At 65.4% G+C, this 112,688-nt stretch carries 101 protein-coding genes, 1 pseudogene and 1 riboswitch; of the genes and pseudogenes, 47 read left to right on the forward strand and 55 right to left on the reverse strand.

Annotated features, from left to right (window positions below; genetic code table 11):
* Window positions 1–629: 629 nt before the first annotated feature.
* The 12 genes and pseudogenes from LU671_RS29745 to ubiE all read right to left on the reverse strand — a co-directional run bounded on the left by LU671_RS29745 (window position 630) and on the right by ubiE (window position 10,859).
* Complete coding sequence (locus LU671_RS29745) at window positions 630–1,523, reverse strand: methyl-accepting chemotaxis protein (protein ID WP_420713656.1); 894 nt, start codon at window positions 1,521–1,523, stop codon at window positions 630–632.
* 9 nt (window positions 1,524–1,532) lie between these two features.
* A pseudogene (locus LU671_RS29750) lies at window positions 1,533–2,624 on the reverse strand (methyl-accepting chemotaxis protein); the annotation flags it as partial.
* A gap of 104 nt (window positions 2,625–2,728) precedes the next feature.
* Complete coding sequence (locus tag LU671_RS16380; protein ID WP_232856264.1) at window positions 2,729–4,645, reverse strand: HAMP domain-containing methyl-accepting chemotaxis protein; 1,917 nt, start codon at window positions 4,643–4,645, stop codon at window positions 2,729–2,731.
* A gap of 99 nt (window positions 4,646–4,744) precedes the next feature.
* On the reverse strand, window positions 4,745–5,452 hold the full coding sequence (locus LU671_RS16385; RefSeq protein WP_232856265.1) for a 16S rRNA (uracil(1498)-N(3))-methyltransferase: 708 nt from the start codon (window positions 5,450–5,452) through the stop codon (window positions 4,745–4,747).
* Window positions 5,449–6,240 carry a twin-arginine translocase subunit TatC gene (gene tatC / locus LU671_RS16390; RefSeq protein WP_203648341.1) on the reverse strand — a complete coding sequence of 264 codons (792 nt, stop codon included), beginning with the start codon at window positions 6,238–6,240 and terminating at the stop codon, window positions 5,449–5,451. Before tatC ends, LU671_RS16385 begins: the two co-directional genes overlap by 4 nt.
* Window positions 6,237–6,605, reverse strand: a complete 369-nt coding sequence (tatB, locus tag LU671_RS16395; RefSeq protein ID WP_203648339.1) for a Sec-independent protein translocase protein TatB — start codon at window positions 6,603–6,605, stop codon at window positions 6,237–6,239. Before tatB ends, tatC begins: the two co-directional genes overlap by 4 nt.
* A gap of 3 nt (window positions 6,606–6,608) precedes the next feature.
* Window positions 6,609–6,881, reverse strand: a complete 273-nt coding sequence (locus LU671_RS16400) for a twin-arginine translocase TatA/TatE family subunit (RefSeq protein ID WP_028688374.1) — start codon at window positions 6,879–6,881, stop codon at window positions 6,609–6,611.
* Between the two features lie 171 nt (window positions 6,882–7,052).
* Complete coding sequence (locus tag LU671_RS16405) at window positions 7,053–7,388, reverse strand: phosphoribosyl-ATP diphosphatase (RefSeq protein ID WP_050707262.1); 336 nt, start codon at window positions 7,386–7,388, stop codon at window positions 7,053–7,055.
* A gap of 1 nt (window position 7,389) precedes the next feature.
* Window positions 7,390–7,782: a phosphoribosyl-AMP cyclohydrolase gene (gene hisI / locus LU671_RS16410; protein ID WP_050707261.1), complete on the reverse strand. Its 393-nt coding sequence runs from the start codon at window positions 7,780–7,782 to the stop codon at window positions 7,390–7,392.
* A 73-nt stretch (window positions 7,783–7,855) separates the two neighbouring features.
* Window positions 7,856–9,469: a ubiquinone biosynthesis regulatory protein kinase UbiB gene (gene ubiB, locus LU671_RS16415; protein ID WP_232856266.1), complete on the reverse strand. Its 1,614-nt coding sequence runs from the start codon at window positions 9,467–9,469 to the stop codon at window positions 7,856–7,858.
* On the reverse strand, window positions 9,466–10,089 hold the full coding sequence (locus LU671_RS16420; protein ID WP_232856267.1) for a ubiquinone biosynthesis accessory factor UbiJ: 624 nt from the start codon (window positions 10,087–10,089) through the stop codon (window positions 9,466–9,468). The genes ubiB and LU671_RS16420 overlap by 4 nt, the downstream gene beginning before the upstream one ends.
* Window positions 10,089–10,859, reverse strand: coding sequence for a bifunctional demethylmenaquinone methyltransferase/2-methoxy-6-polyprenyl-1,4-benzoquinol methylase UbiE (ubiE, locus tag LU671_RS16425; protein ID WP_203648331.1), 771 nt, complete (start codon window positions 10,857–10,859; stop codon window positions 10,089–10,091). The genes LU671_RS16420 and ubiE overlap by 1 nt, the downstream gene beginning before the upstream one ends.
* Window positions 10,860–10,984: 125 nt before the next feature.
* On the opposite strand from ubiE, the gene LU671_RS16430 reads away from it, so the two are divergent.
* The 3 genes from LU671_RS16430 to LU671_RS16440 all read left to right on the forward strand — a co-directional run bounded on the left by LU671_RS16430 (window position 10,985) and on the right by LU671_RS16440 (window position 12,669).
* Window positions 10,985–11,260 (forward strand): polyhydroxyalkanoic acid system family protein, encoded by a 276-nt coding sequence (locus LU671_RS16430; protein ID WP_110734705.1) that lies wholly within the window; start codon window positions 10,985–10,987, stop codon window positions 11,258–11,260.
* Window positions 11,261–11,507: 247 nt separating this feature from the next.
* Complete coding sequence (locus LU671_RS16435; RefSeq protein WP_110734707.1) at window positions 11,508–11,930, forward strand: phasin family protein; 423 nt, start codon at window positions 11,508–11,510, stop codon at window positions 11,928–11,930.
* Between the two features lie 10 nt (window positions 11,931–11,940).
* Complete coding sequence (locus LU671_RS16440; protein WP_232856268.1) at window positions 11,941–12,669, forward strand: phasin family protein; 729 nt, start codon at window positions 11,941–11,943, stop codon at window positions 12,667–12,669.
* A 102-nt stretch (window positions 12,670–12,771) separates the two neighbouring features.
* Here LU671_RS16440 and LU671_RS16445 read toward each other — a convergent pair whose 3' ends face one another.
* From LU671_RS16445 to gshB, 14 genes are all read right to left on the reverse strand, one after another.
* Window positions 12,772–13,386 (reverse strand): TetR/AcrR family transcriptional regulator, encoded by a 615-nt coding sequence (locus tag LU671_RS16445; protein WP_203648328.1) that lies wholly within the window; start codon window positions 13,384–13,386, stop codon window positions 12,772–12,774.
* A gap of 4 nt (window positions 13,387–13,390) precedes the next feature.
* Window positions 13,391–15,055 (reverse strand): class II poly(R)-hydroxyalkanoic acid synthase, encoded by a 1,665-nt coding sequence (gene phaC / locus LU671_RS16450; RefSeq protein ID WP_232856269.1) that lies wholly within the window; start codon window positions 15,053–15,055, stop codon window positions 13,391–13,393.
* Between the two features lie 85 nt (window positions 15,056–15,140).
* On the reverse strand, window positions 15,141–15,992 hold the full coding sequence (gene phaZ, locus LU671_RS16455) for a poly(3-hydroxyalkanoate) depolymerase (protein WP_203648324.1): 852 nt from the start codon (window positions 15,990–15,992) through the stop codon (window positions 15,141–15,143).
* A 64-nt stretch (window positions 15,993–16,056) separates the two neighbouring features.
* A complete protein-coding gene (gene phaC, locus LU671_RS16460) occupies window positions 16,057–17,736 on the reverse strand; it encodes a class II poly(R)-hydroxyalkanoic acid synthase (RefSeq protein WP_232856270.1) in 1,680 nt (559 codons plus the stop codon).
* A gap of 336 nt (window positions 17,737–18,072) precedes the next feature.
* Complete coding sequence (locus tag LU671_RS16465) at window positions 18,073–18,450, reverse strand: gamma-butyrobetaine hydroxylase-like domain-containing protein (RefSeq protein WP_232856271.1); 378 nt, start codon at window positions 18,448–18,450, stop codon at window positions 18,073–18,075.
* Between the two features lie 176 nt (window positions 18,451–18,626).
* Window positions 18,627–19,970 carry an ATP-dependent protease ATPase subunit HslU gene (hslU, locus tag LU671_RS16470; RefSeq protein ID WP_232856272.1) on the reverse strand — a complete coding sequence of 448 codons (1,344 nt, stop codon included), beginning with the start codon at window positions 19,968–19,970 and terminating at the stop codon, window positions 18,627–18,629.
* Window positions 19,971–20,044: 74 nt separating this feature from the next.
* On the reverse strand, window positions 20,045–20,575 hold the full coding sequence (gene hslV, locus LU671_RS16475) for an ATP-dependent protease subunit HslV (protein ID WP_011536056.1): 531 nt from the start codon (window positions 20,573–20,575) through the stop codon (window positions 20,045–20,047).
* 256 nt (window positions 20,576–20,831) lie between these two features.
* Entirely contained in the window at window positions 20,832–22,103 is a 1,272-nt protein-coding gene (locus tag LU671_RS16480) for a dihydroorotase (protein WP_232856273.1), read from the reverse strand.
* Entirely contained in the window at window positions 22,100–23,104 is a 1,005-nt protein-coding gene (locus LU671_RS16485) for an aspartate carbamoyltransferase catalytic subunit (RefSeq protein ID WP_050707248.1), read from the reverse strand. Before LU671_RS16485 ends, LU671_RS16480 begins: the two co-directional genes overlap by 4 nt.
* 12 nt (window positions 23,105–23,116) lie before the next feature.
* Window positions 23,117–23,635: a bifunctional pyr operon transcriptional regulator/uracil phosphoribosyltransferase PyrR gene (gene pyrR, locus LU671_RS16490; RefSeq protein ID WP_050707247.1), complete on the reverse strand. Its 519-nt coding sequence runs from the start codon at window positions 23,633–23,635 to the stop codon at window positions 23,117–23,119.
* A gap of 51 nt (window positions 23,636–23,686) precedes the next feature.
* Complete coding sequence (gene ruvX, locus LU671_RS16495) at window positions 23,687–24,112, reverse strand: Holliday junction resolvase RuvX (RefSeq protein ID WP_110734721.1); 426 nt, start codon at window positions 24,110–24,112, stop codon at window positions 23,687–23,689.
* Window positions 24,112–24,681: a YqgE/AlgH family protein gene (locus LU671_RS16500; protein WP_203648314.1), complete on the reverse strand. Its 570-nt coding sequence runs from the start codon at window positions 24,679–24,681 to the stop codon at window positions 24,112–24,114. The genes ruvX and LU671_RS16500 overlap by 1 nt, the downstream gene beginning before the upstream one ends.
* 200 nt (window positions 24,682–24,881) lie before the next feature.
* Complete coding sequence (locus LU671_RS16505; RefSeq protein WP_203648312.1) at window positions 24,882–25,781, reverse strand: energy transducer TonB; 900 nt, start codon at window positions 25,779–25,781, stop codon at window positions 24,882–24,884.
* Between the two features lie 89 nt (window positions 25,782–25,870).
* On the reverse strand, window positions 25,871–26,824 hold the full coding sequence (gshB, locus tag LU671_RS16510) for a glutathione synthase (protein ID WP_050707244.1): 954 nt from the start codon (window positions 26,822–26,824) through the stop codon (window positions 25,871–25,873).
* Between the two features lie 340 nt (window positions 26,825–27,164).
* Here gshB and pilG point away from each other — a divergent pair, with 340 nt between their 5' ends.
* From pilG to trhA, 7 genes are all read left to right on the forward strand, one after another.
* On the forward strand, window positions 27,165–27,566 hold the full coding sequence (gene pilG / locus LU671_RS16515) for a twitching motility response regulator PilG (protein WP_110734729.1): 402 nt from the start codon (window positions 27,165–27,167) through the stop codon (window positions 27,564–27,566).
* 47 nt (window positions 27,567–27,613) lie between these two features.
* The gene (pilH, locus tag LU671_RS16520) at window positions 27,614–27,979 is read left to right on the forward strand and encodes a twitching motility response regulator PilH (protein WP_232856274.1); all 366 of its coding nucleotides are present in this window, start codon (window positions 27,614–27,616) and stop codon (window positions 27,977–27,979) included.
* Window positions 27,976–28,530: a chemotaxis protein CheW gene (locus LU671_RS16525; RefSeq protein ID WP_232856275.1), complete on the forward strand. Its 555-nt coding sequence runs from the start codon at window positions 27,976–27,978 to the stop codon at window positions 28,528–28,530. The genes pilH and LU671_RS16525 overlap by 4 nt, the downstream gene beginning before the upstream one ends.
* A gap of 51 nt (window positions 28,531–28,581) precedes the next feature.
* On the forward strand, window positions 28,582–30,618 hold the full coding sequence (locus tag LU671_RS16530; protein ID WP_203652715.1) for a methyl-accepting chemotaxis protein: 2,037 nt from the start codon (window positions 28,582–28,584) through the stop codon (window positions 30,616–30,618).
* Window positions 30,615–35,912 (forward strand): Hpt domain-containing protein, encoded by a 5,298-nt coding sequence (locus LU671_RS16535; protein WP_232856276.1) that lies wholly within the window; start codon window positions 30,615–30,617, stop codon window positions 35,910–35,912. The genes LU671_RS16530 and LU671_RS16535 overlap by 4 nt, the downstream gene beginning before the upstream one ends.
* Window positions 35,905–36,378 carry a chemotaxis protein CheW gene (locus LU671_RS16540; protein WP_203648300.1) on the forward strand — a complete coding sequence of 158 codons (474 nt, stop codon included), beginning with the start codon at window positions 35,905–35,907 and terminating at the stop codon, window positions 36,376–36,378. Before LU671_RS16535 ends, LU671_RS16540 begins: the two co-directional genes overlap by 8 nt.
* A 199-nt stretch (window positions 36,379–36,577) precedes the next feature.
* Complete coding sequence (trhA, locus tag LU671_RS16545) at window positions 36,578–37,195, forward strand: PAQR family membrane homeostasis protein TrhA (protein ID WP_203648298.1); 618 nt, start codon at window positions 36,578–36,580, stop codon at window positions 37,193–37,195.
* Here the strand turns inward: trhA and LU671_RS16550 are convergent.
* The 3 genes from LU671_RS16550 to LU671_RS16560 form a co-directional block, all read right to left on the reverse strand.
* Window positions 37,192–37,911, reverse strand: coding sequence for a 16S rRNA (uracil(1498)-N(3))-methyltransferase (locus LU671_RS16550; protein WP_203648296.1), 720 nt, complete (start codon window positions 37,909–37,911; stop codon window positions 37,192–37,194). The two genes, trhA and LU671_RS16550, sit on opposite strands and share 4 nt — an antisense overlap.
* A 176-nt stretch (window positions 37,912–38,087) precedes the next feature.
* A complete protein-coding gene (locus LU671_RS16555; RefSeq protein WP_232856277.1) occupies window positions 38,088–39,494 on the reverse strand; it encodes an adenosylmethionine--8-amino-7-oxononanoate transaminase in 1,407 nt (468 codons plus the stop codon).
* A gap of 73 nt (window positions 39,495–39,567) precedes the next feature.
* The gene (locus LU671_RS16560; protein ID WP_203648292.1) at window positions 39,568–39,963 is read right to left on the reverse strand and encodes a hypothetical protein; all 396 of its coding nucleotides are present in this window, start codon (window positions 39,961–39,963) and stop codon (window positions 39,568–39,570) included.
* 241 nt (window positions 39,964–40,204) lie between these two features.
* On the opposite strand from LU671_RS16560, the gene LU671_RS16565 reads away from it, so the two are divergent.
* The 3 genes from LU671_RS16565 (at window position 40,205) to LU671_RS16575 (ending at window position 43,431) form a co-directional block, all read left to right on the forward strand.
* On the forward strand, window positions 40,205–42,037 hold the full coding sequence (locus tag LU671_RS16565) for a flavin monoamine oxidase family protein (RefSeq protein ID WP_232856278.1): 1,833 nt from the start codon (window positions 40,205–40,207) through the stop codon (window positions 42,035–42,037).
* 229 nt (window positions 42,038–42,266) lie between these two features.
* Window positions 42,267–42,818, forward strand: a complete 552-nt coding sequence (locus LU671_RS16570) for a cytochrome b (RefSeq protein WP_069016035.1) — start codon at window positions 42,267–42,269, stop codon at window positions 42,816–42,818.
* A 34-nt stretch (window positions 42,819–42,852) separates the two neighbouring features.
* Complete coding sequence (locus LU671_RS16575) at window positions 42,853–43,431, forward strand: YceI family protein (protein ID WP_203648287.1); 579 nt, start codon at window positions 42,853–42,855, stop codon at window positions 43,429–43,431.
* A gap of 156 nt (window positions 43,432–43,587) precedes the next feature.
* On the opposite strand, the gene LU671_RS16580 is transcribed toward LU671_RS16575, so the two are convergent.
* From LU671_RS16580 to LU671_RS16605, 6 genes are all read right to left on the reverse strand, one after another.
* Window positions 43,588–45,489: a DEAD/DEAH box helicase gene (locus LU671_RS16580; RefSeq protein WP_203648285.1), complete on the reverse strand. Its 1,902-nt coding sequence runs from the start codon at window positions 45,487–45,489 to the stop codon at window positions 43,588–43,590.
* Window positions 45,490–45,710: 221 nt separating this feature from the next.
* On the reverse strand, window positions 45,711–46,493 hold the full coding sequence (locus LU671_RS16585) for a substrate-binding periplasmic protein (protein ID WP_232856279.1): 783 nt from the start codon (window positions 46,491–46,493) through the stop codon (window positions 45,711–45,713).
* A 116-nt stretch (window positions 46,494–46,609) separates the two neighbouring features.
* Window positions 46,610–47,455, reverse strand: a complete 846-nt coding sequence (gene metF / locus LU671_RS16590; protein WP_203648281.1) for a methylenetetrahydrofolate reductase [NAD(P)H] — start codon at window positions 47,453–47,455, stop codon at window positions 46,610–46,612.
* A 139-nt stretch (window positions 47,456–47,594) separates the two neighbouring features.
* Window positions 47,595–49,004 (reverse strand): adenosylhomocysteinase, encoded by a 1,410-nt coding sequence (gene ahcY, locus LU671_RS16595; RefSeq protein WP_028688336.1) that lies wholly within the window; start codon window positions 49,002–49,004, stop codon window positions 47,595–47,597.
* Between the two features lie 21 nt (window positions 49,005–49,025).
* Window positions 49,026–49,122, reverse strand: a riboswitch (S-adenosyl-L-homocysteine riboswitch).
* A gap of 98 nt (window positions 49,123–49,220) precedes the next feature.
* Window positions 49,221–49,733 (reverse strand): hypothetical protein, encoded by a 513-nt coding sequence (locus LU671_RS16600; protein ID WP_232856280.1) that lies wholly within the window; start codon window positions 49,731–49,733, stop codon window positions 49,221–49,223.
* A gap of 85 nt (window positions 49,734–49,818) precedes the next feature.
* A complete protein-coding gene (locus LU671_RS16605; RefSeq protein WP_232856281.1) occupies window positions 49,819–50,325 on the reverse strand; it encodes an inclusion body family protein in 507 nt (168 codons plus the stop codon).
* A 337-nt stretch (window positions 50,326–50,662) separates the two neighbouring features.
* On the opposite strand from LU671_RS16605, the gene LU671_RS16610 reads away from it, so the two are divergent.
* Window positions 50,663–51,064, forward strand: coding sequence for an acyl-CoA thioesterase (locus LU671_RS16610; protein ID WP_186715898.1), 402 nt, complete (start codon window positions 50,663–50,665; stop codon window positions 51,062–51,064).
* Between the two features lie 115 nt (window positions 51,065–51,179).
* Here the strand turns inward: LU671_RS16610 and LU671_RS16615 are convergent, their stop codons facing one another.
* Window positions 51,180–52,415 (reverse strand): cation:proton antiporter, encoded by a 1,236-nt coding sequence (locus tag LU671_RS16615; protein WP_232856282.1) that lies wholly within the window; start codon window positions 52,413–52,415, stop codon window positions 51,180–51,182.
* 211 nt (window positions 52,416–52,626) lie between these two features.
* Here LU671_RS16615 and LU671_RS16620 point away from each other — a divergent pair, with 211 nt between their 5' ends.
* Window positions 52,627–53,460, forward strand: coding sequence for a DMT family transporter (locus tag LU671_RS16620; RefSeq protein ID WP_232856283.1), 834 nt, complete (start codon window positions 52,627–52,629; stop codon window positions 53,458–53,460).
* A 30-nt stretch (window positions 53,461–53,490) separates the two neighbouring features.
* The gene (locus LU671_RS16625; protein WP_110734763.1) at window positions 53,491–53,877 is read left to right on the forward strand and encodes an MAPEG family protein; all 387 of its coding nucleotides are present in this window, start codon (window positions 53,491–53,493) and stop codon (window positions 53,875–53,877) included.
* Window positions 53,878–54,016: 139 nt separating this feature from the next.
* On the opposite strand, the gene mltA is transcribed toward LU671_RS16625, so the two are convergent.
* Complete coding sequence (gene mltA / locus LU671_RS16630; protein WP_232856284.1) at window positions 54,017–55,168, reverse strand: murein transglycosylase A; 1,152 nt, start codon at window positions 55,166–55,168, stop codon at window positions 54,017–54,019.
* Window positions 55,169–55,287: 119 nt separating this feature from the next.
* Here mltA and LU671_RS16635 point away from each other — a divergent pair, with 119 nt between their 5' ends.
* The gene (locus tag LU671_RS16635; RefSeq protein WP_232856285.1) at window positions 55,288–55,734 is read left to right on the forward strand and encodes a c-type cytochrome; all 447 of its coding nucleotides are present in this window, start codon (window positions 55,288–55,290) and stop codon (window positions 55,732–55,734) included.
* Window positions 55,735–55,874: 140 nt separating this feature from the next.
* Here the strand turns inward: LU671_RS16635 and LU671_RS16640 are convergent, their stop codons facing one another.
* The 4 genes from LU671_RS16640 to LU671_RS16655 all read right to left on the reverse strand — a co-directional run bounded on the left by LU671_RS16640 (window position 55,875) and on the right by LU671_RS16655 (window position 60,348).
* A complete protein-coding gene (locus LU671_RS16640) occupies window positions 55,875–56,270 on the reverse strand; it encodes a DUF1090 domain-containing protein (protein ID WP_203648267.1) in 396 nt (131 codons plus the stop codon).
* A 59-nt stretch (window positions 56,271–56,329) separates the two neighbouring features.
* Window positions 56,330–58,000, reverse strand: a complete 1,671-nt coding sequence (gene ligB, locus LU671_RS16645) for an NAD-dependent DNA ligase LigB (protein WP_232856286.1) — start codon at window positions 57,998–58,000, stop codon at window positions 56,330–56,332.
* Between the two features lie 145 nt (window positions 58,001–58,145).
* A complete protein-coding gene (gene metK, locus LU671_RS16650) occupies window positions 58,146–59,336 on the reverse strand; it encodes a methionine adenosyltransferase (RefSeq protein ID WP_186715851.1) in 1,191 nt (396 codons plus the stop codon).
* A gap of 19 nt (window positions 59,337–59,355) precedes the next feature.
* Entirely contained in the window at window positions 59,356–60,348 is a 993-nt protein-coding gene (locus tag LU671_RS16655; RefSeq protein WP_203648263.1) for an ArsR/SmtB family transcription factor, read from the reverse strand.
* Window positions 60,349–60,674: 326 nt separating this feature from the next.
* Here LU671_RS16655 and tkt point away from each other — a divergent pair, with 326 nt between their 5' ends.
* The 13 genes from tkt to LU671_RS16720 all read left to right on the forward strand — a co-directional run bounded on the left by tkt (window position 60,675) and on the right by LU671_RS16720 (window position 73,837).
* Window positions 60,675–62,672: a transketolase gene (gene tkt, locus LU671_RS16660; protein WP_232856287.1), complete on the forward strand. Its 1,998-nt coding sequence runs from the start codon at window positions 60,675–60,677 to the stop codon at window positions 62,670–62,672.
* A 150-nt stretch (window positions 62,673–62,822) separates the two neighbouring features.
* A complete protein-coding gene (gene epd, locus LU671_RS16665; protein ID WP_110734779.1) occupies window positions 62,823–63,884 on the forward strand; it encodes an erythrose-4-phosphate dehydrogenase in 1,062 nt (353 codons plus the stop codon).
* Window positions 63,885–63,896: 12 nt separating this feature from the next.
* Window positions 63,897–65,060 (forward strand): phosphoglycerate kinase, encoded by a 1,164-nt coding sequence (locus LU671_RS16670; RefSeq protein WP_203648251.1) that lies wholly within the window; start codon window positions 63,897–63,899, stop codon window positions 65,058–65,060.
* A gap of 32 nt (window positions 65,061–65,092) precedes the next feature.
* Complete coding sequence (locus LU671_RS16675; protein ID WP_203648248.1) at window positions 65,093–65,311, forward strand: hypothetical protein; 219 nt, start codon at window positions 65,093–65,095, stop codon at window positions 65,309–65,311.
* Between the two features lie 160 nt (window positions 65,312–65,471).
* Window positions 65,472–65,801 carry an MliC family protein gene (locus LU671_RS16680; RefSeq protein WP_110734782.1) on the forward strand — a complete coding sequence of 110 codons (330 nt, stop codon included), beginning with the start codon at window positions 65,472–65,474 and terminating at the stop codon, window positions 65,799–65,801.
* Window positions 65,802–65,901: 100 nt separating this feature from the next.
* Window positions 65,902–66,966 (forward strand): class II fructose-bisphosphate aldolase, encoded by a 1,065-nt coding sequence (gene fba / locus LU671_RS16685; protein ID WP_232856288.1) that lies wholly within the window; start codon window positions 65,902–65,904, stop codon window positions 66,964–66,966.
* A gap of 206 nt (window positions 66,967–67,172) precedes the next feature.
* Window positions 67,173–69,290, forward strand: a complete 2,118-nt coding sequence (locus LU671_RS16690) for a putative bifunctional diguanylate cyclase/phosphodiesterase (RefSeq protein WP_232856289.1) — start codon at window positions 67,173–67,175, stop codon at window positions 69,288–69,290.
* Between the two features lie 38 nt (window positions 69,291–69,328).
* The gene (locus LU671_RS16695) at window positions 69,329–69,829 is read left to right on the forward strand and encodes a M48 metallopeptidase family protein (protein ID WP_232856290.1); all 501 of its coding nucleotides are present in this window, start codon (window positions 69,329–69,331) and stop codon (window positions 69,827–69,829) included.
* A 14-nt stretch (window positions 69,830–69,843) separates the two neighbouring features.
* The gene (locus tag LU671_RS16700) at window positions 69,844–70,146 is read left to right on the forward strand and encodes a winged helix-turn-helix domain-containing protein (protein ID WP_028688318.1); all 303 of its coding nucleotides are present in this window, start codon (window positions 69,844–69,846) and stop codon (window positions 70,144–70,146) included.
* A gap of 153 nt (window positions 70,147–70,299) precedes the next feature.
* Entirely contained in the window at window positions 70,300–70,929 is a 630-nt protein-coding gene (locus LU671_RS16705) for a helix-turn-helix transcriptional regulator (protein WP_203648242.1), read from the forward strand.
* Window positions 70,930–71,027: 98 nt separating this feature from the next.
* On the forward strand, window positions 71,028–72,005 hold the full coding sequence (locus LU671_RS16710; RefSeq protein ID WP_203648240.1) for a threonine/serine dehydratase: 978 nt from the start codon (window positions 71,028–71,030) through the stop codon (window positions 72,003–72,005).
* Complete coding sequence (locus LU671_RS16715) at window positions 72,002–72,949, forward strand: ornithine cyclodeaminase family protein (protein WP_232856291.1); 948 nt, start codon at window positions 72,002–72,004, stop codon at window positions 72,947–72,949. The genes LU671_RS16710 and LU671_RS16715 overlap by 4 nt, the downstream gene beginning before the upstream one ends.
* A gap of 150 nt (window positions 72,950–73,099) precedes the next feature.
* Window positions 73,100–73,837 (forward strand): substrate-binding periplasmic protein, encoded by a 738-nt coding sequence (locus LU671_RS16720; RefSeq protein WP_232856292.1) that lies wholly within the window; start codon window positions 73,100–73,102, stop codon window positions 73,835–73,837.
* 127 nt (window positions 73,838–73,964) lie between these two features.
* Here the strand turns inward: LU671_RS16720 and yccS are convergent, their stop codons facing one another.
* The 7 genes from yccS to LU671_RS16755 all read right to left on the reverse strand — a co-directional run bounded on the left by yccS (window position 73,965) and on the right by LU671_RS16755 (window position 85,273).
* Entirely contained in the window at window positions 73,965–76,148 is a 2,184-nt protein-coding gene (gene yccS, locus LU671_RS16725; protein WP_232856293.1) for a YccS family putative transporter, read from the reverse strand.
* 210 nt (window positions 76,149–76,358) lie between these two features.
* Complete coding sequence (locus LU671_RS16730) at window positions 76,359–77,540, reverse strand: NAD(P)/FAD-dependent oxidoreductase (RefSeq protein WP_232856294.1); 1,182 nt, start codon at window positions 77,538–77,540, stop codon at window positions 76,359–76,361.
* A gap of 138 nt (window positions 77,541–77,678) precedes the next feature.
* Window positions 77,679–79,016, reverse strand: coding sequence for an ATP-dependent RNA helicase DbpA (dbpA, locus tag LU671_RS16735; RefSeq protein WP_231845326.1), 1,338 nt, complete (start codon window positions 79,014–79,016; stop codon window positions 77,679–77,681).
* Window positions 79,017–79,128: 112 nt separating this feature from the next.
* The gene (gene mdtD, locus LU671_RS16740; RefSeq protein WP_203648234.1) at window positions 79,129–80,556 is read right to left on the reverse strand and encodes a multidrug transporter subunit MdtD; all 1,428 of its coding nucleotides are present in this window, start codon (window positions 80,554–80,556) and stop codon (window positions 79,129–79,131) included.
* A 119-nt stretch (window positions 80,557–80,675) separates the two neighbouring features.
* On the reverse strand, window positions 80,676–82,004 hold the full coding sequence (locus LU671_RS16745) for a TldD/PmbA family protein (RefSeq protein ID WP_232856295.1): 1,329 nt from the start codon (window positions 82,002–82,004) through the stop codon (window positions 80,676–80,678).
* Entirely contained in the window at window positions 82,004–83,446 is a 1,443-nt protein-coding gene (locus LU671_RS16750; RefSeq protein ID WP_232856296.1) for a TldD/PmbA family protein, read from the reverse strand. Before LU671_RS16750 ends, LU671_RS16745 begins: the two co-directional genes overlap by 1 nt.
* A 30-nt stretch (window positions 83,447–83,476) precedes the next feature.
* Window positions 83,477–85,273: an acyl-CoA dehydrogenase gene (locus tag LU671_RS16755; protein ID WP_232856297.1), complete on the reverse strand. Its 1,797-nt coding sequence runs from the start codon at window positions 85,271–85,273 to the stop codon at window positions 83,477–83,479.
* Between the two features lie 277 nt (window positions 85,274–85,550).
* Here LU671_RS16755 and LU671_RS16760 point away from each other — a divergent pair, with 277 nt between their 5' ends.
* The 4 genes from LU671_RS16760 (at window position 85,551) to LU671_RS16775 (ending at window position 87,270) form a co-directional block, all read left to right on the forward strand.
* Window positions 85,551–85,883: a type II toxin-antitoxin system RelE/ParE family toxin gene (locus tag LU671_RS16760; protein ID WP_203648230.1), complete on the forward strand. Its 333-nt coding sequence runs from the start codon at window positions 85,551–85,553 to the stop codon at window positions 85,881–85,883.
* 49 nt (window positions 85,884–85,932) lie between these two features.
* A complete protein-coding gene (locus tag LU671_RS16765) occupies window positions 85,933–86,217 on the forward strand; it encodes a helix-turn-helix domain-containing protein (protein ID WP_232856298.1) in 285 nt (94 codons plus the stop codon).
* A gap of 393 nt (window positions 86,218–86,610) precedes the next feature.
* Complete coding sequence (locus tag LU671_RS16770) at window positions 86,611–86,853, forward strand: hypothetical protein (protein ID WP_046854291.1); 243 nt, start codon at window positions 86,611–86,613, stop codon at window positions 86,851–86,853.
* Between the two features lie 153 nt (window positions 86,854–87,006).
* On the forward strand, window positions 87,007–87,270 hold the full coding sequence (locus tag LU671_RS16775; protein ID WP_203648228.1) for a DUF3077 domain-containing protein: 264 nt from the start codon (window positions 87,007–87,009) through the stop codon (window positions 87,268–87,270).
* Between the two features lie 261 nt (window positions 87,271–87,531).
* On the opposite strand, the gene putA is transcribed toward LU671_RS16775, so the two are convergent.
* Together putA and LU671_RS16785 are read right to left on the reverse strand one after the other, a co-directional pair.
* The gene (gene putA, locus LU671_RS16780; RefSeq protein ID WP_232856299.1) at window positions 87,532–91,482 is read right to left on the reverse strand and encodes a trifunctional transcriptional regulator/proline dehydrogenase/L-glutamate gamma-semialdehyde dehydrogenase; all 3,951 of its coding nucleotides are present in this window, start codon (window positions 91,480–91,482) and stop codon (window positions 87,532–87,534) included.
* Between the two features lie 96 nt (window positions 91,483–91,578).
* Window positions 91,579–91,842, reverse strand: coding sequence for a hypothetical protein (locus tag LU671_RS16785; protein ID WP_232856300.1), 264 nt, complete (start codon window positions 91,840–91,842; stop codon window positions 91,579–91,581).
* Between LU671_RS16785 and putP the strand changes: the two genes are divergently transcribed.
* The 9 genes from putP (at window position 91,841) to LU671_RS16830 (ending at window position 102,630) form a co-directional block, all read left to right on the forward strand.
* A complete protein-coding gene (putP, locus tag LU671_RS16790; protein ID WP_232856301.1) occupies window positions 91,841–93,319 on the forward strand; it encodes a sodium/proline symporter PutP in 1,479 nt (492 codons plus the stop codon). The two genes, LU671_RS16785 and putP, sit on opposite strands and share 2 nt — an antisense overlap.
* Window positions 93,320–93,461: 142 nt before the next feature.
* Window positions 93,462–94,298, forward strand: a complete 837-nt coding sequence (locus LU671_RS16795) for a 23S rRNA (adenine(2030)-N(6))-methyltransferase RlmJ (RefSeq protein ID WP_203648224.1) — start codon at window positions 93,462–93,464, stop codon at window positions 94,296–94,298.
* Window positions 94,299–94,532: 234 nt separating this feature from the next.
* The gene (locus LU671_RS16800; protein ID WP_028688304.1) at window positions 94,533–96,290 is read left to right on the forward strand and encodes a carbamoyltransferase family protein; all 1,758 of its coding nucleotides are present in this window, start codon (window positions 94,533–94,535) and stop codon (window positions 96,288–96,290) included.
* Entirely contained in the window at window positions 96,274–97,404 is a 1,131-nt protein-coding gene (locus LU671_RS16805) for a glycosyltransferase (RefSeq protein WP_232856302.1), read from the forward strand. The genes LU671_RS16800 and LU671_RS16805 overlap by 17 nt, the downstream gene beginning before the upstream one ends.
* Window positions 97,404–98,300 (forward strand): antimicrobial resistance protein Mig-14, encoded by an 897-nt coding sequence (locus LU671_RS16810; RefSeq protein ID WP_232856303.1) that lies wholly within the window; start codon window positions 97,404–97,406, stop codon window positions 98,298–98,300. Before LU671_RS16805 ends, LU671_RS16810 begins: the two co-directional genes overlap by 1 nt.
* Before the next feature lie 2 nt (window positions 98,301–98,302).
* A complete protein-coding gene (locus LU671_RS16815; RefSeq protein ID WP_203648220.1) occupies window positions 98,303–99,730 on the forward strand; it encodes a PIG-L deacetylase family protein in 1,428 nt (475 codons plus the stop codon).
* The gene (locus LU671_RS16820) at window positions 99,727–100,689 is read left to right on the forward strand and encodes a glycosyltransferase family protein (RefSeq protein WP_203648219.1); all 963 of its coding nucleotides are present in this window, start codon (window positions 99,727–99,729) and stop codon (window positions 100,687–100,689) included. The genes LU671_RS16815 and LU671_RS16820 overlap by 4 nt, the downstream gene beginning before the upstream one ends.
* 23 nt (window positions 100,690–100,712) lie before the next feature.
* On the forward strand, window positions 100,713–101,480 hold the full coding sequence (locus LU671_RS16825) for a glycosyltransferase family 2 protein (protein ID WP_203648218.1): 768 nt from the start codon (window positions 100,713–100,715) through the stop codon (window positions 101,478–101,480).
* Entirely contained in the window at window positions 101,473–102,630 is a 1,158-nt protein-coding gene (locus LU671_RS16830) for an O-antigen ligase domain-containing protein (RefSeq protein ID WP_232856304.1), read from the forward strand. The genes LU671_RS16825 and LU671_RS16830 overlap by 8 nt, the downstream gene beginning before the upstream one ends.
* A gap of 36 nt (window positions 102,631–102,666) precedes the next feature.
* Here LU671_RS16830 and LU671_RS16835 read toward each other — a convergent pair whose 3' ends face one another.
* Entirely contained in the window at window positions 102,667–103,305 is a 639-nt protein-coding gene (locus tag LU671_RS16835; protein WP_232856305.1) for a phosphotransferase, read from the reverse strand.
* Window positions 103,306–103,415: 110 nt separating this feature from the next.
* Between LU671_RS16835 and msbA the strand changes: the two genes are divergently transcribed.
* Together msbA and hldE are read left to right on the forward strand one after the other, a co-directional pair.
* Window positions 103,416–105,218 (forward strand): lipid A export permease/ATP-binding protein MsbA, encoded by a 1,803-nt coding sequence (gene msbA, locus LU671_RS16840; RefSeq protein ID WP_203648215.1) that lies wholly within the window; start codon window positions 103,416–103,418, stop codon window positions 105,216–105,218.
* 132 nt (window positions 105,219–105,350) lie between these two features.
* Window positions 105,351–106,772 (forward strand): bifunctional D-glycero-beta-D-manno-heptose-7-phosphate kinase/D-glycero-beta-D-manno-heptose 1-phosphate adenylyltransferase HldE, encoded by a 1,422-nt coding sequence (hldE, locus tag LU671_RS16845; RefSeq protein WP_232856306.1) that lies wholly within the window; start codon window positions 105,351–105,353, stop codon window positions 106,770–106,772.
* A 63-nt stretch (window positions 106,773–106,835) separates the two neighbouring features.
* Here hldE and LU671_RS16850 read toward each other — a convergent pair whose 3' ends face one another.
* The 4 genes from LU671_RS16850 to LU671_RS16865 form a co-directional block, all read right to left on the reverse strand.
* A complete protein-coding gene (locus LU671_RS16850; protein ID WP_203648214.1) occupies window positions 106,836–107,804 on the reverse strand; it encodes a metal ABC transporter ATPase in 969 nt (322 codons plus the stop codon).
* 37 nt (window positions 107,805–107,841) lie between these two features.
* Window positions 107,842–108,654, reverse strand: a complete 813-nt coding sequence (locus tag LU671_RS16855) for an aldo/keto reductase (protein ID WP_203648213.1) — start codon at window positions 108,652–108,654, stop codon at window positions 107,842–107,844.
* On the reverse strand, window positions 108,651–109,826 hold the full coding sequence (locus tag LU671_RS16860) for an NAD(P)/FAD-dependent oxidoreductase (protein WP_232856307.1): 1,176 nt from the start codon (window positions 109,824–109,826) through the stop codon (window positions 108,651–108,653). The genes LU671_RS16855 and LU671_RS16860 overlap by 4 nt, the downstream gene beginning before the upstream one ends.
* Window positions 109,827–110,035: 209 nt before the next feature.
* Complete coding sequence (locus LU671_RS16865) at window positions 110,036–110,368, reverse strand: DMT family transporter (protein WP_203648211.1); 333 nt, start codon at window positions 110,366–110,368, stop codon at window positions 110,036–110,038.
* 90 nt (window positions 110,369–110,458) lie between these two features.
* Between LU671_RS16865 and LU671_RS16870 the strand changes: the two genes are divergently transcribed.
* Together LU671_RS16870 and waaA are read left to right on the forward strand one after the other, a co-directional pair.
* Window positions 110,459–111,349, forward strand: coding sequence for a LysR family transcriptional regulator (locus LU671_RS16870; protein WP_203648210.1), 891 nt, complete (start codon window positions 110,459–110,461; stop codon window positions 111,347–111,349).
* A gap of 38 nt (window positions 111,350–111,387) precedes the next feature.
* Window positions 111,388–112,659: a lipid IV(A) 3-deoxy-D-manno-octulosonic acid transferase gene (waaA, locus tag LU671_RS16875; RefSeq protein WP_232856308.1), complete on the forward strand. Its 1,272-nt coding sequence runs from the start codon at window positions 111,388–111,390 to the stop codon at window positions 112,657–112,659.
* Window positions 112,660–112,688 lie beyond the last annotated feature (29 nt).

A 112,688-nucleotide genomic window follows, 5' to 3' on the forward strand; every position in this document is an offset into this window, starting at 1 on the left:
AATCCTGGCAAAGGGGGCTGCCAGGAAGTGTCAACCATGTCTCCGTACACGTGTCCACCATGTGTCCGGTCTCTACAGATCCTTCAAAAAGTTACCCGCCGTAAGGGCGGAAAGGTGACTTCGCGTCACCATCGCGAATGAATGCGCATATAGCTTTCAAAACACATGCTTTAAAAGTCAAAGTCAAAGTCAAAGTCAAAGTCAAAGTCGGTCGGCGCTGGTTTTAATGGTTGTAAGTGCATTCATTTTCGATGTCGACGCATAGTCACCTTTTCGCCCTTACGGCGAGTTCCTTTTTGAAGGATCAAAAAGGAACCAAAAAATCCTCGCTCCATTCATCCGGCCCTCCGCTTCGCTCCGGGTTCCCTCACTCCGGCCTTGCTCCCGGGAGGACCGCGCTGAACGCCCCATCCTGGGGCGCAGCGCTTGACGGGCATCCATGCCCGTCACCTCCCTCCGCAAGACCTGCGTTCGGCCTCCTGAAGTCGCGAAGTTACGGGCGGCGCCTGGGATGGCGCAGCTGTCGCTAGTGAGCTGCGGTGTTAATCTTCTGATCGCCAAAGCCAAAGCCAAAGCCAAAGCCGTCGGTCTGGTTTCAGGTCCTGGCGATCTGGGCACGCCTGCAAGGCTTAGAGATTGAACCGTCCCACCATGCCCCGTAACTGCTGCCCCAACTGCTCCAACTCCCCACTCGAAACCGCCGTCTGTTCACTGGCCGCCCGCGTCTGCTCCGAAACATCCCGCACATTGATCACGCTACGGTTGATCTGCTCGGCCACCACGCTTTGCTGCTCGCTGGCCGTGGCAATCTGCTGGTTCATGCCCTGGATCGTCGACACCGTCTCGGTAATCTGCCCCAACGCGGCGCCGGCCTTGCGGCTGAGTTCGACGCTTTGCCCGGTCAGGCGCTTGCTGTCGTCCAACAGGCCGGTCACCTCGTCGGTGCCACGGTGCAGGTTGTCGATCAGCAGTTCGATTTCCTCGGTCGACTGCTGCGTGCGCTGGGCCAGGCCGCGCACCTCGTCGGCCACCACGGCGAAACCGCGCCCGGCCTCGCCGGCCCGGGCGGCCTCGATGGCGGCGTTAAGCGCCAGCAGGTTGGTCTGCTCGGATACCGACTTGATCACATCGAGAATCGAACCGATGCGCTGGCTTTCACCGGCCAGGTGACCCATGGCCGTCAGGCAGTGGTCCATCTGCCCGGCCAACTGCTCGATGCGGGCAATCGCCTCGGCCACCACCTCGTCACCCAGCTGTGCCTGACGGTCGGCGGCGGTGGCCGCCTGCGAGGCCTGCTCGGCGTTCTGCGCGACCTCCTGCACCGTGGCGCTCATCTGGTTCATGGCGGTGGCCACTTGGTCGGTCTCCTCTTGTTGCTGGCCAATGCGCTCGCGGGTGTCCACGCTGGCGCCGGCCAGCACCGTCGCGGCGCGGGACAGGTGACCGACGCCCTGGTCGATGCCGCCGAGCAGCTCGCGCAGGCTCAAGGTCATCTCGCGCATGCTCGTCTGCAACTGGCCCATCTCGTCGCGGCGCTGCACCGTCTGTACTTGGCTGAGGTCGCCACGGGCAATGCGCTCCGCCTGGGCCAGCACCTGGCGCAGGGGTTGGGTGACCTGTCGGGTGATCAGCCAGGCAGCGAGGACGCCGAACACCAGCGCCAGCACGGCTACGCTGGTCAGCAGCGAGCGGTCGGCCAGGGCCTCGTTGTCGCGCTGCTCGACCTTGCGGTCGCTTAGTTCGCGGCTCACGGTTTGCAGCTCGTCGCCCATCTTCTCCATGCTGTCCTGCAACTGCTCGACCTTGAGCGCGGCCTCGCGGTATTGGCGCAAGACGTCGCGGTAGCGGTCCAGCTCGACCTGCGGGCGTTGGGTCAATGTGCCGGGCAGTTCCAGTGGGGCGATGGCCCGCAGCAATTGGCCGAGGCTGCTGTTCGCTGCCTGCAGCGCGGTATCGCCCATGCTGGCGAAGTTGTCCCGGGGCGAGAAGGCATAGGCCGGTACCAGGCTTTGCTGGCTGGCGGACTCGATATGGCGGCCCAGGGTATCCATGAGGCCGACCACGCTACCCTGCCGGCCGTCGCCCGGCAGCTTCAGCAAGGCCTGGGTCTGCAGCTCGTCGATCACGGCTTCGAGCACGCCTGCCTGCGCCTGCATCGCCACACGCAAGCTTTCGCGGCTGTCCACGGTGTTCTGCAGGGTGGCGAAGTCGGCCTTCAGGCGCTGCAGCAACTGCAGTTTCTGGTTCAGCATCTGTCGCGACGAATCGACGCCGCTGCGTTGCTGCAGCAGGGTCAGGCGGTCGTGCAACTGTTCCAGGATGGTCGCGATGCGGATCCTGCTGACGTCGTCGGCGAGCACCCGGTAGGTGATGCGCTCGGCGCGAAGGTCGCGGGTCAGGTCGTTGAGTTGGCCGATGTCGCCGAGCTGCTCCGAGCGCTCGATGGCGCCGTCCAGGGCGCTCCAGCCGCTGAGGGTGGTGGCCAGGGTGAGCATCAGCACCACGGCGAAACCCAGGGCGAGCTTGAGCCCGACGCCGAGGTTGCCGAGGTGGCGGTCAAGGTATCCGAACATGGCAGGTCTCCGTCCAATTGAGAGAAGGCCATGGCGGCAGAATGCCGCCATGGCCCTTGCTCATCGGCCGGGAGTCCGTCGGACTGGACCTGCAAATCGAGTAGGAAAATTCGCTACAGGCTGAAGGGCAAGGCCTACAGCCCGCAAGCCGCGAATTAGAGCCTGAAACGTCCGACCAGAGCTTGCAGATGCGTCCCCAGACGGGCCAGCTCGACGCTGGAGCTGGCGGTCTCCTCGCTCGCCGCCGAGGTCTGGTCGGAGATGTCGCGCACGTTCATCACGCTGCGGTTGATCTCTTCGGCCACAGCGCTCTGCTGCTCGGCGGCGGTGGCGATCTGCTGGTTCATCGACTGGATCGACGACACGGTGCGGGTGATGGTGCCCAGCGAGTCGCCGGCGCGACGGGTCAGCTCGACGCTGCTGTCGGTCAGGGCGCGGCTGCTGTCCATGACGCTGGCCACGCGTTCGGTGCCGTTCTGCAGGCTGGCGATCAGCTCCTCGATCTCCTCGGTGGACTGCTGGGTGCGCTGGGCCAGGCTGCGTACCTCGTCGGCGACCACGGCGAAACCACGGCCTGCCTCGCCGGCGCGGGCGGCCTCGATGGCGGCGTTGAGCGCCAGCAGGTTGGTCTGCTGGGCCACCGACTTGATCACATCGAGCACGCTGCCGATCTTGTCACTCTCGGCCTTGAGCTGGCTCATCGCCTCGCTGGAGTTGACCACCTCGCCGGCCAGGCGCTCGATCTGGCTGATCGCCTCGCCCACCACCTTGTCGCCCTCACGGGCCTGCTGGTCGGCCATCAGCGCCGCCTCCGAGGCCTGCTCGGCGTTGCGCGCCACTTCCTGGACGGTGGCGGCCATCTCGTTCATCGCTGTAGCGACCTGGTCGGTCTCGACCTTCTGGTTGTTGACCCCGGCGCTGGTCTGCTCGGTGACCGCCGACAGTTCCTCGGCGGCGCTGGCGATCTGCGTCACGCCGTCGCCGATGCCGCCGATCAGCTCGCGCAGGGCCTGGGTCATGCGCTGCATGCTGGCCTGCAACTGGCCCAGCTCGTCGCGTCGATCGGCCTTGAGGTCCTGGCGCAGGTCGCCGCCGGCCACGCGTTCGGCGGCGGCGAGGGTCTGGCGCAGTGGCACGATGATCTGCCGGGTGATGGCGAAGGCGGCCAGCACCCCCAGCAGCAGGGCCAGGGCGGTGGCGCCGGCCAGCAGGGTCTTGGCCTGCTGGGTGCCCTGGTCGCGCACGGTGGTTTGTGAAACGCTCATTTCCTGGCTGGTGACCAGCAGCAGCTGGCCTTGCGCCGACATGCGCGTCAACGCCTGCTCGCTGGCGGCCTGGGCGTTGCCGAACTGGTTCACCGCGTCGCGGTAGGCGGCCAGTGCGCTGGCGGCGTCGTCGAGGCTGGCGGCGAACTCGGCCGCAAGCTTGCCCGGCAGCGCCTTGAGCACGGTCATGGCCTGGTCGATGGCGCCGAGCGCGGTCTGCTGGAACTCGGCCTTGCCGCTGTAGGTGTAGCCGCGCACCTGGAAGCGCGCTTGCTGCAACAGGGCGGCGACCTGCACCACTTCCTGGTACTGCTGGATATCACCACCCTGCAGCAGGCGCTGCTGGACCTTGCCGATCAGCTCGGCGGCCTTGTCGGCGCTGTCGCCCAGGGTGGCGCGGCTGGCCTCGCGGCGCTGGCCGGCCTGCTTGAGTTCGGTGAAGGCCTGTTGGTACTGGCGCACGGCATCCTGCTGCTTGTTCAGGCGCTCACGGTCGCCGGCAAGCTCGATCTGGCCGAGCATGAACTGCACCTGGCGCTCAAGATTGGCCAGGGCCTTTTCCAGTTCCGCCACGGCGGCGTCGTCACGGTTGCGCTCATAGCCCAGGCGGGCCAGGCGCAAGTCCTGGGTGTACTGGTGGATCACCGAGATGTTGCCGAGCTTGTCGCCCCGGCTGGTGACGCTGTCGATGCCCAGCCAACCGGTGAAGGTGATGCCGAGGGTGAGCAGCAGCACCAGGCCGAAGCCGATCCCCAATTTGCGATTGACGCTTACATTTCCCAGTGACTGGGCAAACCAACGGTACATAGACGACTCCCCGGCGCGTGGCAGTGCGGATTATTGTTCTGTTGCACAGGCCATCGGCGGGGGGCGGGGAAACTTGATGGTGAAAACCTGACCCCGCTGTCAGAAAATTCGCGAAAGCAGGGCAGTGACCGCCGTTTCCACCCGCAGGATGCGGTCGCCCAGTTGCACCGGGGCCAGTCCGGCCTTGCCGAGCAACTCGACCTCGTAGGGGATCCAGCCGCCTTCGGGGCCGATCGCCAGGGTTACCGGGCCATCCACGGCGCGTGGGCAGGCAGGGTAGGGGCCGGGATGGCCGACCAGGCCCAGGGAGCCTTCGGCGATGGCGGGCAGGCGGTCTTCGACGAAGGGCTTGAAGCGCTTCTCGATGATCACTTCCGGCAGCACCGTGTCGCGGGCCTGCTCCAGGCCGAGAATTAGGTTTTCGCGGATGGTTTCAGGCTGGAGGAACGGGGTCTGCCAGAAACTCTTTTCAACCTTGTAGCTGTTGACCAGGATCAGCCGCGGCACGCCCAGGGTGGCGACCGTCTGGAACAGCCGGCGCAGCATCTTCGGCCGCGGCACGGCCAGCACCAGGGTCAGTGGCAGCTTGGCCGGCGGTGGCTGGTCGAAGGCCACCCGCAGTTCGGCTTCATGGCCTTCGAGGCGGATGACCTCGGCCTTGCCCATCAGGCCGCCGATGCGCCCGACGCGCAGGCTGTCGCCCACCGCCACGCGGTGGATCTCCTGCATGTGGGTGAAGCGGCGATCAGCCAGGACGACGCGGTCGGCCGACACGAAGTCGGCTTCTTCAAGAAGCAACAGGTTCACGGTTGGGTCGCAGGCGGCTGGTCGTTGTGGTCGTTGTTCGCTGCGTCCGGCTCGTGGCTGCGCTTGCGGATCAGGCTGCCGCACAGCACACCGACCTCGAACAACAGCCACATGGGCACGGCCAGCAGGGTCTGGGAGAAGATGTCCGGCGGGGTGAGGATCATGCCGACCACGAAGCAGCCGATGATCACGTACGGGCGGATCTTCTTCAGGTACTGCACGTCGACCACGCCGATCCACACCAGCAGCACCACCGCCACCGGGATCTCGAAGGCGACGCCGAAGGCGAAGAACAGGGTCATGACGAAGTCGAGGTAGCTGGAAATGTCGGTCATCATCGACACGCCCTCGGGGGTGGCGCTGGCGAAGAAGCCGAAGATCAGCGGGAACACCAGGAAGTAGGCGAAGGCCATGCCGGCATAGAACAGGAAGATGCTCGATACCAGTAGCGGGATGGCGATGCGCTTTTCATGGCGGTACAGGCCCGGGGCGATGAACCCCCAGATCTGCTGCAGGATGAACGGGATCGCCAGGAACAGCGAGACGATCATGGTCAGCTTGAACGGCGTGAGGAACGGCGAGGCCACGTCGGTGGCGATCATCGTCGCGTTGGCCGGCAGGTGCGCGCGCAGCGGCGCCGAGACCAGGGTGTAGATCTGCTGGGCGAAGGAGAACAGCCCGGCGAAGATCAGGAAGATGGCGGCGACGCAGCGCAGCAGGCGGGTGCGCAGTTCGGTCAGGTGCGAAACCAGCGGCATCGGCTGGTCATGTTCCGGATTCTCGCTCATGGGGCTCGTGGCGGTTGGGGCGGCTCGGAGGGTGGCGTCGCGGTCGGCTGCGCGGGGGCGGCTTCGACGGCGGGTGTGGCGGGCGTTTCAGCGCTGGCCGGCGGCTGCGCCGGTGGTGTCAGCGGATTGAGGATGCGCTTGGCCTCCTGCTCCATCTGCAGGATATGCTCGTTGTGCAACTGGCGGCGGATGTCGTCGGCGCCGATCTCGCGCTCGACCTCCATCTTGATCGCGTTGAAGCTGCGCTTGAGGCGGCCGATCCACAGGCCCGCGGTGCGCGCGGCCCCCGGCAGGCGCTCGGGGCCGAGCACCAGCAGGGCGACCAAGCCGACGAGCAGCAGCTCGCTGAAACTGATGCCGAACATGGGTCAGTCTTTCCGCTGCGGCTCTTGGACCGGCTGGGCCTGGCCCTCGATGGTGTGGCCCTGGGCCTGCTGCGCGGTGTTCTGTACCGGCGGAACCGGTTGCGCCGGCGGCGGGGTCTGCTCGGCGGGCTTGGTTTCTTCTTCGTTCATGGCTTTGCGGAAGCCCTTGATCGATTCGCCCAGGTCGCTGCCGAAGTTCTTCAGTTTCTTGGTGCCGAACACCAGCACCACGACGACCAGCAGGACGATCCAGTGTTTCCAGTCAAAAATGCCCATTTCAAGCTCCTGAAAATGTGTGTCTGTCTTTCGGACTCTGGGGCTGCGTTGCAGCCCTTTCGCGGCACAAGGCCGCTCCTACACAGGGTATTGCGAATCTGTCAGGCGACGCGGGCCCCTGTAGGAGCGGCCTTGCGCCGCGAAAGGGGCGCAACGCGCCCCCGCAATTATTCAGGCAGAAGGCTGACGCGCAGCCTTCTCGTCATGCCCGGACAACCCGAACCGACGCTCCAGCTCATCAAGCACCGCCTGCGGATGCTGGCCCAGCGCGCTGAGCATGACCAGGCTATGAAACCACAGGTCTGCGGTTTCATAGATGACATCGCTGTAATCCTTGCTGGCGGCGGCATCCTTGGCGGCGATGATGGTCTCGATGGACTCTTCGCCGAGCTTCTCGAGGATCTTGTTCAGGCCCTTGTGATACAGGCTGGCCACGTAGCTGCTGTCCGGCGCCGCGTGCTTGCGTTCCTCCAGCACCTCGGCGAGGCGGTTCAGGGTGTCGCTCATGTCAGTGTCCTGCGCTGTAGATGGCGTCCGGATCCTTCAGGACCGGGTCGACGGTTTTCCACTGGCCGTCCTCGAAGACGCGGTAGAAGCAGCTTTCGCGGCCGGTATGGCAGGCGATATGGCCCAGTTGCTCGACCATCAGGATGATCACGTCGGCGTCGCAGTCCAGGCGCATTTCGTGAAGCTTCTGCACATGGCCCGACTCTTCACCCTTGCGCCACAGCTTGCCCCGTGAGCGCGACCAGTAGATGGCGCGATGCTCGGCGGCGGTCAGGGCGAGGGATTCACGGTTCATCCAGGCCATCATCAGCACGCGCCCGGTCTTGTGGTCCTGGGCGATCGCCGGCACCAGGCCATCGCTGTTCCACTTGATCTCGTCCAGCCAGTCTTTCATCGTCGACTCCAAACCGGGCCCGCTCCCGTACCGGGCCCCTTTGCGCTAGTGTGCCAGCCGGCGGCGCGGCTGGCTATCGGCGCACGATCAGGTACAGGCCGGCGGCCAGCATCAGCCACGCCGGCCAGGCGGCCGGGGCGCTGAGGCTGACGGCACCGGCCGCCAGGGTGGCGCCGCCACCGAGCAGGCCGGCGCCGAGCAGGCGCAGCGCCCAGTTGTCGCCGGCGCGGCGCCGCTCGGGCAGTTGCGCGTCGTGCAGATGCGGTTGCGACAGGCGCTCGAGCAGGTCGCGGGTCATGTCGGCCAGGTGCGGCAGTTGCTCGGCCTGGCTGTACAGGTTGCCGATCACAGCCTTCGGGCTCATGCGCTCGCGCATCCAGCGCTCGAGAAACGGCTTGGCGGTGCTCCACAGGTCGAGGTCGGGGTACAGCTGGCGGCCCAGGCCTTCGATGTTGAGCAGGGTCTTCTGCAGCAGCACCAGCTGCGGCTGGACCTCCATGTTGAAGCGCCGGGCGGTCTGGAACAGGCGCATCAGCACCTGGCCGAAGGAGATGTCCTTCAAGGGTTTTTCGAAGATCGGCTCGCACACGGTGCGGATCGCCGCCTCGAACTCGTTGACCTTGGTCTGCGCCGGCACCCAGCCCGAATCGATGTGCAGCTGGGCCACGCGGCGGTAGTCGCGCTTGAAGAAGGCGATCAGGTTGCGGGCCAGGTAGTCCTGGTCCTCGGAGGTGAGGCTGCCGACGATGCCGCAGTCGATGGCGATGTACTGCGGGCTCCAAGGCTTGACCGTGCTGACGAAAATGTTGCCCGGGTGCATGTCGGCGTGGAAGAAGCTGTCGCGGAACACCTGGGTGAAGAACACCTCGACGCCGCGCTCGGCGAGCATCTTCATGTCGGTGCGCTGGTCGGCCAGGGTGGCCATGTCGGTGACCGGCACGCCATAGATTCGCTCCATCACCAGCACCTTGGGCCGGCAGAAGTCCCAGTACACTTGCGGCACGTACATCAGCTCGGAGCCTTCGAAGTTGCGTCGCAGCTGGCTGGCGTTGGCCGCCTCGCGCAGCAGGTCGAGCTCGTCGTAGATGGTCTTCTCGTAGTCACCGACGATCTCCACCGGGTGCAGGCGGCGGGCATCGGCCGAGGCACGCTCGGCGGCCTTGGCGATCAGGAACAGCCAGGCCAGGTCCTGGGCGATGATCGGCTTGAGGCCCGGGCGCACCACCTTGACCACCACTTCCTCGCCGCTCTTCAGGCGCGCGGCGTGAACCTGGGCCACCGAGGCCGAGGCCAGCGGCTCGACGTCGAAGCGGCTGAATACCTCGCCCACCTTCGCCCCGAGCTGTTCCTCGATCAGCGCCACGGCGTGCTGCGGGTCGAACGGCGGCACCCGGTCCTGCAGCAGCATCAGCTCGTCGGCGATGTCGGTGGGCAGCAGGTCGCGGCGGGTGGAGAGCAACTGGCCGAACTTGATGAAGATCGGTCCCAGGTCCTGCAGCGCCAGGCGCAGGCGCGCGCCGCGGCTCAGCTCCAGGGGCTTGCGCGGCAGCCAGCGCCAGGGCATCAGCAGGCGCAGGCTGGCCAGCCACCAGGGCAGCAGGGGCTGTTCGAACAGCAGGTCATCGAGGCGGTAGCGGATCACGACGCGCTGGATGCGCAACAGACGGCGGACGGCGAGCAGCTTCATGCGTTATCGCTGGTATCAAGAGTGTGGGCGAGGCGACGCAGGCGCGCCTCGAGACGTTCGATGTCGACCTTCAGCGCATCGAGTTCGCTGAACGCCGCTTCGGCTTCGCGTTTGCCGACCAGGGTACGGGATTCCTCGGCCAGGTACTCGGAGAGGTTCTCGCTGAAGCGCGCCAGGCCCTGGCGGGTCCAGCGCGCGCGCAGGCGCAGGTGGCCGGCGATCAGCGCGGTGGGCACCGGGCCCAGCCAGCGCTGCAGCTCGTATTCCCAGTCCAGTTGCAGGTCCTGCAGGATGCCGAACAGGTCGAGCAGCACGGCGCTGTCGCCATGCAGTTCGACCTGGGGGCTGTGCAACACGGCGGTCTTGTCCTTAGCCAGGGCCAGCTGCGCCAGGCGCCCGGCGGGGGCGCGCAGCGTGCAGTCGACCTCGCTCTCCCAGTGGGCGGCGAGCATCAGGCCTTCCTCGTCGGGCAGCACGAACAGCTTCAGGGCCGGCTGCACGCAGTCGATCTCGATCACCCGCCCTTCCAACGCCGCCAGGCGCGGGAGGGCGGTGCTGTCCAGGCGCAGGACACGGTTGAGCCCGTGCTCGGCGCTGGCGAGCAGGCCGGCCAGGAGCATCAGGGCTTGATCCCCCGGTGCACGGCGACGATGCCGCTGGTCATGTTGTGGTAGGTGACGCGGTCGAAGCCGGCCTCGACCATCATGCTCTTGAGGGTTTCCTGGTCGGGGTGCATGCGGATCGATTCGGCCAGGTAGCGGTAGCTTTCCGAGTCGTTGGTGATCAGCTTGCCGGCCAGCGGCATGAAGGCGAACGAGTAGGCGTCGTAGGCCTTGGACATCAGCTTGTTGGTCGGCTTGGAGAACTCCAGGATCAACAGGCGGCCACCGGGCTTGAGCACCCGCAGCATGGAGCGGATGGCTTGGTCCTTGTGGGTCACGTTGCGCAGGCCGAAGGCGATGGTCACGCAGTCGAAGTGGTTGTCCGGGAACGGCAGCTTCTCGGCGTCGGCCTGGACGAACTCGATGTTGCCGGCCACGCCGCGATCAAGCAGGCGGTCACGGCCGACCTTGAGCATCGAGTCGTTGATGTCGGCAAGCACCACCTGGCCGGTCGGGCCGACCAGGCGCGAGAACTTGGCGGCCAGGTCGCCGGTGCCACCGGCGATGTCCAGCACCCGATTGCCGCTGCGCACGCCGGACAGCTCGATGGTGAAGCGCTTCCACAGGCGGTGCATGCCGCCGGACAGCACGTCGTTCATCAGGTCGTACTTGGCGGCCACCGAATGGAACACCTCGGCGACTTTCTTCGCCTTCTGGCTCTCGGGCACGTCCTGGTAGCCGAAGTGAGTAGTGGGTTCGGCGTGGTCGCCTTTGCGCTGGTCGGTCATATCGCTTCACCAGAAAAAAATTACGGCCATTCTAGGGGCTGCGGGCGGATTTGTCTTGGCGGGGTGTGTCATGCAGAGGGGGCGGGCATAATGGTGATTATGTCTTCATATCCAGGAACACCCGCATGACCCAGATCAGCGTCGAACGCAAACACTCCCTCGGCCGTGATGCCGCCCGTGCCAAGGCCGAGGCGCTGGTCGACAAGCTGACCCGCGAATACGACCTCAAGGCCACCTGGAACGGCGACCGCGTCGATGTGACGCGCAGCGGCGCCAACGGCAGCGTGCACATTGGCGAGGACACCATCCGCGTCGAGCTGAAGTTGGGCATGATGCTGTCGATGATGAGTGGCAGCATCAAGGGCGAGATCGAGCGGGCGCTGGACAAGGCGCTGGCCTGACACTGCGCGCTCCTTGCTGTTTGCGGGAGCGGACCTTGTGGGAGCAGTTATTGTGGGAGCGGGCTTGCCCCGCGATGGCGCCAGCCCAGGCAATCGCTATCGCGGGGCAAGCCCGCTCCCACGCAAACTAAACGCTGCATGACCTCACCTTAGGGTGAGGATTCTAATTTTTCCGCCTACCTTCACGCTCAAGCCCTGCCTCCCAGGGCAGTTCCTCCCTCCCTTGAACGAGCATGAGGTGCAGAGCATGGCCAAAGTGAATCTCAAGCAGAAAGACGACGCCCAAGGCAGTACCCTGGGCGAGGTGCGCGGCTACGCCCGCAAGATCTGGCTGGCGGGCATCGGTGCCTACGCCCGCGTCGGCCAGGAAGGTTCCGACTACTTCAAGGAGCTGGTGAAGGCCGGCGAAGGCGTCGAGAAACGCGGCAAGAAGCGCCTGGGCAAGGAGCTCGAGGCGGCCAACGGCCATCTTGACGAAGCCACCCAGGAAGTCAGCCGGGTACGCGGCAAGGTCGAGGTCCAACTGGACAAAATCGAGAAAGCCTTCGACGCCCGTGTCGGTCGCGCCTTGAATCGCCTCGGCATTCCGTCTAAACATGACGTTGAGGCGTTGTCCATCAAGCTTGAACAGCTGCACGAGCTGCTCGAGCGCGTCGCGCACAAACCATAAGGAGAGCAGGATGGCTGGCAAGAAGAACACCGAGAAAGAAGGCAGCTCCTGGATCGGCGGAATCGAGAAGTACTCCCGCAAGATCTGGTTGGCTGGCCTGGGTATCTACTCCAAGGTCGACCAGGATGGTCCGAAGCTGTTCGATTCGCTGGTGAAGGATGGCGAAAAGGCCGAGAAACAGGCGAAGAAAACCGCCGAAGACGTGGCCGAAAGCGCCAAGTCGTCGACCAACTCCCGGGTGTCGGGCGTGAAGGACCGTGCGCTGGGCAAGTGGAGCGAGCTGGAAGAGGCCTTCGACAAGCGCCTGAACAGCGCCATCTCGCGCCTGGGCGTGCCCAGCCGCAATGAGATCAAGGCCCTGCACCAGCAGGTCGACTCGCTGACCAAGCAGATCGAGAAGCTGACCGGCGCGTCGGTGACCCCGATCTCCAAGGCCGGTGCCAGCAAGACCGCGGCCAAGCCCCTGGCCAAGGCGGCAGCCAAGCCTGCGGCCAAGACCGCCGCGGCAAAACCGGCGGCCAAGCCTGCGGCGAAAACCGCGGCGGCCAAACCGGCAGCCAAGCCTGCGGCCAAACCCGCTGCTGCCAAGAAACCGGCTGTGAAAAAAACCGCCCCGGCCAAGTCGGCGGCAGCCAAGCCGGCTGCTCCGGCACCTGCCGCCACCGCGGCTCCGGCCCCGAGCGCGGCCCCGGCCAGCAGCACGCCGTCGGCACCGGTGAACGCGGCCACCCAGGCCTGACACCGCGTCGCCCATTTCGCGGGTGAACCCGCTCCCACAGGTTTTTCACAATCCTGTGGGAGCGGGTTCACCCGCGAAAGCTTCAACGCTGATCTGACGCGCCTACCCCTCCAGATACCGCATCGCCAACTGCTCCGCCGCCCTGCGTGCCGGTGCCTGCAGATGCGGCGCCACCAGCATCATCACCTGGTACACCACCACCCCCACGTCGCCCTCGCGCCCCAGTACCCGCTGGTAGTCCAGCGAGCACATCAGGGTCAGGGTGATCTGCTCCACCAGTTGCCCCAGCGCCTGGGTTTCACTGGTCACCTGGCCCTGGCCCTTGAGGCTGGCCAGCAATGCCGCCAAGGTGCGCTTGAGGGCGTTGATCAGGCTGCGCATGCCCCGCGCCAGCTTGGGCAGGCGCCCGGTGAGGTTGGACAGGTCCTGGAACAGGAAGCGGTACTGGGCCATGCGCTCGACGATCAGGTGCAGGAACAGCCAGTAGTCCTCGGCGTCCAGGCGCACGTCCAGGGGCGGATCGAGCAGTGGCATCAACGCCTCTTCGAAGCGTTCGAACAGGCCGATCACCAGCGGCTCCTTGCCGTGGAAGTGGTAGTACAGGTTGCCGGGGCTGATCCCCAGTTCGTTGGCGATCTCCAGGGTCGAGACGTTCGGCTCGCCCTGGCGGTTGAACAGCTGCAAGGCACATTCGAGGATACGGTCGCGGGTCTTCATCCGGTCAGCGCGCCAATACGTAGCTGCCCGGCGCGGGGCCCAGCGCTGGGTAGGTGGCGTTGCCCAGTTCCTCGCGGGGCGCCTTCAGCGTGCCGGAGCGCTCGCTGATCCATTCCAGCCACAGCGGCCACCAGCTGCCGTCGCGGCGTTGGGCATCGTGGAACCAGGCCCGCGGGTCGCTGGAGAGCTTGGGGTTTTCCAGGTAGTAGGCCTTGGGGTTGCCGGGCGGGTTGATGATGCTCTGGATATGGCCGCTGTTGGCCAGGATGAAACGCCGGTCGCCGCCGAGCAGCAGGGCCGAGCGGTAGACCGCGTCCCACGGGGTGATGTGGTCGTTGCTGCCGGCCACGGTGAAGCTGTCCAGCCCGACCTGCTTGAGGTCGATCGGCGTGCCGCACACCTCCAGCCCTTCGGGGAAGGTCAGCGGGTTGAGCTTGAAGAAGTCCAGCAGGTCGCCGTGCAGGGCGGCGGGCAGGCGGGTGTTGTCGGCGTTCCAGTAGAGGATGTCGAACGCCGGCGGGGTCTTGCCCATCAGGTAGTTGTTGACCCAGTAGTTCCAGATCAGGTCGTTGGGGCGCATCCAGGCGAAGATCCGCGCCACTTCGCCGCCATCTAGCACGCCGCGCTGGTACGAGCGGCGCTTGGCCGCCTCGATGGTCTGCTCGTCGGCGAACAGGCTGGCGGGGCTGTCGAACTGGCTGTCGAGCAGGCTCACCAGGTAGGTGGCGCTGCGCACCTTGCGCAGTTGCTTCTTGGCCTGCAGGTGGCCCTGCAACGCGGCCATGGTCAGGCCGCCGGCACAGGCGCCCATCAGGTTGGGATCGCGGCTGCCGCTGATGCTGCGGCAGGCGTTGAGCGCTTCCTCCACGGCCTGTACGTAACTGGACAGGCCCCACTCGCGGTGACGCGGATCGGGGTTGCGCCAGCTGACCATGAACACCTGCAGGCCCTGCTTGAGCATGTACTGGACGAAGCTGTTGGTCGGGCTCAGGTCGAAGATGTAGAACTTGTTGATCTGTGGCGGTATGACCAGCAGCGGCCGGGCGTACTGTTTCTCGCTCATGGGTTTGTACTGGATAAGCTCCAGCAGCTCGTTGCGAAACACCACAGCACCAGGGCTGGCGGCGAGGTTGCCGCCGACTTCGAAGGCGCGTTCGTCCACCTGGCGCGGCAGGCCGTCGTTATGGCGCAGGTCGTCGAGCAGGTGGCTGGCCCCGCGCAGCAGGCTCAGGCCGCCGGTGTTGAACAGCTCCTTGACCGCCAGCGGGTTGAGCAGCGAGTTGCTCGGGGCGAAGGCGTCGCTGACCAGGTTGAACAGGAACTGCGCCCGGGCGCGATCATCGTCGGCCAAGCTGCTTTCCTCGATCCACAGGCGGGTCTGCTTCTGCCAGGCGAGGTAGGCCTGCAGGCTGCGGCGGTAGAACGGGTTCTGGCTCCAGGTCGGGTCGCTGAAGCGCGTGTCGCGGGGGTGGGGCTGATAGGCGCTGTCGCCGATCAGCACGCGGCCCAGCTGGCCGCCGAGGCTCAGCAGGTGATGGGCGGTGTGCAGCGGGTTGCGCAGGCTGATCCTGCCGACCTGGCGCAGGGTCGAGATCAGGTCGCGACCGCGCAGGCCGGTGATGGCGTTCTGCACGTTCATGCTGGTGACGGGCACCGGTTTGTCTTTCATGCCAACACTCCATCGTTTAGCAATCGGGCCGATCGCGGGGCAAGCCCGCTCCCACGACAGCTTTCCTGGGGCCATGGGAGCGGGATCAGGTGCGCGCAGCGGGCCGGGGGTGCATGACCGCGCGTTGGCGTTCCTGCTCGAGGAATTTCATGATGATCGGCGCGACGGCCTCGGCCCGGGTGATCAGGAACAGGTGGCCGTCGTCGATTATGTGTAGCTGGGCATTGGGAATTCGCCAGGCCAGCAGGCGCATGTTGATCAGGGGGATCAACGGATCGTCGTCGCCGGCCAGCACCAGGGTGGGCTGGTGGATCTTGTGCAGCCAGTGGATGCTGGTCCAGCCGAGCCCGGCGAACAGCTGCCAGTAGTAGCCCAGCTTGCCGCCCGAGCGGACCTTCGAGGCATGCTGCATGGCCAGGTCCGGGTCGCGCCGGAAGCCGCCGCCATAGATCAGCGGGGCGATGCGGATCACATGGGAGGGCTGCACGTAGCGCCGTGGGCTGGCCATCATCCACAGCACCTTGGGCTTGCCCGGCACCATCACCGCGCCGGCGGCGGTGGCGGCCAGCACCAGCTTCTTGCAACGCTCGGGGTAGTCGTGGGCGAACTGCTGGGCCAGGGCGCCGCCCCAGGACACGCCGATGACATTGACCTGGCCGTAGTCCAGGTAGTCGAGCATGCGCGCGGTCAGCTTGGCCAGGCCGGGAAAGCGGTAGGGGTGGCGGGGCGTCGACGAGCCGCCGACCCCGGGCACGTCGAAGGCGATGACCTCCAGGTCCGGGTCCAGCGCCTCGATGAACGGGAACACCAGCTCGAGGTTGGCGCCGATGCCGTTGAAGATCAACAACGGTGTCAGGTGTGGCTTGCCCGGCCGGACCGCGGTGCGGATGGACTGATCGTCCAGCTCGACGGTCCTGAAAATGTACGGTTGCGGCATGCGCGTGACTCTGTGGTGAAGGTAGCGCCGCGATGCGCCGACAAGCCCATCGCGGCGGTTCGGTTCAACGCTCGTGCACGTATGTTCCCGGTGCGGCCTCGCCTGCGGTATAGGTGCGGTTACCCAGCTTTGTAGGCGCCTTCTTGAGTTCGCCGGCGCGCTCGCCCAGCCAGGCCTGCCAGTGCAGCCACCAGGAGTCGGCATGCTTGATGGCGTTGTCCTGCCAGGCCACCGGGTCGTCCGGGCGGTCCTCGCCGGTCATGAAGCGCGCCTTGGGGTTGCCCGGCGGATTGAGGATGCTCTGGATATGGCCGCTGTTGGACAGCACGAACTCGATCTTGCCGCCGAACAGGTGCGCCGAGCGGTAGCACGACTGCCACGGGGTGATGTGGTCGGCGGTGCCGGCGACGCTGTAGATGTCGCAGTCGACCTTCTTCAGGTCGATGGCGGTGCCGCATACCTCGAGGGCGTCGGAGCGGATCAGCGGGTTGTTCTTGAACATTTCGATCAGGTCGCCGTGGAAGGCGGCCGGTAGGCGGGTGGTGTCGTTGTTCCAGAACAGGATGTCGAACACCGGCGGCTCGTTGCCGAGCAGGTAGTTGTTGACCCAGTAGTTCCAGATCAGGTCGTTGGGGCGCATCCAGGCGAACACCTTGGCCATGTCGCTGCCTTCGAGCACCCCGGCCTGGTAGGAGTGGCGCTTGGCTGCTTCCAGGGTCTGCTCGTCGACGAACAGCGCGACCTGGGTGTCGACGGTGGTGTCGAGTACGCTCACCAGCAGGGTGAGGGCGTTGACCTTCTTCTCGCCAAGCGCGGCGTAGTGGCCCACCAGCGCGGTGCAGGTGATGCCGCCGGAGCAGGCGCCGAGCATGTTCAGATCCTTGCTGCCGGTGATCGACAGCACCGCGTCGACCGCCTCCTTGAGCGCGTCGATGTAGGTCGACAGGCCCCACTCGCGCTGGGCCTTGGTCGGATTGCGCCAGCTGACGATGAAGGTCTGCTGCTGGGAGCGCAGGCAGAAGCGCGCCAGGCTCTTTTCCGGGCTCAGGTCGAACACATAGAACTTGTTGATCTGTGGCGGCACCACCAGCAGCGGACGGCTGTGCACCTGTTCGGTGATGGGGCTGTACTGGATCAGCTCCAGCACATCGTTGCGGTACACCACCGAGCCTTCGCTGGTGCCGAGGTTCTTGCCGACCTCGAAGGCCTCCATGTTCACCTGGCTGGGCATGCCGCCGTTGTTGACGATGTCCTTGGCCAGGTTGGACAACCCGTCGAGCAGGCTCTTGCCGCCGGTCTCGAAGAAGCGCTTGACCGCGGCGGGATTGGAGAGGGTGTTGGTGGGGGCCATGGCCTCGGTCACCAGGTTGATGACGAACTGCCCGCGGCTGATGTCCTGGGGCGACAGGTCGCTTTCGCCGATCCAGTCGTTGAGCTCCTTGCGCCAGGCCAGATAGGTCTGCAGGTAGCGGCGGTACAGGGGGTTTTTGCTCCACGCCGGGTCGGCGAAGCGACGGTCGTCGCCTTCGGGCTGCAGGGCCGACTTGCCCAGCAGCACGTTCTTCAGATCCAGGCCGAAATGCGCCACGTGCTTGGCGCTGTGCAGGGGCTGGCGTACCGCCTGGCGCAGTACCGTGCGCGCCGATGTCAGCAGATCCTTGCGGCGAATGCCGATGACCGGGTTCAGCCCCAGGGTGTTTTCCGAGGCCTGCCGCTGCAACTCATCGTTGTTCTTGTTACTCATCTACGACGCTCCGTTGTCCTGAGACGAGTACCGGCGTGCTGTGACAGCCCGGTACTGCTACTCGGGTGACCAGTGATAAGGAACAGCGGTGCTGCGACCGGATGCGTGCCGATGATGAGCTGCGTGGGTTTCTGCGTGTGAAGACAACCTGCTTTCGCTCGCGACCTCTACATACCGGCCTGGCCCTGCCTGCCATCAAGGCAATGCAGGGAACTTGCCAGCTCCATTGGTTACCCGACTTTCGTGTAATGCGCAAGACAGCCAATCTTTGGCAGTCATCAAGGCATTCAAGCAGATGAGATTAGAAAATGCGCTCTAAAGCTTGCGAGCCTTGAGCTAGAGCATCAATTTCACCACCGATTCGGACGGGTCGCGGGACTTGCCGGCCTTGTGCAATTCGTCGAGGTAGTCGGCCCACAGCTGCTCCTGGCGCAGGCACAGCTGCTCGAGGTACTCCCAGGTGAACAATCCGGAGTCATGGCCGTCGTCGAAGCTCAGTTTCAGTGCATATTGACCGGCTGGTTCCAGGCCGCTGAGGCCGACGTTGATCTTGCCGAACTGCAGGATGGGATTGCCGTGACCCTGGACCTCGGCGGAGGGCGAGTGCACGCGCAGGAATTCGGCGGGCAGCTGGTAGACCTCGCCGGGGGCGTAGGTGAGGGTGAGGGTCTTGGAGGCTTTGTGCAGGTTGATGGCGGTGGGGAGGCGGGCCATGGGTGGAATCTCTGGTGAGCTGATGGTGCAAGCTTCGGGAGATTCAGGAGATTGTGCAAGGGGGCTGCTTTGCAGCCCTTTCGCGGCACAAGGCCGCTCCTACAAGGAGAATGCAGTCCCCCCCTGTAGGAGCGGCCTCGTGCCGCGAATGGGCCGCGCAGCGGCCCCATGCGGTCTTACAGGATGTAACGCGACAGGTCTTCGTTCTGCGCCAGCTCGCCCAGGTGGCTGTTCACGTAGGCGGCGTCGATGTGGATCGGCGTCTCGTCATGCGTGCTGGCCAGGTCGCCGGCGCTGAACGACACCTCTTCAAGCAGGCGCTCGAGCAGGGTGTGCAGGCGGCGGGCACCGATGTTCTCGGTCTTTTCGTTGACCTGGTAGGCGATCTCGGCCAGGCGCTTGATGCCGTCGGCGGCGAACTCGATGTTCAGGCCCTCGGTCTTGAGCAGGGCGCTGTATTGCTCGGTCAGCGAGGCGTGCGGCTCCTTGAGGATGCGCTCGAAGTCTTCCGGGGTCAGCGCCTTGAGCTCGACACGGATCGGCAGGCGGCCCTGCAGCTCGGGCACCAGGTCGCTCGGCTTGCTCAGGTGGAAGGCGCCGGAGGCGATGAACAGGATGTGGTCGGTCTTGACCATGCCCAGCTTGGTGTTGACGGTGCAGCCCTCGATCAGCGGCAGCAGGTCGCGCTGCACGCCTTCACGGGAGACATCGGCGCCGCCGACGTTGCCACGCTTGGCCACCTTGTCGATCTCGTCGATGAACACGATGCCGTGCTGTTCGACCGCTTCCAGGGCCTTGGCCTTGAGCTCTTCCTCGTTGACCAGGCGGCCGGCTTCCTCGTCGCGGACCATCTTCAGGGCATCCTTGACCTTCAACTTGCGGCTCTTGCGCTTGCCCTTGCCCATGTTGGCGAACAGGCTCTGCAGCTGGTTGGTCATCTCTTCCATGCCGGGCGGCGCGGCGATCTCGACGCCCATGTTCTCGGCGACTTCGATCTCGATTTCCTTGTCGTCCAGCTGGCCTTCGCGCAGACGCTTGCGGAACAGCTGGCGAGTGTTGGAGTCGCTGCTGGACTGCTGGGCTTCCTCGCTGAAGCTGCTGACCCGCGCCTGCGGCAACAGGGCGTCGAGGATGCGATCTTCGGCGGCGTCCTCGGCGCGGTGGCGCACGCGGACGATTTCCTGCTCGCGGAGCATCTTCAGGGCGGCGTCGGCCAGATCGCGGATGATCGACTCGACATCACGGCCAACGTAGCCCACTTCGGTGAACTTGGTCGCTTCGACCTTGATGAACGGCGCGTTGGCCAGCTTGGCCAGGCGGCGGGCGATCTCGGTCTTGCCGACGCCGGTGGGGCCGATCATCAGGATGTTCTTGGGGGTCACTTCGGCACGCAGCTCGGCGGGGAGCTGCATGCGCCGCCAGCGGTTGCGCAGGGCAATGGCGACGGCGCGCTTGGCGTCGTCCTGGCCGATGATGTGGCGGTTGAGTTCGTGAACGATTTCGCGGGGGGTCATGGACATGATGAATGTGGTCCTCGAGCAGAGTGATCAGTGTGGAAAAGTCCCGCTGCGAGCGGGACGCCAAAACAACTGATTCACTCGGCCAGGTCCTGCTCCTCGATGGTCAGGTTGTGGTTGGTGAACACGCAGATGTCGCCGGCGATGTTCAGGGCGGCCTCGGTGATTTCACGGGCCGACAGGTCGGTCTTGTTCAGCAGCGCGCGGGCCGCGGCCTGGGCGTAGCCGCCACCGGAGCCCATGGCGATCAGGCCGTCCTCGGGCTCGACCACGTCACCGTTGCCGGTGATGATCAGGGAGGCGTCCTTGTTGGCCACGGCCAGCATGGCTTCCAGACGGCTGAGCGAGCGGTCGGTGCGCCATTCCTTGGCCAGCTCGACGGCGGCACGCACCAGGTGGCCGGAGTGTTTCTGCAGCTGGGCTTCGAAGCGCTCGAACAGGGTGAAGGCATCGGCGGTGGCACCGGCGAAGCCGGCGATGACCTGGCCGTTGTACAGGCGACGGACCTTCTTGGCGTTGCCTTTCATCACGGTGTTGCCGAGGGAAACCTGGCCGTCGCCGCCCATGACGACTTTGCCGTTACGGCGGACAGAAACGATGGTAGTCAAGGGAGAGTCTCCACGCAGCGGGGCGAAAATGCCTGATGCAGACTCATATGGGGGGAGGGGGGAAGGATTTCAACCACATTGGATGAATGGTTGCTCCTGGCTTCAGGTCGAGCCCGGTCGGTGTAGGAGCGGCCTTGCGCCGCGAAAGGGCCGCAGAGCGGCCCCGGCAATTTCTGTGTGGCCCGAAATCCCGGGGTCGCTGCGCGACCCTTTCGCGGCACAAGGCCGCTCCTACAGGAGGGCGAGTAAACCGTGGTCAGGCCTCGTGGCAGACGTGCCCGTCGACCAAGGTATAACGCACCGCGCCCGGCAGGCAGTGGCCGATGAACGGGCAGTTGGCGCCGCGAGAGAACCACTGCTCGCCAGCAACCGTGGACGCTTTTGGATCGAACAGCACCAGGTCCGCCGCGCCGCCCACCCTCAGTTCGCCGGCCGGCAGGCGCATGGCCGCCGCCGGGCCGCTGCTCAGGCGTGCCAGCAGGGTAGGCAGGTCGAGCAGGCCGTCCTCGACCAGGGTCATGGCCAGCGGCAGCAACAGCTCGACGCTGCTGATCCCCGGCTCGGTGGCACCGAACGGCGCCAGCTTGGCGTCGCGCTCGTGGGGCTGGTGATGGCTGGAGATCGCCTGGATCACCCCGGACTTCACCGCCTCGCGCAGGCCGTCGCGGTCGGCGGCGGTGCGCAGCGGCGGCTGCACGTGGTAGAGGCTTGAGAAGTCGCGCAGCGCCTCGTCGGTGAGGATCAGCTGGTACAGCGCCACGTCGGCGGTGACCGGCAGCCCCAGCGCCTGGGCCTGGGCGATCAGCCGGGCGCCGCGGGCGCTGGTGATCTGGGTGAAGTGGGCGCGTACGCCGGTCTGCTCGACCAGCAGCAGGTTGCGGGCCAGGGCCACGGTTTCGGCGGTTTCCGGGATGCCCGGCAGGCCGAGGAAGCTGGCCATCGGGCCTTCGTGGGCCAGGCCGCCTTGCGACAGGTCGCGATCCTGGGAGTGGAACACCACGGTCAGGTCGAAGGTCGCCGCGTACTCCAGGGCACGGGCCAGGGTGCGGTTGTTGGGGATTTCCTTGAGGCCGTTGCCGAAGGCCACGCAACCGGTGTCGCGCAGGGCCACCAGTTCGGCCAGTTGCTCGCCTTCCAGGCCCTTGGTCAGGGCGCCGATCGGGTAGACCTTGCTGTTGGCGGCTTCGCGGGCGCGGTCGAGGATCAGTTCGGCGACCGCCGAAGTGTCCAGCACCGGCTTGGTCTGCGGCGGGCAGCACAGGCTGGTGACGCCACCGGCCACGGCGGCACGGGTTTCGCTGGCGATGTTGCCCTTGCGGCTGTAGCCCGGCTCGCGCAGGGAGACACCGAGGTCGACCAGGCCCGGGGCGGCCACCAGGCCGTCGGCCTGGATCGTGCGGCTGGCGCTGAAGCCGGCCGGCGCCGCGCCGATGGCGGCAATACGGCCGCCGTCCAGGTGCAGGTCGGTGATGCGGTCCAGGCCGCTGGCAGGATCAATGACCCGGGCGCCGATAATGCTGATGGTCACTGGGCGTTCTCCTGGTCGAATTGACGTTGCGCGTTCTGCCCGCTCATGGCCATGGACAGCACGGCCATGCGCACGGCGATGCCGTAGGTGACCTGGTTGAGGATCACCGAGTGCTGGCCGTCGGCCACTGCCGATTCGATCTCCACGCCGCGGTTGATCGGGCCCGGGTGCATGACGATGGCATCCGGCTTGGCACCGGCCAGGCGCGCGGTGGTCAGGCCGAACAGGCGGTAGAACTCGCCCTCGCTGGGCAGCAGGCCACCGGCCATGCGCTCGCGCTGCAGGCGCAGCATGATCACCACGTCGACGTCCTTGAGGCCTTCGGCGAGGTCGGTGTAGACCTTCACCCCGTACTGCTCGATACCGATCGGGATCAGCGTCTTCGGACCGATCACGCGGATGTCCGGGCAGCCCAGTGCCTTGAGCGCGAGCATGTCCGAGCGGGCCACCCGCGAGTGCAGGATGTCGCCGACGATGGCCACGGAGAGGTTTTCGAAACCGCCCTTGTGCCGACGAATGGTGAGCATGTCGAGCATGCCCTGGGTCGGGTGGGCGTGGCGGCCGTCGCCGCCGTTGATCACCGCCACGTCCGGGCACACATGCTCGGCGATGAAGTGGGCGGCGCCGGAGTCGGAGTGGCGCACGACGAACATGTCGGCGGCCATGGCCTCCAGGTTGCGCAGGGTGTCGAACAGGGTCTCGCCCTTGCTGGTCGAGGAGGTCGACACGTTCAGGCTGATCACGTCGGCCGACAGGCGCTGGGCGGCCAGTTCGAAGGTGGTGCGGGTACGGGTGGAGTTCTCGAAGAACACGTTGCACACGGTCTTGCCGCGCAGCAACGGGACTTTCTTCACGGCCCGGGCGCCGACTTCGAGGAAGGAGTCGGCGGTGTCGAGGATCTCGGTGAGCAGTTCGCGGGGCAAACCGTCGAGCGAGAGGAAGTGGCGCAGCTGGCCCTGGTCATTGAGCTGCAGCGGGCGCTTGGCGTCGAATGGCGTCATCGCGGGGGACTCTTAAAGGGCGGAAGCGGGAGCGAGGTCCTGGCGCTCGAGGGCGAGCGGCGTGGGTCCGGTCAATTTTACCCGTTCATGGGCCGCCAGGGACAGGGTGGCGCCGAGTACATTCGGGCGGATCGGCAATTCGCCGGCATCCAGGTCGAGCAGACAGGCCAAGGTCACGCTGGCCGGGCGGCCATAGTCGAACAGTTCGTTAAGGGCGGCGCGAATGGTGCGCCCGCTCATCAGCACGTCGTCCACCAGCACCAGATGCTGGCCTTCGATCTCGAACGGCAGCTCGGACGGGCGCACCTGCGGGTGCAGGCCGTTTTGGCTAAAGTCGTCGCGGTAGAAGGACACATCCAGGGTGCCCAGCGGGCCTTGGTCGCCCAGCTCGGCCTGCAGGGCCTGGGCCACCCACACGCCGCCGGTGCGGATGCCGATGAAGCGCGGCTCGCTGATGCCGCGGCGGGCCAGGTGGGCGCGAAGGTCGACGGCCATCTGCCGGATCAGGTCGGCGGGATTGGGTAGGCTCATTGCGTGCTCCTCGGAAGGCGGGCGCCGGCTCCAGCCGGCGGCAAAGCGGATTTAAGTGTTGGCCTCCAGCCAGCCTTGCAGCAGCAGGGCGGCGGCGATGGCGTCGACCGGGTTGTCGCGGTAGCTGCCATGGCGCCCGCTTCGGGCCATCTGCTCGCCCTTGGCCTCGAAGGTGGTCAGGCGTTCGTCGTGGGTGTGCACCGGCAGGTTGTAGCGACCGTGCAGGCGCCGGGCAAACTTCTCGGCGCGCTCGCTCATCTCGCTGGGCGTGCCGTCCATGTTCAGCGGCAGGCCGACGACGATGGCGTCGGGTTTCCATTCCTTGATCAGCTTCTCGACCTGGTTCCAGTCCGGCACGCCGTTCTGCGCCTTGAGCGTGCACAGTTCGCGGGCCTGGCCGGTGATCACCTGGCCGACGGCGACGCCGATCTGCCGGGTGCCGTAGTCGAAGCCCAGCAGCAGACGCAGTTCGGCCATCAGGCGTGGCCCGCCTGGCTGGTCAGCAAGCTGAGGTTGATCCCCAGGCTCGCGGCGGCGGCGCCCAGGCGCTGGTCGCTGGCCAGGCCGAAGATGATCTCGGGGTCGAAGGGGCAGTTGAGCCAGGCGTTATCGGCCAGCTCCGCCTCCAGCTGGCCGGCTTCCCAGCCCGCGTAGCCCAGGGTGATCAGGCTCTTGCGCGGGCCGTCGCCGGCGGCGATGGCGAACAGCACGTCCTGGGAGGTGGACAGCGACAGACCCTCCAGCTCGACCGTGGCCTGGTAGTTGCGGTCGTTGCTGTGCAGCACGAAACCGCGGTCGGTCTGCACCGGGCCGCCCTGGTAGATCGGAATGTGCAGGGTGCTGGCGGGCGGCTCGTCGTTCGGGCGCAACTGCTCGAGGATGTCGGCCAGGTTCAGCTCCTGCGGGCGGTTGACCACCAGGCCCATGGCGCCGTGGGCATTGTGCTCGACGATGTAGGTGAGGGTCTGGGCAAAGTTCGGATCGGCCATGTGCGGCATGGCGATCAGGAACTGGTGCTTGAGGTAGCTGGGGGCGAGGGTCTTCATGTCCGCTAGTGTGGCGCCAGGTGGCGGGGCTGGCAAGGTGCGCGAGTGGCTGTCGGTGCCCCTTGTAGGAGCGGCCTTGTGCCGCGAAAGGGCTGCGTAGCGGCCCCAAGGATCTTGGCCTCGTGCAGAATCGCCGGGGCTGCTGTGCAGCCCTTTCGCGGTACAAGGCCGCTCCTACAGGGGCCAAGCAAGCCTTGCCGTTAGTTGCTCGACAGCTTGTCCCCGCGGGCAAAGCGCCAGGTGCGGATGATCTCCAGGCGGTCGAATTCCGCCAGGTCGCCGGTGAACGGCGCGAACGGCGCCGCCAGGCGCACGATGCGCTGGGCCGCCTGGTCCAGCACCGGCTGGCCCGAGGACTCCAGCACCAGCACTTCGTACAGCGAGCCATCGCGGTTGATCGATACCATCATTCGCAAACTGCCATACATCTGCTGGCGTCGGGCTTCCTCGGGGTAGTTGAGGTTGCCGATGCGCTCGACCTTCTTGCGCCACTCTTCCTTGTACCAGGCGCCCTTGTCGCGCAGGGTTGAGGCGGCGTTCAGGCGATGGATGCGCGGGCGCTTGGCATACAGTTGCTGTTCATGGGACAGCTCGGCCTCGAGGCTGGCGATCTGGCTGGACAGCTGCGAGCTGTCGAAGTCCGGCACCTTGGCTTCGGGTTTGGGCTGCGGCTTGCTTTCCTTCGGCTTGGGCTCGACCTTCTGGGTTTTCGGCGCCTGGGTGGCGACCACGGACTTCGCCGGTGCGGGCGGGGTTTCCGGTTTCGCGGCCGGTGGCGGGGTGATCTTGTTGATCTTGCTGTCCTGGAACGGCGCGACCTCGGTGGTCTTGGGCACCGCCTTTTTATCCAGGGTGCCGCTGCCCTGCTGGTTGTCCTGGGCCTGGAAGTCGGCTTTCTCGGGCGCTTTTTCGCTCTTGAAGGTGGCCAGGGTGATGTCCATGGTGTGACGGATATCAGCCGGTTTGACCACGGTGAAACCCACGCCCAGGATCAGCGCCAGGTGCACCAGGGCAGCCAGGAACAGGGTGAAGCCGAGCCGGTCCACCGGGCGAACGCGGGGTGGCAGCAGGTCGGCGGGGATGTCGGCGGGCAGCGTCATCAGGTATCCAGCAACCGCGAAACAGGGCGCAGGTCAGCGAAAAGGACCGGCATCATACCCCACTCCGCGGGTTTGCCACGTGTCGGCGGTCAGCGCGCCTGCAACTGGCGATCAATGGCGTCCATCAAGCGGCCGCCGATATCGGTGTTGTAGGCCGCGTCGATCTCGCGAATGCAGGTCGGGCTGGTGACGTTGATTTCGGTGAGGTAGTCGCCGATCACGTCCAGGCCGACGAACAGCAGGCCCTTTTCGCGCAGGGTCGGGCCGACCTGGGCGGCGATCCAGCGGTCGCGCTCGCTCAACGGCCGGGCTTCGCCGCGTCCGCCGGCGGCCAGGTTGCCGCGGGTCTCGCCGCTGGCCGGGATGCGCGCCAGGCAGTAGTCCACCGGCTCGCCGTCGATCATCAGGATGCGCTTGTCGCCGTCCTTGATCGCCGGCAGGTAGGCCTGGGCCATGATCTGCTGGGCGCCGAGCGCGGTCAGGGTCTCGAGGATCACCGACAGGTTGGGGTCGCCGGCCCGGTGGCGGAAGATCGAGGTGCCGCCCATGCCGTCGAGCGGCTTGAGGATCACATCGCCATGTTCGGCGGCGAAGGCGCGGATGATGTCCGGGCGGCGGCTGACCAGGGTCGGCGGCGTGCACTGCGGGAACAGCGTGGCGAACAGTTTCTCGTTGCAGTCACGCAGGCTCTGCGGGCGGTTGACCACCAGGACGCCTTCGGCCTCGGCCTGTTCCAGCAGGTAGGTGCTGTAGACGAACTCCATGTCGAAGGGCGGGTCCTTGCGCATCAGGATCACGTCCAGCTCGGCCAGGGGGCTGTCCTGCTCCTCGTCCAGCTCGAACCAGCGGGCCGGGTCGGCGAACACCTTGAGCGGACGCATCCGCGCGCGGGCCTTGCCCTGGGCCTGGTACAGGTCGCGCTGTTCCATGTAGAACAGGCTCCAGCCGCGGGCCTGGGCAGCCAGCAGCATGGCCAGCGAGCTGTCCTTTTTGTAGGAGATGGACGCGATGGGGTCCATGACAATCCCGAGGCGAACGCTCATGGGGTAGTTCCTCTTGGCGGCCGGTGGCCGCGATGGCACGAAAGAAAAGTGGCTCAGGGTGGCGCCGGGCGCGCCCACGGTCAAGGGGCGGGCGGATGGAATGGCCTCCGGGAGTGTGCTAAAAAGGCCGGACAAGTGGTCTGTGTTGGCCTCCAGCCTGGCCGTACCTCCAAGAGCTGGGGCTGCTGCGCAGCCCATCGCGACACAAGGCCGCTCCCACAGGGTTCGGCGTCGGATGGCTGCTCAGCGCAACGCATGGACAGGTGGGAGCGGCCTTGTGTCGCGATGGGGCGCGAAGCGGCCCCAGGATTTCGGCCCCGGCAGCGATGGTAGTGCGACTATGGAACAACCCCTGAAGGTGATGGTGATCGACGACTCCCGCACGATCCGCCGCACCGCGCAGATGTTGCTCGGCGAGGCCGGCTGCGAGGTGATCACCGCCAGCGACGGCTTCGACGCCCTGGCCAAGATCGTCGACCACAAGCCCCGGATCATCTTCGTCGATGTGCTGATGCCGCGCCTTGACGGTTACCAGACCTGCGCCATCATCAAGCACAACAACGCATTCAAGGACACCCCGGTGATCCTGCTCTCTTCCCGTGATGGCCTGTTCGACAAAGCCCGCGGCCGAGTGGTCGGCTCCGACCAGTTCCTGACCAAACCGTTCAGCAAGGAAGAACTGCTCGACGCGATCCGTGCCAGCGTGCCCGGTTTCGCCGCGCAGGACCCAAACGCACCCTGACGCCGCCTTCACCGGACGGCGTCTCTATTTCCTGATGGGGAAACAGCATGGCCCGAATTCTGATTGTCGATGATTCGCCGACAGAGATGTATCGATTGACCGAATGGCTCGAAAATCACGGCCACCAGGTGCTCAAGGCCGACAATGGCGCCGACGGCGTGGCCCTGGCCCGTCAGGAAAAACCCGACGCCGTGCTGATGGACATCGTCATGCAAGGCATGAATGGTTTCCAGGCCACCCGCCAGTTGAGCAAGGATGACGAGACCCGTCACATCCCGGTGATCGTGGTGACCACCAAGGATCAGGATACCGATCGCATCTGGGCCCTGCGCCAGGGCGCCCGGGACTTCCTCACCAAACCGGTGGAAGAAGACGCCCTGATCGCCAAGTTGAAAGAAGTGCTCGGCGCTTGACCACCCGCCCGCAGGGCGCGTCGCTGACCGCCTTCGAGCTGTTGCTGGACATCGACCGGCGCTGCCGCCTGCTGGTGGCCGACCAGCCACCGCAGGACATCCGCCTGCAGCAGTGGAGTGGCATCGGCTTTCGCATCGCCGGGCAATGGTTCGTCGCGCCCATGGGCGAGGTCGCCGAGGTGCTGCGCGAGCCCCGCAGCAGCCGGGTACCAGGCGTGCAGCCCTGGGTCCGCGGGGTGGCCAACCTGCGCGGGCGACTGTTGCCGGTGATGGACCTGTGCGCGTTTTTCGGCCTTGGCCCGGCGGCGGCGGGCAAGCAACGGCGGGTGCTGGTGCTCGATCACGAGGAGTTGTTCGCCGGGCTGCTGGTGGACGAGGTGGTGGGTCTGCAGCACTTCGCCCTGAGCAGCCTCGAGCTGTCGCCGCCGCAGCCATTGATCCGCGCGGCCGCGCCCTTCGTGCAGGGCCATTTTCCCCGTGAACGCAACTGGGCGATCTTCAGCCCGTTCGCCCTGGCCCAGGCCCCGGGTTTTCTCGATGTGGCGTTGTAGAGGATTTTCGACGTGAACAAGCCAGGACCTTCCGTAGCCACCGCCGGCGTTTTGCCAGCCGCCGTGGCCCAGCGCCCGCGCAGCACCGCGCAGATCACCGTGCTGTTCGTGGTGCTGATCCTGTCGATCGTCCTGCTGTTCGCCAACTTCGCCTACCTCAACACCCAGGCCAACCACGACAAACAGTACATCGGCCATGCCGGCGAGCTGCGCGTGCTGTCCCAGCGCATCGCCAAGAACGCCACCGAGGCGGCGGCGGGCAAGGCACTGGCGTTCAAGCTGCTCAGCGATGCGCGCAACGACTTCGAGCGGCGCTGGAGCTACCTGCGCGAGGGCGACAAGACCACAGGCCTGCCCGCCGCGCCGGTGACGGTGCGCGACGAGATGGACGCGGTGCGCCAGGACTGGGAGAACCTGCGCAAGAACACCGACACCATCCTCGCCAGCGAACAGACCGTGCTGTCGCTGCACCAGGTCGCGGCCACCCTGGCCGAGACCGTGCCGCAATTGCAGGTCGAGTACGAGAAGGTGGTGGAGATCCTGCTGCAGAGCGGCGCGCCGGCCAATCAGGTGGCAGTGGCCCAGCGTCAGCTGCTGCTGGCCGAACGCATACTTGGTTCGGTCAATACCGTGCTTGCCGGCGACGAGACCTCGGTGCAGGCCGCCGACGCCTTCGGTCGCGACGCCAGCCGCTTCGGCCAGGTGCTCGAAGGCATGCTCGCCGGCAATCCGGCGATCCAGGTCACCCGGGTCGAGGACGCCGATGCCCGGGCACGGCTGGCCGAGATTGCCGAATTGTTCCAGTTTGTCTCGGGTTCGGTGGACGAGATCCTTGAAACCTCACCCGAACTGTTCCGGGTGCGCGAGGCCGCCGGCAATATCTTCAGCCTGTCGCAGACCCTGCTCGACGAGGCCTCGCACCTGGCCAACGGCTTCGAGAACCTGGCCGGTGGGCGCACCCTGGACACCGTCGGCGGCTACGTGCTCGGCCTGCTGGCGCTGGCCTCGATCATCCTCATCGGCCTGGTGATGGTGCGCGCCACTCACCGCCAGCTGCGCGAGACCGCCGAGAAGAACGAACGCAACCAGCAGGCGATCATGCGCCTGCTCGACGAGATCGAGGAGCTGGCCGACGGCGACCTGACCGTCACGGTGTCGGTCACCGAGGACTTCACCGGCGCCATCGCCGACTCGATCAACTACTCGGTCGACCAACTGCGCGACCTGGTCGCCACCATCAATCACAGCGCCGAGCAGGTCGCCGCCGCCGTGCAGGACACCCAGAACACCGCCCGCCAGCTGGCCAAGGCCTCCGAGCACCAGGCCGAGCAGATCAGCGAGGCCTCCGAGGCGGTGGGCGACATGGTCGAGTCGATCGACCGGGTCTCGGCCCACGCCTATGAGTCAGCCAAGGTGGCCGAGCGCTCGGTGGCCATCGCCAACAAGGGCAACGAGGTGGTGCACAACACTATCCACGGCATGGACAACATCCGTGAGCAGATCCAGGACACCGCCAAGCGGATCAAGCGCCTGGGCGAGTCGTCCCAGGAGATCGGCGACATCGTCAGCTTGATCGACGATATTGCCGAGCAGACCAACATCCTCGCCCTCAACGCGGCGATCCAGGCTTCGCTGGCCGGCGAGGCCGGTCGCGGCTTCGCCGTGGTCGCCGACGAGGTGCAGCGCCTGGCCGAGCGATCCTCCTCGGCGACCCGGCAGATCGAGGCGCTGGTGCGGACCATCCAGGTCGACACCAACGAGGCGGTGATTTCCATGGAACAGACCACCGCCGAAGTGGTGCGTGGCGCGCGCCTGGCGCAGGATGCCGGGGTGGCCCTGGCGGAAATCGAGGGCGTTTCGCAGACCATGGCTGAACTTATCCACAGTATCTCCGACGCCGCCCAGTTACAGACCTCCTCGGCGGGGCAAATTTCCCACACCATGGCGGTGATCCAGCAAATCACTGCGCAGACCTCCGCCGGCTCCGGCGCCACCGCCGACAGCATCCGCCATTTGGCGCGCATGGCCAGCGAGATGCGCCGCTCGGTGTCCGGCTTCACCTTGCCCAAACCGGTGGAGCGCTCGTGAACGAGGCGAACCTGAACGCGCCCGGCGAGCGTCACGACACGGTGGCCCTGGCCTGGACCAAGGCGCCGATCCTCGATTGCCTGGGTCAGGCGCGTCAGGCCCTGGAGCGCTTCTCGGCGGAGCCGGGCGACCTGTCGATGCTGGCGTTCTTCGTCGACAACCTGCACCAGGTCCACGGCTGTCTGCATATGCTCGCGCTGCCGGGCGCGATGCGCCTGGCCGAGGAGCTGGAACTGCTCGGGCGGGCCATGGCCGACGGCCAGGTGAGCCCGCGTGGCGATTGCCTGGGCGCGCTGTTCCGCGGGCTCGAGCAATTGCCGCCGTACCTGGACCGCCTGCGCGGCGCGCGCCACGACCTGCCGTTGGTGGTGATGCCGCTGCTCAACCAGCTGCGGGTCTGCCGAGGCGCCGAACCCCTGGCCCAGGGCAGCCTGCTGGGTGACCTGGGGCAGCGGCTGGCCGGCGCGGCGGACCTGGCCAACCTCGACCTGTCGCTGGGCAGTTGGCGTGAGCACATGCAGGCCGGCGCCGGGCGCGATGCATTGCGCTCGGTAGTGATGGCCCTGTGCGACGACCTGATGCGCATCAAGGATCGCCTCGACCCCTTCGTCGGCGGCGAGCGTTCGCCCAGCGAGTCACTGGAGTCGCTGCTGCCGCCCTTGCGGCACGTGGCCGATACCCTGGCGGTGCTTGGCTTCCAGCAGCCGCGGCGGGTGATAATCGACCAGGTGCTGGCGTTGCAGGCACTGGTCGAAAAAGACGGCGGCGTGGACGAGGCTGTGCTTATGGATGTCGCCGGGGCACTGCTGTATGTCGAGGCCACCCTCAACGGCATGGTTGGTCCGCTGGAGGAAATCAGCCCCGGCAGCCTGCCCGGCTCGGACCTGGCCGAAATCCGCCAGCTGGTGCTCAACGAATCGCTCAACGTGCTGCAACAGTCCAAGGACCTGATCGGCGATTGCCTGGAGTCCGACTGGTCACGCCAGCGTCTGCAAGCCCTGCCCGGGTTGCTGCAACAGGTGCGCGGGGCGCTGGCGATGCTGATGCTGCCAGCCGCCGCCGAGGTGTTCGCCGGTTGCGCGGGCTATGTGCAAGGCTGGCTGGTGCACCTGGAGGATGAGCCGCAAGCGGACGAACTGGCGCACCTGGCCGATGCCCTGAGTGCCGGCGAGGCCTGGCTGCAATGGCGGGTGGCCGATCCGCTGGCCGACGCCCAGTGCTTCATCGACATGGCCCACGCCAGCTTGTCCGCGCTGGGCGTGCAGTGCGCGCGTGACACGGCAACTGCGGGCGGCGAGCAGGCGTTGGACGGTATCGACGATGAGTTGCGCGAAGTATTCCTCGAAGAGGCTAGCGAGCTGCTCCCGGAAATCGAGCGCCAATGGCTGCGCTGGCGCGCCGACAACGGCCTGCGCGAGGCGTTGATCGAGGTGCGCCGGGCACTGCATACACTCAAGGGCAGCGGGCGGATGGTCCATGCCGAAGCCGTGGCCGAGCTGGCCTGGGGCGCCGAGCACCTGCTCAATCGGGTGCTGGAAGGGCGCATCGTGCTCAGCGCCGAAGGCCTGGTGGCCCTGCAGCAGGTGTTCGTGCGCCTGCCCGACCTGCTTGCTGATTTCGCCGCCAGCCAGTTGCCGCCCACGGCCGAGATCGAGCAGCTGGCCGGGCACCTGCATGCGCTGGCGCTCAACGACACGCCGGTCAGCGCCAGTATCGATGGCCTCGATCCGCACTTGCTTGAGATCTTCCGCAACGAGGCCCAGGGCCATTTGGCCGGGCTCGATGGGTTCCTGCAGGCGGCCGACGGCCAGGGCATCGCGGTCAACGACAGCCTGCAACGCGCCCTGCACACCCTCAAGGGCAGCGCTGCCATGGCCGGCGTGATGCCGGTGGCGGAGCTGGCCACCGCCCTCGACCGCCTGGTGCGTGAATACAAGGGGCACCAGTTGCCCCTGCAAGTGGCCGAGATCGAACTGCTGGAGGCGGCTCGCTCGCTGTTGCACCTGGGCCTGGCCCAGCTGGGCAGCACGCCGCTGGCGCCGATCCCCGGGGCCGCCGGGCTGATCGAACAGGTCGGGCAGACGGTTGACGCCCGGTTGGCCCAACTCCAGGCCGAGCCGCATCCGCCGCGCCGGCTCCGGCGCGATCCGCAGCTGACGGCCACCTTCCTGACCATGGGCATGGATATCCTGCTCGATGCCGAGGCGCGGCTCGCCAACTGGCAGGGCGATCCCACGCAACACCATGAGTTGCACCTGCTGCTCGAGGAGATGACCACCCTCGGTCACGGCGCGCACCAGGCCGAGCTGTGGCAGGTGGATGAGGTCTGCGAAGGGCTGCTCGACCTGTACGGTGCGGTGGAGGAGGGCAGCCTGGCCGTCACGCCGCGCTTCTTCGCCGTTGCCCGGCAAGCCCATGAGGCGCTGCTCGACCTGTTCGACGAGATAGCCGCCGGCCAGGACCCGAATCCCCGGCCCGAATGCCTGGCGGCCCTGCATGGCCTGCTCGATGATGCCCTCGACCCTGCAGCATTGGGTTTGGTCGGGGCGAACGGCGTCACGGTGCTTACGGCTCCAGGCGAGTTGCCGGACCCGGCGCTGGTCGAGCTGTTCCTCGAAGAGGCCGGGGATATCCTTGACGGTGCCGACCAGGCCTTGCGGCAATGGAAGGCCGATCCGGACAGCCTGTCGCCGCTGTCGGCGCTGCAGCACGATGTGCTCACCCTCAAGGGAGGGGCACAGATGGCGGCGATCGGCGCCGTCGAGGTGCTGGGCCAGGAGCTGGCGCTGCTCTACGAAGGCTTGGTGGACCGTCGGCTGGGTGCCAGCCCGGCACTGTTCGAGCTGCTCCGGCGCAGCCATGACGCCCTGGCCGAAATGCTGCGCAGCCTGCGCGAGGGCCAGGCACCGCTGTCGGCGGTGGCGTTGCTGGGCGAATTGCGTGAGTTCCGCCACAGCGCCCCGCCTCCCGTCACCTCCGAGCCGCAGGACGACAACGAAGAAACCGAGAGCGACAAGGAACTGCTGGAGGTCTTCCTCGAAGAGAGCTCCGATATTCTCGAGAGCGCGGCCGAGTCCCTGGCGCGCTGGCAGGCCGATCCGCGCAACACGGTCGAGGTGGAGAACCTGCTGCGCGACCTGCACACGCTCAAGGGCGGCGCGCGCATGGTCGAGATCACCGCCATCGGTGACCTCGCCCACGAACTTGAATTCCTCTACGAACTGCTGGCCGCCGGACGCCTGCCGTCGACGCCGGCCTTGTTCAGCCTGCTGCAGAACTGTCATGACCGCCTGGCGCACATGCTCGACGCGGCGCGCCTGGGCGAGCCGCTGCATACGGCCACGGCGCTGATCGACTACATCCGCAACTTCTCCAGCGCCGCGCTGACCGACAGCGTGGCCGGCCAGCCCCAGGCCGAACCAGCTCCCGCCGAGGCCACGGCTGTCGCTCCCGAGCGGGCGGGCGACATGGTCAAGGTTGATGCCGAGCTGCTCGACGACCTGGGCAACCTGGCCGGTGAGCATTCGGTGATCCGCGGGCGCATCGAGCAGCAGGTCAACGATGCGCAGTTCGCCCTCAACGAGATGGAGACCACGCTGGAGCGCATGCGCGATCAGCTGCTGCGCCTGGACATCGAGACCCAGGGGCGGATTTCCAGCCGTCACCAGTTGGAGGGTGACGCCTATGACGATTTCGACCCCCTGGAGATGGACCGCCATTCCCAGCTGCAGCAATTGTCGCGGGCGCTGTTCGAGTCCACCTCGGACTTGCTCGACCTCAAGGAAACCCTGCTGCAGAGGGCCCAGGAAGCCTACAGCCTCCTGCAGCAGCAGGCGCGGGTCAACAGCCAGTTGCAGGAGGGCCTGACCGCCACCCTGATGGTGCCCTTCGAGCGTCTGGTGCCCCGTTTGCAGCGGGTGGTACGGCAGGTGGCCAGCGAGCTGGGCAAGCAGGTCGAACTGGTGGTCGGCAACGCCGAGGGCGAGCTCGACCGCAGCGTGCTCGAACGTATGGTTGCGCCCCTGGAGCACATGCTGCGCAATGCCGTCGACCATGGCCTGGAAGCTCGCGAGGCGCGCCTTGCGGCCGGCAAGCCGGAGCAGGGCACCATCCACCTGAACCTGCTGCACGAAGGTGCCGACATCGTCATCGAGATGAGCGACGACGGCGCCGGGGTACCGCTGGAGGCGGTGCGCAACAAGGCGATCAAGCGTGGTCTGCTCGATCCGCAGGCGCGCCTGAGCGACCACGAGATCCTGCAGTTCATCCTGCGCCCCGGTTTCTCCACGGCCGAGAAGATCACCCAGATCTCCGGGCGCGGCCTGGGCATGGACGTGGTCCATGAAGAGGTCAAGCAACTGGGCGGCTCGATGAGCATCGAGTCCAGCCCCGGCAAGGGCGCGCGTTTCCTGATCCGCCTGCCGTTCACCGTGTCGGTGAACCGGGCGCTGATGGTGCACGTGGAGGACGAGCAGTACGCCATCCCGCTGAACACCATCGAGGGCATCGTGCGCGTGCCGCCGGCGGAGCTGGAGGCCTGTTACCGGCTCGACCCACCACGCTACAGCTATGCCGGCCACGATTACGCGCTGCGCTACCTCGGCGACCTGTTGCAGGGCGGCGGCCAGCCTGGGCTGCTGGGGCAGAGCGTGCCGCTGCCGGTGCTGCTCACCCATTCACACGAGCAGTCGTTCGCCATCCATGTGGACAGCCTGTCGCCCAGCCGCGAGATCGTGGTCAAGAGCCTCGGCCCGCAGTTCGCCGCGGTGCCGGGACTGTCCGGCGCCACCCTGCTGGGTGACGGGCGGGTGGTGCTGATTCTCGACCTGCTCGGCCAGTTGCGCGGCCAGCAACGGCGCCTGGCGCGCCTGCCGGGCGTGGCCGAGGGCGCGCATGGGCTGACCGGTCCGGTGCCTCGGCGGCCATTGCTGGTGATGGTGGTGGACGACTCGGTGACCGTGCGTAAGGTCACCAGCCGCCTGCTCGAGCGGCACGGCATGAGCGTGCTGACGGCCAAGGACGGCGTCGATGCCATGGCGCTGCTCGAGGAGCACCGTCCGGATGTGCTGTTGCTGGATATCGAGATGCCGCGCATGGATGGCTTCGAAGTGGCCACGCGGATCCGCCGCGATGAACGCCTGAGCCAGCTGCCGATCATCATGATCACCTCGCGTACCGGCCAGAAGCACCGCGACCGGGCCATGGCCATCGGCGTCAATGAATACCTCGGCAAGCCGTATCAGGAATCGGTGCTGCTGCAGAGCATCGCCCACTGGAGCCAGCCCCATGCTTGAACATATTGCCGGCCAGCGCAGCAGCCTGACCGGGTTGCTGCTGCCCCTGGGCGACCGCACCCTGGTGTTGCCCAACGTGGCGGTGGCCGAGCTGATCGGTCACCGTGTCATCGCCTGCGAACCGGGGGAGCCGGCCTGGCACCTGGGCTGGGTGAACTGGCGCCAACAGCGGTTGCCACTGATCGGCTTCGAGGCCGCGTGTGGCGGGCAGACTTCCTGCGGGGAGCGGGCGCGGGTGGTGGTGCTCAACGCCCTGGGGGATACCGGGCTGCGCTACCTGGCGCTGCTGCTGCAGGGGATTCCGCGCTCGTGCAAGCTCGACAGCCAGCTGAATTATGTCGATGTGCCGTTGGCAGGGCTGGAGCTTGCGGCGGTGCAGGTGGGCGAACAGGTGGCGCGGGTGCCTGACCTGGCGGGGTTGGAAAGAATGGTGCGTGACGCGCAACTGCAATCCTCGCCGGAGTAGTATCGAAGTGCCACAGTCCCTGTAGGAGCGGCCTTGTGCCGCGAAAGGGCTGCGCAGCAGCCCCTGCGGAACTTGCGAGTCATAGAGATCCTGGAGTCGCGTTGCGACCCTTTCCGGCCGGTCCGACGCCTCGGCAAGGCCGCTCCTACAGAACGTGTGCTTTCTGGAACCTCATCTGCTGCGGGAGGTCTTTGCTTGCATGTACCATGGTGAACGTTTCAACGCCTGGACCCACCTGGTCGGTGCGGTCCTGGCCTGCATTGGCGCGGTCTGGCTGATTGTCGTGGCCGGTCTGCAGGGTGATCCCTGGAAGATCGTCAGTTTCTCCATCTACGGCTTCACCCTGCTGTTGCTCTACAGCATCTCTACCCTCTATCACAGTACGCGAGGGCGGGCGAAGCGCATCATGCGCAAGCTCGACCACCTGTCGATCTACCTGCTGATCGCCGGCAGCTACACGCCCTTCTGCCTGGTCAGCCTGCGCGGGCCCTGGGGCTGGAGCCTGTTCGGGGTGGTCTGGGGGCTGGCGTTGGTCGGCATGTTGCAGGAGATCAAGCCGCGCTCGGAGGCGCGGATCCTGTCGATCGTCATCTACGCGCTGATGGGCTGGATCGTGCTGGTGGCGGTCAAGCCGCTGCTGCACAGCCTGGGCGGCGCCGGCTTTGCCTGGCTGGCGGCCGGCGGCGTGTTCTACACCGTCGGCATCATTTTCTTTGCCTTCGACAGCCGGTTCCGCCACTGGCATGGCATCTGGCACCTGTTCGTCATCGCCGGCAGCCTGATGCACTTCGTCGCGGTGTTCTTCTACGTGTCCTAGAAATCGCCCCACAACTGCTGCGCCACCGACAACGCCACTACCGGCGCGGTCTCGGTGCGCAGTACGCGAGGGCCAAGGCGGGCGGCGTGGTAGTTGCTGGCCTTGGCCTGTTCGACTTCTGCATCGCTCAGGCCCCCCTCCGGGCCGATCAGGAAGGCCAGCTTCGCGGGTTTTTCATGGCTGGTCAGCGGCTCTGCCACCGGGTGCAGCACCAGCTTGAGGTCGGCCTCGGTGCCCTTGAGCCATTCGGCCAGGGTGACCGGCGGGTGGATCACCGGCAGGGTCGAGCGGCCGCACTGTTCGCAGGCACTGATCGCCACCTGGCGCCAGTGGGCCAGGCGCTTGTCGGCGCGCTCGTCCTTCAGGCGTACTTCGCAGCGTTCGCTGACGATCGGGGTGATTTCGTTGACGCCCAGTTCGGTGGCCTTCTGGATCGCCCAGTCCATGCGCTCGCCGCGGGACAGGCCCTGGCCGAGGTGAATGTGCAGCGGCGAGTCGGCCTGGCCGGGTAGGGCCTGGTCGAGGCTGACGCGCACGCTTTTCTTGCCCACCTCGAGCAGTTGGCCGAGGTATTCCTGGCCGCTGCCGTCGAACAGCTGCACGGCGTCGCCGGCGGCCATGCGCAGCACGCGGCCGATGTAGTGGGCCTGGGCTTCGGGGAGCTCGTGCTCGCCGAGGCCAAGCGGGGCGTCGATGAAGAAGCGGGAGAGTCTCATGGTTCTACTCGGAATCGGAATGGGGGCAACGTCCCTGTAGGAGCGGCCTTGTGTCGCGATAGGGCCGCAAAGCGGCCCCGGCAATTTCTGCTGCGAAGCTGAAAACCTGGGGCTGCTCCGCAGCCCTTTCGCGGCACAAGGCCGCTCCTACAGGGGGCTGTGAGAAGGCATTGGGCCTAGCCCGGATCGCGGAAATCGGGGTGGAAATCGGCCGGTACAGCCACGCTGACGTGATCACGGGTGGCAATGTCGATCCCTTCGCTGGCCACCTCGGCCAGGAAGTCGATCTGCTCCGGGGTGATCACGTAGGGCGGCAGGAAGTACACCACGCTGCCCAGCGGACGCAGCAGCGCGCCCCGGCTCAGGGCATGCTCGAAGACCTTCAGGCCACGGCGCTCCTGCCAGGGGTAGGCGACTTTGCCGGCCTTGTCCTGGACCATCTCGATGGCCAGGGCCATGCCGGTCTGGCGGATCTCGGCGACATGGGCGTGATCGGCCAGGTGCGCGGTGGCGCTGGCCATGCGCGCCGACAGGGCCTTGTTGGCCTCGATGACGTTGTCCTGAGCGAAAATGTCCAGGGTCGCCAGGGCTGCGGCGCAGGCCAGCGGGTTGCCCGTGTAGCTGTGCGAGTGGAGGAAGGCGCGCAGGGTCGAGTAGTCGTCGTAGAAGGCCTGGTACACCTTGTCTGTGGTCAGGCAGGCGGCCAGGGGCAGGTAGCCGCCGGTCAGGGCCTTGGACAGGCACAGGAAGTCGGGGCGGATGCCGGCCTGTTCGCAGGCGAACATCGTGCCGGTGCGGCCGAAGCCCACGGCGATTTCGTCGTGGATCAGGTGCACCTCGTAGCGGTCGCAGGCCTCGCGCAGCAGTTTGAGGTACACCGGGTGGTACATGCGCATGCCGCCGGCACCCTGGATCAGCGGCTCGACGATGACCGCGGCGATGCTGGCGTGATGTTCGGCCAAGGTCTGTTCCATGGCCGCGAACATGTTTCGCGAATGCGCCTCCCAGCCCATGCCTTCGGGGCGCAGGTAGCAGTCCGGGCTCGGCACCTTGATGGTGTCCAGCAGCAGCGCCTTGTAGGTCTCGGTGAACAGCGGCACGTCGCCCACCGACATCGCCGCGATGGTCTCGCCGTGGTAGCTGTTGGTCAGGGTGACGAAGCGTTTTTTCTGCGGTTTGCCGATGTTCTGCCAATAGTGGTAGCTCATCTTCAGCGCCACTTCGATGCAGGAGGAGCCATTGTCGGCGTAGAACACCCGCTCCAGGCCGGCCGGTGTCATCGCCACCAGGCGTTCGGACAGCTCGATCGCCGGCTGGTGGCTGAAACCGGCGAGGATCACGTGCTCGAGCTGGTCGACCTGGTCCTTGATGCGCTGGTTGATGCGCGGGTTGGCATGGCCGAACACGTTGACCCACCAGGAGCTGACCGCGTCCAGGTAGCGCTTGCCCTCGAAGTCCTCGAGCCACACGCCCTCGCCGCGGCGGATCGGGATCAGCGGCAGCTGCTCGTGGTCTTTCATCTGGGTGCAGGGGTGCCACAGGACCTTGAGGTCGCGTTGCATCCACTGTTCGTTGAGGCCCATGGGCACTTCTCCTGGCGTTACGGCTCGGTTTGACCGCGTAAGCCTAAGCAATGCCGGAAGGCAGGACAACCGCTCAGTGACGCCAGGCCGGGCGCCATTCCAGCTGGCGTATGTGCACGGTGCACAGCGGCAGGGTGGAGAGGACCAGGCGATCCAGGGGGCCGGGCACGTCGTGCCAGAAGGAGCCGAGCGTGGCGGGACCGGGCATGAACTCGGTGTAGTCATGGTCGCGCAAGGTCAGCCAGTAGGCGGTCGAAACGGCGCTGCCTAGCGTATTGATCTCCACTTCGAGCAGCAGGCAATCGACCGTCTGGCCGAAGATGATTTCGATATCGCACTGGCCTCGGACGACCAGTTCCGTACCGCTACGCCCTTCGTCGGTCTGGTAGCGCGAACTGTAGGCGGTGCCATTGGAGATGATGCTCAGGCCCGTGGGGGTGCGCCAGGTGATTTCCGGCATCGGTGCCAAGGGCTGCCACCTGGCAAAATCTTCCGTGTAGATCACCGCTGTTTCTCCGGCCTGATTCTGGAGTGCGAGCCAAGCCTGCCTGCCCTTGCGACAAACGGCTACTGACAAAATTACCAGTTGCCAAAAGCACTTGATGTCACTGCGGTGGCAGGGTGGGCAGAGGTGACGTATTCTTAACGCATCTCTCCCGGGGCATTCTTCCCCGTCTCTTCTATCGCTTCTCTAACCGGAGTTCGCCATCATGGCTGCTGCTTGGGTGCGCCTGTGCGCGTTGGTATTGATCGGGGTGTCCAGCGGTGCCGCGCTGGCCAAGGACAAGACGGCGATCGTCGTCGGTGGTGGCCTGGCGGGCCTGACCGCGGCCTACGAGCTGCAAGGCAAGGGCTGGCAGGTCACCTTGCTCGAGGCCAAGTCAGGGATGGGCGGGCGTTCGGGGCTGGCCACCAGCGAGTGGATTGGCAACAGCAAGACCCAGCCGGTGCTCAACCAGTATCTGGAGCAGTTCAAGGTCGGCACCTTGCCGGCACCGGAGTTCGTGCGTAACCCCGGCTACCTGATCGACGGGGAGTATTTCAGCGCCGCCGACCTCGCAACCAGGCAACCGGCCACCGCCGAGGCCCTCAAGCGTTATGAGAAGACCCTCGACGACCTGGCCCGCTCCATCGAGGACCCGTTGAACCCGGCGGCCAACAGCACCCTGTTCGCCCTTGACCAGATGAACGTGTCCACCTGGCTGGACAAGCTGCAACTGCCGGCGACCGCCCGTCAGCTGGTCAACCAGCAGATCCGCACCCGTTACGACGAGCCATCGCGCCTGTCGCTGTTGTATTTCGCCCAACAGAGCCGTGTCTACCGCAACGTCAGCGACCGCGACCTGCGCGCCGCGCGCTTGCCGGGCGGCAGCCCGGTGCTGGCCCAGGCGTTCGTCAAGCAGCTCAAGACCATCAAGACCAGCTCGCCGGTCACCGCCATCGTCCAGGACAAGGACGGGGTGACGGTCAAGGTCGGTGCCGTGGGTTACAAGGCCGATTACCTGGTCATGGCCGTGCCGCTGCGGGCCCTGGCCAAGATCCAGATGACCCCGGGCCTGGACAACCAGCACCTGGGCGCCTTGAAGGGCACCAACTACGGCTGGCGCGATCAGCTGATGCTCAAGTTCAAGAACCCGGTATGGGAAAGCCGTGCGCGCATGTCCGGCGAGATTTTCTCCAACACCGGCCTGGGCATGCTGTGGATCGAACCGGCGCTCAAGGGCGGCGCCAACGTGGTGATCAACCTGTCCGGCGACAATGCTCGCCTGTTGCAGGCCTTCGGTGACAAGCAGATGGTCGACCAGGTGCTGATCCGCTTGCACGCCTTCTACCCGCAGGCCCGTGGCGCCTTTACCGGTTACGAAGTGCGCCGTTACAGCACTGATGCCGGTATGGGGGGCGCCTACCTGGCCTACGGCCCTGGGCAGATCAGCAAGTACTGGCGCCTGTGGGAGCGTCCGGTTCAGCGCATTGCCTTTGCCGGCGAGCATACCGACGCGCTCTACCCCGGTACCCTCGAAGGCGCCCTGCGCAGCGGCCAGCGCGCCGCGAGCCAGGTTCAGGACCTGGCTGCGGGCAAATCCTTCGACCCGGCCAAGGCCGCACCGGTTGCCGCCGCGGCCGCTGCGGGCGCGGTCGTGGCGAAGGACAAGGGCGGGTTCTTCTCCAACCTGTTCGGTGGTGGCTCCGACAAGGCCCCGGCCAAGGCGGAGCCTGTGAAGGTCGAGGAGGCCAGGCAGGACAAGCCAGGCTTCTTCTCGCGTCTGTTCGGTGGTGCTGACAAGCCAGAGGTCAAGGCCGCGCCGATCGCCAAGGCCGAGGAGATTGCGCCGGTGCCTGCCGCGGCCCCCGCGCCTGTCGCTCCGGCGCCTGTGGCCAAGGAGGAACCGGTGAAGCCGGCCGCCACCAAGCCAGCCCCAGCCAAGCCTGCGGCCAAGCAGGCGCACAAGCCCGCCGCCAAGCCGGCGCCGGTGAAGAAGGCCACCGCCAAGTCGGAACCGGCCAAGAAGCCAGTGGTCAACAGCCAGGCCAAGGCCGGCTGATCTTTCGACAGGCAATTGCCCTGTCTCCTGTGGGAGCGAGCAAGCCCGCTCCCACAAATTTGCCGACGGTGGCAAGCTCCTACCAAACGACTATCGTTAATGTTTCCTTAATAGGAAGCTTGCACACTAAATATCGGGTTTTTAGATAATCCGAAGCAATTTTTTACGCTTTTATTCGATGCGTTACGCGCTAGTCTTGTGCACAGCTTTCACGGGGAAACACGCCAACATGCAACTGCGCAACTCATCTTCCCGCTATGGCCTGGTCAGCATCGTCCTGCACTGGGGCGTGGCGCTGGCGGTCTTCGGCCTGTTCGGCCTGGGCCTGTGGATGGTCGGTCTCGACTACTACAGCCCTTGGCGCAAGACCGGGCCCGATCTGCACAAGAGCATCGGCCTGGTGCTGCTGGCCGCCATGCTGCTGCGCGTACTCTGGCGTTTCATCAGCCCGCCACCGCCGGCGCCGGCCAACCATGGCAAGGTCACCCGCCTGGCCGCCAAGCTGGGCCACCTGGCGCTGTACCTGGGCCTGTTCGCGGTGATGGTCGCCGGCTACCTGATTTCCACCGCCGACGGTGTCGGCATTCCGGTGTTCGGCCTGTTCGAAGTGCCGGCGCTGATCAGTGACCTTCCTGACCAGGCCGATACCGCGGGGGTGATCCACCTGTGGCTGGCCTGGGGCCTGGTGATTTTCGCGGTGCTGCATGCCCTGGCGGCACTCAAGCACCATTTCATCGACCGTGACGCGACCCTGACCCGCATGCTGGGCCGCAAAGCTTGACTCTCAACCTCAATTGCAAAGGAAGGAAGTAAGGATGTTGAAAAAGACTTTTGCCGCTCTGGCGCTCGGTACCGCCCTGATCTCCGCCGGCCAGGCCATGGCCGCCGAATACAAGATCGACAAGGAAGGCCAGCACGCGTTCGTTGACTGGAAGATCAGCCATCTGGGCTACAGCTTCATCCACGGCACCTTCAAGGACTTCGACGGCAACTTCACCTGGGACAGCGCCAAGCCCGAGGCCAGCAAGATCAGCGTCGACCTGAAGACCGCCAGCCTGTGGTCGAACCACGCCGAGCGTGACAAGCACATCGCCAGCAAAGACTTCCTCGATGTGAAGAAGTACCCGGATGCCAAGTTCGTCTCCACCAGCGTCAAGTCGACCGGTGAGAAGACCGCCGACGTCACTGGCGACCTGACCCTGCACGGCGTGACCAAGCCGGTCACCTTCAAGGCCGTGTTCAACGGTGAAGGCAAGGACCCGTGGGGTGGCGAGCGTGCCGGCTTCAACGCCAAGACCACGCTGAACCTGAACGACTTCGGGATCAAAGGCCCAGGCCCGACCTCCCAGACCCTGGACCTGGATATCAGCGTCGAAGGTGTGAAGCAGAAGTAATTAGCGTTAGCTGAATGACCGAGGGGCCGCTACGCGGCCCTTTCGCGGCACAAGGCCGCTCCTACAGGTACTGCGCTATGCCAAAGGGCTGCACTGAACCTGTAGGAGCGGCCTTGTGCCGCGAAAGGGCTGCATAGCAGCCCCTCGGTGTTTCAATCAGCCCTTTCGGGTCAGCAGCGCCGGACGCTCACCGCGTGGGCGGCTCGGCAGGTCGTCCAGTTGCTCGGGCGTCGGGTAACGGTCGAGCTTGGATTCCTTGCGAATGATCACCGGCGCACTCTGCGACTCGCGCGGGTTGCGCACGGCGGGTTCCTGGCGAGCCGATTCGTCACGGCGGTTACGGCCACCGTTGTTGTCACGACGAGCGCCGCCATTGCTGCCACCACCGTTGCGCGGGCGTTTTTCACCCGAGCCCTGGCCTTGGCGCTGTTGGCCATTGCCACGGCCTTGACCTTGCGCCTGACCACTGCCGCTGCGTTGGCCTTGCCCTTGACCTTGTCCGGCATTGCCACCCGGGCGACGGTTGCGGCCCTGGTTCTTGGCATTCTGGTAAGGGCTGACGTAGTCGGCGCGGTTGCCGAAGTTATCCACATCGTCGTCCAGGAACTCTTCCGGGTCACGATTAGCGGGTTTCGACGGGGCGGTGTTCTGGCCTTGGGCATCCTGCTGCTGGCGTGGTTTCTTGTCACGCGGCTTGCGCTGCTGCTGGCCTTGCTGCTGTTTCTCGCCGGCTTTTTCCTTGTCGGCCTGCTTCTCGCCCGCAGGCTTGTTGCGGCCTTTGTCCTTGCCCTTGTCCTTGCGCCCGCCACTGCCTTCCTTGCCGCCTTCGCCGCGAGGTTGCTGGTTGCGGCCACCGCGGCCAGTGTTCTGCTGGCGCTCGCGGACTTCTGGCTTCTCGGCCTCGACCTGGGAGGCGTCGAAGCCCATCAGGTCGCCATCCGGGATCTTCTGCTTGGTGACGCGCTCGATGCTCTTGAGCAGCTTCTCTTCGTCCGGGGCGACCATCGAGATGGCCTCGCCCGAGCGACCGGCGCGGCCGGTGCGGCCGATGCGGTGAACGTAGTCTTCCTCGACGTTGGGCAGCTCGAAGTTGACCACGTGGGGCAACTGGTCGATGTCCAGGCCGCGGGCGGCGATGTCGGTGGCGACCAGCACGCGCACGGTGTTGGCCTTGAAGTCGGCCAGGGCCTTGGTGCGGGCGTTCTGGCTCTTGTTGCCGTGGATCGCCGCAGCGGTCAGGCCGTGCTTTTCGAGGTACTCGGCCAGGCGGTTGGCGCCGTGCTTGGTGCGGGTGAACACCAGTACCTGCTCCCAGGCACCCAGGGTGATCAGGTGCGCCAGCAGGGCACGCTTGTGGCTGGCCGGCAGGCGGTAGACGCGCTGCTCGATGCGCTCGACGGTGGTGTTCGGCGGCGTGACCTCGATGCGCTCGGGGTTGTGCAGCAGCTTGTCGGCGAGGTCGGTGATGTCCTTGGAGAAGGTCGCCGAGAACAGCAGGTTCTGGCGCTTGGCCGGCAGGCGTGCCAGCACTTTCTTGACGTCGTGGATGAAGCCCATGTCGAGCATGCGGTCGGCTTCGTCCAGCACCAGGATCTCGACCCGCGAGAGGTCGACGCTGCCCTGGCCGGCCAGGTCGAGCAAACGACCCGGGCAGGCGACCAGGACGTCGACGCCCTTGGCCATGGCCTGGACCTGCGGGTTCATGCCGACACCGCCGAAGATGCAGGCGCTGATGAAGTTCAGGTCGCGGGCATAGACCTTGAAGCTGTCATGCACCTGGGCGGCCAGCTCGCGGGTCGGGGTCAGCACCAGGACGCGCGGCTGGCGCGGGCCGTGGCGTTGCGATTTGTCGGGGTGGCCACCCGGGAACAGGCGCTCGAGGATGGGGAGCGCGAAGCCGCCGGTTTTACCAGTACCTGTCTGGGCGGCGACCATAAGATCGCGACCTTGCAACACGGCGGGAATGGCCCGCTGTTGCACCGGAGTGGGCTGGGTATAGCCCGCTGCCTCGATAGCGCGGACAAGAGCCTCGGAGAGACCGAGGGAAGCAAAGGACATGGGCAATCCTGTTCTCGTGGGGGCTGGGCCCGATGGGGTGTTCTGCCTGGCGCGACGGGCATCGGAAGGATGCGATCGCGTCCGGTCCAGCTGGGCGTGCACGGCGCATCCTGGAGCCTGCGGGCGGCGCGCTAGGTGCGCTGCTGCGGGTCGAGATGCCTGTTGCGAGGCCGAGCGTCCGGGCGTGAGCCTGGCGGGAAGGCCCGAGTATAACAGAGCAATCAGGGTGTGCTGCGTTCCTGCTGCTCAACGGCGAAAGGAAAATCGCGATTGCCCAGGTAGCGGGCGTTGATTGCCGCGTAGGCCGGCTCCTGCTTGAAGCGTCGCAGTTCATCACTGAACGCCTGTGCCAGCTGCTCGCGCCCGGGCTTGCGGGCCAGCCCCAGGTACTGCGGACGGCGGCTGATCACCAGGGGCAGCGCCTCGACGGTCTGCTCCAGGCCCAGCTGGCGGCTGACATAGCCACCCACCCGGCGGTCGGTCACCAGCAGGTCGATGCGCCCGAGCGCCAGCTTGCCGAAGTTGGCCTCGTGGCTGGGCGCCGGCTCCCGACGGAACAGCGGCGATTCGGCGAAAACGCCGTCGTAGACGTAGCCTGGCGAGGTACCCACGGTCAGCCCGGCCAGGTCTTCGAGGCGCTCGACCGGATGGGGGCGCGAGCGGGCCTGGTAGAGGACGAACTCGACCTCTGACATGGGCTCGTCCGGGTAGACCAGGTAACCCTGGCGCGAGTCGACCCGGAAAATATCCATCACCGCGTCCGCCAGGCCCTGCTCGACCATGGCCAGGCAGCGCCGCCAGGGCAGGAACTGCCATTGCACCTCGATGCCCAGGCGCTTGAACACCTCGTTGGTGACCTCGTAGTCGATGCCTTTGGGCTGGCCGTTTTCCTGGTAGAGGTACGGCGCCCAGTCGTCGCTGACGATGCGCAGGCGTTCGGCATGGGCCAGCGGGCTCAGGCCGGCGAGCAGCAACAGCAGGAGAGGGAGAATGAGCGTGCGCATGGCGGGAGAGTACGCTGCGAGCCCGTGCAAGGCCAGTGAGCACTGGTCGCGGGGGCCTGCGGTACAAGCGCGAATGAACAAGGCTTTGACCTGCGCCAAAGCCTTGTCCACGACCATCAGCGTGGCAGCTTCAGGTTGTTCCAGATCGCCAGGCTCGGTTCGGCCTGGTTGAGCGTGTAGAAGTGCAGGCCCGGTGCGCCGCCTTGCAGCAGTTGTTCGCACATGCGGGTGATCACTTCCTCGCCGAAGGCCTGGATGCTGGCGGTGTCGTCGGCATAGGCTTCCAGCTGCTTGCGGATCCAGCGTGGGATCTCGGCGCCGCAGGCGTCGGAGAAGCGTGCCAGCTTGCTGTAGTTGGTGATCGGCATGATGCCGGGTACCACCGGGATGTCCACGCCCAGCTGCTGCGCGCGCTCGACGAAGTAGAAGTAGCTGTCGGCGTTGAAGAAGTACTGGGTGATGGCGCTGTCGGCGCCGGCCTTGACTTTGTGCACGAAGTTGGCCAGATCCGCCTCGAAGTTACGCGCCTGTGGGTGCATCTCAGGATAGGCGGCCACTTCCAGGTGGAAGTGGTTGCCGGTTTCCTGGCGGATGAACTCGACCAGGTCGCTGGCGTAGCGCAGCTCGCCGCTGGCCGCACCCATGCCGGATGGCAGGTCGCCACGCAGGGCGACGATGCGCTTGATGCCGGCGGCCTGGTACTCGGCGAGCAGGGCGCGCAGGTCGTCCTTGCTGTCACCCACGCAGGACAGGTGCGGGGCGGCCGGGACCTTCACTTCGCTTTCCAGCTGCAGCACGGTGTTCAGCGTGCGGTCGCGGGTCGAGCCACCGGCACCGTAGGTGCAGGAGAAGAAGTCCGGGTTGTAGCTGGCCAGCTGGCGGGCGACGCCCATCAGCTTCTCGTGGCCGGCATCGGTCTTGGTGGGGAAGAACTCGAAACTGTAGCGGCGTTCTTGTGACATCTCTCGTTCCTTCGGCGGCGCGCCCAGGGCGGCTACCTGCAAATAAAAGCCAGGACGGTTGGGGCCGGCCTGGCTCGGACATCGGTTCGACGCGTTGCCAGCCAGCGCCAGGGCGATTACCCGGCGCTGGCGCCGCTGCTTAGTAGCGGTAGGCGTCCGGCTTGAACGGACCTTCGACGGTCACACCGATGTACTCGGCCTGCTGCGGGGTCAGCTGGGTGACCACGCCGCCGAAGCCGCGGACCATCTCCAGGGCCACTTCTTCGTCCAGCTTCTTCGGCAGCACTTCAACGGTCAGGCGCTCGGCCTTCTTGGCGGCTGGCAGTTCGGCGAACTTCTGCTCGAACAGGAAGATCTGCGCCAGGACCTGGTTGGCGAACGAGCCGTCCATGATGCGGCTTGGGTGGCCGGTGGCGTTGCCCAGGTTCACCAGGCGGCCTTCGGCCAGCAGGATCAGGTAGTCGTCGTTCTGCGGATCGAACACGCCGGCGCCGGTGCGGTGGATCTTGTGCACCTGCGGTTTGACCTCTTCCCATGCCCAGTTCTTGCGCATGAAGGCGGTGTCGATCTCGTTGTCGAAGTGGCCGATGTTGCAGACCACGGCGCGCTTCTTCAGGGCCTTGAGCATGTTGGCGTCGCAGACGTTGACGTTACCGGTGGTGGTGACGATCAGGTCGATGCGGCCCAGCAGGTCCTTGTTGATGCCGGCTTCGGTACCGGTGTTGATGCCGTCCTTGAACGGCGAGACCACTTCGAAGCCGTCCATGCACGCTTGCATGGCGCAGATCGGGTCGACTTCGGTGACCTTGACGATCATGCCTTCCTGACGCAGGGACTGGGCCGAGCCCTTGCCCACGTCGCCGTAGCCGATCACCAAAGCCTGCTTGCCCGACAGCAGGTGGTCGGTACCGCGCTTGATGGCGTCGTTCAGGCTGTGACGGCAGCCGTACTTGTTGTCGTTCTTGCTCTTGGTGACCGAGTCGTTGACGTTGATCGCCGGGACTTTCAGCTCGCCCTTGGCCAGCATGTCGAGCAGGCGGTGCACGCCGGTGGTGGTCTCTTCGGTCACGCCGTGGATCTTGTCCAGCATGGCCGGGTATTTCTTGTGCAGGATTTCGGTCAGGTCACCGCCGTCGTCCAGGACCATGTTGGCGTCCCATGGCTGACCGTCTTTCAGGATGGTCTGCTCGATGCACCACTCGTACTCTTGCTCGGTTTCACCTTTCCAGGCGAACACCGGGATGCCGGCGGCGGCGATGGCCGCGGCGGCCTGGTCCTGGGTGGAGAAGATGTTGCACGACGACCAGCGCACTTCGGCGCCCAGGGCGACCAGGGTCTCGATCAGCACGGCGGTCTGGATGGTCATGTGGATGCAGCCGATGATCTTCGCGCCCTTGAGCGGTTGCTCGGCTTGGTACTTGCGGCGCAGGCCCATCAGTGCCGGCATTTCCGATTCGGCGATGATGACTTCCTTGCGGCCCCAGTCGGCCAGGGAGATGTCGGCGACCTTGAAGTCGGAAAAACCAGCAGGCGTGTTTACAGCGCTCATTGAGAGCCTCCATTCGTAGTGTGCGAATGGGCGCCGTTGTGCGTTGAGCGTCCGCTTGCGCGGACAACGCCCCAACCGAGCCTGACAGGCCGAGCCTGCTGCAGCGCCCCTCGGATGGGTGGCGGGAACGGTGGCCGCTGGAGCCACCGTCGAAAGTGCCGGGCGATTATAGCGGGGCTTTCGATGCATCCCAAGGGCTAAACGCCAAAGACGGGTTCACTGGGAGTGGCCGTTGGTCCGCAAGGCAAGGCGCAGTGTGAAGTGGGCGAGCGGCTCGCAGCTCTGGGCCAGCACCATCACCTGCCAGGCCAACTTGAATTCACCCGGCTGGTCGCAGTGGATACGCCAGTGATAGGTGTCGACTTGGCGGCTTGCCGGCTGCAGCGGCGCCGCTGCATCGGGAAGGGCCAGGCGCAGGTTGCGTTGCTCGGCCAACTCGATGTCCAGCAGCGGCTCGCTGACGGGGCTGTGGCTGAACAGCATCTCCTCGCCGAGCAGCGCCACCGGGACCGTGTGCAGGAGCAGGGTGTCCCCAGCCGCGACGACTAACTCCGGTGTGTCGAGAAGCAGCGTTTCACCCGTTGCCGGGCGTGAGTGCAGGATGCAGAAATGGCGGGGGTCGAGTTCGGCGGGAGAAGCTGGATCGCTGGGGAGTCGCTCGACGGCTGTGAGCAGCCCCTGAGTATCGACAATGATCAGCGCGTGATGGGCGGGATTCTCCGTGGTCATGATGCGCTCCTTCCTTGAGCAGCAATGAGTGATCCGGGGACTGGCGCGCACCGCCGGCCCGAGGGGCGGCGGTGCGCGGCGTGGATCAGTTGGTGATGGTGATGAACGGATCCCATTCGAAGTAGCCACAGCACTTGCAGTCGCGATCGACGATCATGAACTTGAAGTGGTAGGTGACTTTCCCTTGCTTGAGCAGATCGCCACGCCAGTAGTAGTTGTCGAGGATCTGGCATGTCGGGATGGTCTTGTTGTTCTCGTTGGGTACGGCTGATTGAACCTCTGCGTGGAGGGGGCGAGGGTCTTCCAGGAGTTTGTGCTTGGGATCGTCGGAGACGAATCCGTAGAGGATTACCGATTGCTCGAAGCCGAACGAGATGCTTTGCTCGCGCCAGCGGACCACATCGCCCACACGGCCCCGGAGATGCAACTCACCACCGGCCTGGCCGGAGATGACGTTGTCCTGATAGGTGACCATGTAAATGTGTTCCGGTGGTATGAATGTGGGCTTGTTCGGATCCCTGCTCGCGGTAGGGTACTTTTTGAGGATGGTTTCAGTGTCGACGTTGATGCTGACATCAATGATTCTGGACATAGTGGATTCCCTTTCACTGATTTCGAGTAGGTCAATGGTGAGCCTCAGTCGCTCTCCACTGGCACTGCCCGGAGCCTCGCTTCCTGCGAATGCCGGTACTGCCGCACGGTATGCCAAGTTCCGGTTGTCCGACCACCTGGAGTGATCTGCGGATCACAGGGGTCAGGCTAGATCCGTGGGGGTGGGTGTCAAACCGCGTTGCGCGGATACTGACCAATGGTCGTAGGGCGTGGACATGGTTGACGCAAATCAATGGGGCTACCATGTAGGACGTGGTCGGACGGCTGATCCGCCGTTCGCCGCTCGATGTTCATGAGGCCGCAGGCCAGGAGTACAGATGAACTTTCACACCCGCAAATGGGTAAAACCCGAAGACCTCAACCCCAACGGCACCCTGTTCGGCGGCAGCCTGCTGCGCTGGATCGACGAGGAGGCGGCGATCTACGCCATCGTCCAGCTGGGCAACCAGCGTGTGGTGACCAAGTACATTTCCGAGATCAACTTCGTCAGCGCCTCGCGCCAGGGCGACATCATCGAGCTGGGCATCACCGCCACCGAGTTCGGCCGCACCTCGATCACCCTCAAGTGCGAAGTGCGCAACAAGATCACTCGCAGGGCGATCCTGACCGTAGACAAGATGGTCTTCGTCAACCTGGGCGAGGATGGCCAGCCGGCGCCGCACGGGCGTACCGAGATCAAGTACATCCAGGATCAGTTCCCGGACAGCGCCGTGGAGTGATTCTCGGGGGCTGCTCTGCAGCCCTTCGCGGCACAAGGCCGCTCCTACAGAAGAACGCAATCCCCTGTAGGAGCGGCCTTGTGCCGCGAAGGGCCGCAAAGCGGTCCCGGCCTTTTCAAGGCTGTGTGCTGACCTTGCGTACCACCTTGCCGACCGTCAGACCCTGCACCAGGATCGACGACAGCACCACGATGTAGGTGATCGACAGCAGCAGGTCACGCTCATCACCCTGTGGCAGCGACAGCGCCAGGGCCACCGACACGCCACCACGCAGGCCACCCCAGGTCAGCACGCGGATGGTGCCTTGCGGCACGGTCCGCCAGCGGCGCAGCAACACGATGGCCGGCGCCACGGTCAGCAGGCGCGAGGCCAGCACCGCCACCGCCAGCACGCCACCGGCCGCCAGGTGCAGCCAGTTGAACGGCAGCAGCAACAGCTCCAGGCCGATCAGGGCGAACAGCAGGGCGTTGAGCATGTCGTCGATCAGTTCCCAGAAACCGTCCATGTAGCGGCGGGTCATGTCGTTCATCGCCAGGTTGCGCCCCAGGTTGCCGATGATCAGGCCGGCCACCACCATGGCGATCGGCGCCGAGACGTGCAGCTCGTAGCACATGGCCGAGCCGCCGATCACCAGCGCCAGGGTCAGCATGACCTCGACCTGGTACTGCTCGACGCTCTTGATCATGCGGTAGGTCGCGTAGCCGATCACCCCGCCGAACACCACCCCGCCGATGGCTTCGCGGGCGAACAGCAGGGCGGTGTCGGACACGCTCGGCGTCTCGCCCAGCTGGATGATGCCTAGCAGCACGGTGAACACCACCACCGCGGTGCCGTCGTTGAACAGCGACTCGCCGACGATGGTGGTCTTCAGCGGCTTGGAGGCGTTGGCGGTACGCAACGCGCCGAGCACGGCGATCGGGTCGGTCGGCGAGATCAGCGCGCCGAACAGCAGGCAGTAGATCAGCGGCACGTTCCAGCCGAACAGGGCGAACACCCAGTGCGCCAGGTAGCCGATCACCACGGTGGCGATCAGCACGCCGATCGTGGCCAAGAGTCCGATCGGCCAGCGGTAGCTGCGCAGGTCGGCGAGGTTGACGTGCAGGGCGCCGGCGAACAGCAGGAACGACAGCATCCAGTGCATCAGCAGGTCATTGAAGTCGATCTGGTTCATCAGGCCTTCGACGCGCTCTTCCAGGCCAGGAAAGCCGATCAGGCTCAGGCCCTGCAGCATCAGGGAGAACAGCAGTGCGGTGACCATCACGCCGATGGCCGGCGGCAGGCCGATGAAGCGGTAGTTCACATAGGTGAGGAGGGTGGTGAGGCAGATAAACGCGGCAACTAATTCAAGCATCCCGAATCCTGTAACAGTGGCTTCCAAGTCGTTTCCCGAGTGGCTCGGGCAGTTCTTTGATGACCTGGCGCGGGGTTCGGGACACACCTTATGACCGGTTTTGTCGGAATCGTTCCTCAAGTCGGGCGGCAGGCGCTCCCACGATGCCTACAAGCAACAGCAAACCGTTATAGTGCGAGGTGTCGCCTGGTCTTTGCGCAAGGAATCCCGCGTGTTGGCAACCTCCCTGGTACTGGTCGCAGCCCTGCTCCACGCGACCTGGAACACCCTGATCAAATTCAGCGCCGAACGCCTGCTGGTGATCGCCAGCATGGACCTTGTGGCACTGGTCTTCGCCGTTCTGGCGGTGGCGTTCGTCGAGTTTCCCCCTGCCAGCATCTGGCCCTGGCTGCTGGCTTCGGCGCTTGCCGAACAGCTGTATCGCTACCTGTTGATAAAAGCCTACAAAGTGGGCGACCTGGGCCTGGTCTATCCGCTGATGCGTGGCCTGTCGCCGTTGGTGGTCCTGGGCTTGACCCTGGCTTTCGCCGGCGAGTCGCTCAGCCAGCAGCAGATCATCGGCATCCTCCTGATCCCCTGCGGTATGGCCTGCCTGCTGTGGCAGGGTGGTGGCGGTGATCGCCTGCCCTGGTCGATGCTGCCGGTGGTGGCGCTGATTGGCCTGTGCATCGGTTGCTACACCTGGTTCGATGGCCAAGCTGTTCGCCTGTGGGGCAAGCCCATGGACTACCTGGTATGGCTGACCCTGCTCAGTGCCTGGCCGTTCCCGCTGCTGGCCGGCGTTGCCCGCGGGCCGCAATTCGCGCTGTTCTGGCGCACCCAGTGGCGGTTGGGGTTGGCGGTGGGGCTGTGCGTGCTGCTGAGCTACGCTCTGGTGCTGTGGGCCATGCACCTGGGGTCGGTCGCCGAGGCGGCGGCGCTGCGTGAGCTGAGCGTGATCCTCGTGGTGCTGCTGGGCATGCGCTACCTCAAAGAACCTTTTGGCGGGCCGAGACTCCTAGCTTGCGGGCTGGTCCTGGCTGGCATGCTGGTGATGAAGCTCTGACCGATCCTCTGTGAACAAGGAGTCCTGTAGATGACCGTTGCCCTGTGGTGCATTCTCGTCGCGCTGGTCCTGCCACCGCTGTGTGCATTGATCGCCAAACTCAGCAGCGGGTATTTTGGCCTGCGCGCCAATCACGACCCGCGTGCGTTTCTGGACAAGCTCGAAGGGCTGCCACGGCGTGCCCATGCTGCCCAATTGAATGGCTACGAGGCGTTTCCCGCGTTTGCCGCGGCGGTTCTGGTGGCCGACATCGTCGGCAATGCCGAGCAGGTGACCCAGGATGTGCTTGGGGTGGTGTACATCACCAGCCGCTTGCTTTACATCATCTGCTATCTGGCCGACTGGGCAGTGTTGCGCTCGCTGGTGTGGTTCGTCGGGATGGCGCTGATAGTGGCGTTCTTCGTGGTGTCCATCTGACTTGAGAAAATCTGCCGGTCTGCGCTGATTGTTGTAGGAGCGGCCTTGTGCCGCGAAAGGCCCGCGAAGCGGGCCCTGCGATGTCTGTAGCGCGCCCCTTTCGCGGCACAAGGCCGCTCCTACAGGGCGCATGCAGCCATCAAGGAACCTTTGGTACTTCTGGCAAAGGCTGCCCCTTGGGCCACAGCATCCAGATCTGCCCTTGCTGCTTCATGTTCCCCGCCAGTTCGCCGGCCTCGGGGCCGGTGCCCCAGAACAGGTCAGCGCGCACTTCGCCGGTGATGGCGCCGCCGGTGTCCTGGGCGCCGACCGGGCGCACCACCGGGCTGCCGTCCGGGCGGGTGGTGGACAGCCAGAGCAGGCTGCCCAGGGGGATTACCTTGCGGTCGATCGCCACGCTGTAGCCTGCGGTGAGCGGCACGTTGAGCGATCCGCGCGGCCCCTCGTTGCTGTCCGGGCGGGTGCTGAAGAACACGTAGCTTGGGTTGCTCGCCAGCAGCTCGGGCACACGCTGCGGGTTGGCCTGGGCCCAGGCGTGGATGCTGCCCATGGTCACCTCTTCCTTCGGCAACTGCCCCTGCTCAACCAGCCAGCGGCCGATCGGCCGGTACGGGTGGCCGTTCTGGTCGGCGTAGCCCAGGCGCAACTGGCGGCCGTTCTCCAGCTGGATACGGCCCGAGCCCTGTATCTGCAGGAACTGCAGGTCCATCGGGTCGGTCAGCCAGGCCAGTACCGGCGCCTTGGCGCCGTCGCGGTTGATCACCTCGGCGGTGTCGTAGGGCTTGAGCACCCGCCCGTCGAGGCGCCCGCGCAGGCGTTTGCCCTTTAGCTCGGGGTATACGCTGGCCAGGTCGACCACGATCATGTCCTCCGGTACGCCATACACCGGGACCTGCGCACTGTCGGTGCGGGCCAGGCTGCCGGGGTAGACCGGCTCGTAATAGCCGGTGATCAGGCCGTTGGCGCTTTTCTGCGCCGAACGCAGGCCATAGACCTGTAGATTCTGTTCGAGGAAGGTGCGCACCTGGGCGGCATTGGCCGTGGCCGAGCCCGCTGCCTCACAGGTGGCGGACCACACCGGGTCGCGCCTGAGCTTCTCGCAACCGTTGCGCCAGGCGTAGAAGCCGGCCAGCAGGTCGTCGTCGCTGACCTGGGGCAGGTCCTTGAAGTTGGCGGGCACGTAGGTGGCGATGGCGTGGGGTTCGGGCTTGGCGCTTTCGCCGCCGTTGCAGCCGGCCAGGAGCGCCAGGGCAGGCAGTGCCCAGGCGAGATGGCGCAATGCAGATTTCATGTTGTCGGTCCTGTGTGGGGCAAAGCGTGAAGATTCGCCCCTGTTTTCTGTGTGGCTATTGGTCTTTGCCCGCGAGGCGGTGATACTGGCCGCCCGTTTTCCTGGCCGAAGAGACCGTGATGTTCAAGCGATTGACCGTAGTACTGCTTGCCGCCCTTGCCCTCAGTGCCTGTGACGGCGTTGATCCCAACTCGCCGCTGGGCCAGCGCAAGGCGATCTTCAAGCAGATGCTCAAGACCAGCGAAGACATGGGGGGCATGCTGCGCGGGCGCTTGCCCTTCGACGGCGTGAAGTTCGCCGATGGCGCGGCGAAGCTGGACAGCCTGGCCCACGCGCCGTGGCAGCACTTCCCGCAGGTGCGCGATGAGGGTGACAGCAGCGCGCGGGCCGAGGTCTGGCAGCGCCAGGCGCGGTTCCAGGACCTGGCCCGGCAACTGGAGGGCGTCACTGGCGAACTGGTCGCGGTGACCCGTGCCCAGCCGCTGGACGTGGCGCAGGTGAAGGCGCCGATGGACAAGGTCGAGGCGGCGTGCAAGGCCTGTCATAGCGAGTTTCGCAATCACTGAGCGAGTGGGCCGTTGTGGGTGCGGGCTCGTGGGAGCGGGCTTGCCCCACGATGGCGCCGGATCGGCCAGTGACGTTGCCTGGGCTGACGTCATCGCGGGGCAAGCCCGCTCCCACGGTTCGTACACATAAGACCGGTCGACTAGCGTTCGAGCTCGTCCACGGCCTCCTGCAGCTCCTTCTTCGCCTCGGCCAGCTTGTCCTTGCGCTTGTTGATCTTCTCCGCGTCGCCCTTCTTCATGGCCTTGTCCAGGTCCTTGGTGCGCTGGTTCACTTCATGGCGAGCGTCGAGCACCTTCTGCTCGCGCTCCTTGCGCAGGCCGGCATCGGTGCAGTGTTCGGTGACTTCGCTCAAGGCTTTTTCCAGCCCCGCCTGCTGGTCGCTGTTGCCATGGGCGCGGGCTTGTTCGATCTGTTCGCTGATGGCCTGGCGCTTGGCCGCGCAACCGGTCAGGCCCGGCTGCTCTGCGGCGGCCAGCAGCGGGCTGGCGGCGAAACCGAGCAGGGTAGACAGGGCGAGGGACGAAAGCAGTTTCATCGAGGGCTCCATTCGAGGCTGGGCAGCAGAAAACGAAATGCTGCCTTGATCTGCGCAAATTAGAAACCCTCGATTGCATGGGTGCGCAGGTTTCGGGCCAGCTCCTGAACCCGCTCGTGGGCGAAAAAAGCCTGCAATTGCTCTGCTCGACCAGGTCCGACGCCAGGTTCGGCAAGCCATTGCTCGATGTTTCTGGATGCCAGTGTGTGCCAGTCGGGGCCCATTTGCAGGCTGGACGGTGCGGGTACGCCGAGGCCTCGCAGCCAGCGTTTGAATGGCTGCTGGCGGGCCTGAGAGAAAGCAGTCTGCAATTGCCTGGCCCGTGCCTGGGCGATCCCGGGTACCTCGAGCAGCTGTTTCTGATCGAGGTTCAGCCAATCGGTCAACTGCACGATATGGCCACTTTCGACAAGACGTTTCCAGGTTTCGGTCCCCAGGCCCGGCAGGTCCAGTCCCTGCTTGCCGCCCAGCCAGGCCAGGCGGGCAAGGAACTGCTGCTGGCAGCCATCGTCGACCTGCCAGCAACTGAAGGCGTTATAAACAGACGGATCCGGAGCCTGAACCTCGGGACGCCGGGCGGCGCGATGCACCACGCTTTCCAGGCGTGGGATGGTCATGCCGGCCAGGCTGACCGCGATCTGGTCACCGGGCCGGACGTCCAGCTGCCTCCAGCGCGCCAGCGAGCCAAGGCTGAGCTGGCTGATCCGGCGATCGTCCAGGGTCAGCGGCTGCAACAGCAGCAAGGGTGTGATGCGCCCGGTACGGCCGATTCGGAACTGCACCTCCCTGACCTGCGCCAGCGCCTGGGCGAACGGGTATTTCCAGGCAGCGATCCAGTAGGGCGCCTGGGCGCGCCAGCGCTGTGCTGCGGGGCGGCTGTCCTGGCGCAGGATCACGCCGTCGCTGGCGAAGGGCAGGGGCGAGCGGTACCAGTACTGACGCCAGCGCGCAACCTCGGCGACATCCTCGATGGCCACGCTCAAGCGTTGACTGTCCGGAAAACCAAGCGCTGTCAGCTGCGCCAGGCGTTCGGCCTGGTTGTCCGGGCCGTGCGGCCAGTCCCAGACGAACAGCCCGATGCCCGCGCCTTGTTCCTCGGTCATCCGCTTGCGTGCCAGCAGCCCGGCGACGGAGCCGCGGGCGTTGGCGCTGCCTGCTTCTGCTTGCACGTGGTGGTCCAGGCGCCAGTACAGCTCACCCTGGAACACACTGTCCAAAGGTTGGGAAAGTTGTCGCACGATACCGCTCAGCGCCGGGATGTGCCGGCTCCAGTCGTGCCCTAGTGTGCCGTCGCCACGGCTGAGCAGGCCTGTCAGTTGGCCCTGGCGGTAGATCAGTGACACCGCGACGCCGTCGACCTTCGGCTGCATCCAGATGTCGCGTTTGCCCAGCAGCCAGCGGGCTACGGCCTGCTCGTCGGCAAGCTTGTCGACACCGGTGTGGGGGATCGGATGGGGGATAGTGCCGCGGGCGCTCGCCAGCGGAGCGTCGTCGTGGGAAAGACCAAAGCAGGCTTGAAGCTCCAGCAGGTGCTGGCGGCTTTGATCGTAGAGTTCGTCGGCCACCAGGGCGATACCCTGGCGATGGTACTGGTCGTCCCAGTGGGCGAGGGTAGCGCGCAGCCGGGCGACCTCGGCCTCGGCCTGCGCCGAGTCCCAGGCCGGGCACACACTCGCCAGGACAACGGGGTGGTGCAACAGCAGCGCTATGACTATCAGCAGTAATGGCATGGCCGGCATCCTTGCAAGGCGGGAAGGAGTTCTCAGCCTAGGCGGGTGACGGCGTGGGCGACGGTGGGCATTTGTCAGCCCATATGTCACAAAAAAGCCCCTGCCGATCACTCGGCAGGGGCTTTCCGGTACTGCTGTAGGAGGCTTACAGGCCAGCGGCGTCGCGCAGGGCGGCGGCGCGGTCGGTGCGCTCCCAGGTGAAGGTGGTGAAGGTGTCGTCGCCGACGGTCTTCTGCTGCGGCGTACGGCCGAAGTGACCGTAGGCGGCGGTTTCCTGGTACATCGGATGCAGCAGGTCGAGCATGGTGGTGATGGCGTACGGACGCAGATCGAAGCACTCGCGCACCAGCTGCACGATCTTGTCGTCGGAGACCTTGCCGGTACCGAAGGTGTTGATCGAGATGGAGGTCGGCTGGGCTACGCCGATGGCATAGGACACCTGGATCTCACAGCGCTCGGCGAGGCCCGCGGCAACGATGTTCTTGGCCACGTAGCGGCCGGCGTAGGCGGCGGAACGGTCGACCTTGGACGGGTCCTTGCCGGAGAACGCGCCACCGCCGTGGCGGGCCATGCCGCCGTAGCTGTCGACGATGATCTTGCGGCCGGTCAGGCCGCAGTCGCCCACCGGGCCACCGATGATGAAGTTGCCGGTCGGGTTGATGTGGTACTGAGTGTCCTTGTGCAGCAGCTCGGCCGGCAGGGTGTGCTTGACGATCAGCTCCATCACCGCTTCCTGCAGGTCTTTCTGCGAAACCTCAGGGTTGTGCTGGGTCGACAGCACCACGGCATCGATACCGACTACCTTGCCGTTTTCGTAGCGGCAGGTGACCTGCGACTTGGCGTCCGGGCGCAGCCATGGCAGCAGCTTGGACTTGCGCGCTTCGGCCTGGCGCTCGACCAGACGGTGCGAGAAGCAGATCGGCGCCGGCATCAGCACGTCGGTCTCGTTGCTGGCGTAGCCGAACATCAGGCCCTGATCGCCGGCACCCTGGTCTTCAGGGCGCGAGCGATCGACACCCTGGGCGATATCCACCGACTGCTTGCCGATGATGTTCATCACGGCGCAGGTGGCACCGTCGAAGCCGACGTCGGAGCTGTTGTAGCCGATGTCGATGATCACTTTACGCACCAGCTCTTCCAGGTCGACCCAGGCCGAGGTGGTGACTTCACCGGCGATGATGGCGACACCAGTCTTGACCAGGGTCTCGCAGGCCACGCGGGCGTACTTGTCCTGGGCGATGATGGCGTCCAGCACCGCGTCGGAGATCTGGTCGGCGATCTTGTCCGGATGCCCTTCGGACACGGACTCGGAAGTGAAAAGGGAGTATTCGCTCATCTCGATGGGTTCCTGAAATTTACCGATGTTGTATGTCGCCAGTGGTCCGCTGGAAGTGCCGGACCTGGATCTGGAAACCGTTACGCAAGCCCACGTAGAGGCTGTCCCCGGGGGCCAGCCCTGCCGCGTTGGCCCAACGGGCCAGGTCGTCCTGCTCGAAGCCAAGCCACAGGTCGCCGCAGGCTTCGCGGGCCCACCCCTGGTCATGGCTGCACAGCTCGGTGACCAGCAGGCTGCCGCCCGCCTTCACCCGTCTGGCCAGCAGGCGCAGGGCCTGGGCCGGGTCGCTGAAATGGTGCAGGACCATGTTCAGCACAACGCAGTCGGCTTCCACATCCGTTGCACCCAGTGCATCGGCCAACTGCAGGTTTACGTTACTCAATTCGTTGCGCTCGCAGACCTGGCGGGCCAGCTCGAGCATGGTCGGGCTGTTGTCCATGGCCGTGACCTGCTCGAAGCGCCTGGCCAGGTCGGGCAGGAAACCGCCGTCGCCGGGGCCGACCTCCAGGGCGCTGGCGCCCGCGTCGAAGCTCAGCTTGTCGAGCAGTGCCAGCAGGCTTTCGCGGTACTGCGGCAGGCCGGCGATCAGGTCCTGCTGGGCGCGGAACTTCTCTTCCACGCGCAGGAAAAAATCCTGGCTGGTGGCGGCGCGACGCTGCTGGACCTGGGCGATGCGAGCCTGCACTGCTTGAGGCAGGGCGAGGTCGTCGACCTCCTCGAGCAGCGCCGAATGCAGGCGGCCGCCCAGGCGCTGGCTGTCGGGCAGGGCGCGGCGGTAGAAGATCGCGTTGCCTTCGCGGCGGGTCGCCACCAGCTCGGCCTGGGCCAGCACCTTCAGGTGATGGCTCATGCCCGACTGACCGATGTCGAAGATCTGCGCCAGCTCCAGCACGCCGAACGAATCATTGGCCAATGCGCGCAGCACGTTCAGGCGCAGGGGGTCGCCGCCGGCCTTGCACAGGGCGGCCAGCTCGTCGCTGCGTTGTGGGGTGATGGGCGCATTGAGGTTCATGGGGCGGGAGTCTAGACAGGCATCGTTACCCTAGCAAGACCAATATCAAAAAGTTTTGATATTGGTCGATGGGCGGAGGATCGGTTCGCCTGTGCGGGCCTCTTCGCGGGTAAACCCGCTCCCACAGAGATCGCGCAGACCTGTGGGAGCGGGTTTACCCGCGAAGAAGTCGACGGCAATCCCGCTGTTTTCACCCAAATTGCCGAACAAACACAGGAAAAAAACCCGACTGCGACCATACGTCATTGCCCCCGGCCCCCCCTGTGGGCGAAAATGGCCGCCTTTTTTCGCTTCACCACCTATTTCAAGCCCCAGGAGACTCAGCGATGCCCAGCCGTCGTGAACGTGCCAACGCCATTCGTGCCCTCAGCATGGATGCCGTGCAAAAGGCCAACAGCGGCCACCCAGGTGCCCCCATGGGTATGGCGGATATCGCCGAAGTGCTTTGGCGCGACTACCTGAAGCACAACCCGAGCAACCCAAGCTTCGCCGACCGCGACCGCTTCGTGCTGTCCAACGGCCACGGCTCGATGCTGATCTACTCGCTGCTGCACCTGACCGGCTACGACGTCACCATCGACGACCTCAAGGCCTTCCGCCAGCTGCACAGCCGCACCCCGGGCCACCCGGAGTTCGGTTACACCCCGGGCGTCGAGACCACCACCGGCCCGCTGGGCCAGGGCCTGGCCAACGCCGTGGGCTTCGCCCTGGCGGAAAAAGTGCTGGGTGCCCAGTTCAACCGTGAAGGCCACAACATCGTCGACCACAACACCTACGTGTTCCTCGGCGACGGCTGCATGATGGAAGGCATCTCCCATGAAGTCGCCTCGCTGGCCGGCACCCTGGGCCTGAACAAGCTGGTCGCCTTCTACGACGACAACGGCATCTCCATCGACGGCGAAGTCCACGGCTGGTTTACCGACAACACCCCGGCGCGCTTCGAAGCCTACAACTGGCTGGTGATCCGCAACGTCAACGGCCACGACGCCGACGAGATCAAGACCGCCATCGAGACCGCGCGCAAGAGCGACCGTCCGACCCTGATCTGCTGCAAGACCATCATCGGCTTCGGCTCGCCGAACAAGCAGGGCAAGGAAGACTGCCACGGCGCACCGCTGGGCAACGACGAAATCGCCCTGGCCCGCAAGGAACTGAACTGGAACCACGGCCCGTTCGAAATCCCGGCCGACATCAAGGCCGAGTGGGATGCCAAGGAAGCTGGCGCCAAGGTCGAAGCCGAGTGGAACCAGCGCTTCGACGCCTACGCCAAGGCCTATCCTGAGCTGGCTGCCGAGTTCAAGCGCCGCGCCGCCGGCGACCTGCCGGCCGACTTCTCCGAGAAGGCCCAGGCCTACATCAACGAAGTTGCTGCAAAGGGCGAGACCATCGCCAGCCGTAAGGCCAGCCAGAACACCCTGAACGCTTTCGGTCCGCTGCTGCCCGAGTTCCTTGGCGGCTCCGCCGACCTCGCCGGCTCCAACCTGACCCTGTGGAAAGGCTGCAAGGGCGTCGAAGCTAACGATGCCAGCGGCAACTACGTGTTCTACGGCGTGCGCGAGTTCGGCATGACCGCCATCATGAACGGCGTCGCCCTGCACGGCGGCCTGGTGCCTTACGGCGCCACCTTCCTGATGTTCATGGAATACGCCCGCAACGCCGTACGCATGTCGGCGCTGATGAAGCAGCGCGTGATCCACGTCTACACCCACGACTCCATCGGCCTGGGCGAAGACGGTCCGACCCACCAGCCAATCGAGCAGCTGACCAGCCTGCGCAGCACGCCGAACCTGGACACCTGGCGTCCGGCCGATGCGGTGGAATCCGCCGTGTCCTGGAAAGCCGCCCTGGAGCGCAAGGACGGCCCGTCGGCGCTGATCTTCTCGCGCCAGAACCTGCAGCACCAGACCCGCGACGCCCAGCAGATCGCCGATATCGCCCGTGGCGGTTACGTGCTCAAGGACTGCGCCGGCGAGCCTGAGCTGATCCTGATCGCCACCGGCTCCGAAGTGGGTCTGGCCGTCCAGGCCTTCGACAAGCTGACCGCCGAAGGCCGCAAGGTCCGCGTCGTGTCGATGCCGAGCACCAGCGTGTTCGACGCCCAGGACGCAGCCTACAAGCAGTCGGTACTGCCGCTGCAAGTCGGTGCGCGTATTGCCATCGAAGCCGCTCACGCCGACTTCTGGTACAAGTACGTCGGCCTCGAAGGCCGCGTGATCGGCATGACCACCTACGGCGAGTCGGCCCCGGCCAGCGCGCTGTTCGAGGAGTTCGGCTTCACCCTGGACAACATCCTGGGCACCGCCGAAGAGCTGCTGGAAGACTGATACAGGTAAGGCGAGGGCCTTTGGCCCTCGTTCGCGGCACAAGGCCGCTCCTACAGGGCATTGCGCACGCCGTTTCCTGTAGGAGCGGCCTTGTGCCGCGAATGGGCCGCGCAGCGGCCCCGTTCAACCGCCGGAGTTCAAGAGCTACCTATGCCCCACCCGCGTCCCTACAAAGTTGCACTCAACGGTTACGGCCGCATCGGCCGCTGTGTCCTGCGCGCACTGTTCGAGCGGGGGGCGAAGGCCGGTTTCGAGATCGTCGCGCTGAACGACCTGGCCGACCAGGCCAGCCTGGAATACCTGACGCGCTTCGACTCCACCCACGGGCGTTTCCCCGGCGAGGTGAAGGTCGACGGCGACTGTCTGCATATCAATGGCGACTGCGTGAAAGTGCTGCGCAGCGCCACCCCGGAAGGCATCGACTGGGCCGCCCTGGACATCGACCTGGTGCTGGAATGCTCCGGTGCCTATCACACCCGTGCCGACGGCCAGCGCTTCCTCGACGCCGGCGCGCCGCGGGTGCTGTTTTCCCAGCCCATGGCCAGCGAGGCGGACATCGACGCCACGGTGGTCTACGGCGTCAACCAGGATTGCCTGACCGGCAGCGAACTGCTGGTGTCCAACGCCTCCTGCACCACCAACTGCGGCGTGCCGCTGTTGCGCGTGCTGGACCAGGCTTTTGGCATCGAGTACGTGCAGATCACCACCATCCACTCGGCGATGAACGACCAGCCGGTGATCGACGCCTACCACCACGAAGACCTGCGCCGCACCCGTTCGGCGTTCCAGTCGGTGATTCCGGTGTCCACGGGCCTGGCCCGGGGTATCGAACGCCTGCTGCCGGAACTTGCCGGGCGAATCCAGGCCAAAGCGGTACGCGTGCCGACCGTAAACGTCTCGTGCCTGGACATCACCCTGCAGACTTCCCGCGATACCACCACCGAGGAAGTCAACCGGGTGTTGCGCGAGGCCGCCCTGGACGGCCCGCTGAAAGGCTTGCTGGCCTACACCGAGCTGCCCCACGCCAGTTGTGATTTCAACCATGACCCGCATTCGGCCATCGTCGATGCCAGCCAGACCCGTGTCTCAGGCCCCCGCCTGGTGAACCTGCTGGCCTGGTTCGACAACGAATGGGGGTTTGCCAACCGTATGCTCGACGTTGCCGAACACTATCTGCACGTCGTACACCCAACCCGCAGCAAACAGCCCTGAAGGACTGCATTCATGACCGTGTTGAAGATGACCGACCTCGACCTGCAAGGTAAGCGCGTACTGATCCGCGAAGACCTCAACGTCCCTGTGAAGGACGGTGTGGTGGCCAGCGACGCGCGTATCCTGGCAGCGCTGCCGACCATCAAGCTGGCCCTGGAGAAGGGCGCGGCGGTGATGGTCTGCTCGCACCTGGGCCGCCCGACCGAAGGCGAGTTCTCTGCCGAGAACAGCCTCAAGCCGGTTGCCGACTACCTGGGCAAGGCCCTGGGCCGCGACGTGCCGCTGGTCGCCGACTACCTCGACGGCGTTCAGGTGCAGGCCGGTGACCTGGTGCTGTTCGAAAACGTGCGCTTCAACAAGGGCGAGAAGAAGAACGCCGACGAACTGGCGCAGAAATACGCCGCCCTGTGCGATGTGTTCGTGATGGACGCCTTCGGCACCGCCCACCGCGCCGAAGGCTCCACCCATGGCGTCGCCAAATTCGCCAAGGTCGCTGCCGCAGGCCCCCTGCTGGCAGCCGAGCTGGATGCCCTGGGCAAGGCCCTGAAGGCACCGGCCAAGCCGATGGCGGCCATCGTTGCCGGCTCCAAGGTCTCCACCAAGCTGGACGTGCTGAACAGCCTGAGCACGGTCTGCGACCAGCTGATCGTCGGTGGCGGCATCGCCAACACATTCCTCGCCGCCGCCGGTCACCCGGTCGGCAAGTCGCTGTACGAGCCTGACCTGGTCGAGACCGCCAAGGCCATCGCCGCCAAGGTCAGCGTACCGCTGCCGGTGGACGTGGTGGTCGCCAAGGAGTTCGCCGAAAGCGCCGAAGCCACCGTCAAGGCGATCGCCGACGTGGCCGCCGACGACATGATCCTGGACATCGGTCCAAAGACCGCCGAGCAGTTCGCCGAGTTGCTGAAGACCTCGAAGACTATCCTGTGGAACGGTCCGGTCGGTGTGTTCGAGTTCGACCAGTTTGGCAACGGCACCAAGGTCCTGGCCAAGGCCATCGCCGACAGCGCCGCGTTCTCCATCGCCGGTGGCGGTGACACCCTGGCGGCCATCGACAAGTATGGCGTGGGTGCCGATATCTCCTACATTTCTACCGGTGGCGGCGCGTTCCTCGAGTTCGTCGAAGGCAAGGTCCTGCCTGCCGTGGCAATCCTGGAAGAGCGGGCCAAGGCCTGAGCGTGAAGGCGCCTGGCAAAGGGAGCGACCTGATGGTCAAGCAATTGCCTGTGATGATCGTGGCCTTGTTGCTGGGCGCCTGCGCCGGCAACAAGGGCAGCGAAGCCGATCCGGCGCAGCCGCCCAAGGGCGGTTGCTACCAGTCCCAGTGGCAGGCGGAGACGGCACCGGTGATCAACAAGCGCCTGGGGCCGGACGGCCTGGAAAAGTACGACGACGAACACCAGCGCAAGGCCGTGGGCTGCCCTTGATCGGGTGGCTGGCAACCACGCCTGGGTTTTGTGGTCTTGGAAGAGGGGCTGCTGCGCAGCCCTTTGCGGGTAAACCCGCTCCCACAGGGAATGCACTGACCTTGTGGGAGCGGGTTTACCCGCGAAGGGCCGCGCAGCGGACCCATGACGAGGTTTTAGGATGAAAGCGCTTTTGGCCGCATTGGCCCTGGCGACCCTGGCAGGCTGCTCGCTGTTGCAGCCTGCCAAACCCGCCCCGGCGGATAACTGGACCCGCTGGGTCTGCGACAGCCAGGCCGAAGTGCTGTGGCGATTCGCCGACGCGCAGCAGGACGCGGTCGATGTCCGTCTCGGCGGTGGCGACCAGGTCCATCGGCTCAAGGCCGAGCCGGGTGCCTCCGGCGCGCTGTACAGCGATGGCATGCTGGCCTTCCACACCAAAGGTGAAGAGGGCCTGGTGTACTGGGTGGCGACCAACGATCTGATTGGGCGGGGCTGCAAGGCACCGTGACTGGCCGGGCCACGTAGATGGCCCACACTACTTGAACAGCAACCGCCCCTGCGGCAGGCTTGCATGAAACAAACGACGCTTGTCGGGAGAGAGATACACAATGGCACTCATTAGCATGCGCCAGATGCTGGACCACGCCGCCGAGTTCGGCTACGGCGTTCCGGCTTTCAACGTCAACAACCTCGAGCAGATGCGCGCGATCATGGAAGCCGCCGACGCCACCGACTCTCCGGTCATCGTCCAGGCCTCGGCCGGCGCCCGCAAGTACGCTGGTGCCCCGTTCCTGCGCCACCTGATCCTGGCCGCCATCGAAGAGTTCCCGCACATCCCGGTGTGCATGCACCAGGACCACGGCACCAGCCCTGACGTGTGCCAGCGCTCGATCCAGCTGGGCTTCAGCTCGGTGATGATGGACGGCTCGCTGAAGGAAGACGGCAAGACCCCGTCCGACTATGACTACAACGTCCGCGTCACCCAGCAGACCGTGGCGTTCGCCCACGCCTGCGGCGTGTCGGTGGAAGGTGAGCTGGGCTGCCTGGGCAGCCTGGAAACCGGCCAGGCCGGCGAGGAAGACGGCGTTGGCGCCGAAGGCATCCTGGACCACAGCCAGATGCTGACCGACCCGGAAGAAGCCGCCGACTTCGTCAAGAAGACCCAGGTCGATGCCCTGGCCATCGCCATCGGCACCAGCCACGGCGCCTACAAGTTCACCAAGCCGCCAACCGGTGACATCCTGGCGATCGATCGCATCAAGGAAATCCACAAGCGCATCCCCAACACCCACCTGGTGATGCACGGTTCCTCCTCGGTGCCGCAAGAGTGGCTGGCGATCATCAATCAGTACGGTGGCGACATCAAAGAAACCTACGGCGTGCCGGTCGAAGAAATCGTCGAAGGCATCAAGTACGGCGTGCGCAAGGTCAACATCGACACCGACCTGCGCTTGGCCTCGACCGGTGCCATGCGTCGTCTGATGGCGACCAACCCAAGCGAGTTCGACCCACGCAAGTTCTTCGGTGAAACCGTCAAGGCCATGCGCGACGTGTGCATCGCTCGCTACGAAGCCTTCGGCACCGCCGGCAATGCCTCCAAGATCAAGCCGATCTCCCTGGAAGGCATGTTCCAGCGTTACGCCAAAGGCGAACTGGCTGCCAAGATCAACTGATCCAGCGCCGTTCAACGAAGGAGCCCGCAGCGATGCGGGCTTTTTTGTGCCCGTACGTCGCCTGCCCGCCGCTTATACCGTTAGTCGGCTAACATCGGTTCAGATGGCTTATGGCCATCTGCCTGCATTGCGTCTTCGGGTGCCGAGTCTAGAGTAACAATCGGATCCAATCACAAGTCGAAGTTGGACTTACCAAGAGAAGCAGCATGGATGGCGCTTATTCACAATCACCGGAAAGCAGCTCGGTGCTGCTGGTCGTAGACGACTACCCGGAAAACCTCATCAGCATGCGGGCCCTGTTGTCCCGCCAGGATTGGCAGGTATTGACTGCCAGTTCAGGGATGGAAGCCCTGAGCACCCTGCTCGCACACGAAGTCGACCTGGTCCTGCTCGACGTGCAGATGCCCGAGATGGACGGCTTCGAGGTGGCCCGCCTGATGCGCGGCAGCCAACGCACGCGGCTGACCCCGATCATCTTCCTCACCGCCAACGAACAGTCCGATGCCGCGGTGCTCAAAGGCTATGCCAGCGGCGCGGTGGACTACCTGTTCAAACCCTTCGACCCACAGATTCTCAAGCCCAAGGTCCAGGCCCTGCTGGAGCAGCAGCGCAACCGGCGCATGCTGCAGCGTCTGACCCGCGAACTGGAGTCGGCGCGGGCCTTCAACGCCTCGATCCTGGAGAACGCCGCCGAGGGTATCCTGGTGGTGGACGAGGCGGGCTGCATCGGCTTCGCCAACCCGGCCATCTCGCGCCTGCTCGATGCCCCGGTGGACAAGCTGCAGGGCGCGCACATGCTCGACCTGATCCAGCTACCCTGCGCCAACCTGTGGCATGAGTCGGACTTCTACCAGGCCTACCTGGGCCGGCAGATCTTCCGCGTGCACGATGCCCAGTTGCGCACCCTCGGTGGTCAGCTGGTGCCGGTGGCGCTGTCCTGCGCGCCGCTGCCCGCCGAGCAGAAGGCCATGGTGGTGACGGTGCTGGACATGTCAGTGGTGCGCAGCCTGCATCAGCAGCTCGAGTACCAGGCGGTCACCGACCCGTTGACCGGATTGCTCAACCGTCGTGGCTTCTACCAGGCCGCCGAGAGCGCGCTGCTGCGCAACGAGCGCTCGGACAAGGCCAAGGCCTTGATGTACATGGACCTGGACGGCTTCAAGCGGATCAACGACCTGCTTGGCCACGAGGCCGGTGACAAGGTCCTGCGCTGGGTGGCCGATCAGCTCAAGGAGTGCCTGGGCAGCGAGGCGCTACTGGCCAGGATGGGTGGCGACGAGTTCACCGCGCTGTTCGATGGCCTGCCATACCCCGAGCAAGCCGGGCGCTATGCCGAGAAGCTGCTGGAGCGGATGTCGAGCTTCCAGCAGGTGGACGGCCTTGAGGTCAACCTGGGGGTGAGTATCGGCATCGCCACCTACCCTGACTGCGGCGCCAACGTGGAAGGCCTGCTGCGGGCAGCCGATGCCGCGATGTATGCGGCCAAGCAGGCCGGTCGCCAGCAGTACCGCTTCTACGACCAGGAGCTCAACGGCCGCGCCCGCTCGCGGCTGATGCTCGAGGACAGCGTGCGCACGGCCATCGAGCAGAACGACTTCAGCCTGGTCTACCAGCCCCAGGTGGCGTTCGCCGATGGCCGGCTGCGCGGCTTCGAGGCGCTGTTACGGTGGAAGCACCCGAGTGTCGGCGATGTGCCGCCCGGGCTGTTCATTCCCTTGTTGGAAGAGGCGCGCCTGATCAACCGCCTGGCCAGCTGGATCTATCGCAAGGGCGCCGCGCAACGCAATGCCTGGAGTGATCGATTCGGTTCGCAGCTGGTGCTGGGCATCAGCCTGAGCCGCGCCCAGTTCACCATGCCCGGGTTGGTCGATGAACTGGCCCAGGTGATCGACAAGCACCAGCTGCAGCCCGCCCAGTTGGAGGTGGAGGTGGCCGAGACGTCGCTGATGTACAACATCGACGCGGCGGTGAAGCAGGTGCACCGCCTGCGTGAGCTGGGCATACGCGTGGCGCTGGACGACTTCGGCGCCGGTGACTGCTCGTTGCGCATGCTGCGCGACCTGCCCATCGACACCCTCAAACTTGACCGCCACCTGGTTGCGCGACTGCCGGACTCGGCGGCGGACATCGCCCTGGTGCGCAGCGTCATCGGCCTGTGCGCGGCCTATGACATCACGGTGATTGCCGAGGGCGTGGAGACCCAGGCCCAGGCCGAATGGCTCAAGGATGCCGGCTGCGCCTACGTGCAGGGGTTCCTGGTCGCCCGTCCGCTGACCGCCAGCGATGCCGGCAACTTCCCGGTGGTTTTCCCATGGGCGTCGTGATTGGCTAAACTCGCGTCTTCCCGTTCCGAACGCCTGCCATGACCGCCTTACGCTACCTGCAAGCCTACCCGCCGCACCTGCAGGAACAGGTGCGCCAGATGATCGCCAGCGATCGCCTGGGCGACTACCTGCGCCAGCGCTACCCCGAGCGTCATGAGGTGCAGAGCGACAAGGCGCTGTACGGCTATGCCCAGGAAATCAAGCAGCAGTACCTGCGCAGTGCGCCGCCGCTGGACAAGGTGTTGTTCGACAACCGCCTGGACCTCACCCACCGGGCACTGGGCCTGAACACGGCGGTGTCGCGGGTGCAGGGCGGCAAGCTCAAGGCCAAGAAGGAAATCCGCGTCGCCTCGTTGTTCCGCGAGGCAGCGCCGCAGTTTTTGCGCATGATCGTGGTGCATGAGCTGGCGCACCTGAGGGAGCGCGATCACAACAAGGCGTTCTACCAGCTCTGCCAGCACATGGAGCCGGACTACCATCAACTTGAATTCGACCTGCGCGTCTACCTGACCTATCGGGAACTGCCGGGCAATACCTGAGGGACAAGCACCCCATGACCACGGAAGTGAGCAAGACCCGCAGCAGCTTCTACCGCCGCCTCTACGTGGCCTGGCTGATCGACAGCCAGACCGCCACCAGCGTGCCGGCGCTGATGGAAGCGACCGGCATGCCCCGGCGCACGGCGCAGGATACCATCGCCGCCCTGGCCGACCTGGATATCGTCTGCGAGTTCGAGCAGCAGGCCGGGGCGCGCAACCATGCCGGGCACTACCGTATCCGCGACTGGGGAGCGATCGACAAGCAGTGGATCATCCAGCACCTGCGCCAGCTGCGCGAAGTGCTGGGTTATCCCTGAGCAGGAGGGTGCGGTGCAACCTCTGTAGGAGCGGCTTCAGCCGCGAACACCGGCGTAGCCGGTGCCATGCGTGTCGCTTGCTTCGCGGCTGAAGCCGCTCCTACAGGCACCGTGCCGTCTCTTCACGCCACACCCAATCTTCAGGATGTTCCGATGTCTGCCAAGGCCACCAATACACGCTTCAGCAACTACGCCGCCATGGCCGATGGTGTCGCGACCCTGTTGTTCCCCCATGCCGAAGTGGTGGTCCACGACCTGCGCAGCCAGACGGTCGTGCATATCGCCAACAATATTTCCAGACGGCAGTTGGGCGACGACTCGGCGCTGGAGGATCTGCCGGGCGAGCTCAGCGCCACGACGCCGCTGGGGCCCTACGAGAAGCTCAACTGGAACGGTCAGAAAGTGCGTTCGATCAGCAGCGTCATGGTCGATGAGTCAGGGGCTGCCGAGGCGCTGCTGTGCATCAACTTCAACATCTCGGTGCTGGAGCAGGCCAAGCAGGCACTGGACCTGTTCTTCCAGGCCAGCCGCTTGCTGCCCCAACCAGACGTGCTGTTCCGTGATGACTGGCAGGAGCGCATCAACACCTTCCTGCATGCCTGGCTCAGGCAGCATGGCTTGAGCCTCGACGGGCTCAGCCGGGAGCAGAAACGCGAGCTGGTCGAGGCCCTGCACGGGGAAGGTGCCTTCCGCGGCGGCGGTACGTTCGACTACGTGGCCAATATCCTCGGCATGGGCAGGGCGACGGTCTACAAGTATGTGAAGCTCGCTCGGGAGGCCTAGTTTCCAGGCTTGTGCTTGGTGGAAAAATATTCTACGGTGGATTTTTATTCCATTGTGCGTCGGCGCCTGCCTGTCGCTTTCCGAGGAGATTCCGCCCCATGCCTATCGACGATCTGGCGCTCGAGCAGCTGTACCAGTCCATTCTCCAGGCTCATCAGGCCCTGCGCCCGCAGGTGCCGGTCACCCCGCTTGCGCGCAGCCTGGCGCTCTCGGCCATGACTGGCTGCGACGTTCACCTCAAGTGCGAACACCTCCAGCAGACCGGTTCGTTCAAGTTCCGCGGCGCCAGCAACAAGCTGCGCCTGCTGGGCAAGGCGCAACGCAGCAGGGGGGTTATTGCAGCTTCCTCGGGCAATCATGGGCAAGGGCTTGCCCTGGCCGGTCAGCTGCTGGATGTGCCGGTGACGGTGTATGTCAGCGATGAAGCCTCGCCGGCCAAGATCGAGGCGATGCGTCTGCTGGGGGCGCAGGTGCAGGTCCTGGAGGTCGATTCGCTGGGGGCGGAGCAACTGGCTCGTGAGGAGGCTGGGTGTCAGAACAAGCCGTTCGTCTCACCTTACAACGATCTGGAGGTCATCGCCGGGCAGGGGACCATCGGCATGGAACTGTTCGAGCAGGCGCCGGACCTGGACGCGGTGTTCGTCGCGGTGGGTGGCGGCGGGATGGTCTCCGGCATCGCCACCGCACTGCACAAGCTGGCGCCGTCGGTGCAGATCATCGGCTGCTGGCCGGCCAACGCGCCGACCCTGCAACGCTCCATCGAACAAGGCCGGATCATCGAGATGGATGAACTGCCGACCCTGTCCGACGGCACCGCCGGTGGCGTGGAGCCGGACGCGGTCACCTTGCCCATTTGCCAGCGCCTGCTGACGCGCACCGTGCTGGTCAGCGAGGACGAGATCAGGCAGGCCATGCGTGATGCCGCTGCTTGCGAGCGCTGGATCATCGAAGGCGCTGCCGCCGTCGCGCTGGCAGGCATGAAGCAGCTGGCCGGGCACTACCAGGGCAAGAAGGTGGCGGTGGTGTTGTGCGGGCGCAACATCCAGCTGGAGAAATACCTGGAGGCCCTCGCATGAAGATCCACGACCTTCAGGCGATCAAGGCCTGCCTCGACCTTGACGCGATCGAGCGGCGGCTGGTGGACGGTTTCAAGGCCTACAGTGCGGGCCAGGTGCAGGCCCCGCCGGTGCAGACTTTCCAGTTCCCCCAGGCCAATGGTGATTGCTGTATCAAGTCGGCGTATCTCGAAGGCGGCGAAACCTTCGTGGTCAAGGTCTCCAGTGGTTTCTACGACAATCCGGGTAAAGGCCTGCCCAGCAATGACGGCTTGATGCTGGTGCTGTCGGCCCGCACCGGTGAACCGTTGGCCTGGCTGGCCGACCAGGGTTGGCTGACCGCCGTGCGCACAGCCTTGGCCGGGCGCATTGTTGCCCGCCTGCTGGCGCCTCGCGAGGTCGAGGCCATCGGCATGCTTGGCACCGGTCTGCAGGCCCGCCTGCAACTGGAGTACCTGATGCCGCTGACGAACTGCCGCCAGGTGGTGGTCTGGGGGCGCAGTGCGCAGGGCCTGTCGGACTATCGTGAGCATGCCCGGGCGCTGGGCTTCAGCGTGCAGACGGTCGGGCAGCCGCAGGCTGTCGCGCAGGCGGCCAACCTGATCGTCACCACTACCCCGTCACGTGAGCCGTTGCTCAGGCGCGAGTGGGTTCGTCCCGGTACCCATATCACGGCGGTCGGCGCGGACTGCATCGGCAAGCAGGAGCTGGATGCGGCGCTGGTCGCTTCGATGTCGCGAATCATCGTCGACTCGCAGGCCCAGTGCGGTGCCTATGGCGAGGTTTCCCACGCGCTCAAGGCGGGGTTGTTCGAACCTTCGCGCCTGCTGGAGCTGGGCGCGGTGCTGGCCGGCCAGGGAACGGGGCGTCAGGATCAGCACGAGGTCACCTTGGCCGACCTGACCGGTGTCGCGGTGCAGGATACGCAGATTGCCCAGTGGGTCTTCGAACGCCTGTGCGGTTGAACGATGAAATTATCCACAGTCCGGCCAAAATAGAGGCAATTTGACAGTATTGTCGCGTGCTACAACGATCAGCCTTGTGTAGGCTCCCAGAACAGTAGTCGTTAAGATCGCCGTTACCGCGTGGGTTACCAATTGCGAAAGGACTTGAGCATGCGGCCACTGCTTTGCGTTCTTGGTTTACTCGGGCTGTTGTGCGTGGGGCCTGCCCTGGCCCATGGCAAGTTGCGGCTGGTGGCCGACAGCTGGCCGCCTTTTACCGACACCAGCATGCCCGGTGGCGGACTGGCCACCAGTATCGTCACCACGGCGCTGACCCGCGCCGGCTATGCCACCGAGTTTGAAGAGGTGCCCTGGGCCAGGGCGCTGATGGGCGTGGGCGAGGGGCGCTACGATGTGCTGATCAACGCCTGGTACAACGATGAGCGTACCTTGATCGGCCAGTTCTCCGACGCCTACCTGGTCAACCGCATCCGCCTGCTCAAGCGCGAGGGTGAAGCGTTCGCCTATGCGCGCCAGTCCGATCTGTATCCCTACACCATCGCCGTGGTGCGCGATTACGCCTATTCCCCCGAATTCGACAGCGACGAGCGCCTGAACAAGGTACTGGTGCGCAACTTCTCGTCCGCCGTGCGCATGCTGGCGGCCGGCAGGGTCAACCTGGCGGTGGAGGACGAGTACGTGGCGCGCTACAACCTGCAGCGCGAGCCGCAGCCGGTGCGGGAGGGGGTAGCGTTCGTCGACCCGCCGCTGAGCGAGAACAGTCTGCACATCCTCGTCAGCCTCAAGCACCCCGAGCACCAGAAGATCGTCGCCCGCTTCGAGAAGGCCATCGCCACGATGAAGGCCGACGGCAGCTACGACCGGTTGCTGCGCCAGCATGGGTTCTGATCTTGTACCTGTGGTGATGCCTTCGTGGGTAAACCCGCTTCCACAGGTCGGGAGCCGTCTTCAGGTGCAATGCGTTCCCTGTGGGAGCGGGTTTACCCGCGAAAGGGCCGGTACAGGGGGCTGAATTTCAGGCCGGCTCGCCTTCCTTGATCAAATGCCCCGCCAAGGTCCGCAACGGCCCCAGTTGCCGGCAGATCAACGCCAGTTGCGTCTGCACCAGCCGCTGATGCTCGTCCAGCTCCTCTGGCATCTGCTCCAGCGCATTGGCCAGGGCTTCCTCGGCGTCGCTGTGGATCGCCACCGGCAAGCGCGCCGCCAGGCCATTGGCGATTTCGTCGAGGCTGCTGGCCAGGCTTCGCCCGGCGCCATCGATCAGCTGCTCGTGGACCTCGGCTGGTAGCGCCGTGTCACGATGCGCCCCCAGCCCCGAGAGGTAGCTGAGCAAGGTATGCGACAGCACCAGGAAGCGGAAGCCGACATCGGCCTCCTTACGGAAGTGTCCGGGTTCCATCAGCATGTTGGCCAGGGTGGTGGACAGCGCCGCGTCGGCGTTGTGCGCGTTGCGCCGGGCCAGGCGATAGGCCAGGTCGTCGCGCTTGCCGTGGGCGTACTGCTGCATGATCTGGCGCAGGTACTCGCTGGCGCAGGCCAGGGTGTTGGCCAGCACCTTGTTCAGCCGCCGTCCCTGCCAGTCGGGCAGGAACAGGAACACCGCGAGAATGGCGATCAGGCTGCCCACCAGGGTATCGAACAGGCGCGGCAGGAACAGGCCGTAGCCATCGCCGATCTGGTTGAAGCAGAACAGCACCATCAGGGTGATCGCCGCCGTGGCCAGGGTGTAGCGGGTGGTGCGATTGACGAAGAACACCACCCCGGCGACCACCGCGAACAGCGACTGGATGATCGGGTTGGGGAACAGGTCGAACAGCGCCCAGCCCACGGTCAGACCGATGGCGGTACCGAAAATCCGCTGCACCAGTTTGCGCCGGGTTGCGCCATAGTTGGGCTGGCAGACGAACAGTGTGGTGAGGATGATCCAGTAGCCTTGAGTCGGGTGGATCAGGTGCACCATGCCATAGCCCACCGACAGCGCCAACGACAGGCGCAAGGCATGGCGGAACAGCAGCGAGGTCGGCGTCAGCTGGGTGCGCAGGCGTTTCCACACGTCCTTGAGGTTGCGTGGCGAGCGGTCGAGCAGGCTGCTGTCGCTGGCATCGGCCAGGCTGTCCGGGTTGCTTGCGGCGCTGAGCAGCCGGTCCAGGGTGGCCAGGTTTGCCGCCAGTGCCCGCAGCGAGCGCAGCAGGCCGCGCCAGGCCGGGTTGTTCTGGGTGCGCAGGTGCTCGAGCGACGCGTTGAGGTCTTCCAGGGCTTCGGGGTAACCGCTGGCCAGGACGAAGGGCTGGCGCAGGCGGATCGAGCGGGCCAGTTCCTGGCAGGATGAGCCCTGCTTTCGCAGCAGGCGCTGGCAGCGGAACATCACGTCGCTGTGGAAAAAAGCGTCGGTCAGCGCGTTGTAGGGGTAGTGCGAGGCACTGACCCGCTCATGGATGTCCTGGGCCAGGAAGTACAGCTTGAGGTAGCGGCTGACCTTGGAGTTGGGCTGGCTGTTGCCGACCCGGTGCAGGATGATTTCCTTGGCCGCGTTGAGCGCCGCCACCACCCTGCCGTTCTGCTTGGCCAGCTCCAGGCGCGTGGCCTCGACGTCGAGGGTACGCACCGGCTCGAACAGGCTGGCCTTGAGCTTGAGGTAGCTGCCCAGTTCAAAGAACAGCCTGGCCAGGCTCTGCTGCACCGGCTGGTTGGAGAACAGCGCCTGCCACAGCACCGACAGCAAACCATACCAGGCCGCCCCCGCCACCAGCAGCAACGGCTCGTGCCAGAAATCGCTGACTTCACCACCGCGCTGGTCGACGCCGATCATGGTATAGACCGACAGGATCAGGGTGGCCGAGGCGATCGCCCCGTAGCGTTCGCCCAGGGCCCCGAGCATGGTCAGGGAAAACGCCGCCAGGGCCAGGGCGACGGCGAAGATCCAGGGGTAGGGGAACAGCAGCTCGACCGACAGCGCGGCGATAGCAAAGCAGCCCAGGGTCACCAGCAGGGCGCTGAGCCGGCCTTGCCAGCCATCGTCGGTCTCGGCCAGGGCGCTGGCGATGATGCCGAGGAACAGCGGAATCAGCAGGCTCATCTCGTTCTGGTACCAGCACCAGGCCATGCTGCCGGTGAGGGCGATGGTCACGCGGATGGCGTAGCTGAACTTGTCTTGGCCCCACAGGCGACGCAATGAATGGCTGAACGAGCTCGATGACATGATGGCCCTGGGCTGAGATCGGTTGAATACCTTTGAGGCCGTTTGGGGGCGCTGCGCAGCCCTTTCGCGGCACAAGGCCGCTCCTACAGGAGATCGCGTCCCTCTGTAGGAGCGGCCTTGTGCCGCGAAAGGGCTGCGCAGCAGCCCCAATAAATGGCGCTCCAGCACAGATCAGCAAGAAGCGTTCCGTGCTGCTGAATGGATTCTACTCTACACGAACTGCGCCGCCGCGTTGGCCGAAGCCCAGGCCCACTGGAAGTTGAAACCACCCAGGTGCCCGCTCACGTCCAGCACCTCGCCGATGAAGTACAGCCCAGGGCTTTTCAGCGACTCCATGGTCTTGGACGACACCTCGCGGGTATCGACACCGCCCAAGGTCACCTCGGCGGTGCGATAACCCTCGGTACCGGCCGGGATCACCTGCCAGGCCGCCAGTTTTTCGGCGATCTGGGTCAATTCCGCCGGGGTGTACTGCTTCAATGGTTTCGAAACGAACCACTGTTCGGCCAGCAGGTTGGCCAGCTTGCGGGTGAATACCTCGCCCAGCACGGTCTTCAGCTCGCTGTTGGGGCGCTCGACCTGCTGGCCCTGCAGCCACTCCAGCGCATCGCGATCAGGCAGCAGGTTGATCTCCAGCGTGTCGCCGGCTTCCCAGAACGACGAGATCTGCAGGATCGCCGGGCCGCTCAGGCCGCGGTGGGTGAACAACAGGTTCTCGCGGAAGCTCGTGCCATTGCAGCTGGCGACGCAGTCCAGCGAGGTGCCCGACAATTCAGTGCACAGTGCCTTGAGCTGGGGCTCGGTGATGGTGAACGGCACCAGGCCGGCGCGGGTCGGCAACAGTTCATGGCCGAACTGGCGGGCGACCTGGTAGCCAAAGCCGGTGGCGCCCAGGGTCGGGATCGACAGGCCGCCGGTGGCGATCACCAGCGACTGACAGGCGAACGGGCCGGCGCTGGTCTGCAGGGTATAGCCGCTTTCGGTCTTGTCGATCCGCTCGATGCTGGTGTTCATGCGCAGCTCGGCGCCGGCCTCGTCGCATTCGGTCAGGAGCATGTCGAGGATGTCGCTGGACTTGTTATCGCAGAACAGCTGGCCGAGCTTCTTCTCGTGGTACGGCACGCCGTGCTTGCACACCAGCTCGATGAAGTCCCACTGGGTGTAGCGGGCCAGCGCCGACTTGCAGAAGTGCGGGTTGTGCGAGAGGAAGTTGGCCGGCTCAGTATACATGTTGGTGAAGTTGCAACGCCCGCCGCCGGACATGAGGATCTTCTTGCCCGGCTTGTTGGCGTGGTCGAGCAGCAGCACCCGGCGCCCGCGGCGGGCGCTGAGCTGGGCACACATCAGGCCGGCGGCGCCGGCGCCGAGGATGATCACGTCGGTGGAGTGCACGGTGTTACCTCTTCAGAATTGCCGGGGCTGCCTTGCAGCCCTTTCGCGGCACAAGGCCGCTCCTACAGGATGTACGCGATCCCCCTGTAGGAGCGGCCTTGTGCCGCGAAAGGGCCGCAAAGCGGCCCCAAAAATAGGTCAGACGATACGGACTTTGAGGGCACGACCCTTGATCTTGCCGCTGTTCAGCCGCTGCATCGCCTGCTTGGCCACCGCCCGCTCCACGGCCACGAACGCCACGAAATCGAAGATGGCGATCTTGCCCACCTGCTTGCCTGGCAACCCGGCATCGCCGGTCAGCGCGCCGAGGATGTCGCCCGGGCGCAGCTTGTCCTTGCGCCCGGCGCCGATGCACAGGGTGGTCATCGTCGGCAGCAGCGGCTCGCCGCCCTTGCTCTTGAGGTTGTCCAGCTGTTCCCAGCGCAGCGGCTTGTTCTGCAGGTCCTCGATGGCCTGGGCGCGGTGGCCTTCGGCCGGGGCCACCAGGCTGATCGCCACGCCTTTCTCACCGGCACGGCCGGTACGGCCGACGCGGTGCACGTGGATCTCGGCGTCACGGGCCAGCTCGACGTTGATCACCAGGTCCAGGCCGTCGATGTCCAGGCCGCGGGCGGCCACGTCGGTGGCCACCAGCACCGAGCTGCTGCGGTTGGCGAACATCGTCAGCACCTGGTCGCGGTCGCGCTGCTCCAGGTCGCCGTGCAGGGCCTGGGCGACGATGCCCTTGGCGGTCAGGTGGGTGACCAGGTCCTCGCACTGCTGCTTGGTGAAGCAGAACGCCACGCAGGACTGCGGGCGGTAGTGGCCGAGCACGCGGGTCACCGCTTCCAGGCGCTGCTGCGGGTCGATCTCGATGAAGCGCTGTTCGATCTGGCTGTCGCTGTGCAGCGCCTCGACCTTGACCTGCTGCGGCTGGCGCATGAAGTCCTTGGCCAGTTGCTCGATGCCGGCCGGGTAGGTGGCGGAGAACAGCAGGGTCTGGCGGCGCGACGGGGTCTTGCCGATGATGCTGGCGATGGCGTCGAAGAAGCCCATGTCGAGCATGCGGTCGGCTTCGTCCAGGACCAGGGTGTTGAGACCGTCGAGCACCAGGGTGCCTTTGTCCAGGTGCTGCTGGATGCGCCCCGGGGTGCCGACGATGATGTGCGCGCCGTGTTCCAGCGAGGCGATCTGCGGGCCCAGCGAGACGCCGCCGCACAGGGTGAGGATCTTGATGTTGTCCTCGGCGCGGGCCAGGCGGCGTAGCTCCTTGGCCACCTGGTCGGCCAGTTCGCGGGTCGGGCACAGCACCAGGGCCTGGCAGCCGAAGTAACGCGGGTTGATCGGGTTGAGCAGGCCGATGCCGAAGGCGGCGGTCTTGCCGCTACCGGTCTTGGCCTGGGCGATCAGGTCCTGGCCCTTGAGGATGACCGGCAGGCTCTGGGCCTGGATCGGGGTCATCGAGGCGTAGCCCAGGGCGTCCAGGTTGGCCAGCATGGCGGCGGACAGCGGTAGGGTGGCAAAAGCGGTGGTTTCAACGGTCACGAGGCGGGCCTGCGGTGCGAAGCGAAAAATGCCGCATAGTCTACCAGCCTCAAAGCCATTCGCCCTACGACTCGACGTGATGTTCCGGACGACGGGCGCGCCTTCCGTCCGTCGGCGCCAGTTGCAGGAAGATCGCCGCCGCCAGCATGGCCATCACGCCGATGGTGACGAAGGTCAGTTGGAACGCGCCCAGCGTGCTCTCCACGCCATCGCCGCTGCCGGCCGCGGTGAAACCGCCGAGCAAGGCGCCGGCGCAGGCCACGCCCAGGCTCAGCGACAGTTGCGCGACCACTGACAGCAGGCTGTTGCCGCTGCTGGCGCTGGCGTCGTCGAGGTCGATCAGCGTCACCGTGTTCATTGCCGTGAACTGCATCGAGTTGACCGCGCCCAGCAGCGCCAGTTGCCCCAGCAGCACGGCATAGGGCGTCTGCTCGTCGACCAGCCCCAGGCTGGCCAGCAGCAGGCCCAGCAGCAGGGTGTTGCCGGTCAGCACGATGCGGTAGCCCAGGCGCTCGATCAGCGGCCGGGCGATGGACTTGGCGAGCATCGCCGCCGCCGCCAGCGGGATCATGCTCATGCCGGCCTGGGCCGGCGAGTAGCCCAGCGCCACCTGCAGCAGCAACGGCACCAGGAAGGGCAGGGCGCCGCTGCCCAGGCGGGCGAACAGGTTGCCGAGAATGCCGATGGCAAAGGTCCGTACGCGAAACAGCGAGGGCGAGAACAGCGGCTCCGGGTCACGCCCGGCGCGCAGCCAGTAGGCGGCGAGGCAGGCCATGCCGGCGAACAGCAACAGCATCACCCGCAGGTGTGGCAGGTGCAGTTCGCCCAGGCCTTCCATGGCGATGGTGATCAGCACCATCGCCGCGCCGAACAGCAGGAAGCCCGGGCCATCGAAGCTGGTGCGTTCGGCGCCGCGCAGGTCGGGGATGAACTTCCACACGGCGTAGCAGCCCAGTGCGCCCACCGGCAGGTTGATCAGGAAGATCCAGTGCCAGCTGAGGATCTCCACCAGCCAGCCACCCAGGGTCGGGCCCAGCAGCGGGCCGAGCAGGCCGGGGATGGTGATGAAACTCATGATCCGCACCAGTTCCGAGCGCGGGTAGGCGCGCAGCACCACCAGGCGCCCGACCGGCAGCATCAGCGCGCCGCCCAGGCCCTGGATGACCCGGGCGAGGATCAGGAAGCCGAGGCTGTTGGCCATGGCGCACAAGAGCGAGCCGAAGCTGAACAGCAAGATGGCGCTGAAGAAGATGCGTTTGGTGCCGAAACGGTCGGCGATCCAGCCCGAGGCCGGGATCAGCAGGGCCACGGTGAGCATGTAGGCGATGATCACCCCCTGCATGCGCAGCGGGTCTTCGGCCAGGGAGCGGGCCATGGCCGGCAGCGCGGTGTTGAGGATGGTGCCGTCGAGAGACTGCATGAAGAAGGCGATGGCCACCACCCAGGGGATCCAGCGGGCGGTGACGGGGTCCAGTGGTGCGCGATCGGACATCAGCTACCTCTACGTTTTGTGTTGCCTGTGCCGACCTCTTCGCGGGTAAACCCGCTCCCACAGGGTTATCGACAAACCTGTGGGAGCGGGTTTACCCGCGAAGAGGTCGGTCCTGCGGATCACAGTGTCAGGGTCAACCCCTTCAGCAACGCCCCCGGCAGATGACTCGACCCGGTGCTGCGCTGCCCATAGGTGCTGGTCGAGAGGATCATCTCGCGCTCCTGGGTCAGGTCCTCCAGCTGGCTACCCAGCAGGTTGTACAGGCTGTCGTCGAAGCGCATGGTGCTTACCGGCCCCTGGATCTGGCCGTTTTCCACCCAGAAGGTGGCGAAGCGGGTCAGCCCGGTCATGCGCGCGGCGGGCAGGTCCGAGTAGTTCAGGTACCACAGGTTGCTGATGTACAGCCCGGTGCCCAGACGCTCCAGCACCTCTTCGCCGGGCAGGTTGCCCGGGGCCAGGCTCAGCGCGCACGGCGACTCATGGCTGTCGGCGCCATTGGCCTCCTGGGCGAACTCGGCGGCGCTGCGGGCGCTTACCAGCCGCTCCAGCGCACGGCCTTCGCCGATCAGCAGCAGGTCGCGACGGGGCGAGCCCTCGTCGGAGAACGCCGGGCTCAGCGAGCCGCTGACCTGCTCGCTGAAGCTCACTTGTGGGCTCAGTTGCGCGTCGCCGTTGTACAGGCGCTGCAGCGGGCTGTTGCCCGTGGCCAGGGCCTGGGCGGAGAAACCACCCCAGCAGAGCATGCCAGCAATCTCGTCCATCGCCGCCGGCGCCAGGTAGGCACGGTAGCTGCCGGGCTTGAGGGTGACGGCCGGGCGGCCCAGGTGCTCGAGCTGTTCGCGGGCCTGGCGCAGGCGCGCGGCGAAGGTCTCGCCGCTCCAGGCCTGCCCGGCATAGTTGGCCTTGACCGCCTGGCCGTTGGCGTGGAACAGGCTCCAGTCGAAGTTGAAGCTGTTGGCCTGGTGCCAGCCGAAGGCCCCGAAGGAGCTGGCGAAGCCCCGGCAGATGGGGCCGGCGGCGTAGATGCCGACCAGGTCCAGGTCACCGGCGTCGTGTTCGACCAGGGTCAGCACTTCATCCAGCTCGGGCAGTGGCTGCTCCAGCAGGCTGTGGCTGTGCCAGGCACGCTCGTCTAGGCTCAGGTACGGATCGACCGGCAGCAGCGGCAGGGTCTGACGCAGTTGCCCGAGGCCATCGTGCAGGCGCTGACGATCCAGTTCGGCGTCATCACCCAGGGTGATCTGCTGCTCTGCCTGGCGGCCGTCGCGGATCAAGCGCAACTGCACGCTGGCCTGGGCGACCAATCCGGCCTGGCGCACCTTGGCATGGTTGAAGCGTACAAACTGCGAATGCTCGGCGTTGTAGCCGAGGGTGAACTGCTCCTCGGGCAGCACCGCGTCGCGAAGGGCGCCAAGCAGGTCCTCGAAGCGTTGTTGATACGTGCTCATCAGGCGTCTCCCCCGAATACGTCGATCTGGCGGAACACGCAGGCGGGCGATGCGTGACCGACCCGCACCACCTGGTTGGGCTCGCCCTTGCCGCAGTTGGGGGTGCCAAGCACCTGGAAGGTGCTGCTGTCGCCCACGGCCGAGAGGTTGCGCCAGAAATCGGCGGAGATGCCCCGGTAGTTAGGATTCTTGACCACGCCCTTGAGCTCGCCGTGCTCGATCAACTGCCCCCACTCGCAACCGAACTGGAACTTGTTGCGCGCATCGTCGATGGACCAGGAGCGGTTGGTGCGCATCAGGATGCCGTGCTCGATGCCACTGACCAGTTGCGCGAGCGACTGGTCGCCCGGCTCGATGTTGAGGTTGGCCATGCGGTCGATCGGCGCCCGATTCCAGCCGCAGGCACGGCTGTTGGCCACGCCGTCCAGGCCCGAGCGCAGCTGTGACAACGCGCCGCCCAGGGGGCGAACCAGCAGGCCGTCGCGGATCAGGAACTGCTTGCTGGCCGGGGTGCCGTCGTCATCGAAGCTGTAGCTGGCCAGCTCCTCGCGAAGGGTCGGGTCGAAGGTCACGTTGAGAAGCTTCGAGCCGTATTGCAGATGGCCGAAGTCGCCGGCTTTGACGAAGCTGGTACCGGCGTAGTTGCGCTCATCGCCCAGGATGCGATCCAGCTCCAGTGGATGGCCGATGGACTCGTGGATCTGCAGCATCATCTGGTCGGGCATCAGCAGCAGGTCGCGCCGGCCACTCGGGGTATTGGGTGCCAGCAGCAATTGCAGCGCCTCGTCAGCCACGCGGCGGGCCGCGCCGACCAGGCCGCAGCGCTCGATCACCTCGACGCCGCCCTGTTGGCCGAAGTTCTCCCGGCCCAGGCTACGGCTCTGGCTGTCCTGGCCGTCGCTGGCGGTGACGCCCAGGCCCGGGTAGACGAAGCGCTGGGCATGGCGCAGCTCGGCGCCGGCGGAGTTCAGGTAGGTCTGCTCGACCACGCTGATGCCAAGGCTAGCCTGCCAGTCCACCAGGCGTTCGTCACGTGGCACGCTGGCCGATTCGGCGGCCAGCAGGTCCAGGCAGTCGGCGAGGTTGGGCAGGGGCTGTTCGAAGTTGGGCGAGACATGGTCGTGGCGCCCGTCCGGGGCCGGCTGGCCGCTCAGGTCGAGCAGGCTGCTGGCCTTGATCCGCCGGGCCAGCGCCTCGGCCTGCTCCAGGGCGCGTTGCAGCCCGGCCTGGGACAGGTCGGCGGTGGCCGCGTAGGCCTCGACGCCATCCACCCGCACGGTGAGCATGGTGCCTTCGTCCTGGCTGAAGAAGGGCGGCTCGGCGACGTTGCGCCGTACCGACAGTGACTGGTGCGATTGTTTCACATGGCGAAGCGAGAACAGTTCGGCCGTGCTGCGCAGCGCGGCAAAGCGGCGGCGCAGCAGGGTGCTGGAGTCGAACATCGGAAACCTCCGTGTGTGCGGTGGTTCCCCCTAGAACCACCCCTCTTGCATCGCGAGGCAGGTGTCGTCGCGGGCCTCGAGCAAAGCGAGGTCATTATGGCAGCCCGGCACCTCCCAGGTGAGGAAATAACGCGCGGCCTGGAGCTTGCCCTGATAGAAGTCGCGGTCGCTGCCCCTGAGCAGGCCGACCTCGGCATGAATGGCCTGCTCCAGCCAGCGCCAGCCGATCACGCAGTGGCCGAACACCTTGAGGTACAGCGCCGAGTTGGCCAGCGCACCGGCGACCTTGCCGGCGGCCAGGTCGCCGAGCAGGGCGAGGGTCACGCTTTGCAGGCGATTGACCAGGTGCTCCAGGGGCTGGCGCAACGGATCGAGGTTCGGGTGATGGCTGGCGCGCTCGCAGGTGCCGGCGATCAAGCGGATCAGTTGCTTGAGCCCGGCGCCGTTGTTCTGCGCCAGCTTGCGCCCGAGCAGGTCGAGGGACTGGATGCCCTCGGTACCCTCGTGGATCGGGTTGAGGCGGTTGTCGCGGTAGTACTGCTCTACCGGGTATTCGCGGGTGTAGCCGTGGCCTCCAAGGATCTGGATCGCCAGTTCGTTGGCTTTCAGACAAAACGCCGAAGGCCAGGACTTGACGATGGGCGTGAGCAGGTCGAGCAGTTCCAGGGCTTGCCGGCGTGCCTCTGCATCCGTGGCGGTATGGGTGTCATCGAATAGCCGGGCCGCGTACAAGCCCAGGTCGAAAGCACCCTCGACGTAGGCCTTCTGTGCCAGCAGCATGCGTTTCACATCGCTGTGCTCGATGATCGGTACGGCGGGGCTGTGTGGGTCCTTGTTGTCCGGCAGGCGGCCCTGTGGACGTTGACGGGCATAGTCCAGGGAATACAGGTAACCGGCGTAACCCAGCATCACCGCGCCCATGCCGACGCCGATGCGCGCCTCGTTCATCATCTGGAACATGCAGGCCAGGCCCTGGTGCGGTTGGCCCACCAGGTAGCCGACGCACTGGCCGTTGTCCCCGAAGTTAAGCGCGGTGGAGGTGGTCCCGCGCCAGCCCATCTTGTGGAACAGCCCGGCCAGCAGCACGTCGTTGCGTGGCCCCAGGCTGCCGTCGGCGTTGACCAGGTACTTGGGCACGATGAACAGCGAGATGCCCTTCACCCCGGGCGGCGCGTCCGGCAGCTTGGCCAGGACCATGTGCACGATGTTCTGCGAAAGCTCGTGGTCGCCGCCGGAGATGAAGATCTTGTTGCCCTTGAGCTGGTAGGTGCCGTCGCCCGCGGGTTCGGCGCGGGTGCGGATATCGGCCAGCGACGAGCCAGCGTGGGGTTCGGTCAGGGCCATGGTGCCGAAGTAGCGTCCCTCGATCATCGGTTGCAGGAACAGGCGTTGCTGTTCGTCGCTGCCGAAGCTCTCGATCAGGTTGGCCGCGCCCATGGTCAGGAACGGGTAGGCCGTGGTGCCGGCGTTGGCGGCCTGGAAGTGGGCGAAGCAGGCTTGCGATACCAGGCTGGGCAGCTGCATGCCGCCGACTTCGAAGTCGCGGTTGGCGTTGAGGAAGCCCGCTTGGAGGAAGGCGTCGACCGCAGGCTTCACTTCCGGGATCAGCTCGGCGCGGCCGTCCACGTAGCGCGGCTCGTTTTCGTCGCCCTTGCGGTTGTGCGGGGCGAAGTACTTTTCGGCAATGGTGCGGGCGGTGGTCAGCGCCGCGTCGAAGGTCTCGCGGCTGTGCTCGGCGAAGCGTGGGCGCTGGGTCAGGGCCTCGGCGTCGAGGACTTCGTAGAGTTCGAAGGCGAGGTTGCGGCTGCTGAGGAGTTGCTCGGACATGGCGGCATTCCTGGTTCGGGATGCAGCGAGTCTAGGCAAGGTAATAGGGCAGGGGACAGGTTAATTGGTTTGGGTGATATGGGGGCAGAAGTTGCCATCGCCCAGGCCGTCTTTGGGTTGCGCCGGGCAGTATGGGCGTAGGTGTTACCCGTCGCAAAGCCTTGTCACGCAATTGCACTTATATCGATATCGATATAGTTTTATCTTTGCCGCTCATGGAGAGCTTACGTCTCCGATAAGGACAAGCCAGGCGAGTGCATTGGCGGGAGCGTGCAGGATGCATGATGGGCAAAAGCCAATCGAATGGTTGGGTAGCAGCAAGCAGGACCTGCGGGACTTTCCGATTGTGGCAAGGCAGCGGGCCGGGTATCAGCTGGAGCTGATCCAGGACGGTGAGGCCCCCTTCGACTGGAAACCAATGGAAAGCGTTGGGCCTGGGACGCGGGAAATCCGCATCAAGTGTCAGGACGGGGCGTTTCGGGTGTTCTACGTCGTGAGTCGACCAGAAGCGGTTTATGTCCTGCACGCGTTTCGCAAGACGACCGAGAAGACGGAAAAGCGCGATATCGATCTGGCGAAAGCGCGATACAAATTGTTGGGCGCCTGCTGAGCTGGAGTCGACAGTGTTTGAACGAGATGGATGCACAGAGGGATTTGCGATGACAAACGAACGCTCCACTTCGGTATGGGATGCGCTGTTCGACTCACCGGAAGAGGCCGAGAACCTGCGGCTTCGGGCGAAGCTGATGAGGGTGTTGGCCAGGATTGTCCGGTCCTGGGATCTGCCGCAGAAAGACGCAGCACGGCGACTGCATCTGACTCAGCCACGCTTGAGTGACTTGCTCAATGGCAAGATAGACAAGTTCTCGCTGGATGCACTGGTGAATATTCTGGCGAACGCCGACCTGGAAGTTGACATCACGGTGAAAAAGAAATCGGCCTGATGGCTGTTTTGGCCTCAAATTAATCGCAGCTTTCCAGTCGCACCTATGGCTCGAATGGCCGAGCCGCAGTGCGTTTCCTACGCAGATTCCAAGACTTTCCCTATTCCATGTAGTCCAATTCCCAAACATACTTCCAAGCCCTTTCAAGCCATTGCGGTGCTCCGGGTTGGCCTCTAGTCTCGGACGGTCGCTGCACAATCAGCGACCGGCTTTGACAGGCCGATTATCAAGAGCTTACTCAACGGCTTTGCCCTTTATGGCGGCTGTATGTGGGGCACTTCGCGTGCGCCGGGGTTTTGCTCTTGCTGACCGGTCTGTCAACCCATATACAGCTGCCACCTTCTTGTTTGACAGCAACGGGTGGTGGTCCCACTTGATCAGCAAGAGGTAGCTATGTTGAAGATTGTCCCCGATCCCCCCCACAACCCTCATTCCCTCGAAGACACCCTCATCCAGGCCACCGAGTACGCCCTGTGCGCCTTGACCGTGGCCCATCACGCCGTACAGCTCAAACCCAGGTCGCCGGCTGCCGTGTTGATGATGGCGTCGATGCATGAAATGGAGTCGCTGCGTGTGTTGCTCGAAGCGGCATTGATCCAGGTGCAGATGCCGGCGCAGGCGCCAACGTTGCACTAGGCCGCAAGGCATGTGCTGCCTGGTCGGGCCCTTTCGCGGGTAAACCCGCTCCCACAGGTTCATCTGTGCCTTGGAGCCAGCGCTGTACCTGTGGGAGCGGGTTTACCCGCGAAGAGGCCCGCACAGGCACCCACCATTTCAGGGAGAAAAATCATGACTACCGACAACACCCCCACCACCGCCGGCAAGACCAAGTTCTACCAAGGCGAAGGCCAGACCGACCCGCTGTTCTGCATCGAGCCCGGCATCCCCTGCCAGCACGCCCGCGACCAGGCCTCGGAGCTGATGGGCTGCGTACGCGACCTGACCATCACCGGGATCATGGAGGAAAAGCCCCAGTTGCTCTGGGCGTCGTATTACCTGAGCGCCCTGGCCAAGGCATTGATGGATGATGCCGAGTTCGGCATGAAGCACTGAGACTTATGTTGCCAGTGCCGGCCTCTTCGCGGCACAAGGCCGCTCCTACAGGCACTGCGCCAACCTGTGTAGGAGCGGCCTTGTGCCGCGAAAGGGCTGCGTAGCAGCCCCAGGATTTCAGCATTGATGCAAAGATTGCTGGGGCCGCTCAGCGGCCCTTTCATAGAGGGACTGTTCTAGGTTGAGAAATCTCGGCAAGACAGTTGCTCCCACAAAAAAGGAGAGCCTGAGCTCTCCTTTTCCGTTCAACGACTGTCAGCGTCAGCCGATGGTCATCAGGCTGGCGTTACCGCCCGCCGCCGCGGTGTTAACACTCACCGCCCGCTCGATCACCAGGCGCTCCAGGGCGATCTGGTGATCGCCGCTCGAAAGCCCGTGCACGCCGACGATCGCGCCGGCACGCTTGGCCACCTGCTCGCAGACGCCGCGCAACTGGTCGGAGTGACCGTGGTGGATGACCGCGTCGAAGGCCACCTCGTCCTTGCTCCAGTCGGCCACCAGCTTGATCTTCGCCTGCAGCTCTTTCGGCAGACGGCCGCGCACGATCTTGGCCGGTTCGCCGTCCTGGAACACCGCCGAGCTACCCACGGCCAGTACCGCCGCCAGCTGGGCCAGCAGGTCGGCCTCGTTGTCGGCCAGGCACAGCACGTGTTCGCGTGGCAGCACGCTGTAGGTGTTGCGCTCGCCGGTCGGGCCTGGCAGCACGCGGGTGATGCCGCTCTGCGACTGCTCGGCGAACTGCTCGCACAGCGCGGCCAGGTCGCTCATCTGGCTGCTGGCCGCCCAGGTCTTGAGGGTGGTCAGCGGCTTGAGCTGCTGGTCGCGCAGGGTGGTGTCGGCCTGGCTGCGCGCATCGTCGGCCTGGAAGTGGCGGGCGATGGCGTCGGCCGGGCGGGTCGACAGCAGGCGGTACAGGTACAGTGGGCCACCGGCTTTCGGGCCGGTGCCCGACAGGCCTTCACCGCCGAACGGCTGCACGCCGACCACGGCACCGACGATGTTGCGGTTGACGTACATGTTGCCGGCGTTGACGTTGTCCACCACCTTGGCGATGGTCTCGTCGATGCGGGTGTGCACGCCCAGGGTCAGGCCGTAGCCGGAAGCGTTGATCTGCTCGATCAGCTGGTCCAGGTCCTTGCGGTTGTAGCGCACCACGTGCAGCACCGGGCCGAAGATCTCGCGCTTGAGCTCGTCGAAGCTTTCCAGCTCGATCAGGGTCGGCATCACGAAGGTGCCGCGCTTGATTTCCTCGCCTTCGGCGATGGCCACCTGGTAGACGGTGCGGCCTTTGTCGCGCATGCCCTGGATGTGCTTCTCGATACCAGCCTTGGCTTCGGCGTCGATCACCGGGCCGATGTCCACGGACAGGCGCTCCGGGTTGCCCAGGCGGCTTTCGGCCATGGCGCCCTTGAGCATCTCGATCACGCGGTCGGCGGAGTCTTCCTGCAGGCACAGCACGCGCAGGGCCGAGCAACGCTGGCCGGCGCTGTCGAATGCGGAGGACACCACGTCGATCACCACCTGCTCGGTCAGCGCCGAGGAGTCGACGATCATGGCGTTCTGGCCGCCGGTTTCGGCGATCAGCGGGATCGGGCGGCCCTGGTTGTCCAGGCGGCCGGCGATGTTGCGCTGCAGCAGGCGGGCGACTTCAGTGGAACCGGTGAACATCACGCCCTTGACGCGCTCGTCACCGACCAGGCCGGCACCGACGGTTTCGCCCTGGCCTGGCAGCAGTTGCAGCACGCCTTCGGGGATGCCGGCTTCCAGCAGCAGGCGCACGGCCTGGGCGGCGACCAGCGGGGTCTGTTCGGCCGGCTTGGCCAGTACCGGGTTGCCAGCGGCGAGGGCCGCGGCCACCTGGCCGGAGAAGATCGCCAGCGGGAAGTTCCACGGGCTGATGCACACCACCGGGCCCAGCGGGCGGCAGCTGTCGTTGCGCAGGTCGTTGCGTGCCTGCACCGCGTAGTAGCGCAGGAAGTCCACGGCCTCGCGCACCTCGGCGATGGCGTTGGCGTAGGTCTTGCCGGCTTCGCGCACCAGCAGGCCCATCAGCGGCTGGATGTCGGCTTCCATCAGGTCGGCGGCGCGTTCGAGGATCGCGGCGCGCTCGGCCGGCGGGGTGGCCTGCCAGATCGGCGCGGCGTTCAGCGCGCACTGGATGGCGTTGTCGACGTCGGCGACGGTGGCTTCCTGCACATGACCCACGACATCGCGGTGGTCGGCCGGGTTGAGCACCGGCGCGGCCGGCTGTTCGCTGGCGGCGCAGCCCAGCAGCGGGGCGGCTTTCCAGTCGTTGTGGGCGGTGGCCAGCAGGGCGCAGGACAGCGACGCCAGGCGGTGTTCGTTGGCCATGTCGATGCCGGCCGAGTTGGCCCGCTCGCTGCCGTACAGTTCACGCGGCATCGGGATGCGCGGGTGCGGCAGGCCGATGCTGCCCTCTTGGGTGCCCATGCGCTCGATGCTGGCGACCGGGTCGGCGACCAGTTCCTGGATGGAGATCGAGTGGTCGGCGATGCGGTTGACGAACGAGGTGTTGGCGCCGTTTTCCAGCAGGCGGCGGACCAGGTAGGCCAGCAGGGTCTCGTGGGTGCCGACCGGCGCGTACACGCGGCACGGACGGTTCAGCTTGCCCTCGGAAATCTTGCCCACGACTTGCTCGTACAGCGGTTCGCCCATGCCGTGCAGGCACTGGAACTCGTACTGGCCCGGGTAGTAGTTCTGCCCGGCGATGGTGTAGATGGCCGACAGGGTGTGGGCGTTGTGGGTGGCGAACTGCGGGTAGATGGCTTCTGGCACGGCCAGCAGCTTGCGGGCGCAGGCGACGTAGGACACGTCGGTGTACACCTTGCGGGTGTAGACCGGATAGCCTTCCAGGCCCTCGACCTGGGCGCGCTTGATCTCGCTGTCCCAGTAGGCGCCCTTCACCAGGCGGATCATCAGGCGGTGACGGCTGCGCTTGGCCAGGTCGATGACGTAGTCGATCACGTACGGGCAGCGCTTCTGGTAGGCCTGGATGACGAAGCCGATACCGTTCCAGCCGGCCAGCGACGGCTCGAAGCACAGGCGCTCGAGCAGGTCCAGCGACAGCTCCAGGCGGTCGGCTTCCTCGGCGTCGATGTTCAGGCCGATGTCGTACTGCTTGGCCAGCAGGGTCAGCGACAGCAGGCGCGGGTACAGCTCGCTCATCACGCGTTCGTACTGGGCGCGGCTGTAGCGTGGGTGCAGGGCCGAGAGCTTGATCGAGATGCCCGGGCCTTCATAGATGCCACGGCCGTGCGAAGCCTTGCCGATCGAGTGGATCGCCTGCTCGTAGGAGGCCAGGTATTTCTGCGCGTCGTGCTCGGTCAGCGCGGCTTCGCCGAGCATGTCGTAGCTGTAGCGGAAGCCCTTGGCTTCGAACTTGCTGGCGTTGGCCAGGGCCTCGGCGATGGTCTCGCCGGTGACGAATTGCTCGCCCATCAGGCGCATGGCCATGTCGACGCCCTTGCGGATCATCGGCTCGCCGCTCTTGCCGATGATGCGGGTGAGCGAGGAGGTCAGGCCGGATTCGTTGTGGGTGCTGACCAGCTTGCCGGTCAGCAGCAGGCCCCAGGTGGCGGCGTTGACGAACAGCGACGGGCTGTTGCCCAGGTGCGGCTGCCAGTTGCCGGTGCTGATCTTGTCGCGGATCAGCGCGTCACGGGTACCTTTGTCGGGGATGCGCAGCAGCGCTTCGGCCAGGCACATCAGCGCCACGCCTTCCTGGGACGACAGCGAGAACTCCTGCAGCAGGCCCTGGACGATGCCGGCACGGCCACCGGCGCTCTTCTGGTTGCGCAGCTTGTCGGCCAGGTTCGCGGCCAGCTTGTTGGTGGCTTCTGCCTGGGCGGCCGGCAGGCGTGCCTGCTCCAGCAGCATTGGCACCACTTCCTGCTCGGGGCGGCGGTAGGCGGCAGTGATCGCCGAGCGCAGTACCGACTGCGGCAGGATGCTTTCGGCGAACTCCAGGAAGCACTGGTGGGCGTGGTCGGCGGCGACTTCGCCGGCGTCATCGCCAGCGGCGGCATGGCCGTTGAGGTCGTTCAGGGTGGCGCCACCCTCGAGCTTCTCGAGATAGTTGAAGATCGCTTGCTTGATCAACCAGTGCGGCGTGCGGTCGATGGACTGCGCAGCTGCTTTGAGTCGCTCACGGGTCGGGTCGTCGAGTTTGACCCCAAGGGTGGTCGTCGCCATTTCTTATCCTCGTTATTGGCCACGGATGTGACCTAAGCTGAAGGCAAGATTAGCCTGTAGGACAATTCGGGTGCAACCGGGTGCAACCCGAATTCTTCACGGTAAAGGTGCAACTCGTCTGAAGGCTGTTTCCTTACAGCCAAAACGGTCTTTTTTACTGCTTTTGCTTATGTAAAACGCTGTGTTTGCTCCGAAAAGGAGCAAAAAAGGGGCTTTATCCGAAAAGCCATGGCTGGGTGCAACTTGCAAATGAAAAATGGTTGCACCTCGTTCATGTTGTTGCATAGGATGCGCCGCCTGGGTGCAACCGTCGTGCGCGGCGGTCGCAAGAGATAAAAACAACGCCAGGGCACAACTCATGGGCAATCCACTAACGATCACCTTCGTGGTCTACATTGCGGCAATGGTGCTGATCGGCTTCGCCGCCTATCGCTCCACCAAGAACCTTTCCGACTATATTCTCGGCGGCCGTAGTCTCGGCAGCGTGGTCACCGCGCTTTCCGCCGGCGCATCGGACATGAGCGGCTGGCTGTTGATGGGCCTGCCGGGCGCCATCTACTTCGCGGGCCTTTCCGAGGCCTGGATCGCCATCGGCCTGACCGTCGGCGCCTACCTGAACTGGCTGTTCGTCGCCGGCCGTCTGCGCGTGCAGACCGAGCACAACGGTGACGCCCTGACCCTGCCGGACTACTTCTCCAGCCGTTTTGAAGACCAGACCGGTCTGCTGCGGATCATCTCGGCGATCGTCATCCTGGTGTTCTTCACCATCTACTGCGCTTCCGGCATCGTCGCCGGCGCCCGTCTGTTCGAAAGCACCTTCGGCATGTCCTACGAGACCGCTCTGTGGGCCGGTGCCGCGGCCACCATCGCCTACACCTTCGTTGGTGGCTTCCTGGCGGTGAGCTGGACCGATACCGTGCAGGCCTCGCTGATGATCTTCGCGCTGATCCTGACCCCGATCATCGTGCTGATCTCCACCGGTGGCTTCGATACCACCTTCCTGGCGATCGAGGCGGTGAACCCGGCTCACTTCGACATGTTCAAGGGCGCGACCTTCATCGGCATCATCTCGCTGATGGGTTGGGGCCTGGGCTACTTCGGCCAGCCGCACATCCTGGCGCGCTTCATGGCCGCCGACTCGGTCAAGTCGATCGCCAACGCCCGCCGCATCTCCATGACCTGGATGATCCTGTGCCTGGCCGGTACCTGCGCCGTCGGTTTCTTCGGCATCGCCTACTTCTCGGCGCATCCTGACCTGGCGGGTCCGGTGACCGAGAACCATGAGCGCGTGTTCATCGAGCTGGCCAAGATCCTGTTCAACCCATGGATCGCCGGTGTGCTGCTGTCGGCCATCCTGGCCGCGGTGATGAGCACCCTGAGCTGCCAGCTGCTGGTGTGCTCCAGCGCCCTGACCGAGGACTTCTACAAGTCGTTCCTGCGCAAGAATGCCTCGCAGACCGAGCTGGTCTGGGTCGGTCGCCTGATGGTCCTGGCCGTTGCCTTGATCGCCATCGCCATGGCCGCCAACCCCGAGAACCGCGTGCTGGGCCTGGTGGCCTACGCCTGGGCCGGCTTCGGTGCCGCCTTCGGTCCGGTGGTGCTGATCTCGGTGCTGTGGAAGGGCATGACTCGCAACGGCGCGCTGGCTGGTATCGTGGTCGGTGCGCTGACCGTGATCCTGTGGAAGAACTACGTGGACATGGGTCTGTACGAGATCATTCCGGGCTTCCTGTTCGCCAGCATCGCCATCTTTGTGGTGAGCAAGCTGGGCAGCCCGTCGAACAGCATGGTTTCGCGTTTTGAAACTGCTGATGCGGCGTACCACGCTGACAAGTAACGCCTGCTGAATCGGCGTTATCCCTATCGCGGGGCAAGCCCGCTCCCACGTGTCCTCGGGCATTTGTGGGAGCGGGCTTGCCCCGCGATGCTTTTTGCCGGCTGCAAGGCAAGGTAAACTTGGCGCCCCCGCAGGAGTCCTCATGAACTATCGTCACGCCTTCCACGCCGGCAATCACGCCGACGTCCTCAAGCACATCGTGCTCACCCGCCTCATCGCCCTGATGTCGCGCAAGGAGCAGCCGTTCGCCTACATCGACACTCACGCTGGCCTGGGTCTCTACGACCTGCAGGGTGACCAGGCGAGCCGTACCGGCGAATACCTCGAGGGCGTGGCCCGCCTGTGGAACCGCGACGACCTGCCGGAAGCGGCCGCAGACTACCTGCGCATCATCAAACGCCTGAACCCGGATGGCGAGCTGCGCTACTACCCGGGCTCGCCCGAGCTCGCGCGCCGCCTGATGCGCCAGCAGGACCGCGCCTTGCTCAACGAGAAGCACCCTGAAGATGGGGCGCTGCTCAAGGAGAACATGAAGAAGGATCCGCGGGTCACCGTTCACCTGGGTGAAGGCTGGCACATCCCGCGGGCGCTTCTGCCGGTGCAGGAAAAGCGCGCCATCATGCTGATCGACCCGCCGTTCGAGCAGGCCGACGAGCTCAAGCGCTGCACCGTGGCCATGAAAGAGGCGATCGGTCGCATGCGCCAGACTGTCGCGGCGATCTGGTACCCGATCAAGGACCAGCGCTCGCTGACCCGTTTCTACCAGGACCTGACCAGCACCGGCGCGCCGAAGCTGCTGCGGGTCGAGTTGTACGTGCATCACCAGGACAGCCCACAGGGCCTGAACGGCTCGGGCCTGGCCATCGCCAACCCGCCTTGGGGCCTGGAAGATGAGCTCAAGACGCTGCTGCCGTGGCTGGCCAAGGAGCTGGCGCAGACCGCCGGCAGCTTGCGCATGGACTGGCTGATCGCCGAATAACCCGCACGAACCCTGTAGGAGCGGCCTTGTGCCGCGAAAGGGCTGCGCAGCGGCCCCGGATTTCATATGCGCCGCTGAAATTGCCGGGGCTGCTTCGCAGCCCTTTCGCGGCACAAGGCCGCTCCTACAAGGGGGCGGTGTGTCCGCCATCTTTGCGTTATAATCCCGCCCTTTAGCCGCCATCCGCCCGAATGGCCGTTGGCGCACTTCATACCGATTTGAGAGGCTAGACCCTTGGCACTGACGATTCTTGGCCTGTCCGGCGCCCTTAGCCATGACCCTTCCGCGGCCCTGTACATCGACGGCAAGCTGATTGCCGCCGCCGAAGAAGAGCGCTTCGTGCGTGACAAGCATGCGAAGAACCGCATGCCCTACGAGTCGGCGAAGTTCTGCCTGGAGCAGGCCGGCATCAAGCCGTCTGACGTCGACGTGGTGGCCATTCCGTTCGCCCCGATCAGCCTGTTCGGCAAGGCCCGCTGGCACTACGCCAAGCGCTACTGGTACGCCCCGGACCGCGCCCTGGACGCGCTGCTGATGGGCAACCGCCGCTACAAGCGCTACCGCAAGAAGATCGTCTGGTGCCTGGAGCAACTGGGCTTCGATCCGAAAAAGATCAAGATCGAGCCGGTCGAGCACCACCTGGCCCACGCCTCCAGCGCCTACCACTGCTCGGGTTTCAAAGAGAAAACCGCGATCCTCGGTATCGACGGCAAGGGCGAGTACGCCACCACTTTCTTCGGCTACGGCGAAAACGGCAAGATTCACAAGATCAAGGAATTCTTCGATCCGGACTCGCTGGGTGGCCTGTATGGCGCGATCACCGAGTTCCTCGGCTTCGAAATGCTCGATGGCGAGTTCAAGGTCATGGGCATGGCGCCGTATGGCGACGCCAGCAAGTATGACTTCTCGCGCCTGGCCAGCTTCGAAAACGGCGAGCTGGTGATCAACACCGAATACGCCAACGTTATCGGCCTGCGTCGCTATAAAGAGAAGGGCAAGGGCTTCTACTTCTCGCCCAAGCTGATCGAGTGGCTGGGCCCGAAACGTGAAGGCGACATCGCCGACGAGCCGTACATCCACTACGCCGCCAGCATGCAGGCGCTGTTCGAGAAGCTGGCCCTGCAGATGATCGACCATTACCTGGGCGACACGCTGAAAGAGACCGGCAAGCTGGCCTTCGCCGGCGGTTGCGCGTTGAACGTCAAGCTGAACCAGAAGATCATCGCCCGTGATGATGTGAAGGAGCTGTTCGTCCAGCCGGCCTCCGGCGACGCCGGTACCGCCGTTGGTGCGGCCGCCTACGTTTCCCACGCCCGTGGCGTGCCGGTCGAGAAGATGGAGCATGTCTACCTCGGCCCTGCGTATTCCAACGAAGACGTGATCGCCGCCTGTGCCCGTCACCCGAGCCAGCCGAAATGGCGCAAGCTCGAGAACATGCCTGAGCAGATCGCCAAGATCATGGTCGATGGCAACCCGGTGGCCTGGTTCCAGGGGCGCATGGAATTCGGTCCGCGCGCTCTGGGCGGTCGTTCGATCATTGGCTGCCCGAGCGTGGAAGGCGTGGCCGACCGCATCAACCACCAGATCAAGTTCCGCGAACGCTGGAGACCTTTCTGCCCGTCGATGCTCGACACCGTCGCGCCGCAGATGATCAAGATCGATCACCCCGCGCCATTCATGACCTTCACCTTCGAAGTCGCCGAAGAGTGGAAGACCCGCGTGCCGGAAGTCGTCCACGAGGACGGCACTTCGCGCGCCCAGGTGCTCAAGCGCGAGTACAACCCGCGCTACTACGACATGATGAAGGCGCTGGAAGACCTGACCGGCAACGGCGTGTCGCTGAACACCTCGCTGAACCGCCGTGGCGAACCGATGATCTGCTCGCCGACCGACGCCCTGAACATGTTCTTCGGCTCGGACCTGCAGTACCTGATCATGGAAGACATCCTGGTGGTCAAGGAAGGCGCCGCGCCGTATGACCAGCCGCTCTGAACCGCGCATCCTGCAGTTCTGCCATGGCTATGACGGGCCGTTCCTCGATTGTGCCCGTCAATACGCCAGCCTGTTCCAGGGCAGCGGCTACAAGGTCACTACCGTGTTCCTCACCGGGGCAGCCGACGCGAAAGTAGCGGCTGGCTGTGCCTCGGACGAGGTGCTGTTTCTCGAGTTCAGTTCCAAGGCCGTGCGCGGCCTGAAGCTGGGCGCGATCCGCGCGCTGCGCAAGATCGCCGCGCAGCGCAATTTCAGCTTTTGCATCGCCCACCGCTTCAAGCCGATCTATGTTGCGCTGCTGGGGACCGGCTTGCCGGTAATCGGCGTGCACCATGCCTTCGGTGATTATGAGCGCAAGGGGCGGCGGCTGTTCGCCAACCTGTTCCGCAAGCGCCTGAGCCTGCTCGGTGTGTCGGATGCGGTGCGCGACGACATGCGACGCTGCCTGGGCCAGTGGCCGGCCGAGCGTATCCAGACTTTGTACAACCGCATCGATGTCGAGGCACTGCAGGCCAGCCTGGTGCCGCGTGACGAGGCGCGCCGGGCCTTGGGCCTGGATGAACGTGCCTGGGTGGTCGGTAACGTCGGTCGCCTGCATCCGGACAAGGACCAGGCCACGCTGCTGCGTGGTTTCGCCGAAGCCTTGCCGGGGTTGCCGGCCGGTGCACGCCTGGCGATCCTGGGCAAGGGGCGCCTCGAGGCGAAACTCAAGGCCCTGGCTGCCGAGTTGGGCATCGCCGGGCAGGTCGACTTCCTCGGCCAGGTGCCGGATGCACGCCGCTATTTCCGCGCTTTCGACGTGTTCGCCCTGAGCTCCGACCATGAGCCGTTCGGCATGGTCCTGCTCGAAGCCATGGTCGCTGGCGTGCCGGTGCTGGCCACCGCCTGTGGCGGCGCCCGGGAAGTGGTCGAGGGTGTGGGTGTGCTGTTCCCGCTGGGCGATGCCGCGCAGCTGGCCCAGGGCTTGAAGCACATGGCCGGACTGGACGCGCAGCAGCGCGAGGCATGCGCCGGGCATATGCTGCAGCGCCTGCAGCAGCGCTTCAGTGACTCGGCAGTGCGGGATGCCTTCTGGCAACTGCCGCACGTCCGCGCGCTGATGGCGGAGGCCTGATGCTCAATCATCTCAAGGCCTGGCGTGAACGCGGCTGGCAAGTGATCGATGCGGCCGCCTACAACGAAGCCTGGCAGCGTTTTGGCGGCAGTGTCGCCACGCACCCGTTGGTGATCGAGCAACTGGCGGACCTGGCCGGGATCCCGGTGCGTTACCTGGGCTGGTTCCAGGGCGCCGAGCTCAAGGCCGCGCTGCCAACCTGGGGGCGCCACCTGGCGCTGTCCAAGGACGTGCTCAAGCGTGAAGGCAAGAAAGGCCTGTTCGACCTGGGCAATGCCGAGATCATCCTGCCAGCCGCCGCCGATGCCGGGGCGCCACTGCGCCACGCCGGTCGCTACCTGTCGGAGTTGAACCAGGGCCGTTTCGCCGGCCTGAAGGCACAACCTGAGCAGTTGGCCATGGCGCGGCCCCATGAAGATCTGTCGAAGAAATTCCGCTACAACCAGCGTCGTGAGCTGCGCCTGCTGGAAGAGGCGGGTGGCCAGGTGCGACCGATCGGCGATTTCACTGCAGCCGAGACCGCCGCGATGTACTGTGACTTGTTCCAGCGTCGCTGGGGCTTCCCGGCCACCGGCGCGGCCCGCATGGCAGAGGTGGTCGAGCGCCTGCGCGAGCTGCTGATCGGTTCGGTGCTGTTCCTTGAAGGGGCGCCCATCGCCATTCAACTGGTGTATCGCGTCGAGGCGCCGCAATGGATCAGCGTCGAATATGTAAACGGCGGTGTCGATCCAGAGACCAAGGCTTTCAGCCCTGGTAGCGTATTGAGCTTCCTCAATACCCAGGCCGCCTGGGAGGATGCCAATACCCGCGGCAAGGCGCTGCGGTTCTCGTTCGGTCGGTCCGACCGGGAGTACAAGGATCGTTGGTGCAACCCCGTCAACGTCTTCCAGGTCTGAACATGAGCGCCAACAAACAGCAACTGCTCAAACGCCATCGCAAGCGCAAACGGGTGATCCTGCTGCTGGCGCTGGTCGTGCTGCTGTTCTCGGCGCTGTGGGCGCTGTGGCTGCCGCCCGTGCTCGCGGTGCTGCTGTGGGTGGCTCATGAGGCCTGGTTTTCCGACCACCTCTTCTATGTGCCGGGCAGCGACTACCAGTACGACCTGCAAGCCAGCGAGCGTCATGCGCTGCGCAGCCAGGGTGGGGTGCTGGCCTTGCCGGGCGATTGCACGCTGGACGGTAGCGAGACCCTGTTGTTGCGGGTGAGCCTGCGCGCCGGCTGGTTGGGGCGGCTGTTCGATCCGGCAGTACGTATCGACGGTGGTGTCGCCGATTACCAGGCCTTCGAGCGGGGTGTGAGAGGTGTGCGCTACCTGAACCTGAGCGGGCAGGCCGAGGCGCTGAACGCCGGACAGTTGCGCCTGAGTGGTCGCCATTGTCGCGTAGCACCCGAGATGGAGTTGCTGGTGCTGCGTCACCCCGACTACCTGGCTGGCACCCTGATGGTTATCGCCCCTCATGCCGACGATGCCGAGCTGGCGGCGTTCGCTGCCTATTCCCAGGCGAAGAGCAGCTGGATCGTGACCCTCACCGCTGGCGAGATCGAGAACGAGTACTACCGCGACACCTTCGGCCTCGACCTGGTCGAGGCGGCCCGGCTCAAGGGCCAATTGCGCAGCTGGGACAGCGTCGCCGTGCCGCGTTGGGCCGGCGTGCCTTCCAGTCAATCCGTGCAGTTGGGCTATTTCTGCATGCAGTTGCCTGCCATGCAGGCCGAGCCCGAGGCATCGATCCCGTCGCGCGAGGCGGACCTGGCCGACACCCGGCCATTCCGTCGTTTCAACGAAGTCGCGTTGCAAAGCGATGCCGATGGCCGGCCGAGCTGGACCAACCTGGTCCAGGACCTGCGCGAACTCATCGAGCGCGCGCGTCCGGCAACCATCGTGATGCCGCATCCGACCCTCGATCCGCACCCGGACCATGTGTGTGCCCATGACGCCTTGCAGCAGGCGTTGCAGAGCGCCGACTGGCGGCCTGAAACCCTGCTGTTCTACGCCAACCACCTGCACGACAATGACCGTTGGCCGATGGGTGATGCCGGTACCGGTGTACCTTTGCCACCCTTCTTCGATGCCGGCATGCCCATGCGCCCTTGGGTGCTTGGGGTGGATGCGCAAGAGCAGAGGCAAAAGGCCATCGCTTTGGGTATGATGCACGACCTGCAGCCTGCGGCCCCGCTCAAGCGCCGAATCCGTCGCTTCCTGCAGCGCTGCCTCGCCGCCCGGCGCTGGCCCGCATTCGGTGAAAATGAATTCTTCCGCAAGGCCGTACGGCGCCACGAACTGCTGTGGGTCGGCACAATGATCGACAAGAGAGAACCACGGTGAAAGTCCTGTTCCTGGTCCAGAAAGAGCAACGCGCCATCCTGGACCGTCTGTACGAAGGCATCGCGGCCGACTGCGAGTGCGATATCCGTTGGTTGACCGGTGACGAGCAGGCCGATCTGCGCAGCTATTTCCGCGAGCATGTGCAGGTCGAGCAGTACGACCGCATCCTGTTCTTCCTGCGGTTCAAGAAAGAGATCCGCCAGGCACGCTTCATTCGGACGATCCCGAACCTGGTGATCCTCGAGCACGACGCCTACCAGAATTACATTCCCTGCAAGTACACCGGCAAATTCAGCGAGTACTACCGCCAGCTGCCATGGGCGCGCATCATCACCTCCGGCGCAGTGGTCACCCGACGCCTGCGCGACGAAGGCTTCGACGCGATCTTCGTGCCCAAGGGTTACGACCAGGCGCTGCTGCGCAATGAAAACCATGAGCGTGATATCGAGTTGGCGTTCGTCGGCAGCCTGCGCAGCGTGGCCTACTCCGGGCGCAAGCAGATGCTCGAGTCGATTGCGGCGGTGGAAAACCTGCTGATCACCCGTACCAAATCCGGCGAGGAGTACAGCCGGACTCTCAGCCGCATCCGCTTTTTCGTCAGTGCCGACGTCGGCATGGGCGAGTACATGATCAAGAACTTCGAAGCCATGGCCTGTGGCTGCGTCCTGTTCGCCTATGACCAGGGCGAGGAAGAGAACCAGGCGCTGGGCTTCGTCGACATGCACAATATCGTGCTCTACCGCGACCTCGAGCAGTTGCGCGAGAAGCTCGCCCGGCTGCGTGGCGATCTCGCCCTGGCCGAGCGTATCTCGCGCAATGGCCAGCAGTTGGCCGAGCAGCGCTATACCTTCCACGCGCTCGGGCAGGCGATCACCGAGGCCATGCGCGCGCCGCTGCGCCCGGCCGCGAAGCCTGGCCTGCTGGAGCGTGTGCTGCTGGCCATCGGCCTGTCGCGTTAAGCCCTACACACATCGAGGAAGCCATGATCTTCAGTGAAAACAGCGAGATCACACTGGTGGTGACCAGCTGTGGTCGATTCGAACTGCTCAAGCGCACGCTCGAAAGTTTCGACCGCTACAACACGGCGCCCATCCGTGAAGTCTTCATCACCGAAGACTCCGGTGACGAGGCAGTGCGTGGCTGCATCCCGGAACACTGGCGCGAGCACACCACCTTCATCGTCAACAATCCCAAGCTTGGGCAGTTGCGCTCGGTGGACGCCGCCTATTCGCAGATCAAGACCTTCTGGGTGTTCCATTGCGAGGATGACTGGGCCTTCTATCGCCCGGGCTTCATCGAGGAATCCCAGGCACTGCTGGAGGCCGACCCGCAAGCGTTGCAGGTCTGGCTGCGCAGCTTCAATCATGACCTGCAGGTGCACAGCCCCTATGTGTTCCTGGAGGAGCGCCAGGTGCTGCAGGGCATCGCTTTCCACAAGCTGGGCTCGCACAAGGCGGAATGGCAGGGGTTCTCGTTCAACCCGGGCCTGCGCAGGCTGGCCGACTACCAGGCACATGCACCGTACGCCTCGCATTCCGGCGAGAAGAGCTTGTCGCGGTTGTACGCCGAGCGCGACCGCTATGCGTTGATCCTGGAGAACGACGCCGTGCTGCATACCGGTTTCGGCGAGCATGTGGAAATGGCGGAAGAGAAAATCAAGAAGGCACGGCGCAAGCGCATGGATCGCATTCGTCTGTTGGGCGTGCTGGTTATCGGACTATTGCTGGGATGGGTGTTGAAGGATGTTTGAAGGGATTGGTAACGACAACCGCACGAGCAGGCGTTACTTCAGCGCTGCGCTGATCGCGTTCCTGGCCAGCTTCGTGTTGATGGCCTCATCGAAATGGACCAACAACATTTTCTACGCCTTCATCGCGTTGCCTGGCCTGGTGTTCCTGGTCAAGGAGCGTGGCGCGGGGCTGTTTGGCGACAAGCTTGGGCTGGTGTGGCTGGTATTCCTGCTGTGGTTCCTGGTACCCGCAGCGATTGCTGGCGATGGGCAGTTCTACAAGCACATTGCTTATGTAGCGCTCTTTGTCTTTGCCGTGGCAGGGCTGACGAATCAGGGCTTCTTCCGCTCTGAAGTGTTCGCGCGTGCGCTGTTCTGGATCATCTGCCTTTACATTTTCGGCTATTCGGCGTTTGCCTACCTGACCGGCATCTACGCCTTGGGTGAGCGGGTCAGCCTGATGCCCGCGCGCATGCAGAACGTGATCTACACCAGTATATGGCTGCTCTGTGCGCTGGCGCTGGCCATGCCGGGGTGGTTGCACCGTCGTCGCTGGGTCGAAGCGTTTGCCGCCGTGGCGCTGTCGGTGGTGGCGATTACCTTCGTCCTGCAGACGCGTACCGCGATGGTCGGCGCGGCGTTCCTGTTTGCCGCCTGGGCGTGCTGGGCGCTGTGGCGCTTCCCGCGCGTGGCCGGCAGTTGGCTGCTGGTATTCGCGGTACTTGGCGGCATCGCCCTCTGGTTGGTCAAGGACATGGCCTGGTTCCATTCGCTGTTCGAGCGCGGTGATTCCTATCGTGGCGAGTTGTTCCACGTGATGGTCGGCGAGTGGCAAAACTGTGGCTGGATGGTCGGCTGCGGCGTCGAGTTCCATACCGACAAGCTGCTGAGCGGCTTCATGCCGATCCAGCATCCACACAATATCTTCGTTGCCCTGGGCCTCTACACCGGTGGCGTCTCGCTGGTCCTGTTCCTGGTCATCGTGGTGATGACCCTGGTCCAGGCCTTGCGCCTTCGTGACCCTTGGGGCATGTACCTGGCCTGTGCCCTGGTGATGCTCAACTTCGATGGCAGCAAGCTGATCGGCAACCCTGACGAGCTGTGGCCATTGGTCCTGTTGCCGGCAGCCATGGTGCTTGGCCGTGGGTTGCAGCAGCGACGTTCGAGCTGATGATGAAGATGGCCGCCTCCGGGCGGCCATTATCGTTCAGGCCAGTGCGTTGGCCAGGTCCTGGCGGCGGCAGACCTGCTGGCTGGCGAGATAGGCTTCGATGAAGGCGTTGTCGCCGTCACCCAGCAACCACGCCCGATCTTCCCGGTAACGCAGCATATGACGGAAGTTGCGCTGGCGTTGTGAGCGGCGGAGTGGCCTGGCGTACATGCGCAGGTCGGCGACGTCGATCAACCCCAGCTTGCCTTCGGGCGTCAGCACCACGTTGCCCAGGTGCGCGGAGCGGAAGTACACCCCCGCTTCATGAAGCGCCGCGATGAAACGTCCGAGCTGGTCGCGCAAGCCTGGGTGGTTGCCGGGTTGCTCCAGCAGTTGGCGCAGCGTATGACCGGGTAGCGGGTCATAGTGCACGGCATCGCGGGCAATCTCGGCGATACGGTAAACCGCCTTGACCTGCGGGCAGGGGATGCCGCGTTCGGCCAGGGCCTGGCAGTTGTCGGCGAAACGCCGGGCGTAGGGATACCAGGCCGCCGAGCTGATCAGGCGCTTGCGGCGGAACAGCTTGAGCATCGAACCGTCCCTCAGGCGCAGGACCTTGTCGCCAGTCCCGTCGGCCTCGAGGACGTGGGCGCCCTCGCGCAGGGCAAGGTAACGGGCGTGGTCAAGTGCGTGCATCAAGCCTCCGGGGCCAGGGTTCGGAACAGCCGTCTATCTTAACCTGTGGCGGGCGGTGCAAGACACCGTGTGTGGTATAATCCCGACTCTTTTTGACCCGACGGATTCTCATGACAGTTCCCGAATCGTCTTCCCCCGCAAGCCTGAAGATCTATCTGCGCCTGCTGGGCTATGTCAAACCCTACATCGGCATCTTCCTGCTGAGCATCGTCGGCTTCGTGATCTTCGCCTCGACCCAGCCGATGCTGGCCGGGATCCTCAAGTATTTCGTCGATGGGCTGAGCAATCCGCAGGCGGTGCTGTTCCCCGACGTGCCCTACCTGCGCGACCTGCAGTTGCTGCAGGCGGTGCCGCTGCTGATCATCCTGATTGCCGCCTGGCAGGGCCTGGGTTCGTTCCTCGGCAACTACTACCTGTCCAAGGTCTCGCTGTGCCTGGTGCACGACCTGCGGGTCGAGCTGTTCAACAAGTTGCTGGTCCTGCCCAACCGCTACTTCGACAACCACAATTCCGGGCACCTGATCTCGCGCATCACCTTCAACGTGACCATGGTCACCGGCGCCGCCACCGATGCCATCAAGGTAGTCATTCGTGAGGGCCTGACGGTGGTGTTCCTGTTTGCCTACCTGCTGTGGATGAACTGGAAGCTGACCCTGGTGATGGTGGCGATCCTGCCGCTGATCGCGGTGATGGTGAGCACCGCCAGCAAGAAATTCCGCAAGCAGAGCAAGAAGATCCAGGTGGCCATGGGCGACGTTACCCACGTGGCCTCCGAGACCATCCAGGGTTACCGCGTGGTGCGCAGCTTCGGTGGCGAAAGCTACGAGGAGCGCCGCTTCGAGAAGGCCAGCCAGAGCAACACCGACAAGCAACTGCGCATGACCAAGACCGGCGCGCTGTACACGCCGATGCTGCAACTGGTGATCTACACCGCCATGGCCGCGCTGATGTTCCTGGTGCTGTTCCTGCGTGGTGAGGCTTCTGCGGGTGACCTGGTGGCCTACATCACCGCGGCAGGCCTTCTGCCCAAGCCGATTCGCCAGCTCTCCGAAGTCAGCTCGACCATCCAGAAGGGCCTTGCCGGCGCCGAGAGCATCTTCGAGCAACTGGACGAGAAGCCCGAAGTCGACAACGGCACCATCGAGAAAGAGCGGGTCGAGGGGCGCCTGGACGTGCGCAACCTCAGCTTCACCTACCCGGGTACCGAACGTCAGGTGCTCAGCAATATCAGCTTCACCGCCGAGCCCGGGCAGATGATCGCCTTGGTAGGTCGCTCGGGCAGTGGCAAGTCGACGCTGGCGGCGTTGATCCCGCGCTTCTACCACCATACGGAAGGGCAGATCCTGCTCGACGGCGTGGAGATCGAGGAATACCGCCTGCGCAACCTGCGCCGCCATGTTTCCCAGGTGACCCAGCATGTCACCTTGTTCAACGACACCGTGGCCAACAACATCGCCTACGGCGATCTGGCCGGCGCGCCGCGCGCGGATATCGAGGCCGCCGCCGCCGATGCCTATGCCAAGGAGTTCGTCGACCAGTTGCCCAAGGGTTTCGATACCGAAGTCGGCGAGAACGGTGTGCTGCTTTCCGGCGGCCAGCGCCAGCGCCTGGCGATTGCCCGGGCCTTGCTCAAGAATGCGCCGCTGCTGATTCTCGACGAGGCCACTTCGGCCCTGGATACCGAGTCTGAACGGCATATCCAGGCGGCGCTGGATCATGTGATGGAGGGGCGCACCACCCTGGTGATCGCGCACCGTCTGTCGACCATCGAGAAGGCCGACCTGATCCTGGTCATGGACCAGGGGCGTCTGGTGGAGCGCGGCACTCACGCCGAACTGCTCCAGGCCAATGGCCATTACGCCCGTCTGCACGCCATGGGGCTGGACGAGGCCGAAAAGGCCAACATCACCTGAGTCAGCGTCACGGCGAGGCCTGGCAGGCCTCGCCGGTCAATCGATACAGCATCGCCGCGGTTGGCCGTAAAGCCCTGCGCATCCCTGTGCTAATATCCTGCCCCTGTTCACTTTTCCAAAAATGGGTTGCCCATGAAGTTGTCCATGCCGCGTTTCGATCAAGCCCCGGTACTGGTGGTCGGCGATGTCATGCTCGACCGCTACTGGCATGGCGGTACTTCGCGTATTTCGCCTGAAGCGCCGGTGCCGGTGGTCAAGGTCGATCAGATCGAGGATCGCCCCGGCGGCGCGGCCAACGTGGCCTTGAACATCGCCGCCCTCGGCGCGCCGGCCGCGCTGGTCGGGGTCACCGGCCAGGACGAGGCTGCCGACAGCCTCGCCAACAGCCTGCACGCCGCCGGTGTGCGCTCGATCTTCCAGCGCATCGCTCACCAGCCGACCATCGTCAAGCTGCGGGTGATGAGCCGTCACCAGCAACTGCTGCGCATCGACTTCGAAGAGCCGTTCGCCACCGACCCGCTGTCGTTGGGCGCGGAGGTCGATAACCTGCTTGAAGGCGTCAAGGTGCTGGTGCTGTCCGACTACGGCAAGGGTGCACTGCAGAACCATCAGGCGCTCATCCAGGCTGCCCGCAGCAAGGGCATCCCGGTGCTGGCCGATCCCAAGGGCAAGGATTTCTCGATCTACCGCGGTGCCAGCCTGATCACCCCGAACCTCAGCGAATTCGAGACCATCGTTGGCCGTTGCACCGATGAAACCGAGCTGGTCGCCAAAGGCCTGAAGCTGCTCGAAGAGCTGGACCTGGGCGCACTGCTGGTGACCCGTGGCGAGCACGGCATGACCCTGCTGCGCACCGGCCACCCGGCTTTGCACCTGCCGGCCCGCGCTCGCGAGGTGTTCGATGTCACTGGTGCCGGTGATACGGTGATCTCCACGCTCGCCGCCGCCATTGCCGCAGGCGAAGACCTGCCGCATGCCGTCGCCCTGGCCAACCTGGCCGCCGGTATCGTGGTCGGCAAGCTGGGTACCGCTGCCATCAGCGCCCCCGAGCTGCGTCGCGCCATCCAGCGTGAAGAGGGCTCGGAGCGGGGTGTGCTGGGGCTGGAGCAACTGCTGCTGGCCATCGATGATGCCCGTGCGCACAACGAGAAGATCGTCTTCACCAACGGCTGTTTCGATATCCTTCACGCGGGTCACGTGACCTACCTGGAACAGGCTCGCGCCCAGGGCGACCGGCTGATCGTTGCCATCAACGACGATGCCTCGGTCAGCCGCCTGAAGGGCCCGGGCCGGCCGATCAACAGCGTCGACCGACGCATGGCCGTGCTGGCCGGCCTCGGTGCGGTGGACTGGGTCATCAGCTTCCCCGAGGACACGCCGGAGAACCTGCTGCGCCAGGTCAAGCCGGATGTACTGGTCAAGGGGGGGGACTACGGTATCGAGCAGGTGGTCGGCGCCGATATCGTCAAGGCCTACGGCGGCACGGTGAAGGTGCTGGGCCTGGTGGAGAATAGCTCGACCACGGCGATCGTCGAGAAGATCCGCAAGCACTGATACGTTGCAAGTCGCGGGGCAAGCCCGCTCCCACGAAATGCTGGGAGCGGGCTTGCCCCGCGTTCATTTATGCAGTGAGGTCCGCGCCCGGGCCAGCAGTTCCCGTGCCTTGTCCCCGAATCGTTCCAGGTGCGACGCCGGCGCGGGCTTGCTTTCGACCAGCCCCTGCTGCTTCAGCCAGTCCTTCCAGCGTACCCGCTCATCCCGCACCACCCAGCCATCCTGGCGGGCGAAACTCTCCGCCAGCCACAATCCGCGCGTGCCCGCGGGTGTCAGTTGGTCCTTCTTCAAGGTGTACAGCTCGGCCACTGGCTGGCCGTCCTTGAGCGGCATCAGGTAGAGGTCCGGCCGCTTGCGATTGAGCCTGGCCACCAACTGATCGCCCTCCAGGCGCTCGTCGACATGGAACAGGCTCAGCGACTTGGCCTCCCTGGGCACCTGCAGGCGCAGGTCGTAGATCAGCTGCAACGACGCGGTGGGCAGGTGTACATAGGCGCGCGGGCGCTCCAGCAGCATCAGCTTGGCGCAATGCACCGGGCGGGCGGCACCGGACTCGGGTGAGAGCACGAACGGCAGGGCCTCGCGATAGTGCAGGGCGTCGGCATAGGGCGCTGGCAACCAGGTGTCGTTGAAGCGTCCGCCCAGCCAGCCCTCCGGGGTTTCCAGCAGGCATTCCTCGGCCACTTCCTGGATCGCCGTGTGCAGCGGCAGGTTCAGCTCGTGGGCCGGGACATAGCCGGAAATCAGCTTGAGCACCACATCGCCACGGTCCTGGCGGCGCTGGCGGACCAGTACCCAGTAGTCGCGGCCCTGCCAGTGCAGGGTCAGTCGCACCGACACGCCGAGGTTGGCAAGTTCCGCCACGAAGTGCTCGGGGTCGGCGACCTGGATGGCCTTGCGCCGCTGCAGGGTCTGGGCGAAGTTCAGCGGCATGCCGATGCTCTGGTAGGCCAGGCCTTCGGGCGTGGCCTCGACATGCAGCGGCAGGGTCTTGAAGTTGCTCGGATTCTTGCGGATCAGCGTACGCGGCACGAGGCTCCTCCTTGCGTTGGGCCCCCGCCCGGGCGGCTCAGGGCCGGCCCAGGATGCGGGCGACGGTGGCCACGTTGTGGGCCAGGTGCAGCGGGTTGATGGTGCCAACGATGGCACTGCTCACGCCCGGGTGGGCGAACAGCAACTCGAAACTGGCCTGCACCGGATCGACCCCGGGCGCCAGGCAGATATGCCCGCTGGCCAGGGCCTTCTTCACCAGGATGGCCTTGCCGTGTTCGGCAGCGTAGTCCAGCACGGGCCGCTCCGCCTGCTCGTTGAGGTTGTAGGTGACCATGGCGCAATCACCTTGCTCCAGCGCCTTCAGGCCGCCGGCGACAGTCTTGCCGGACAAACCATAGCCGAGAATCTTGCCTTCCTGCTTGAGCGCGGCGAGGGTTTCGTACACGCCCTGCTGCTCGAGGATCGCCAGGTCGTTGCCGTCGGAATGCACCAGCACCAGTTCGATGCGGTCGGTTTCCAGGCGCTGGAGGCTGCGCTCGACCGAGCGGCGGGTGTGGGCGGCGCTGAAGTCGAAGTGCGACTGGCCGGCCTCGAACTCTTCGCCGACCTTGCTGACGATCACCCACTGCTCGCGCTGACCGCGCAGCAGCGGGCCGAGGCGCTCCTCGCTGCGGCCGTAGGCTGGCGCGGTATCAATCAGGTTGATACCCAGCTCGCGGGCCTGGGCGAGCAGCAGGCGGGCGGCCTCGTCATCGGGGATAGTGAAACCGTTGGGGTATTTCACGCCCTGGTCGCGGCCAAGCTTGACCGTGCCCAGGCCCAGCGGCGATACCCGCAGGCCCGTGCTGCCCAGGGGGCGGTGATGATCGTGCAGGGTCGGCAGCGTCATGGCAGCAGTTGCTCCCAGGCCGGCAACGCCAGCGGTGGACGAGGCAGGTCGGCAAGGTCCGGCCGGCTTGCCGGGCGGATGCCGTCACGTTCGAAGCTGGCCAGTACGCGATCGGCGAAGTCCGGCGCCAGGGCGAGCTTGGTCGGCCAGCCGACCAGCAGGCGCTGCTGGTCGGCGAGGAAGGCGTTGTCCGGACGCACCAGGCCTGATTGCGCCGGTTCGGCGCGGTCGACCCGCAGGGTGGCCCAGCGCACCTGGGCCTGGTCGACCCACGGCAACAGGCTGGCGACTTCCTTTTGCGCCGCGGCGATCTGCGCGGCGGGCTCGCGGGCCACGCCATCGGCCTCGGCGATGTCGCCACCCAGGTACCACACCCATTGGCCATCGGCGGCCGGGTGGGTGGTCACGGTAATGCGCGGCTTGGGCCCGCCGCCCAGGCAGTGGGCGTACAGCGGCTTGAGATTGGGGCCCTTGGCCAGGACCATGTGCAGCGGACGGCGCTGCATGGCCGGTTGGCTCAGCCCCAGGGCGTGCAGCAGCGCTTCGGTGCCGCCGCCGGCGCTGAGGACGATGCGTTGGGCGCGGATTTCGCGGCCATCGACCACCAGCCCGGCCAGTTCATCGCCGTCGCGCAGTGGCTCGATCCGCTCGCCGGCCAGCAGGCTGTCGCCCGCCAGTTGCGCCAGGTTGGCCAGCAGGCTGGGCACGTCGATGACCAGTTCGGCCAGGCGGTAGACCTTGCCCTTGAAGGCGCGGTCCTGCAGGGCCGGCGGCAGTTGCTCGCCCTTGACCTGGTCGACCCGGCCACGCACGGCCTTGCTGGCGAAGAAACTGGTGAGGTTGCCGGCCAGGGTGCCGGGGGACCACAGGTAGTGGGCGTCGGAGAGCAGGCGGGTGCCGGTCAGGTCCAGCTCGCCGTTGCCGGCCAGCGCTTCGCGCCAGCGCCGCGGCATGTCGGCGATGGCCTCGGAGGCGCCGCTGAGGGCGCCGTGCAGGGCGTATTTGGTGCCACCATGGATGATGCCTTGCGACTTGATGGTCTGCTCGCCGCCCAGGCTGGCGCGCTCCACCAGCACCGTCGAATAGCCCAGGCGGCGCAGCCGGGCATTGAGCCAGAGGCCTGCGACCCCGGCGCCGACGATCAGCACGTCAGTGGTAATGGCGGATGGCATGCGGGCACCTCGAAAACTGGGACAGGTGCGCAGTATACAGCGTCGGGGCGGCGTGGGCTTTGCGATCCTGGGGCTGCTGTGCAGCCCTTTCGCGGCACAAGGCCGCTCCTACAGGGGCCGCGCAGACCCAGGATTTACGCGGTCCCCTGTAGGAGCGGCCTTGTGCCGCGAAAGGGCCGCAAAGCAGCCCCAAAATCCTCAGGGAAGCATCAGTGCCCGGCAGTATTGGAAAACACCTGGATCACCACCACCCCGCCGACGATCATGGCCATGCCCAGCATCGCCGGCACATCCAGCTTCTGCCCGTAGATCACCAGCGCCGCGATGCTGATCAGCACGATCCCCAGCCCCGACCAGATCGCATAGGCGATGCCCACCGGAATGCTGCGCACCACCAGGGTCAGCATCCAGAATGCCACGCCATAGCCGCAGACCATCAGCAGCAGCGGCAACGGCGTGCTCAGCCCCTTGACCGCTTTCATGGAGGCGGTGGCGATGACTTCGGCGCAGATGGCGATGGCGAGATAGGTGTAGGCGTTCATGGTGCGGGTCCTCCGTTGCTGGATGGGCATTCTAGGGAATCCCCGGATGCGGTAAAGTCATTACCTATCTGCTTTGGAGATAGGATGGCAATGACTGAACACTGGAGCCTCGAGCAATTACGTCTGTTCGTGCGGGCCGCCGAGCTGCGGTCGTTTTCCGCCGTGGCCCGCGAGCAGCGCAAGGCCCAGTCGGCGATCAGCAGCGCCATTGCCTTGCTCGAGGCGGACCTGGGGGTGACCCTGTTCGAACGCAGCAGCGGCCGGCAGCCGCGCCTGACCGAAAGCGGCGCCGCCTTGCTGGAGGACGCCCGTGAGCTGTTACGCCAGTGCGAGCGCCTGGATGGCCGGGCGCTGGCCTTGATGCGTGGACAGGAGGCGTTGCTGCGGGTGGCCCAGGACGAGGCCATGCCCTACCAGCCGGTGATCGACAGCCTCGACGAGCTGGCGGCGCGCTATCCCTACCTGGAAGTGCAACTGGCCAGCGGCGCCCAGGGCGATGTGGCGCGCAAGCTGGTGGAGCGGCGCGCCGACCTGGGTTTGTTCTTCCACCACGAAAGCATCCCTGCCTCGTTGGAGCGGCGCGCCCTGGGCAGTGTCGAGATGGTCACGGTGTGTGCCATCGATCATCCGTTGGCACACCTGGCCAAGGTCAGCCGCCAGCAACTGGCCCGCCACCGCCAGTTGTTGATCACTCCGCAGCAGAGCGGTTACCCGGGCGGCGAGGCGATCAGCCCGCAGGTCTGGCGCGCCGACAGTTTCTACGCCATGGCCGAGTTGCTGATGCGCGGCCTGGGCTGGGCCTGGCTGCCCCGGCATGTGGTGCAGTACCCCACCTACCAGACGCAGATGGTCGAACTGGACAGCGAGTGGCGCCCGCCGGCGCTGGTGGCGGAACTGGCCTGGCGGCGCGACGAACCGTTGGGTCCGGCCGCGCAGTGGCTGGCCGAGCGCTTCGCCGTGCACTTGCGGGCGATTGGCTGACAGGCCTTTTCATCCAGTTCCTAGTAAACTCCGCCGCCATGAACAGAACCCTCTATTCCCTGCTGTTTCACCTGGGCCTGCCGCTGGTCGCGCTGCGCCTGTTCCTGCGCGGGCGCAAGGCGCCTGCGTACCGTGCGCGGATCGCCGAGCGCTTCGCCTGCCAGCTACCGCCGATGCGCCAGGGCGGCATCTGGGTGCATGCGGTCTCGGTGGGCGAGAGCATCGCCGCCGCGCCGATGGTCCGGGCCCTGCTCAAGCAGTACCCGGACCTGCCGATCACGCTTACCTGCATGACCCCGACTGGCTCCGAGCGCATCCGCGCGATGTTCGAGGGTGAGCCACGGGTGCAACACTGCTACCTGCCTTACGACCTGCCGTGGGCGGCCGGGCGGTTCCTCGATCATGTGCGCCCGCGCCTGGGCATCATCATGGAAACCGAGCTGTGGCCGAACCATATCCACCAGTGCGCCAGGCGCGGCATTCCGGTGGCGCTGGCCAATGCCCGGCTGTCCGAGCGCTCGGCCCGTGGCTATGCCCGCTTCGCCGGCCTGACCCGGCCGATGCTCGAGGAGATGAGCCTGATCGCCGTGCAGACCGAAGCCGAGGCCGAGCGTTTCCTAGCGCTCGGTGCGCGCCACGAATGCGTGCAGGTAACCGGTTCGATCAAGTTCGACCTGAAGATCGACGATCAACTGCTGCCACGGGCCGGTGCATTGCGCGAGCAGTGGGCTGCCCAGCAACGTCCGGTATGGATCGCTGCCAGTACCCACGATGGCGAAGACGCGTTGATTCTCCAGGCTCATCGTGAGCTGCTGAAGGTCCACAGCGATGCGTTGCTGATCCTGGTGCCGCGCCATCCCGAGCGTTTTGCGGCGGTGCATGACCTGTGCGCCGGGCAGTTCTCCACGGTGCGCCGCTCGAGCGCAGATGCGGTCACGGCGCAGACCCAGGTACTGCTGGGCGACACCATGGGTGAGCTGCTGTTCCTCTATGCCCTGGCCGACATCGCCTTCGTCGGTGGCAGCCTGGTGGCCACCGGCGGGCACAACCCGCTGGAGCCGGCGGCGCTGGCGCTGCCGGTGCTCATGGGGCCGCATGTGTTCAACTTCCTCGAGATCAGCGCGATGCTGCGCGAGGCGGGGGCATTGCAACAGGTGGACGATGCCGAAGGGCTGGCCGGGGCGGTGCGCCGGTTGGTCGAGCTGCCGCAGGATGCGCGGCGCATGGGCGAGGCGGGCAGGGCGGTGATGCAGGCCAACCAGGGCGCGTTGCAGCGGTTGTTGGATGGGTTGGCAGGTTTGCTGAAATAAGCGTCCCAGGGAGCGCTTTGCGCTCCTTT

Origin of the sequence: Pseudomonas sp. NMI760_13, assembly GCF_021283245.1 — a bacterium.
GTDB classification, from domain to species: domain Bacteria; phylum Pseudomonadota; class Gammaproteobacteria; order Pseudomonadales; family Pseudomonadaceae; genus Aquipseudomonas; species Aquipseudomonas peradeniyensis.

What these genes read in the sequence shown, in the direction of transcription:
- LU671_RS29745 (WP_420713656.1), bottom strand. Translation starts at nt 1,523, where the DNA reads ATGGGCCAGTTGCAGACGAGCATGCGCGAGATGACCTTGAGCCTGCGC.
- LU671_RS16380 (WP_232856264.1), bottom strand. Translation starts at nt 4,645, where the DNA reads ATGTACCGTTGGTTTGCCCAGTCACTGGGAAATGTAAGCGTCAATCGC.
- tatC (WP_203648341.1), bottom strand. Translation starts at nt 6,240, where the DNA reads ATGAGCGAGAATCCGGAACATGACCAGCCGATGCCGCTGGTTTCGCAC.
- tatB (WP_203648339.1), bottom strand. Translation starts at nt 6,605, where the DNA reads ATGTTCGGCATCAGTTTCAGCGAGCTGCTGCTCGTCGGCTTGGTCGCC.
- LU671_RS16400 (WP_028688374.1), bottom strand. Translation starts at nt 6,881, where the DNA reads ATGGGCATTTTTGACTGGAAACACTGGATCGTCCTGCTGGTCGTCGTG.
- LU671_RS16405 (WP_050707262.1), bottom strand. Translation starts at nt 7,388, where the DNA reads ATGAGCGACACCCTGAACCGCCTCGCCGAGGTGCTGGAGGAACGCAAG.
- hisI (WP_050707261.1), bottom strand. Translation starts at nt 7,782, where the DNA reads ATGAAAGACTGGCTGGACGAGATCAAGTGGAACAGCGATGGCCTGGTG.
- ubiB (WP_232856266.1), bottom strand. Translation starts at nt 9,469, where the DNA reads ATGAAGCTGCTCGCCGTCCGCCGTCTGTTGCGCATCCAGCGCGTCGTG.
- LU671_RS16420 (WP_232856267.1), bottom strand. Translation starts at nt 10,089, where the DNA reads ATGCTCCTGGCCGGCCTGCTCGCCAGCGCCGAGCACGGGCTCAACCGT.
- ubiE (WP_203648331.1), bottom strand. Translation starts at nt 10,859, where the DNA reads ATGACCGACCAGCGCAAAGGCGACCACGCCGAACCCACTACTCACTTC.
- LU671_RS16430 (WP_110734705.1), top strand. Translation starts at nt 10,985, where the DNA reads ATGACCCAGATCAGCGTCGAACGCAAACACTCCCTCGGCCGTGATGCC.
- LU671_RS16435 (WP_110734707.1), top strand. Translation starts at nt 11,508, where the DNA reads ATGGCCAAAGTGAATCTCAAGCAGAAAGACGACGCCCAAGGCAGTACC.
- LU671_RS16440 (WP_232856268.1), top strand. Translation starts at nt 11,941, where the DNA reads ATGGCTGGCAAGAAGAACACCGAGAAAGAAGGCAGCTCCTGGATCGGC.
- LU671_RS16445 (WP_203648328.1), bottom strand. Translation starts at nt 13,386, where the DNA reads ATGAAGACCCGCGACCGTATCCTCGAATGTGCCTTGCAGCTGTTCAAC.
- phaC (WP_232856269.1), bottom strand. Translation starts at nt 15,055, where the DNA reads ATGAAAGACAAACCGGTGCCCGTCACCAGCATGAACGTGCAGAACGCC.
- phaZ (WP_203648324.1), bottom strand. Translation starts at nt 15,992, where the DNA reads ATGCCGCAACCGTACATTTTCAGGACCGTCGAGCTGGACGATCAGTCC.
- phaC (WP_232856270.1), bottom strand. Translation starts at nt 17,736, where the DNA reads ATGAGTAACAAGAACAACGATGAGTTGCAGCGGCAGGCCTCGGAAAAC.
- LU671_RS16465 (WP_232856271.1), bottom strand. Translation starts at nt 18,450, where the DNA reads ATGGCCCGCCTCCCCACCGCCATCAACCTGCACAAAGCCTCCAAGACC.
- hslU (WP_232856272.1), bottom strand. Translation starts at nt 19,970, where the DNA reads ATGTCCATGACCCCCCGCGAAATCGTTCACGAACTCAACCGCCACATC.
- LU671_RS16485 (WP_050707248.1), bottom strand. Translation starts at nt 23,104, where the DNA reads ATGACGCCATTCGACGCCAAGCGCCCGCTGCAGCTCAATGACCAGGGC.
- pyrR (WP_050707247.1), bottom strand. Translation starts at nt 23,635, where the DNA reads ATGAGCCTACCCAATCCCGCCGACCTGATCCGGCAGATGGCCGTCGAC.
- ruvX (WP_110734721.1), bottom strand. Translation starts at nt 24,112, where the DNA reads ATGGCCGAACTGCGTCTGCTGCTGGGCTTCGACTACGGCACCCGGCAG.
- LU671_RS16500 (WP_203648314.1), bottom strand. Translation starts at nt 24,681, where the DNA reads ATGAAGACCCTCGCCCCCAGCTACCTCAAGCACCAGTTCCTGATCGCC.
- LU671_RS16505 (WP_203648312.1), bottom strand. Translation starts at nt 25,781, where the DNA reads ATGACGCTGCCCGCCGACATCCCCGCCGACCTGCTGCCACCCCGCGTT.
- gshB (WP_050707244.1), bottom strand. Translation starts at nt 26,824, where the DNA reads ATGAGCGTTCGCCTCGGGATTGTCATGGACCCCATCGCGTCCATCTCC.
- pilG (WP_110734729.1), top strand. Translation starts at nt 27,165, where the DNA reads ATGGAACAACCCCTGAAGGTGATGGTGATCGACGACTCCCGCACGATC.
- pilH (WP_232856274.1), top strand. Translation starts at nt 27,614, where the DNA reads ATGGCCCGAATTCTGATTGTCGATGATTCGCCGACAGAGATGTATCGA.
- LU671_RS16540 (WP_203648300.1), top strand. Translation starts at nt 35,905, where the DNA reads ATGCTTGAACATATTGCCGGCCAGCGCAGCAGCCTGACCGGGTTGCTG.
- trhA (WP_203648298.1), top strand. Translation starts at nt 36,578, where the DNA reads ATGTACCATGGTGAACGTTTCAACGCCTGGACCCACCTGGTCGGTGCG.
- LU671_RS16550 (WP_203648296.1), bottom strand. Translation starts at nt 37,911, where the DNA reads ATGAGACTCTCCCGCTTCTTCATCGACGCCCCGCTTGGCCTCGGCGAG.
- LU671_RS16555 (WP_232856277.1), bottom strand. Translation starts at nt 39,494, where the DNA reads ATGGGCCTCAACGAACAGTGGATGCAACGCGACCTCAAGGTCCTGTGG.
- LU671_RS16565 (WP_232856278.1), top strand. Translation starts at nt 40,205, where the DNA reads ATGGCTGCTGCTTGGGTGCGCCTGTGCGCGTTGGTATTGATCGGGGTG.
- LU671_RS16570 (WP_069016035.1), top strand. Translation starts at nt 42,267, where the DNA reads ATGCAACTGCGCAACTCATCTTCCCGCTATGGCCTGGTCAGCATCGTC.
- LU671_RS16575 (WP_203648287.1), top strand. Translation starts at nt 42,853, where the DNA reads ATGTTGAAAAAGACTTTTGCCGCTCTGGCGCTCGGTACCGCCCTGATC.
- LU671_RS16580 (WP_203648285.1), bottom strand. Translation starts at nt 45,489, where the DNA reads ATGTCCTTTGCTTCCCTCGGTCTCTCCGAGGCTCTTGTCCGCGCTATC.
- LU671_RS16585 (WP_232856279.1), bottom strand. Translation starts at nt 46,493, where the DNA reads ATGCGCACGCTCATTCTCCCTCTCCTGCTGTTGCTGCTCGCCGGCCTG.
- metF (WP_203648281.1), bottom strand. Translation starts at nt 47,455, where the DNA reads ATGTCACAAGAACGCCGCTACAGTTTCGAGTTCTTCCCCACCAAGACC.
- ahcY (WP_028688336.1), bottom strand. Translation starts at nt 49,004, where the DNA reads ATGAGCGCTGTAAACACGCCTGCTGGTTTTTCCGACTTCAAGGTCGCC.
- LU671_RS16600 (WP_232856280.1), bottom strand. Translation starts at nt 49,733, where the DNA reads ATGACCACGGAGAATCCCGCCCATCACGCGCTGATCATTGTCGATACT.
- LU671_RS16605 (WP_232856281.1), bottom strand. Translation starts at nt 50,325, where the DNA reads ATGTCCAGAATCATTGATGTCAGCATCAACGTCGACACTGAAACCATC.
- LU671_RS16610 (WP_186715898.1), top strand. Translation starts at nt 50,663, where the DNA reads ATGAACTTTCACACCCGCAAATGGGTAAAACCCGAAGACCTCAACCCC.
- LU671_RS16615 (WP_232856282.1), bottom strand. Translation starts at nt 52,415, where the DNA reads ATGCTTGAATTAGTTGCCGCGTTTATCTGCCTCACCACCCTCCTCACC.
- LU671_RS16625 (WP_110734763.1), top strand. Translation starts at nt 53,491, where the DNA reads ATGACCGTTGCCCTGTGGTGCATTCTCGTCGCGCTGGTCCTGCCACCG.
- mltA (WP_232856284.1), bottom strand. Translation starts at nt 55,168, where the DNA reads ATGAAATCTGCATTGCGCCATCTCGCCTGGGCACTGCCTGCCCTGGCG.
- LU671_RS16635 (WP_232856285.1), top strand. Translation starts at nt 55,288, where the DNA reads ATGTTCAAGCGATTGACCGTAGTACTGCTTGCCGCCCTTGCCCTCAGT.
- LU671_RS16640 (WP_203648267.1), bottom strand. Translation starts at nt 56,270, where the DNA reads ATGAAACTGCTTTCGTCCCTCGCCCTGTCTACCCTGCTCGGTTTCGCC.
- ligB (WP_232856286.1), bottom strand. Translation starts at nt 58,000, where the DNA reads ATGCCATTACTGCTGATAGTCATAGCGCTGCTGTTGCACCACCCCGTT.
- metK (WP_186715851.1), bottom strand. Translation starts at nt 59,336, where the DNA reads ATGAGCGAATACTCCCTTTTCACTTCCGAGTCCGTGTCCGAAGGGCAT.
- LU671_RS16655 (WP_203648263.1), bottom strand. Translation starts at nt 60,348, where the DNA reads ATGAACCTCAATGCGCCCATCACCCCACAACGCAGCGACGAGCTGGCC.
- tkt (WP_232856287.1), top strand. Translation starts at nt 60,675, where the DNA reads ATGCCCAGCCGTCGTGAACGTGCCAACGCCATTCGTGCCCTCAGCATG.
- epd (WP_110734779.1), top strand. Translation starts at nt 62,823, where the DNA reads ATGCCCCACCCGCGTCCCTACAAAGTTGCACTCAACGGTTACGGCCGC.
- LU671_RS16670 (WP_203648251.1), top strand. Translation starts at nt 63,897, where the DNA reads ATGACCGTGTTGAAGATGACCGACCTCGACCTGCAAGGTAAGCGCGTA.
- LU671_RS16675 (WP_203648248.1), top strand. Translation starts at nt 65,093, where the DNA reads ATGGTCAAGCAATTGCCTGTGATGATCGTGGCCTTGTTGCTGGGCGCC.
- LU671_RS16680 (WP_110734782.1), top strand. Translation starts at nt 65,472, where the DNA reads ATGAAAGCGCTTTTGGCCGCATTGGCCCTGGCGACCCTGGCAGGCTGC.
- fba (WP_232856288.1), top strand. Translation starts at nt 65,902, where the DNA reads ATGGCACTCATTAGCATGCGCCAGATGCTGGACCACGCCGCCGAGTTC.
- LU671_RS16690 (WP_232856289.1), top strand. Translation starts at nt 67,173, where the DNA reads ATGGATGGCGCTTATTCACAATCACCGGAAAGCAGCTCGGTGCTGCTG.
- LU671_RS16695 (WP_232856290.1), top strand. Translation starts at nt 69,329, where the DNA reads ATGACCGCCTTACGCTACCTGCAAGCCTACCCGCCGCACCTGCAGGAA.
- LU671_RS16700 (WP_028688318.1), top strand. Translation starts at nt 69,844, where the DNA reads ATGACCACGGAAGTGAGCAAGACCCGCAGCAGCTTCTACCGCCGCCTC.
- LU671_RS16705 (WP_203648242.1), top strand. Translation starts at nt 70,300, where the DNA reads ATGTCTGCCAAGGCCACCAATACACGCTTCAGCAACTACGCCGCCATG.
- LU671_RS16710 (WP_203648240.1), top strand. Translation starts at nt 71,028, where the DNA reads ATGCCTATCGACGATCTGGCGCTCGAGCAGCTGTACCAGTCCATTCTC.
- LU671_RS16715 (WP_232856291.1), top strand. Translation starts at nt 72,002, where the DNA reads ATGAAGATCCACGACCTTCAGGCGATCAAGGCCTGCCTCGACCTTGAC.
- LU671_RS16720 (WP_232856292.1), top strand. Translation starts at nt 73,100, where the DNA reads ATGCGGCCACTGCTTTGCGTTCTTGGTTTACTCGGGCTGTTGTGCGTG.
- yccS (WP_232856293.1), bottom strand. Translation starts at nt 76,148, where the DNA reads ATGTCATCGAGCTCGTTCAGCCATTCATTGCGTCGCCTGTGGGGCCAA.
- dbpA (WP_231845326.1), bottom strand. Translation starts at nt 79,016, where the DNA reads ATGCTGGCCAACCTGGACGCCCTGGGCTACGCCTCGATGACCCCGATC.
- mdtD (WP_203648234.1), bottom strand. Translation starts at nt 80,556, where the DNA reads ATGTCCGATCGCGCACCACTGGACCCCGTCACCGCCCGCTGGATCCCC.
- LU671_RS16745 (WP_232856295.1), bottom strand. Translation starts at nt 82,004, where the DNA reads ATGAGCACGTATCAACAACGCTTCGAGGACCTGCTTGGCGCCCTTCGC.
- LU671_RS16750 (WP_232856296.1), bottom strand. Translation starts at nt 83,446, where the DNA reads ATGTTCGACTCCAGCACCCTGCTGCGCCGCCGCTTTGCCGCGCTGCGC.
- LU671_RS16755 (WP_232856297.1), bottom strand. Translation starts at nt 85,273, where the DNA reads ATGTCCGAGCAACTCCTCAGCAGCCGCAACCTCGCCTTCGAACTCTAC.
- LU671_RS16760 (WP_203648230.1), top strand. Translation starts at nt 85,551, where the DNA reads ATGCATGATGGGCAAAAGCCAATCGAATGGTTGGGTAGCAGCAAGCAG.
- LU671_RS16765 (WP_232856298.1), top strand. Translation starts at nt 85,933, where the DNA reads ATGACAAACGAACGCTCCACTTCGGTATGGGATGCGCTGTTCGACTCA.
- LU671_RS16770 (WP_046854291.1), top strand. Translation starts at nt 86,611, where the DNA reads ATGTTGAAGATTGTCCCCGATCCCCCCCACAACCCTCATTCCCTCGAA.
- LU671_RS16775 (WP_203648228.1), top strand. Translation starts at nt 87,007, where the DNA reads ATGACTACCGACAACACCCCCACCACCGCCGGCAAGACCAAGTTCTAC.
- putA (WP_232856299.1), bottom strand. Translation starts at nt 91,482, where the DNA reads ATGGCGACGACCACCCTTGGGGTCAAACTCGACGACCCGACCCGTGAG.
- putP (WP_232856301.1), top strand. Translation starts at nt 91,841, where the DNA reads ATGGGCAATCCACTAACGATCACCTTCGTGGTCTACATTGCGGCAATG.
- LU671_RS16785 (WP_232856300.1), bottom strand. Translation starts at nt 91,842, where the DNA reads ATGAGTTGTGCCCTGGCGTTGTTTTTATCTCTTGCGACCGCCGCGCAC.
- LU671_RS16795 (WP_203648224.1), top strand. Translation starts at nt 93,462, where the DNA reads ATGAACTATCGTCACGCCTTCCACGCCGGCAATCACGCCGACGTCCTC.
- LU671_RS16805 (WP_232856302.1), top strand. Translation starts at nt 96,274, where the DNA reads ATGACCAGCCGCTCTGAACCGCGCATCCTGCAGTTCTGCCATGGCTAT.
- LU671_RS16810 (WP_232856303.1), top strand. Translation starts at nt 97,404, where the DNA reads ATGCTCAATCATCTCAAGGCCTGGCGTGAACGCGGCTGGCAAGTGATC.
- LU671_RS16815 (WP_203648220.1), top strand. Translation starts at nt 98,303, where the DNA reads ATGAGCGCCAACAAACAGCAACTGCTCAAACGCCATCGCAAGCGCAAA.
- LU671_RS16825 (WP_203648218.1), top strand. Translation starts at nt 100,713, where the DNA reads ATGATCTTCAGTGAAAACAGCGAGATCACACTGGTGGTGACCAGCTGT.
- LU671_RS16830 (WP_232856304.1), top strand. Translation starts at nt 101,473, where the DNA reads ATGTTTGAAGGGATTGGTAACGACAACCGCACGAGCAGGCGTTACTTC.
- LU671_RS16835 (WP_232856305.1), bottom strand. Translation starts at nt 103,305, where the DNA reads ATGCACGCACTTGACCACGCCCGTTACCTTGCCCTGCGCGAGGGCGCC.
- msbA (WP_203648215.1), top strand. Translation starts at nt 103,416, where the DNA reads ATGACAGTTCCCGAATCGTCTTCCCCCGCAAGCCTGAAGATCTATCTG.
- hldE (WP_232856306.1), top strand. Translation starts at nt 105,351, where the DNA reads ATGAAGTTGTCCATGCCGCGTTTCGATCAAGCCCCGGTACTGGTGGTC.
- LU671_RS16855 (WP_203648213.1), bottom strand. Translation starts at nt 108,654, where the DNA reads ATGACGCTGCCGACCCTGCACGATCATCACCGCCCCCTGGGCAGCACG.
- LU671_RS16860 (WP_232856307.1), bottom strand. Translation starts at nt 109,826, where the DNA reads ATGCCATCCGCCATTACCACTGACGTGCTGATCGTCGGCGCCGGGGTC.
- LU671_RS16865 (WP_203648211.1), bottom strand. Translation starts at nt 110,368, where the DNA reads ATGAACGCCTACACCTATCTCGCCATCGCCATCTGCGCCGAAGTCATC.
- LU671_RS16870 (WP_203648210.1), top strand. Translation starts at nt 110,459, where the DNA reads ATGACTGAACACTGGAGCCTCGAGCAATTACGTCTGTTCGTGCGGGCC.
- waaA (WP_232856308.1), top strand. Translation starts at nt 111,388, where the DNA reads ATGAACAGAACCCTCTATTCCCTGCTGTTTCACCTGGGCCTGCCGCTG.